Below are 112805 nucleotides of genomic sequence, written 5' to 3' on the forward strand. Positions count from 1 at the left end.
CGTTTGCGGCTTATGCGGAAACGTCTATCAAAGCAAACCGGCGTTTCGCGAACCTGGACGGAATCTCATTCTTTTTCATTAACTTGTTCGTAGTGATCGTTTACTGGCTCAGCGGCGGCAAAATAGCCGGAGGGAATTTTCAGATCGGCGATATCACCGCGACGATCAGCTATGCCATGATGGTGATGTTCTTCCTGATGATGGCTCAGATGGTGATTCTGACGCTGCCCCGTGCGCTGGAATGCTGTGACCGTATTCAGGAGGTATTGGATCATAGTCCGGAGATCCAGGATCTGGTGACCGAAAACCCGGAAGAACCGGCTGACAGGAAAGAAAATGTGCTGGAATTCCGTGATGTATCGTTCCGGTTCGCGGATGCGGAGGAGAATACGCTGAACCATCTGAACTTCTCCTGCCGGAGAGGGGAGACCACTGCGATCATCGCAGGAACGGGCAGCGGAAAATCCACAGTCGCGTCCCTGATTCTGCGGTTCCACGATGTGACGGAAGGCCAGGTATGCCTGAACGGAACGGATGTAAGAGATATGACGCAGAGTTTTCTGCGGGATCATCTTGCCTATGTACAGCAGAAAGCATGGCTGTTCTCCGGTACGATTGCGTCGAATCTCCGCTACAGCCGGAAGGACGCTGCGGATGAGGAACTGATGCATGCCGCGGATGTGGCACAGGCGGGCGATTTTATCCGTTCCCTGCCTGACGGTCTGAATTCCTTTGTTGCCCAGGGAGGAACGAACTTCTCCGGAGGGCAGAAACAGCGCCTCTCCATCGCCAGGGCGTTAGTGAAAAAACCGGAGCTGTATATTTTCGACGACAGCTTCTCCGCGCTGGACTTCAAGACCGATGCGGCGCTGCGAAAAGCGCTGGCGGAGGAGACGAAAGACGCGGCGGTGCTGATCATCGCCCAGCGTGTGAGCACGATCCGTCATGCGCACCAGATCGTAGTGCTGCATGAGGGCGAGATGGTAGGACTGGGCACCCATGAGGAACTGATCGAAAACTGCCCGGTGTACCGTGAGATTTATGAATCCCAGACAAAGGAGGCTCAGGAAGCATGAGTAATATCAAAAAGCAGAATACCGTGATCCGGCTGTTCAGCCACCTGCATTCCCAGCGCATCCGGCTGACGGTCGTGGCGGTTTCCATCATTATCTATGTGGGCTTAAGCATCTGGAATCCCATGTACAGCGCGATTGTGATCGACCATCTGTGGCAGAGCGTGCAGGCGTCCTGGAAAAGCGGAACCGCCTTTGCCATCACCTGGGACAATATGGGGCGCGAACTGGTGCAGCTTACTGTACAATATTTCTTTACCTGGATTTTTTATTACCTGCAGTCTTATCTGATGGCCAACGTGGCGGAAAACCTGGTTCTGGATCTGAGAAAACAGGTAGCGGCAAAGCTGAACCGTCTGCCTCTGCGGTTCTTTGACCAGAACATGGCGGGCGAGATCCTGAGCCGCGTCACCAGCGACCTGGATAAGATCACGGAGGTTCTCCAGACCGGTCTTCTGAAACTGATCGTGGCCATCGGTACGATCATCGGTTCGCTGATTGTCATGTTTTACTACAGTGTGCCGCTGACCTGTATCTTCCTGCTCTTTATGCTGGTCAGCGTGGTGATTACGCAGATTGTATCGTCAAAGAGCTTGAGATACGCGGGCGAGCAGCAGGAGACCATCGGCGTGCTGACCGGTATTGTGGAAGAATTTTATAACGGAAGAGACGTGATCAAGGCATATAATCATGAATCAGAGAGTATCGCCCAGGTGGATACGGCGGCGGAAAATGCCAGTGTGGCGAACCAGAAGGTCAATTTCCTGATCAACTGTGTGAACCCGCTGATCCGTCTGCTGACCCGTCTGTCGAACGTGGTGATTGCGATCATCGCAGGACGGGCAATGCTGAACGGAACTATGACGGTGGGCGTGGTGCAGGCATTCTTCCAGTACATTAACCAGGCGGCAGAGCCGCTGACGGAGGCTTCTTATATGGTCAACTCCCTGCAGGCGGCATTCGCGTCCGCGAAGCGTACATTTGAACTGCTGGATGAAGAAGAGGAGATCCCGGATCCTGCATCTCCGGTGACGCTGGAGCGGGCGAAAGGCGAGATCCAATTTGACAATATCAGCTTCGGATACGATCCGTCCAAGCTCCTGATGAAGGATATCAGCTTCACGGCCCATCCGGGTCAGAAGATTGCAGTGGTGGGAAGTACCGGTGCGGGAAAGACGACGCTGGTAAACCTGCTTATGAGATTTTATGAGATCAACAGCGGGCAGATTTCCATTGACGGAGTGGACGTGGCGAAGATGAGCCGCAGCGGCCTGAGAAAGAATTTTGGTATGGTTTTACAGGATACCTGGCTGTTCGGCGGAACGATTGCAGAAAACATTGCCTACGGAAAACCGGGCGCATCCCGGAAAGAGATCATCGCGGCGGCAAGGGCGGCCAAAGTGGATTACTTTATCCGGACCATGCCGCAGGGCTATGATACGAAGCTGGACAATGAGGCGTCTACCCTGTCCGCAGGACAGAAGCAGCTTCTGACGATTGCCCGGATCTTCCTGTGCAATCCGCCGATCCTGATTCTGGATGAAGCGACTTCCAGCGTGGATACACGTACGGAGGTAGAGATCGGAAAGGCGATGAAGAAACTGATGAGCGGACGTAGCAGTTTTGTGATTGCCCACCGCCTGTCCACGATCCGCGATGCGGATATGATCCTGTTCATGGAACATGGAAACATCATCGAGCAGGGCAGCCACAAAGAACTGCTGAAGAAAAACGGAGCCTATGCGGCGCTGTACTACAGCCAGTTTGAGTAGGCGGGAATCGGATCATGTGCTATACTGAAGCAGAGAATATATCTGCGGAGGTAACGGCATGGAAAATTTAACATTTCGATTTGCTGAAAAAGAGGACGTCAGTAAGATCCTGTATTTTATCCGGGAACTGGCGTCCTATGAGCATATGCTGGATGAAGTGGTGGCAACAGAGGAATTGCTGGAAGAATGGCTGTTCGAAAAGGAAAAAGCGGAGGTGCTGTTTGCGGTAAAGGACGGGGAGGAGATCGGATTTGTCCTGTTTTTCCATAATTTTTCCACATTTCTGGGACGCGCGGGAATCTATCTGGAGGATCTGTATGTAAAACCGGAATGCCGGGGAAACGGATATGGAAAGGCGCTGCTGCAGGAACTGGCGCGGATCGCTCTGGAGCGGGGCTGCGGCAGGCTGGAGTGGTGGTGCCTGGACTGGAATCAGCCAAGTATTGATTTTTATCTTGCCATGGGAGCGGAGCCCATGAAGGACTGGACCGTATACCGGGTGGCAGGAGAAGCGCTGGAAAAACTGGGAGGACGGAAAACGGAATCCGTGTGACTTTATTACATACAAAGGGATGTTTCTCCGATATAATGAAAAAAGGCAATGTGGCAGACAGAGCGGGGCGGGATCAGGCGCGCTCTGTCTGCCGCGAAATATCAGATATTGGAGGAGACAGTATGTTATCAAAGAGACTGGCAGAAGTGGACCGGGCGCGCTGTGTGGCATGCGGCGCGTGCGCACAGGAATGTCCGAAAGGAGCAGTCCGGATTATGAACGGATGCTTCGCCCGGATTCAGGAAGAAATCTGCGTGGGATGCGGGAAATGCGCGAGAATCTGCCCCGCAGGGTGCATTGAGGTGAAAGACCGGGAGGGGCGAAGATGAAAAAACGTTGGTATGATTATCTGTGGATCTGGTCGATTGTTTATTTTGCCCTGGGATTTTTTAACATTCTGTTTGCCTGGCTGGGGATGATCGACTTTCTGCTTCCCTTGGGATTTGCCATATTTGGCGGGAATAAAGGGTTCTGCAACCATTTCTGCGGGAGAGGGCAGCTCTTCGCGAAGCTGGGAGGACAGTTAAAATGCTCCCGGAGGCGTGCGACGCCCCGTTTTCTGACTTCCAGAGGATTTCGATATGGATTCCTGGTCTTTTTCCTGATTATGTTCGGGAATATGGTGTTTCAGACTTATCTGGTGGGAGCCGGAGCCGCGTCGCTCCGGGAGACGATCAAGCTTTTCTGGACGATCCGTGTGCCCTGGGGATGGACGTATACAGCGGGAACGGTACCGGACTGGATCGCCCAGTATAGTTTTGGACTTTACAGCCTGATGTTGACCTCTCTTTTGATCGGGCTGATCGTGATGGTATTCTATAAACCCCGTTCCTGGTGCGCGTTCTGTCCTATGGGGACGATGACACAGGGGATCTGCAGGATACGCGCGAAGGTGACAAAATCTCAGAGATCTTAGTACAGGATGTGGAGAGAAAACCGCGCCGCGTTTTCTGTGCTTGTACAGGAGGAAATCATGGAAAAAGTTGTTGTGATTTATGATTCAAAATATGGTTCTACAGAAAGATATGCCCGGTGGATCGCAGAGGAACTGAGCTGCCCGCTGAAAAAGAGAGCGGAGGCCGGCAAGGATGATCTGAAGAATTATGATGTAATCGTCTATGGGGGCGGCCTGTACGCCGGAGGGGTAAGCGGGATCCGCCTGTTGACCGGCAACGATAAATTCCTTGAAAATAAAAAAGTCATCTTATTTACCTGCGGGCTGGCGGATCCGTCCGACCCGGAGAATGTGAAGCATATCCGGGAAAGTCTGGGCAAGGTTCTGACGCCGGATATGATGGAACGGTTCCGGATCTTTCATCTGCGCGGCGGGATCGATTATGGAAAACTCAGCCTGGTGCACCGCTCTATGATGGGGATGCTGGTCCGCATGATGAAGAAAAAAGATCCGTCGGAACTGGGGGAAGAAGACAGAGAGATTCTGAGAACGTATGGAGGAACTGTGGATTTTGTCAATCTGGAGACGGCGCGCCCTGTGATAGAATGCGCCAGGGAAGCGGCAATATGATCCTGAGTGTCAGCAGAAGAACGGATATTCCCAATCATTATGCGGACTGGTTCCTGAACCGGATCCGGGCAGGAGAACTGTATGTGAAAAATCCTGTGAATGCGAAGCAGATCCGCCGTGTGGACCTGTCGCCGGAAGCGGTGGACTGTATTGTTTTCTGGACGAAGAATCCTTCCGGGATCATAGACCGGCTGGATGAGCTGCACGACTATCATTATTATTTTCAATTCACTCTGACCGGATATGGAAGAGATATAGAGCCGGGACTGCCGGACAAGAAAAAAGTATTGATCCCGCTGTTTCGGAAACTGGCAGACCGGATCGGGAAGGAGCGGGTGGTCTGGCGGTATGATCCGATCCTGATCAATGACAGATATACGGCGGAATATCATGAAAAAGCGTTTTCTCAGATCGCGGAAAGCCTGTCCGGGTATACAGAACGTGTGGTAGTCAGTTTCCTGGATATGTACGCCGGGATTCAGAAAGACATGGGACGGCTTGGCGTGGGAGAAGCGCCGGAAGGGGAGATCCGGAAATTAGCAGGACGGCTGGCGGCCATCGCAGGAGAACATGGACTGGAGATTGTAAGCTGTGCGGAGACGATGGATCTGGAGTCGGAAGGAATCCGCCATGGGAGCTGTATCGACCGGGAACTGATCGAACGGGTCACCGGGAAAAGTCTGCCTGTGAAGAAGGACCGGAACCAGCGCCCGGCCTGCGGCTGCGCAGAGAGCGTGGATGTGGGGGCTTATGATACCTGCCCGAACGGATGCAGGTATTGCTATGCGGTCCGGAGCGCGGCACGGGTGAGGGCGAACAGGGAGAGGTATGATGCGGAGGGGGAGATGCTGTGTGGGGAGCTACAAAAATAGAGGGATATAAGAATCCAAGGGGGATGAAATGGAGTATTTTGCACATGTGGATGAAGGAAACAGAGACAGAAAACAGACATTAAAAGAACACCTGGAAGGAACTGCCGGACTAGCCGCGCAGTTTGCGGAATCATTCGGGAAAAAGGATTGGGGTTACTGCTGCGGGATGCTTCACGATATTGGGAAATATTCAGAAGCATTTCAAAAAAAGCTGGAAGGGAACAGTAACAGGCAGGTTGACCATTCCACGGCTGGCGCACAGGTATGTATGGAAAAAGGCGGTTTATACGGATACATGAGCTACTGTATCGCGGGGCATCATACGGGACTTCCGGATTACGGAAGCTCTTTTGATACGGATGGGACCTTGGAGGCCAGAAAAAGGAAAAAAGTAGATGATTATCAGGCGTATAAGGATGAAATCAGAATCCCGGATGTGAAAACACTGCCCTTTGATCAAAGAACAACAAAGAATCCTGATTTTTCCATGAGTATCTTTATTCGGATGTTATACTCTTGTCTGGTGGATGCTGATTTCTTGGATACAGAGAGATTCATGAAAAATGAACGGGTGGAACGGGATGCGGGGGAAAGCATGGGGGTTCTTCTGGAAAAACTAGATCAGCATATTTCCGGCTGGCTGCAGAATGACGATCTGGAGACAGTGAACGGGAGGCGAACGGAGATTCTGAAGCACTGCCTGGACAGTGGAGAGGCGGAAAAGGGGATGTTTCGTCTGACTGTGCCTACCGGTGGAGGGAAGACGATTGCCTCGTTGGCGTTTGCTTTGAATCATGCAGTGAAACATCAGATGGACCGGGTGATTTATGTGATTCCTTATACCAGTATCATCGAGCAGAACGCCAGTATATTCCGGGATATTCTGGGAGAACGGAACGTATTGGAACATCATTGTAATGTGGATTACAGAGATGCGGAGGAACTGATTCCCATGCAGCTTGCCTCAGAGAACTGGGATAAGCCGGTGGTAGTAACAACAAATGTACAGTTTTTTGAATCTTTGTTTGCAAATAAATCTTCCCGGTGCAGAAAATTGCATAACATTGCGAATAGTGTAATTGTTTTGGATGAAGCACAAATGCTGCCCAATGATTATTTGATTCCATGTACGGCTATGCTGGAAGAACTGGTCAGAAATTATAGATCCAGTGTAGTATTGTGTACTGCTACGCAGCCTGCACTGGATTCTTTTTTTCCAAATATCACGAATATTATAGAGTTGTGTCCCAGGATGGAGGAACAGTTCCGATTTTTTGAGAGGGTGAATTATCAGAATCTGGGTGCGGTATTTGAGGAAGATCTGGTGGGGAGATTGGAAAATGAAAATCAGGCGTTATGCATTGTGAATACCAGAAAACAGGCACAGCGCGTATATCAGCAGTTAAAAGGGGACGGGGTTTATCATCTGTCTACAACCATGTATCCCAAGCATAGATATAGGATTCTGGATAAGATCAGAAAACGTTTGAAGGATCAGAAAAAATGTATCGTCATCTCGACGAGCCTGGTGGAAGCCGGAGTGGATCTGGACTTTGAGACGGTGTACCGGCAGATCGCCGGAGTGGACTCCATCATACAAGCGGCAGGAAGATGCAATCGCGAAGGGAAACGATGCGCGGCAGAAAGTGTGGTGTATCTTTTCTGGTTTGAGGGAAAAGAGTCCGTACCGGGACAAAGGCAGCAGATCGACGTGACCAAGAATCTGCTTGCAGAAGGATGGGAGCTGTCTTCTCAGAAAATGGTGGAAGAATATTTTAAGCGGCTCTATCATTTTCGGGGAGAGGGTTTGGATAAAAAGCGGATCATGGAGGAATTCAGAAAACAAAGGTACAATTTTTCTAAAGTGGGCAAAGAATTTCGGCTGATTGAGGAAAGTATGAAAACGATATATATTCCGCTGGAAGAGGCGGCAAAGCAGCTGCTGCAGAAAATGAAACGCCAGGGATATACAAAGTCGGGGATGCGGGAAGCTGGAAAGTACTGTATCCAGGTGTATGAAAGGGATTTTGATAAATTATATGGTGCGGGGATGATTCAAAGGATTTCTGAAGATATCGAGGATTATTATGAACTGGTGAATTTTTCTCAGTATACAGATGAGATGGGGCTGAGCCTGGATGTGGAGTCGGGGATAGCTATTTTTTCTTGAAAAGTCTGAAGAGAATTTATATCTGTAATAAATGCGGACGGCATCAAAGCAAAATATACTTTGATGCCGTCCTGTTTGCATTACTGTAAATGTCATTATTTCAATCCACAGGATTCCCTGACTAAGAAAGTATAACAGAAGTAAAAAATAACTTCAATAATATTTATAATAACATTTCAATGATATTTAATGTAACCAAATATAAAATAGTATTGCACTTATATATGCAGTGTAGTATAATTAGAAAAAATTAGAAAATAAAAGAAATGAAAGGGAGAAGTATGACTTTATATCATGGAAGCAGAGAAATTGTAGAATATCCAGAAATCAGAAAGGCAAAATTTAATAAGGACTTTTACTTTGGATTTTACTGTACAAAAATTGAAGAGCAGGCAAAACGTTGGGCATCGCGTTATGGAAGTGATGGATATTTGAATAAGTATGAATATATTCCGAATAGCAATTTAAGTTATTTAACATTTCCAGAGATGACAGAAGAGTGGCTGGATTTTGTTGTAGCCTGCCGCAGTGGTAAGGCACATAAATATGATATTGTGGAGGGGCCTATGGCAGATGATACGATCTATAACTATATTCAGAACTTTATAGACGGGAAAATATCTCGGGCAGCATTCTGGGAATTGGTAAAATTCAAATATCCGACTCATCAGATTAGTTTTCATTCAATTTCTGCCCTTGATACATTGACATTTATAGGAAGCGAGGTTGTATATGGGGACAAAAAATAACAATCATTTATTTTTCACATGCAGTCTGATCGAATATATCGGCAGACGGGTGAAAAGGACAAGAAAAGAAGTTGCAGATTTTTTGGGGAAGGACAGAATCGCAAGGATTTATGAATATGCGGATGTATTTCATTGTGAACCTATTGAGAAAGTCGCAGCGGAATTTATGGAAGACAGCGGGATTACAGAGGGGAACTTTGACAATGTAAAAGAATGCAGGTACGTAGTTCCGGATTATTGGGACATCGGAGAGGTATATGAGAGGCTGATAGAAGACTCTTATGAAGATGGGCAGATTGTGGAGGGAATCTGGGAAGTATATCATTCCTGGATCGACGCGCATATCTCGGATTATAATACAGATTTCTATTATCAGCCGCGGGATTATATTGCGGCATGCTATAAGGAAGGAGTGGTACTGTAGATGAAAGAAAGGAAGGGGTATGGATCATGGGAATGGGGGTAAGAGTCAGGGTATGGGGAGATTATGCTCTCTTCTCGCGTCCGGAGATGAAAGTGGAGCGGTGTTCTTATGATGTAATGACTCCGTCTGCCGCGAGAGGAATACTGGAAGCCATTTACTGGCATCCTGGTATGAGATGGATAATTGATAAGATTTATGTAAAAAAACCGATCCAATTTACCAGCGTCCGGCGCAATGAAGTGAAAAGTAAAATCCTCGCAAGCAATGTACTGCAAGTTTATAATGGCGCAGACAAGTCCCTCTGCATAAGCAGTAAATCCGACATTGTTCAGCGGGCGTCGCTGTTGCTGTGTGATGTGGAATATGTGATCGAGGCGCATTTTGAAATGACTGAAAATGCGAACGCGTCGGATAATGCCGGGAAATTTAAGGATATTATTATGAGGCGGCTGCGGCGGGGGGAATGTTTCCATATGCCGTACTTTGGCTGCAGGGAGTTTCCGGCACATTTCTGCCTTTGCGAAGAAGAGCAGATTCAGACGGCTTATGAGGATGTGGATGAAAAAGACCTGGGTTTTATGCTTTATGACATTGACTATTCGGATAAGGAAAATATTCAGCCTATGTTTTTCCGGGCCGTTATGAAAAACGGCGTTCTGGACCTGAGAGACTGTGAGGTGGTTCGATGATCTTACAGGCATTGGTAAAGTATTATGAGGACTTGGCGGAAGAAGGCAAGGTGGCAAGGGAAGGCTGGTGTCAGGCGAAAGTTTCCTATGCATTGAATCTATCGAAGGAAGGGAAAATACTTGGAATTGTTTCTTTGAAACAGGAGGTTCCAAGGGGAAAGAAAAAGGTATGGATACCGTCTCCAGCCATTGTTCCAGAAATGGTGACTCGCTCATCCGGGATATCTGCTAATTTTTTATGTGATAATTCCAAATACATTCTTGGAATCGATGCGGACGGGACGAATGAGAGAGTTCTGGAATGTTTTCGAGCAGCCAAAGAGAAACATCTGGACATATTGAAAGACGTGGAAGGAGATATGGCGCAGGCAGTACGCTTGTATTTTGAAAACTGGATTCCTGAAAAAGCCCAGGAGAGCAGTGAAATAAAGGATAACTGGGAGAATTTAACAGATGGCGGCAATCTGATTTTCTGCATGGGGATGGAGTATGCACAGGATGATCTTTATATCAGACAGGAATGGAATCAGTCCAGAAATGTTAGCGCCGGAGTTCCGGAAGGTGTCTGTCTGGTAACAGGGGAAAAGGCGGAAATTTCCAGGATACATAGGACGATTAAAGGAGTGCCGGGAGCGCAATCCAGCGGCGCGGCATTAGTCTCTTTTAATGCTCCCGCTTTCGAGTCGTATGGGAAAGAACAAAGCTACAATGCCCCTGTGGGAAAATATGCAGAGTTTGCCTACACGACGGCCTTGAATTATCTTTTGGGCCGAAGGGAGTACACGTTCCAGCTTGGTGATTCTATGGTAGTATTCTGGGCGGAAAACGGTGAAGAAACATATCAGGATTTCTTTTCCATGGCTGCAGAACCAGAACCGGATAATCAGGAGGAGTTGAAGGGATTATTCGAAAATCTGAAGCGCCAGGGCGTGATCCGTGTAAATGATATTTCTTTGAACCCGGATCAGAGGTTTTATATTTTGTGTTTGGCGCCTAATGCGGCGAGACTTTCGGTAAGGTTTTTCTATGAGGATTCTTTTGGAAATATATTAGAGAATTTTTCCCGACACTATCAAAGAATGTCAGTGGTAAAACCGTCCTGGGAAAAACGGGAATACCTGGGAACCAGACAGCTGCTGTATGAGACGGTAAATCAAAAATCCAAAGATAAGTTGCCGATTCCCAATATGGCCGCCATGGTATTGCAGGCAATCTTATCGGGGAGCAGGTATCCGGAGAGCCTTTATACGAATACGCTGATTCGTATCCGGGCGGAACAGGGGAATGTTACCTGGGGGAGAGCAGGCATTATAAAAGCATATTTGATGCGAAACCGTAAATGGGAGAAAGGAGATAATTATATGGGACTAAATGAAGCCAGCAATGAAACTCCATATGTATTGGGAAGACTGTTTGCTGTATTGGAGGCAGTCCAGATGGATGCAAATCCAGGAATTAACGCAACGATCCGGGATCGCTATTTCAATTCTGCCTGTGCGACACCGGCGTTTGTTTTCCCTATTCTTTTGAAACTGAAGAATAGTCATATGAGGAAGCTGGAGAGGGATAAAGCAGGATCAAAGATTTATTATGAAAAACTGTTGACAGGGATTATGGGAAAATTTGAGGCATTTCCAAAGCAGCTGTCGTTGGAAGAGCAGGGGAAATTCATCCTGGGATATTATCACCAGGTACAGAAAAGATATGAGAAAAAGGAGGATAAATAAATGAGCGAAGCAATCAAAAACAGATATGAGTTTGTCATATTATTTGACGTGGAGAATGGAAATCCCAACGGCGATCCAGATGCAGGAAATATGCCCAGGATTGATCCGGAGAGCGGTCTTGGCCTGGTGACGGATGTGTGTCTGAAAAGAAAGATTCGTAATTATGTAGAAATGGTGAAAGAAGACGAGGCCGGATATAAGATTTACATAAAAGAAGATGTACCTTTGAATCGGAGCGACAGGGAAGCATGCGAATCTCTGGGAATCCGTGAGACAGAAGATAAAAAAGTTACAGACGCATTGAAAAAATTAAAAAAAGACGATCCGGATGTAGATGTGAAGTTGAGGGATTATATGTGTCGGAACTTTTATGATATCCGTACATTTGGGGCGGTCATGACGACTTTTGTGAAGGCATCGCTGAATTGCGGACAGGTGAGGGGGCCCGTGCAGATTGGATTTGCCCGGAGTATTGATCCGATTGTCAGCCAGGAGGTGACGATCACCAGGGTTGCAATCACCACAGAAAAAGATGCAGAAAACAAGAGTACGGAGATGGGAAGGAAAAGTATTGTTCCATACGGACTGTATCGGGCGGAAGGATTTATCTCTGCAAATCTGGCGCGTAAAGTGACGGGATTTTCGGAAGAAGATCTGCAGCTTCTTTGGGATGCGATTATTAATATGTTTGAAAACGATCATTCGGCTGCGAGAGGGAAAATGGCAGTTCGGGAGTTGATTGTATTTAAGCATAGTAAGGAATTGGGCGATTGTCCGGCATATAAACTGTTTGACGCGGTAGAAGTCCGAAGAAATGAAGGGGTAGAATATCCGAGAAAATATCAGGACTATACAGTTCAGATCCACAATGACCAGATCCCGGACTCGGTGGAAATAAAAAGGATGATTTGATGGAATATGCAGAAGATGACTATTTGATGATTTCAGGAATACAACACTTTAAATTTTGCAGGCGCCAATGGGCTTTGATTCATGTTGAACAGCAATGGGAAGATAATGTACATACTGTGGTCGGGGAATTGATGCATAAAAAAGTACATGATCCTTATCTGACAGAAAAAAGAAAAGATGTAATCATAGCAAGGGCTATGCCGGTTTCTTCCAGGGAACTTGGAATCAGCGGAGAATGTGACGTAGTGGAATTTCATAAATGTGAAGATGGAATAAAGCTGTATGGGCATAGGGGACTATATTCGGTATACCCTATTGAATATAAGAAAGGGAAACCGAAACTGACAGAAGAGGACAAACTGCAGCTTGCCGCGCAAGTTTTATGTCTGGAAGAAATGTTTTCCACACAAATTCCAGAAGGAGCGATCTTTTATGGGGAAACACGGCGTCGTGAACCGGTGGAGATCACGAAAGAACTTAGGGAGGAGGTACGGGATGTGTTCAGAGAAATGCACGGATATTATTCTCGGCGCTATACTCCCAGAGTAAAATACAGCAAGTCTTGTAACGCATGTTCCCTTAAGGAAATCTGTCTTCCTAAACTTGGAAAAACCGGATCTGTGAAATCATATATTCAGCGGATGCTGGAGGAGGAAGAAAAATGAAAAAGCTGCTGAATACCTTGTATGTCACTTCTGAAAACAGTTATCTGGCATTGGACGGCGAAAATGTTGTTGTACTGGACGATAAGACAGAGATTGGGAGAGTGCCCTTGCATAATCTGGAGGGGATTGTCTCTTTTGGATACAGAGGAACGAGCCCGGCACTGATGGGAGCATGTGCTGACAGAAATGTTTCTTTATGCTATTTGACTCCGCAGGGGAAATTCCTGGCGCGTGTCTCTGGAAAGACAAGAGGGAATGTGCTTTTGAGACAACAGCAGTTTGCCAGCAGCAGAGACGAGAAGACAAGCCTGGAAATAGCTCAAAATTGTATTCTTGGAAAAGTATATAATGCCAGATGGGTATTAGAACGGGCGATAAGAGACCATCCACTACAGATCGATACAGCTCAGGTAAAAGAAGCGTCTTGTTTCTTGAAAAATTCATTAGAGTATATTCAAAATGCGCAGTCAAAAGAACAGCTGAGGGGCTATGAAGGAGAAGCAGCGAGTGTCTATTTTGGGGTATTTGATCAACTGATCTTACAGCAAAAGAAGGATTTTGTATTTCAGGGCAGGAATAAGAGACCGCCCTTGGATAATGTGAATGCGTTGCTTTCTTTTGTATATACATTGTTGACAAATCATATTACTTCTGCGCTGGAGAGTGTAGGTCTGGACCCATATGTTGGTTATCTGCATACAGAACGCCCGGGCAGAGCCTCCTTGTCACTTGATCTGATCGAGGAACTTCGTGCGGTGCTGGCAGATCGTTTTGTACTGTCACTGATCAATAAGAAGATAATTAACGGGAAAAATTTTTCGAAAAAAGAAAATGGCGCTGTTTTAATGAGTGATGAATTGCGAAAAAAGGTGCTGTCTGAATGGCAAAACAAGAAAAAGGAGATGATTACTCATCCTTATCTGCAAGAAAAGATAGAGTGGGGAATGGTCCCTTATGTACAGGCAATGCTTTTGGCACGGTATCTGAGAGGCGATCTGGACAGTTATCCGGTCTTTTTGTGGAAATGAGGAAAAATGTTGGTATTGATTACTTATGATGTAAATACAGAAACCGCCGCAGGGAGAGCCAGGCTGCGGAAAGTAGCAAAACAATGTGTGAATTATGGAAGAAGAGTGCAAAACTCTGTGTTTGAATGCATCTTGGACAATGCACAATGTATCATGTTGAAGTCAATTTTAACAGATATCATAGACGAAAATGTCGATAGTCTGCGTTTTTATTATCTGGGAAATAAGTATCAGACAAAAGTGGAGCACATAGGGGTGGACAGAGGACTTGCGGCAGATCAAACTTTGATATTATAAGAATGTGCGAACCTGAAGCGTACATAAAATTGTGGGGAGACTCGCACCAGAAAAAGTGCATAAAAAAGAGAAAAATGAAGGAGGATGATAATATTCGGTTGGCTTCTTTTAGAATATAAGAAGTAGATTTGGTGAATGTTTATAAAAATGGATGTTGAAAATTAGTTAAAATTGCAGTCGTCCCCCTCGTGGGGACGTGGATTGAAATTCCAGTAATATTTTTCTCCTTTGCAATCTGCAGGTCGTCCCCCTCGTGGGGACGTGGATTGAAATTCTGCGACTGTATATCTGTCATCCTCCCAGTAAGGTCGTCCCCCTCGTGGGGACGTGGATTGAAATTACCAATCCCGCTATGCTCAGACGCGCCCCTATATGTCGTCCCCCTCGTGGGGACGTGGATTGAAATCTTGATAACCTGTGTGATCCCACTCACTACAAAGGCGTCGTCCCCCTCGTGGGGACGTGGATTGAAATAGTTCATGCACGATTTCCAGAAAATTGTAAGCATGGTCGTCCCCCTCGTGGGGACGTGGATTGAAATATATGGATATTCAATGTTCAGTCCGCAGATGGTGGTCGTCCCCCTCGTGGGGACGTGGATTGAAATTCTATGGCTATCGACAAAGACGCAGCTGTTGGTGTCGTCTCCCTCGCGGAGACGTGGATTGAAATCCCTGCGTCGGAATCTGTTCCGCCGCGCCGGATAATGTCGTCTCCCTCGCGGAGACGTGGATTGAAATCTTTGTGGATATGCTTTTTCGGGGACAGACTCAGTCGTCTCCCTCGCGGAGATGTGGATTGAAATTGGGATCCTTTTTTATATTCCACCAGGACGTCCGTGCCGTCTCCCTCGTGGAGACGTGGCTTGAAATATTGATGTATATGACTGCTATGCCGGCTTGCTAAGTCGTCTCCCTCGTGGAGACATGGCTTGAAATTCAATTAAATGTAAAAAATAAGACGCTTTCTAATGTGTTTTTCCACTGAAATGTGGATGAAATTATAATGGGAACGAATATGTGATCAGATAAAAGATGTCCTTCTCACAAAGATAGTAATTGAATTATGCCAGGATATACATGGGTTAACCAATCTTCGCTCAAAAAAGGTTTTACTATATATTCCTCATAGCATGAATAAATGTTAAATCCCAATGTTAACTATCATTGCTTGTCAATTTGCCGTTTTTGCGGATATACTTCATACAGCTCCGGTGCTAAAATTTCATTATGGAAGGATCGAGAAAGTATGATTCATGACAATATACGCAAATATCGCAAAGAAAGAGGATTCAGTCAAGAAGAGATGGCAGTAAGGCTTCATGTGGTCCGGCAGACAGTTTCAAAATGGGAGAATGGAAAATCTGTTCCGGATGCCGGAGTACTGATTGATATGGCGGCGCTGTTTGAAGTTCCGGTAAGTAAACTGCTTGGGGACGAGGCGGATCGAGTTGATACAGAAAATCTGGCAGAGAAGCTTGCTGCTTTGAATGAAGAGCTTGCAGAGAAAAACCATCGGGAAACATTGATGAAAAGAGCAGGTGAAAAAAGAGGACTGATCCTGAGCCTGTCTTTTATCTCAATGTTGATCGCGCTCGGAATTAAAAATCCGGTTGTGTCAGTTGTGCTGTCGGGCGGATGCATGCTGTTGGCAATTGTTGTCCTGTATCGAAACCTGGCTTTGCTGACCAGTGTGACGACCAATGATATGAAACTGAAAGTATTACGTGTGACCACTCTGTTTAATATTGGAGTGCTGTTTTTGGGAGTTATACTGGCGGCGCTTACGGCGGCAGACGTAATTCATTATTCAGAACATGGCGAGAAAATGTTTGCTATGATTTTTGTTGCCTGCATCATGATTTTTACGGGAATTGTATCTCCTAAACTGCCTTTTACAAGACATACAGGTCTAAGGCTTCCCTGGACGATCCGGGATCAGGAGACCTGGAATGTAGCGCATACGATTCTGGGATATATTTCTGTGCCGCTGGCCCTGTTGTATGTGGCCTGTTCTTTAACTGTCAATTGTTTTGAACAGGTAACGCTTATCGCTATGCTATTATGGATCGGAATTCCGGGAGGGATCTCGTACATTTTTTTCTGGAAAAAGATGCATGGCAGATATGGACAGCGGGTATAAATGAAGTAAGGAGTGCTCATGGAAAACGAAAAAATATATACATTTTGTGCTATGATCGAACCAGTTCCGGATAAAGGAGGCGCTTATGTCCGCTTTCCCTATGATATACGAAAGGAATTTGGGAAGGGGAGAGTCAGCGCGGACATCACTTTTGACGGAGAACCGTATCGGGGAAGTATTGTGAATATGGGTGTGAAAAATGCCGATGGCTCCATTTGCTATATCATTGGAATCCGAAAAGATATCAGGAAAAAGATCGGGAAACAACCTGGCGATATGGTGAACGTGACCGTGAGCCTGAGCAGGCAGGATTAAATTGCAGACAGGTGAAAAGTCTATACAGGCAAACCTTCCTAAGTTGCGGGAGGCTTGCCTGTTTTTTGAAAGACTTTAAAAAGCGCTGTTGTCCATGACAAATTGACGGAAATAACGCACGGCAGGAGCCATGAATACGGTATTGTTATTGACCATATAGAGATTGCGCTCGCAGGCAGGCGAACGGATCTGTAAAATATGAAGGTCAAGTTTTAAAAGCAAGTCCATGTATGGGACGACTGCGATCCCAAATCCCTGAGCGACCAATCCTGCAATGACCTGATCTTCTTCTGTTTCATAGGCAATATGCGGTTCTGCCCCAATATCCGAAAACATTTGATCTACGACGGAGCGCATACCGGAACTTTTTTCAAAAAAGATCTGCGGATACGGAACGGTTTCAAGCAGTTCGATCGTATGACGGGATGAAAGAGGATGGTTTCTGGGTGTGATCAGAACCAGATCCTGTTTCTGGACACTGATTGCGGTAAAGTCCAGATTTGCGGGAGGCTGAGAGCAGAATACCAAATCATATTTTTTTGCGGCAAGTCCGTCAAGTAACGTTTGTGTGACTCCGGTATGAAAAGTAAATTGAATGTTCAGACCTGCATTTTCTTTTAAAAAGTTTGCTGCCAGACGAGGGATATATTCCACACCAAGCGTTCGCAATAATCCCAATCGAATTAATCCTTCTCCATGGGCGCTGCGTCTGATGGATTCAATACCGGCGTCCAGGGTAGATAAGGTCAGTTCGGCACAGGTCAAAAATTCTTGTCCAAACTGGGTGAGGGTTGTATTTCTTCCGTTTTTTTCAAAAAGCGGCACTCCCAGTTCTTTTTCCAGCTGAGAGATCGCATGGCTTAAACTGGGCTGGGTGATACAGAGCTGTTCTGCCGCTTTGGTATAATGCTGTATATGTGCCAATGCCACAAAATATCGTAGATAAAACAAATTCATATCCTGTTTCCTCCCAATACCTGTATTATACTTCTTTTGATAGATAACATCTATGATTTTATTAAAAATATTTATTTGATAAATAGAGCGTATGAAACTAGACTAAATTTGCAAATGTCATAGATTTAAGAGAAAAGAAGTATATGGGAGGAATGTATTGTGAAAGAAAAGGCAGAGACTGCAGAGGCAGTCTCAAAACACGTCTGGAGCGGTGAAATAACACTTTTGCTGGCGGTTCTGATCAACAGTTTCGGAGTTGTGTTAATGATTTATTCCGGCTCTGGAATATCCGCTATTTCCAGTGTACCTTTTGCATTTTCAGAGGTATTGCCGCAGCTTTCGCTTGGAACCTGGACTTATATTTTCCAGGGTCTGCTGGTTCTCAGCCTGATGGTTTTAAGAAAAAGGTTTGTACCACCGTATTTGTTTAGTTTTGTAGTAGGATTTGTATTTGGCGAACTGCTGGATATTCATGAACTTTGGATCGGTATATTGCCGGACGCGTTATGGCTGCGGCTGCTTTATTTTATCGTAAGCTATCTGCTGATCAGTTTTGGAATCGCGCTTTCAAACCGCTGCGGGCTTCCGATTATACCTACAGATCTTTTCCCGAGGGAGCTGGCTCAGATAACGGGCGTGGATTATTCTAAAATTAAGATATTATTTGATACGATCTGTCTGGCGGTAACTGCCGGTATGACATATGTTTTCCTGAGGCAGATAAAAGGGCTGGGAATCGGGACCGTATTGGCGGCATTTACAATGGGAAAAGCCGTTGGAATGATAGGAAGCCGGCTGGATAGACGAGTCCGGTTTACTTTATTCTGGACAGGGAGGAAGAATTACCGGAATCATAACAGAATTCAGGGAGAAAACGGATGATTCAACCAACAGTAGGATGCGCTCTGTGAAGGATATGTTATAATTTTATCACGGGAGGGCGTATCTATGATTGATCTGAAAGAAACCGGAAGATTCATCGCGGAATGCCGGAAAGAGAAAAAATTGACACAGAAGCAGCTTGGCGGTAGACTGAATGTAACTGACCGGGCCGTCTCGAAATGGGAAACCGGGGTATCACTTAGATAAAGATACCACACCAATCCCACGCTGACTTTTGCTCAACCGATACAGCCGGAGGGCTGGATAACAAGAAAAGGCGGTATGCGCCCCGTGGAGGGGTAGCGTACCGCCTTTTTTGTGGGGGTTTCCAAAGGGGGCAACGCCCCCATTTGGCACACGACTTTGCGAAGCAAAGTGTAGTGTGTTATACGCTCTGTCGGCGTTGCCGTGAAAATGCCGTTGCCGCCGGGGAGGGCAAGGGCATTTGAAGCGGCAGGAAAACAGGGCTGTGCTTGTGTGGCGTGGAGCCGCAAGCGCAGGTCTGTTTTCGACAGCAGACAGGGCGTATATGAACGCCCCCGTTCTTCGTCCTACGCTCTGACTTGTGGATAAAGTGTCCCGAAGTTGTGGCCACACTCCCGGAAAAATAGCAGGACAGCGGGCAACCGTCAAGACTGAAATGAACGGGTTTGCACCCGGTCTTGACCGCCGCCCGCCGCCCCGCTGAATGGGTGGACAAGGCGGCCAATCCCTCAAAGTGCTTGGCCGCTCTCTTTCTGATTTTGGAGCGTTCCTTTTCTAAAAATTGAAATGGGCGGGAAGCCATTTTAGGGCTTTCCCGCCTTGATTACCCTTTAGCAAAGACGGGCGTGACTGTCAACGGCGGCGCATGAAATGCGCCGTTCATCTTGACCGTTGACTGGCTCGGCTGGCTTTGCTACTTGCTTGTATCAAGTATTAGCTTTTTGTTAAAGCAAGACTTTTGGCTAAATCAAAAGGAGTACAGAATGCTTTTTGAGCATTCACTCTATTTCCAGCACCCCATTTTGCTAATCCAAAGTTTACATTTGCATGTTTAGCGCACTGCATGTCGTAGATACTATCGCCAATGTACAGTAACTCATTTGCTTGACATTTTGTCCATTCCATATATTTCAAAAGCGGGTCTGATTCTGGTTTGTGTTGTAGCGTATCATCAGCACAGACTACGGTTTCAAAGTAAGATGATATATCAAATTTCTGAAAATCGCTTCTAAATTCTTCATGGGTTTTAGAGGTAACAATACCTATGCCTAATTTTAATTCCGAAATAGTTTCAAGCAATTCTTTTATCCCGTGAAATACAGTAATCGTGTCCCTGTATTTTTCCATGTTTTTGTCCCACATGGATAGTGCTGACGCTATATCACTCACTCCTAAACGCCGCAAAGCATTTTCGCCGGTAATTCCTAAAGCAAATGTTAATTCTTTATCGGAGATTATCTTTCCGTTTATTGCTCTTATAGTATCTTGCAAAGAATGAATGACGGCATATTCTGTATCAATCAGAGTTCCGTCTACATCAAAAACAATCTGCTTATAACCCATAGGACTGTTCCTCCTTTTCCCTCGGTCTAATCAAAAAGAGTTGACCAGTTTTTGGTTCGATATGCTTCAAAACACATTTTTACTTGCTCTTCATTATTCTTTTCCGTGGCCAGTTCCGGCAGTTCATTTTCTGAAAAATATGCAAAGCCCGTAGTTTCTATATTTTCTTTGAAGGCACCTCCGATAATGGTGCAAAGTACAAATATTTTACATACGCCATAAGCATATACTGGCAAGTTATGTTTAGAGCGGTCTTGAATTGCAATCACTTTATCAGCAGTTACATCTAAGCCCGCTTCTTCTTTGACCTCCTTAATAGTATTTTCTTTGACAGACACATTTACATCAACCCAACCTCCGGGAAGTGACCATTTTCCGCTATTCTCTTTAACAAGAAGAATTTTTCCATTTTGAAAAATAGCGGCTCTGGTATCAAGTTTTGGCGTCTGGTATCCTGTTTCATTACAGAAAAGGTCTTTCGCTTTTTGAACGGGTATATCTGTCTTATATGCCATTATCTCAGCAGAAATTTCCCGTATCCTTTCATAGCGTTCTCTATCAAAAATGTCTTTTCCATAGGTCAATCCTGCTTGTGCAAGACTCTGTAATTCTATTGCCCATTCCAGCCATTGTTCTTTCATGGTTATCCTCCCTTGCTACTGCGATTTTCTCTGATAAAATATCAGTCATTTTTTTGGTTCATCACTTTCTTTAACAACTTTTGGAACAAGTCGGCAGTTTCTTCATCCATCGGTGCAAGCTGTCCGATCTGTCCGGCTATCATCGCCGTTACATCGTCAATGGAAAGCGGCTTTTGTTTCTGCTCCGCCAGTGCGTCCCGCATGGCTTGGAACATAGCGGCGGTCACAGCTTCCCCTGGCTGTTCCCCGTTGTCAATATCTTTCTTAATATCCCGCAGGATAGCCAGGAACACATTTTTGATTTTTTCAATCTCTGCTTCATGTTCCCCCATCTTTTGGGCGTTCAAAAGCTGTAAATCCTGCTTTGCTTCCGCCCGGTGTTCCGGGTGTTCTTTCATCAGGTCGGACAGGGAAGCCGTTGCTATCTCGATAAGCTGGTTTCTTGCTGTTATCCCCTTTGCCGCCGTGTCCTGAAAATAAATCCGTATCAAATCTATCAGCTTGGGAAAATTCCTGTGTTCCAACAGGCGGTTGAGGATTTGCACATCAACAGCACCCGTCACAAGCCCCCTCACGGCTCCCTCGGACAAGCCTAATTCAGAAATATCGTAGCTTTTACGGACGCTCACGGTAGACAAGCCCAGTATGTAGTCTGTCGATACCTTAAATTCCTTTGCCACACCTATGAGAATATCACTGCTTACCGTTCTTGTTTCGCCGCTGACAATGCGGCTCAACTGGGAAGCGGAAACGCCTATCTTCTCCGCAAGTTCCTTTTGTGTGATGTGGTTCCCATTGCATAAATCGGAAATCCGCTGTCCGGGTGTTCCGGGTAAAGCCATAAACACGCACCTCCTCCGCATACTTCCATTATACAGAATGATTGCAAAAATGCAATTTCCAAAGTGTAAACTTCATCAAAATGCAATTCTCGCAAAATTCCGGGGATTGCATTTTTTTCGTGTAGACTTAGGGTAGTTCATCGATGGACAGCACCTTGAAAACAGAATGACCGTCCGAAAAGGGATACCCCGGCTGGGGAAGCACCGCAAGGAGCCGGACTTCGGGACAAAATGTCCCGAAGCTACGGGGAGCGTGCCAACGCTGGAACACGCCGCAGGAATGGGGCAGGAAACCTTTTCGGGGAGAACGGCAACGGAAAGCAAAATGGAGGGAACGCATGAGAGATAACCCCTATAAAGACTTGCCGCCGCTGGAACGCAGGCCGGACGGTTTCCTTTACCGCATGACACCGGCGCAGAGGAAACAGGCGGCCAGCCTGATACGCCGGGAGTGCTGTTGCTGTGAGGACGGCAACTGCATTGTCCTTGACGATGGGGACACCTGCACCTGCCCGCAGACGGTTTCTTTCTCGGTCTGCTGTAAGTGGTTCCGCTGGGCGGTCTTGCCGCTGGACGGGACGCTGGAAGCGGAGATTTTTCGGGATAAGGACTTGAAACGCTGCGAGGTCTGCGGCGGTGTGTTCGTCCCCAAATCCAACCGGGCAAAATACTGCCCCGGCTGTGCCGCCAGAGTTCACAGGCGGCAGAAAACAGAAAGTGAACGGAAAAGGAGGTCTGCTGTGGACAGTTAGGAGCGAAAAAAGCCTTGATTTATCAGGCTTTACAAGCCCCAAACCGGGGCGGGTGGTATAAAGTATCGCCCGCCCCGGAAAACGGGCTTCTAACCGTCCACAAAACGCACTATGACAAATACCATCTATATCCATCAGCTGGAAAAGGCGTTCAGCTTCACCCGGCTCCCGAATTTTCTCTTTGAAGCCCCCACATTCAAGCCCCTGTCTAACGAGGCAAAGGTTCTGTACGCCTTTATCCTGCGCCGGACAGAGTTATCCCGCAAGAATGGGTGGGCGGATGACTGCGGACGGATTTTCCTGTATTACCCTATCTGTGAGGTGGTTGACCTGCTCCACTGTGGGCGGCAGAAAGCGGTGAACACCCTGCGGGAACTGCAATACGCCGGACTGGTGGAAATCCAGAAGCAGGGCTGTGGAAAACCCAACCGCATTTTTCCAAAATCCTATGAAGCGGTTCCAAACACCGACTTCAAGAAATCCCGTTCTGGTACGCCGGAGGACTGAAAACCGTACCCATGAAGTACGGAAACCGCCCCCTTGAAGTACGAAAACCGGACGGTATATAGAAATACAAAGATTAAAATGATTTATTTATATCCATTCCATTCCTATCGTATCAGAGATAATTCTGGCGGGATTTTCCCTGTGGAAACCCCCGGATAGGAAAGGAATGGGGAAAGGAGCAGAATGGCACAACACGCAATTTTACGGTTTGAGAAACACAAGGGCAACCCGGCAAGGCCGCTGGAAGCCCATCACGAAAGACAGAAAGAACAATACGCCAGCAACCCCGACATTGACACAAGCCGGAGCAAATACAATTTCCATATCGTCAAGCCGGAGGGACGCTATTACCACTTCATTCAGAGCCGTATCGAGCAGGCAGGATGCCGGACGAGGAAAGACAGCACACGGTTTGTCGATACGCTGATAACCGCCAGTCCGGAGTTTTTCAAGGGGAAATCTCCAAAGGAGATACAGGCGTTCTTTCAGCGGGCGGCGGAGTTCCTCACCCACCGGGTAGGACGGGAAAATATCGTGTCGGCGGTGGTACACATGGACGAGAAAACGCCCCACCTGCATTTGACCTTTGTTCCGCTGACAAAGGACAACCGCCTGTGTGCAAAGGAGATTATCGGCAACCGGGCAAACCTGACGAAGTGGCAGGACGATTTTCACGCCTATATGGTGGAGAAATATCCGGACTTGGAGCGTGGGGAGAGTGCCAGCAAGACAGGCCGGAAGCATATTCCCACCCGACTTTTCAAACAGGCGGTTTCCCTCTCCAAACAGGCCAGAGCCATTGAAGCCGCCCTTGACGGCATTAACCCACTGAACGCCGGAAAGAAAAAAGAGGAAGCCCTCTCCATGCTGAAAAAGTGGTTCCCGCAGATGGAGAACTTCTCCGGGCAGTTGAAAAAGTACAAGGTCACAATCAATGACCTGTTGGCGGAGAATGAGCAGTTGGAAGCAAGGGCAAAGGCCAGCGAAAAAGGCAAGATGAAAGATACGATGGAACGGGCAAAGCTGAAAAGCGAACTGGACAATTTACAGCGGCTGGTTGACCGTATCCCGCCGGATATACTGGCGGAACTGAAACGGCAGCAACGGCACACGGTAAAGGAAAGGTGATAGATATAAGCAGAAATTTTCGCCGCCCCTGTGCGGCATTGTACCTTGAAAACTGAATATGGAGGACACTGGATGGCAAAAAGCGAAAGCGATATTTTTACACCCCGGACAGGGCAGGTCATACAAGCAGAGAACGGCACGCAGTATTTTGTATGTGGGAACAACCGTATAAAAATCTCCGAACACTTCGCCGCAGGCGGGAAGCCCCTCGGTGATCTGATTGTAGATGTGGTGCGGCATACCGCAGAAAAAGCCGCTTCAACCTGATAGCCCATCATTGATAACGCGCCCACGCTTATGATATAATTGCCATAGAGCAAAAGTATTGTAAGCGTGGGTTGTTTCTTTAGAAGGAGGATTTTTAACGGTGAAACAACCTTACAATACTACGATTTACAACACGGCGCTTTATATGAGATTGAGCCGGGACGATGAAAACTATGGTGACAGCGTAAGCATTGAAACACAGCGGACAATCCTGCAACAGTACGCAAAGGAACAGGGGCTTCATGTAGTCGGTGAGTATGTGGACGATGGCTGGTCGGGGACGAACTTTGAACGCCCGGATTTTCAGCGCATGATGGACGATGTGGAAGCCGGAAAAGTAAACTGCATTGTCACGAAAGACCTTTCCCGTTTCGGGCGGGAACATGTGATGATGGACTACTATCTGGAATTTCTGTTCCCGGAAAAACGGGTGCGCTATATCGCCGTTGCGGAGAATGAGGACACAGAAAAAGGGCTTTCCGATTTTGTCCCGTTCAAAAACCTGTTCAATGAATGGTTTGCGAAAGATACGAGCCGCAAGGTAAAGGCCGCTTTCAAAGCAAAGTTTGCCACAGGACAGCGTATCGGCGCCTATGCTCCCATCGGGTACAGGAAACACCCGGAAATCAAAAACAAGCTGATAATCGACGAGGAAACCCGCTGGATAGTGGAGAAGATTTTTGACCTTGCCTTTCATGGCAGAGGGGCGGCCAGTATCACAAGCATACTGATTGCGGAAAAGGTTCCCACTCCGGGATTTATCAACTTTCAGCGTGACGGGACTTTCGCAAACATCTATGCGGGTGCGCCGGAGGAAAAAAGCTACGCATGGACGATAGCCCAGGTCAAGAGCATTATGAAAGATGAAACCTATATCGGCCATACCATCCACTACCGGGAAACGAACATTTCCTTTAAGAACAAACGGAGGGTACGCAAGCCCCAAAGTGAATGGGTGCGGGTGGAGAACACGCAGGAGCCGATTATCAGCGAACAGGTTTTCCGGCAGGTACAGGAGCAGATAGCAAACCGCCGTAGGAAGTGCAAGGATGGTACAACGCAGATTTTTTCCGGATTGGTAAAATGTGCGGATTGCGGGTGGTCGTTGTCCTATGGGGAAAACAGGCAGAACAGCAAGCCTTACGGCCATTATCATTGTAGCAAGTACGGACAGGGCACACGCCAATGCTCCATGCACTATATCCGCTATGATGTGCTTTACGCCTATGTCCTCTCCCGTCTGCAATACTGGTCGGGGCTGGTACAGCATGATGAAGAACGGCTTTTGAAGCGGCTGTTAAATGCCACTGATAAGGGACAGGCCGCCGCAAGAAAGAAGCAGACCGCAGAACTGAAAAAGGCAGAGAAGCGGAAAGCCGAAGTCGATACCCTGTTTGCCCGGATGTATGAGGACTGGGCGGCGGGGCGTATCACGGAATACAACTTCTCTATGCTGTCCGGGAAGTACCAAAGCGAACAGGCTGAACTGGACGAAAAGATTGAACAGCTTCAATCCGCTATCGCCACTGAAAGCCAGAACGCCGCAGACGCAGAAAAATGGATTGCCTTGATGAAAGAGTGCGTCAATCCAACGGAACTGACCGCCGAACTTTTGAATACGCTGATTGAAAAAATCGTTGTCCATGAAGCGGTCAAAGGTGAGGACGGAAGCCGGGAACAGGAGGTAGAAATCTTCTACCGCTTTATCGGCAAAATTGATTGAATGATACCAATATCTTTAACTATGTGATACCGGAAGAGCATTTCCAGATGTAAACATCCTGGAGGATTTGTGCAGGGAATTGGAAATCAGTATCAGCGAGCTTCTGGCAGGAAAGCGGATTGAGCCGGAGTATTGCCAGAAGGAAGCCGAGAAGATGCTGGTGGATTCTGTCGGTGAGGCACAGCTTTATAAGTTTCAGACCGTACTTTATGCCATGGGAGCGGTGGAGATTATTCTGTTTTATATCCCGTTTTTAAGAAGGGACACTTTCCTGCCGAGTGCTGATCTGGTGAATCTCTTATGCTGGACGGCTCTTATAGTTATATTGGGCTGTGGGATTTATCTGGATAGGAGAATCCCCGGACTGGCGTTCCGAACCACGAACAGATTTCTGGAAGGTGCAGTGGGGGCGGTTTATTTTATATTGTTTCTGGCCCTCAATTTTTGTGTTGCAGGAGGACAGGAAACGATAAGCAACACAGCCTCTGGAGAAAAATTGATGGTCGGAATGACTGCGGCGGCAGGGCTGGCTTTTGTGGTCGCTGCCAGAGTTATTCAGGCAGGTGTAAAAAGGAAAAGAAGGGGGAAAAAGGATGGAGTATCGAGTGGATGATCAGGAACTGGAGACGTCAGTTTTCCTTTCCTTTGTTAATAAAATCTGGCCGGGGAATTATGATGTGGATAAGACGCGCGCGGCATTGGCTAAAACTCTAAATATAACCGCATATGATGGTCAGGTGTTGGTGGGCTGCCTGCGTATCCTTACAGATGGTTATTATTTTGGAACGATTACAGAAAATGACGAGGCAGAAAAATGAACGCTTCTTTCCTGTTGTGCCCTTTCTTAATAATTCGATTTGTGCTATTATCTGTTTTAAATGGAAAAGCAATCCGGCGCGCCGCCTATTTTGCGCCGCTGCAGGGCGGTGAAAGGATTGCATACTGTATTTATCAGATATCTAATATTGCTGTCTTTTTATCTTTGTTTTTCCTGACTGTAAAAATTGATTTTACATGGTTCTTTTATCTGGGACTTGGATGTTACCTTGTCGGGCTGTGCCTGTGTACGGCAGCCGTCATAAATTTTTCTATGCCGGATGAAAACGGGTTGAATACAAATGGGATCTACAGATTTTCCCGTAATCCCATGTATGTGGCTTATTTTGTGTGTTTTACAGGAATGGCGTGAATGACTCGGTCTTGGCTATTATTGGAGATGACGCTGATTTTCCAGATCTCCGGACACTGGATCATTCTTTCAGAGGAGAGATGGTGCGCGGAAAAATTCGGAGACGCTTATGAGCAGTACAGGAGACGAGTAAGGCGGTATATTTAAGAGGGAGGGATCAGACAGACGAATGAATCCGCATGACATACTGAAGAAATATTTTGGTTACGACAGTTTTCGGCCGGGGCAGGAATCGTTGATAGAGGCAATCCTGTCCGGCCGGGATGTGCTGGGCATCATGCCTACCGGCGCGGGCAAATCGGTCTGCTATCAGGTTCCGGCGCTTCTCCTGCCGGGAATTACGATTGTTGTCTCTCCTTTGATTTCTCTTATGAAAGACCAGGTGCGCGCTTTGAATGAAGCGGGCGTTCATGCAGCGTATATCAACAGTTCTCTGACGGAGGGACAGATCGAGAAGGCGTTTTCTCTGGCGTGTCGGGGACAGTATAAGATCATCTATGTGGCTCCGGAACGGCTGCTTACTTATCTGTTCCAGGATTTCGCGAGGCAGGTTCAGATCAGCATGGTGACGGTAGATGAGGCGCACTGCATATCCCAGTGGGGACAGGACTTTCGGCCCAGCTATCTGAACATCGTGGATATGGTGGCAGGACTTTCGGTGCGTCCGGTGGTCAGCGCCTTCACGGCCACGGCGACGAAGGAAGTTCGGGAAGATATACAGTGTGTGCTGCGGCTTCGGGAGCCGAAAGTACTGGTGACAGGATTTGACCGGGCAAACCTGTATTTTGAGGTAAGAAACGGCGGCAGCAAGGATGCCCAGATTCTGGAATACATAAAAGAGCATCAGGGTGAAAGCGGGATCATCTACTGCGCGACCAGAAAGAATGTGGAGGCTGTGTATACCGCGCTGCGGATGGCGGATATTCCGGTGACCAGATATCATGCGGGCCTGTCCGCAGAGGAAAGGAAACAGAACCAGGACCAGTTTATCTTCGACGAGCGGCCGGTCATGGTGGCTACCAATGCGTTCGGTATGGGGATCGATAAGTCCAATGTGCGCTATGTGGTGCATTACAATATGCCTCAGAGCATGGAGAATTATTATCAGGAAGCAGGCCGTGCGGGAAGGGATGGCGAACGGGCGGAGTGCGTGCTCCTGTATTCCCCTCAGGACGTGCGGATCAATCAGATGCTTTTGGCAAATAAAGAATTCCGGGAAGAGATGACGGAAGAAGAGACCGGCGCAGTCCGTGAAAGAGACGCGGAGAGACTGAAGCGTATGACCTATTATGGGACAACCAAAGACTGTCTGCGCGGTTATATCCTGAATTATTTTGGGGAGAAGGCGCCCCGGAGGTGTGAAAACTGTTCCAACTGCCTGCATGAATTTGTGGAAGAGGATGTAACGGATATATGCCGGGATATCTTTCAGTGCATCCGGGAAATGAAGTGGAGTTACGGCGCCGGAACTGTGGCGGGAGTGCTTCACGGCAGCAAAGCGGCCAGGATAAAATCCGGGGGGCTGGATCAGATCAGTGTCTATGGCAGACAGAGCAGTGTTACAGAATTCCGGCTGAAAGAGATCATCCGCGAATTGGCAGGAATGGGCCTTCTGGAAGAGAGCGATGACCAATATACGGTGCTGCGTCTGGGAGAGGGCGCAGAAGAAGTCCTGGATGGAAACCGGCAGATCATCATGAAATTTTCCAGGCCAAAAGATAAGAAGATGCCCCTGCCGAAAAAGAGGGCGGGCGTCGCGGGGGATCTGGATTCCGCCAGCTGGCAGCTTTTCGAGCGGCTGCGGACGCTGCGCCTGGCGATCGCCAGGGAGACCGGGGTACCGCCCTATATTGTATTTACGGATAAAACGCTGATCGATATGTGTGTAAAGCGTCCAAAGAATAAAAGTGAGATGCTGGATGTCTCCGGCGTGGGAGAGGCAAAGTACAAACGGTATGGGGAGCGGTTTTTGGAGGAGATCAGGGAGGAATAATTTTCTGCCCTGATCTTTTATCAGGGAAGAATCTCCAGGGAATACAGATAAATATTTCTGGTATTTTGTATGTCAGGAAAATCCCGAAGTCCGCAGACCGTTTTTACTTTGAAACGTACCCAGTCGTTGACAGATGGATCCTGGAAATCTCCCGTATGATAGAGAAGCCAGTGCGTTTCATCTTCTTTGTATTTGGAAACTTGATCCAGCAGTCCCCGCAGTTTGAAACAGCGGTATTGGGGATTGATTTTTCTTCGTACTTCCGCAATCTGCGCGGTATAGTAACCGTCCGCGTCCGGCGTCAGGATCTGCGGATTGGGAAGCGTCAGATAAGGGATCGCCGCCGGCGAAGCGATGAAGGATGTCCCGTTATTGTTCTGCTTTACAAACCAGGCAAGCGTACCCCAGGTATCTTCTACGCCGATTCTGAGAAAAGGCGGAAACCACATGAGGCGGATCTCGCCGTCGCCTTCCCAGCCATTCTGACGGAACAGCTCTTCAACCTGATGGATCAATGCGGGGCACCCGCCATATGCGCTCAGAAAATCTATGGCAGAAGGAAGAAAACTTAAAATATCGATATGTTCATAAGTATACACATAATAGGACTGGAGACGGGAAGGATCTTCAAGAAGATCATGAACATAGTAAAAAAGAAGGTCATCTTCCTGCTCATGAGATGTAACATCAGGTTCATGCTTTTTCTCAGGTTTCTGAGGTTCTTCTTCAACTTCAATATGAATATCAATCAGGTCGGAAAGATCTATGAAAGAGGAAGAAGAGGGACGTCCCTGCTCAAAATCTGAAACGGGAGGTTCCGGATGCTTTTCCTGATATTCCAGAAGCCTTCTGTATGCGATTTCGGCAAGATTTTTCCAGGTCCGTTCCCGTTCTGCATCGTTCATCTCCGCAACGGTATACTCCGGATCGTTGACTGCCTGAAAACGTGACAGTTCCGTTACATGAGAAAAACTGCAGGGTTTTACGATGACCGGCAGAATATATACGCCTTCTTTCTCCCATGCATCCAGCAGAGGAGGAAGCTCGTTGGAGCGGATGAAATCAGAGTCCAGAAAATCTGCGGATACCAGAAGGATGGCCACAGCGGTTTTTTCCAGATTGTTTTCAATCTCATTTCTCCACTGGTCTCCGGTACGAAGCTGCGTATCCGACCAGTATTTTACACTTCCGGAACGTTCAAAAATAGACAGATGCGTCCTGAGACGAAGCTGATAATCGCTGTCTGCATGGCTGTAACTGATAAAGATCTGATCTCTCATAAATTTTCTCCCCACAACGATGCCGAGAGGCATCCTTTTTTGATTCCGTTTTCCGGCCCTATGGCTGATTCCGCACTGCTTAGTGCCTGTGCGAACATTATAACATGCTTTCCCATTTTTTGACAGAAAGCGAAAGAAAGTATTGCGGATAATTGATCATATTCTTTTCATTTGATATGATAAAACATGACATACAGTTGTCGTGTTTAAGCATGTATAATGGAGAGGTAGAAGGAGCAGGCATGAAGATAGACAGACAGATCGGTATCCTGGCGGTTTTGCTGCAAAAAGATATCGTCACCGCGCCTTATCTGGCGAGGCAGTTTGAGGTATCCCGACGGACGATTAACAGGGATATAGAAGATTTGTGCAGAGCAGGGATTCCCATTGTTACAAAACAGGGTATAAACGGCGGAATCTCGATTATGGAAAACTACAAGTTTGACCGGACCTTACTGAACAGCTCTGAGATGCAGGATATTCTGGCGGGGCTCCGGAGTCTGGACAGTGTCAGCGGGACAAACCGGTACGGAAAACTGATGGAAAAACTGTCGGCAGGATCTTCGGATTTCATAGCGGGTGATCCGTCTGTGCTGATAGATCTGTCCTCCTGGTACAAGGAATCTTTAGCGCCGAAGATTGAACAGATCCGGACGGCGATAGAGCGAACAAGAGAACTGGAATTTGCGTATTATTCGCCGAGAGGGGAGACGAAGCGTCTCATAGAACCGTATTACCTGATCTTCCGATGGTCCAGCTGGTATGTGTGGGGATGGTGCAGAGTACGGGAAGATTTCCGGCTGTTTAAGCTGAACCGCATGGAAGAGATAAAGGTGACGGACCGGGAATTTACGAGAAGACAGGTGCCGCTTCCGGATCTGAGAAATGAGACCATTTTTCCGGGCGGCATTATGGTGAAAATCCTGTTTGAGCCGGAATGCAAATGGAAACTGATCGAGGAATTTGGAGCCGGGAGTTTTCGGGAACTGGATGACGGCAGGCTTCTGTTCCAGGCAGATTATACAAATAAAGAAAACTTGACCGCATGGCTGCTGACGTTCGGCGACCGGGCAGAACTGCTGGAGCCAAAGGAGATCCGGAAAGAATTTGGCGAAATTTTGAGAAGGATAGAAAGCAGATACCGTCAGAAGGGAAGGGGGAGAACAGTAGATGGCGTTTGATTATAAGAAGGAATATAAAGAATTTTATATGCCGAAAAACAAGCCGGAAATCGTGGAAGTACCGCCTGTGAATTACATCGCAGTGCGGGGGAAGGGCGACCCGAACGAAGAGGGCAGCGAGTATAAAGCATCCATAGGACTGCTGTATGCCATCGCATTTACGATCAAGATGAGTAAAAAGGGAAGTCATCCGATCGAAGGATACTTTGACTATGTGGTTCCTCCCCTGGAAGGTTTCTGGTGGCAGGAGCATGGAGCAGAGATCGATTACTCTCAGAAAGAAGGATTTCGTTTTATCTCTGTGATCCGGCTGCCGGATTTTGTGACGGAGAAGGATTTTGCATGGGCGCTGGAAGAGGCAGCCCGGAAAAAGGGAGAGGACTTTTCAAAAGTGGAGTTTCTGACCTATAACGAGGGTCTGTGCGTCCAGTGTATGCATATCGGCCCCTACGACCAGGAGCCGGAGACGATCGGCAGGATGCATGACTTTCTGAAAGAGCAGGGATATGAACTGGATATCACAGAGGAACGGCTCCATCATGAGATTTATTTAAGCGATGTAAGAAGAGTGGCTCCGGAGAAATGGAAGACGGTGATCCGGCATCCGGTGAAACCGGCAGAGGGGAGAGGCTGAACTATGTGTGCGGACTTTATAAATTTGACGGCGGGAAATCTGGCGGAAGAACATCTATGCTGCATTATCCGCAGCAGGAAGGCGCATCCGGGAGTGGAGACAAAACGCAGATGGCTTGCGGAGCGTTTGAAAGAAGGACACGTCTTCCGGAAGCTGGACGCAAAAGCCACTGTTTTTGTGGAGCATGCGCCGCTGGAAGCGGCCTGGGTTCCCATCGTGGGTGATAATTATATCTATATTTATTCCCGCGGGCAACGAGCCAAGCGGACATGCTCGCATGTCCATTTGGCGACTGCCGCGAGGGTCAAATACCCTGATGCTTGCATCGGGGTTTTTGACTGCCGGTGGGTGCTGGGAGATTATAAAGGAAAAGGCTATGGAAAGGCATTAATGGAATACTGCCTGAATGATGCCGAAAAGATGGGCAGATCCGGAGTGTGTATGCTGGGAGCAACAAAACAGAAAGCCTGGCTGTCGGATCAGTCGTTTGCGAAAAAATTCGGTTTTGAGACTGTTGACCGGACGGAAAATGGTTATGAACTGCTGGCGCGTTCCTTTGACGGGACCGTTCCTGCTTTTTCTCCGAACGCCAAAAAGATGAAAATAGAACAGGAGGAACTGACCATCTACTATGATCAGCAATGTCCGTATACTTATCAAAGCATCGAGTCTGTGAAACAGTATTGTGCATCAAACCATGTTCCGGTGTCGTTTTTCCTGGTGGATACACTTCAAAAGGCAAAAGAACTGCCTTGTGTATTCAACAACTGGGCGGTGTTTTATAAGGGTAGATTCGAGACGGTCAATCTTCTGGATGCAGCCGCATTGAAGAGAATATTAAAAAAATAGATCTGAAAAGGAAGAGATATATGAAATTTAAAAATCCTCTACTGGTTGTCAAAGACATGGACGCAAGCGTGGAGTTCTATAAGAACGTGCTCGGACTTCATAAGATCATGGATCTTGGAGCAAATGTTACGCTCACAGGGGGAGTCTGTCTGCAGACATTGGATACCTGGAAAGAATTTATCGGAACAGAAGAAATTATTTTCGGCGCCAGAGATACAGAACTCTATTTTGAAGAAGATGATTTCGATAAATTTTTAGAAAAACTGGAGTCATTGGACCTGGATTATGTCCATTCTGTCCGCGAACACAGCTGGGGACAGCGGGTCCTGCGCTTTTATGATCCGGACCGGCATGTGATTGAAGTAGGCGAGAACATGAAATCCGTCTGCAGGAAATTTCTGGATGGCGGCATGACCCCTGAGCAGGCGGCAGAACGCATGGGGGTGCCATTGAAATTTGTGAAGGGATGTATGCGCAAAAAAACTGGCAGGCCACTCATTGGATGTCAGCCGTATGGCGCCGGAGCAGCTAAATGCAGAGCTGGAGAAAGGATATGCGGATATCCAGGCGGAGCGTACCCGTCCGGCTTCAGAAGTGTTTGCCGATATCCGCAAGGAATTTAAATCATTAGCTTAAATCCCTGTAATTTGTCATAAAACAGAAAATAGCTATCGGTTAAAATCATGCATTAGGCATCCTGCCCGGATTTTCGACATTTTTTCATCCTGCAGAAAACGTAAACGGAACTTACCACATCCAGCACAAAGAAGAAGTGCAGGATGATATTTGCGATCATACATTTTCTGGAGACGACTCCGGAGGCTCCCGCGCGGACCAGAGCGCTCACTCCATAGGCGGAGGTGACTGCCATCAGGAGATAATTGGAAGCCGCCAATATCAGAACCAGTATTGGAGATGCAAAGATAAAAGCGGGTACGACCATGACAAGCAGAAGGAGCACACCGATCAGGGCGGTAATCAGGTAAAATGGGATATGGCACAGCTTAACGACCATATTCCAGAATGCCAACTGATAGAAGGCTCCTTCTTCGTGAAAACGGCAGACATAGATGATGTTCATAATATATATGACAGGTGTGGCCAGAATGCAGGCAATCCAGAGAAAAGGTGTGTGCTGCCCGGTGGGGATCAGGACGGTAAGGAAAGACAGATACGGCCATACAGCCAAAAGGATCGGATACTGTTTTTTCATTTTGAAATTCTCCTAAATATGGAAACATAAGAATGTTTCGGCCTGTGTACAATGGCAGCCGAAAAAAGATACGCCCTCCCGATAACGGAGGGTTTTTCTCTGTCTTCCTATATTAACATATCTGCCAGAGACAGGAAAGAAATCATCTGTAATTTTGCTGTCAAAATTCGTAGTATATAGTTAGAGAGGGGGCGGAATGAATGGAAGACCGGAAGATCGTGGAATTATTTTGGAATCGGTCAGAATACGCGATTGCAGAGCTGGCTGGAAAATACGGGGGTTTATGCCGGTCGTTGGCGAATAGAATCCTCCGGGACAGCCGGGATGTGGAGGAATGTGTAAATGACGCGTATCTGGCGGTCTGGCAGCGTATCCCGCCGGAGAGGCCTTCTCCGTTATCGGCTTACATATGCGGGATCACAAAGAATCTGGCGCTGAAAAAATATCATACGCTTGCCGCGCAGAAACGGAACTCCCGGTATGATATGGTGCTGGAAGAAATAAGCGAATGTCTGGTCTCGGAACATACGGTGGAGGACGAGGTGATGGCGGGGGAGATCTCTGCCTATGTCAATGTGTTCCTGGACAAACTCAAACGGAAAGACCGGGTGATTTTTATACAGCGTTATTGGTTCTGCCGGGAAATTCCGGAGATTGCAGAGAGTCTGGGAGTAACCCGCAATTATGTGAATGTCCGTTTGTTCCGGGTCAGAGACAGGCTGAAAAAATATCTGAAGGAGGAGGGATTGCTTTGAAAACACAGGAGTATGTGGAACTTGTGCTTTCCGGTATCGACGACAGGTATATAGCGGAAAGCGTGAAATACGTGAGCGATGGAAAGTGTTATCGGAAAATCTGGAAACGGCTGGGGACAGCTGCCGCCTGTCTGTGCGCGGCGTTTATACTGCTGATCTCTTCGCTGTCCATCGCTACAGCGGCGGGTTCTTCCTCTGCTTATGAGGCATTGTATACACTTTTTCCCGGTGCGGCGGAGTTTTTTTCGCCGGTCAATGAGTCCTGCGTGGACAATGGCATTGAGATGTGCGTAAAAGCGATCTATGTGCATGATGATTCTGCCGATATCTATATTTCCATGAAAGACCTGACCGGAGACCGGATCGATGAGACGACAGATCTCTTCGACAGCTATGAGATCCGCCCCTCTTATGATCAGATCGGAGGATGCCAGCGTGTGGGATATGACGCAGGAAATAAGGAGACGACATTCCTCATTTCCGTACGGCAGCCAGGAAACCGTATTGCAGGAAAAAAACTGACCTTTCGCGTTTCTGAATTCCTGAGCGGAAAACAGGAAGTGACCATGGAACTGCCCATGATTGAATTGGAGCATGCTCAGAAGGCGGCGGAAATATTGCTGCCGGAAGACATAGACGCGCGTATCAGAGGATGTTCCTTTGCGGCTTCCGGAGACGTGGATGAGGAGGATATTACGGGGTATCTGGCTCCTGACGCAGGAGTAAAGTTTTCTCCGGTGGATGGAGTGGAAGTGACGGCATATGGTTTTGTCGATGGGAAACTGCATATACAGACACACTATGAGAATATACGGGACTATGACAATCACGGAGAAATTTATCTGGTGAACCCGGACGGAGAGCGTATTTTATGCGCGGTTAAAGTCTCGTTTTGGGATGAGGAAGGTACGGGAAGTTATGACGAATTTATTTTTGATGCGGGAGAAGCGGATGACCTGTCCGGATATTCTGCGGAGGGATATTTCGTGACATGTGACGAACGCTGTGAGGGCAGCTGGAGCGTGACATTTCCCATAGAAAATTCCTATTAGTTAAAAAAATGTCCCGTAATTTAACATCCGTTCAGTACCCGGCCCCACATACATCTGTTACAATAATAAAAAACGAAGGGGGTGCGGAAGATGCAGATGAAAGATGTAATCCGTCAGAAGAGGCGGGAGTATGGACTTACCCAGGAACAGGTGGCGGACCGGCTTGGCGTGACTGCGCCGGCGGTGAATAAATGGGAGAGCGGAGCGACTTATCCGGATGTGTCTCTGCTGGCGCCGCTGGCACGGCTTTTGAGAACGGATCTGAATACACTTCTGTGTTTCCGGGAAGAGCTTACAAAAGAGGATGTCGCCGGGTATATATATGAGGTGACGAAGCTTGCCTGGACGGAAGGAGCGGGATCGGCCGGGGAGAGGATCAGAGAAATCGTGAAAGAATATCCTTCCAACGGAGAACTGCTGTATCAGATGGGCACTATGCTGAGAGGAATCTCCATCATAACAGCGAATACGGCGGAGGAGATCCGGGAGAACTCCGCATATGCGGCGGAGCTGTACAGGCAGGCTGCGGAGTGTGACGATGTGAGGGCTGCCGATTATGCCAGATATGCACTTGCCTCCATGTATATTCAGGAGGGGGAATATGAGAAGGCGCAGAACCTGATCGACTGCCTGCCGGAAGAGAATGCCATGGACAAGCGTCAGCTGCAGATTTCCATATTGATGAAACAGAAGGAATACAAAGAAGCGGCAAGGCTCCTGGAACAGAGCATAAGCGCTTCCCTTCAGAAGGCAAATCTTCAGCTGAATCTGCTTGCCGATGCGGCAGTAAAAGAGGGAGATACGGACCGTGCCTGGAAGCTGGCTGAGTACAGCGGTAAGGTTATGGAAATCTATGGATGGGAGTATTTTACGCATATGACCGCCTTTACAGTCGCTGCGGGAGAAAAAGATGCGGACCGCAGTATAGAGCTCCTGAAGAAAATGCTGGAATCGCTGGAGGACGCGGAAGATATCCGAAAATCCATTTTATTTGTCCACGCTGAGATGAAAGACGGAGATACGTCTGCATGGAAACAAATGGGGAAAAACCTTCTTATGTCTATGGAAAGAGAAGAAGAATTCGCATTTCTGCGGGACAGAGACGATTTCAGAGAACTGGTAAGAAAATATTCTTAGAATTTCCCAGAACAATACATAATAGAAACTCTGAAACAGTGGAATCCTTCTTATATGGATATGCCGGTGAACCTGGAAGAGATTGTCAGAGCTTCGGTACAGACGGCTTCGAACTTCAGAAATTGTTCACTGGACAAGGCAGATATCTTTTGATAGAATATGGGGAACCTGACGGAAATATCCGCGGGGAAAGGAGAAAATATCATGAGATTGAAGAAGATCATGTGGATTCTGGGGTTGACCGCTGCACTGACATTTGTTGGGGGATGTTCGGGAAATACGGCCGAAGGGGATCAGCAGACACAGGAATCGGAAGAAGGACAGGAAGTGACGGACACGGTTCCGGATGAAGGAGCAGAGGCAGAGCCGGAAGCGGGGGCAGACACGTCCCCGGATGAAAGCGCCGGTCAGGAAGGGACGGTGAGCGAGGCTCCGGTCCGGATCTACGGTACGATCCAGGAAGTAGGAGAGGACACCATCACGGTGGACAACCAGTCGGGAAATTCTTATGAAGGAGAGATAATTCTGACGATTGATCCGGAGAGTACACTGATTGTTGACGGACAGACCGGCCTGCCCCTCACGCTTGCAGATATTGAAGGCGGCAGTTTTGAAGCATATCTGGGTTCGATAATGACCATGTCGATTCCGCCGCAGACCGTGCCGTATGTGGTGATTGCCAATGTCCCGGAGGACAGTGGGGCTCCATTGTATGTGGTAGCGGCAGCGGATGCAATGCTGGAAGATGGCGTATATACTCTGGAAGGAACGGATGGGAGTACCTGGGAGATCCCGGAGGATGTGGATATCCAGCCTTTCCGTACAAAAAATATTGTGACGGTGGGAGACATTACGGAAGGCAGAGGCTGCCTGATCTGGCAGGATGATCAGGGAAGCGTGACAAAAGTCGTATTGTTTGAAAACTGAAAGACCAGAGCGCAGGAAAGAACGGAAGGTCCCGGGGATACAGAAGCATGTACCCCGGGACCGCTTTTTCTTTGCATTGGGACGGGAGACTGGGCTGGCGCTGATACTGGCGGTGGCGTCTGCGTTCCTGCCGTTTGGGTGACGCTTGATTTCTGTGCAGGATAGGAATATGATAAGAATATGTCAGACGAAAGGAGAATGAAAATGAAGGTATTGATGCTGAATGGAAGCGCCCATCAGAAGGGCAATACATATCTTTCTCTTTTGGAAGTGGGAAAGACACTGGAGAAGGAAGGGATTGAGTACGAGATCTTCCAGATCGGAGGAGCGCCCGTCCGCGACTGCATCGGCTGCGGGAAATGTTCGGAAAAAGGATGCGTTTTTGATGATGACAAGGTCAATGAATTTGTAGCGAAAGCGAAAGAAGCGGATGGTTTCGTATTCGGTACACCGGTGTACTATGCGCATCCCAGCGGAAGAATCCTTTCCTTCCTGGACCGTGCATTTTACAGCAGCGGGCAGGCATTTGCATTTAAACCCGGAGCCGCGGTGGCGGTGGCCCGGAGAGGAGGAACGAGCGCATCCTTTGATGTGCTGAATAAATATTTTGGCATCAGCCGAATGCCTGTAGTGGGCTCCACTTACTGGAACCAGGTGCATGGGTGCGTGCCGGGGGAGGCTTCACTTGACACGGAAGGTCTTCAGACCATGCGCAATCTGGCCCACAACATGGCCTGGATGCTGAAATGTTTCGAGGCCGGAAAAGCAGCCGGCATCCCGCTTCCCGAGACTGAGCGGGGCGAGAGAATGAATTTTATCCGATAGGCGGAGAGCCTTCGGACGGAGCTTTCCGGTTTTGCCGGAGAGCTCCGTTTTTTCTGTATTCGGATGGAGTCATTCCGTATTCCTGCCGGAATTTCCGGCAGAAATATCCCACGTTATCCATGCCGGATTCCATTGCGATCGAGGAAACCGATGCGGTAGTGGAGAGCAGCTGTCCGGCGGCGCGGTTCAGCCGGTACTGAATCAGATAGGCCACAGGCGTCGTCCCGATTCCCGCATGGAAACAGTGCAGCGCTTCGCTTTTGCTGACAGATGCCGCGTTCGCGATCTCTTCCAGGGTGATCTTTGCGGCAAAGTGATCATGAATAAACTGCATCATGAGCTGCAGACGTGCCTGCTGCAGAGTGTTTCCGCGCGGTTCTTTCGGTGTCGGATTTATGCCCGCATTCTGAAAAAGGATGCGCCATAGCTGAAGAACATGCTGAAAAATTGTATATTCCTGCATCTCCGTCTGCTCCAGGGCCGCGTAAGTCTGATAGAGCATGCTCAATAGTTCCCGGTGCCAGGGCTCGGCCTGGCGGAGGACCAGATATTCGCAGGAGGATGCAGTTACGGGTTCCACATATTTTTCATAGATGAGACTGCCTCTGGGGGCGAGGAAATCCGGCGCGAATAAAATGTTCGGCATTTTCCCGTTTTCGTTGGATTCAAAACGGTGTATGACTCCGCTGTTGATGAAAATCCCTTCCCCGGGCCGGAGGGTGATCCGCTGCTGGCCGATCAGACAGTCGGCGCAGCCGGAAGATACGGACGCGAATTCCACCTCGTTGTGCCAGTGCCAGTCTTCCCAGTGATTTTCATAGAGGCTGAAATCGTCCAGATAATACTGAAAGGGGAACCGGCTGTCTCCATGTGTCTTTAATTCTCTGAGTGTTTCGTCCGTTTCAAGTCTTTTAAGCTCCATGATTGTATTCCCTTTCGTTCGACTGCCGATTTTGTGATATTATATAATAAATCTGTGATAAAATACAGCGATTTCTCCGATAAAACGTGATAAAATGCAAAAGTCATGTAAGGAGGAGAAAGATGAAGAATCCATATCAGAAAACAATTTATGCCTGTTTTACAGGCTATATCGTACAGGCGATTGTCAATAATTTCGCTCCGCTGCTGTTTGTCATGTTTCATGAGAACTATGGAATCCCGATGGAGAAGATTACGCTGCTGATCACATTTAATTTTGGACTTCAGCTCCTGGTGGATCTGTTGTCGGTGGGATTTGTGGACCGGATCGGATATCGGGCGTCCATGGTGCTGGCACATGTGCTGGCTGCGGCGGGACTGCTGTCGATGACGGTTCTTCCCGGCATATTCGGGGATCCTTTCACGGGACTTCTGGTATCTGTGATCATCTATGCCGTGGGAGGAGGACTTCTGGAAGTTCTGGTAAGCCCCGTGATGGAATCCTGTCCGTCGGACAATAAAGAGAAAGCGATGAGTCTTCTTCATTCGTTTTACTGTTGGGGGCACGTGGGCGTCGTACTGATTTCCACCGTATTTTTCCGCGCTGTGGGGATCGGATACTGGCCGGTTCTGGCCGGCATATGGGCGCTGATTCCGCTGATAAATGCGGCAGTCTTTACAAAAGTGCCGATCGCGCCTCTGATGGAGGAGGGAGAAAAAGGCATTCCCTTAAGACAGCTGGTTTCCATGAAAATGTTCTGGGGCCTGCTGATCATGATGGTCTGCGCAGGTGCCAGTGAACAGGCAGTCAGCCAGTGGGCATCTTCTCTGGCAGAGAGCAGCCTCGGACTCAGTAAAACTGCCGGTGATCTGGCGGGGCCGATGATGTTCGCGGTTATGATGGGACTCGGAAGGGCATTTTACGGAAAGAAAGGCGATCAGATCAACCTGGAACATTTCATGAAATGGAGCGGGATGCTTTGCATTATCTCATATTTATTGATTGCTTTCAGCCCGATAGCGTCTCTGGGACTGGCGGGATGCGCGCTCTGCGGCCTGTCGGTAGGCATCATGTGGCCCGGGACATTCAGTATCGCATCCGCCGCTATGAAACGCGGCGGCACAGCCCTGTTTGCCCTGCTGGCGCTGGGAGGAGATGTGGGATGTTCCCTTGGGCCTACAGTGGCAGGCCAGGTGTCCGGATGGCTGGGCGACGATCTGCGGGCAGGTATCCTGGCGGCGATCATTTTCCCGGTGATGCTTCTGGCGGCTTTGACGGTAAAGGGAAGCGTAGACAAAGCAAGAGCTCACAGAGTCGTTACAGACGAGGCGGCCTTCTAGGGTCCGCAGTGAGATGAGTCAAAAACTCCGATGCAAGCATGTCCGCTTGGCTCAGTGCTCATTGGAATAAAAGGAGGGCTTGCCGGGATCCGGCAGCCCTCCTTCTCAGAACCGGAACAGATTCAATCCGATCTCTTCGTCGTAATATCTGTCCACAGTGCCGTCAATGACTGTGATTACCATCTCGCAGGTGGCGCTGACAAACGCCTGATTCAGATGCCCTCCGAAAACTTCTCCTTTTTCGTTCCCTGCACTCATATGCAGATGGCAGTAGAATTCTCCGTTCATGGTGTTAATAGTCCCGGAAAGGGAGACGATCTCATAACTGCCTTCAAATTCATTAGCCAGATATGTTTTCTCATTTGTCTTAAATACACCTACAGTGAATCTGTTAATAGCGCCCAGTGCCTGAACGGACGCCAGCCGGATTTTTTCTTTCAGGGCGATTTCCTTGACCTGCTCCAGGATTTCTTCACCCCTGTCGATCCTTGCGATAATTGTATTTTCAAATCTTTTATATTCCATGTGCAATACCTCCGGTTTTTTATTATACGGAATAAAATTGAAAATTACAAGCTATTCCATGGAATAAATAAAAAATGCACAAAAACACAGACAAAAAAACTGAATATTTGGCAATCTTATTTTTGATATAAGTGTTATAGTGTGAATGTAACAAAAAGAACCATATTTAGTTTTTGGAGGAAAAGATAAATGACTACTTTAAAGGCTGAAAAAAGAAGCAAAGACGTTAAAGCAAAGAGATTAAGAAGAGAAGGTTATGTGACCGGCAATATTTTCGGCAGAGAGATGAAAGAATCTGTCATGGTTAAGATGAACAAGAAAGAACTGGAGCGGGCGTTGAAGACCAGCGGAAAAGGAAGTAAAATCCTTCTGGAAGTGGAAGGGAAATCCTACAATGTACTGATCAAAGAGATTGATTATGATTCGCTGAAGAAACAGATCAATGAGATTGATTTTCAGGAACTGGTAAGCGGGGAAAAAGTCCATTCTACGGCGAAAGTGATTCCGCTGAATCACGAAAATGTTGTGGACGGAGCGTTCCAGCTGCTTTTGGAAGAGATCGCATATAAAGCATATCCGGATGCGCTGGTGGAAAAAGTGGAATTCGATGCCGGCAGCATGCATGCGGGTGATTCTATAAAAGTAAAGGATCTGGATATCGCGAAGGACCAAGAGGTAGAGTTGATTACAGATCCGGAAGCAACAGTGGCTGTCGTTTCAGAACTGAAGAACGCGGCGGCAGAAGAACAGGAAGAAGGAACCGAACAGTAAATATACCGGATAAGGGTGACAGGGAACAAGGTCGCAGAGACGCTGTTCCCTGTCTTTTGCTTTTCGGGGATCAGATGCTATTTTTCTGTTCTGGATTCTATCGCAAGTCTCCGGTAGCGGTTTGCGCAGGCCAGGATCTCCTGGCGTCTGGGCCGTGCCAGGGAGGAGCGCACATCTCCGCGTTCAAAGAGAGCTTCCAGCCCTTTGCTGTCCAGAAGCGCTTCCACCTGATCAGCAGCCCGGGTCAGGTCTTTTTTTCCGTCAAAAACCTGGAGTTCCATGTATTTCAGCAGATAGGCAAGAGCCATAGTCTGTTCGCTGTCGCGGAGCTGCTCCAGGTACCGCAGTTCTACAGCTTCATGTCCCAGAAAAAGTTCACTGGTGCCCATCGCCTTTAACTTCAGGCGGTCATCCTTCCGGAGCGCCGGATCAGGCCGCGGGCAGCGCTGACAAGTATATGGCGGGAACTTTTCCTGCTCGGAAGAAAAAACAGGAAAGGCGGCAGCGGCTTTTTTGGCTTTTTCTGTGATGTCCAGAGGGGTATATTCTTTCATCTGCACAATGGTGTCCGCTACATGGAAATAAGAACCGGAACTGCCGGCTACAATAATGGAGGAGATTCCAAAATCCTCATAAAGACTTCGCACCCGTTCGATAAAAGGGATAATGGGCTCTTCTTCCGGAGAGACTACCTGCTGCATCAGTTTGTCGCGGATCATGAAATTAGTGGCAGAGGTATCTTCGTCGATCAGCAGCAGAGTACTGCCGCTTTCCATACTTTCCATCAGATTGGCCGCCTGGGAGGTGCTGCCGCTGGCGTCTTCCGTGGAAAAACAGCGGGTATCCCTGCGGTTGGGCAGATGACGGATGAACGGGGAGATATCTACGCCGGTGATACTGCGGCCGTCCTCGGACCGGAGTTTCCACGCGCTCTGATCCGCGATGACCAGTTCCCGGCCATCGCCGCCGATATGATTATACACTGCGCTCTGCAGCGCCTGCAGTACGGTGGATTTTCCATGATATCCGCCGCCCACGAACAAGGTGATACCTCTGCGAATCCCCATGCCGGAGACGGCGCCTCTGTGAGGAAGCTGTAAAGTGACTTTCATAGAATCCGGGGATTTGAAAGGCACTGCGTCCTTCATGGGGCGGTCGGAAACGCCGCTTTGTCTGGGAAGGACAGACCCGTCGGCAAGAAATGCGCAAAGTCCCAGCTTGGGCAGCTGACTGCGGATATATTCCTGGTCTTCACAGAGATCGATAGCCGCCTGCACGCGTTTCTGGTCGATTCTGCGGTAATAAAGACTGCCCGTAACGCAGCCGGGAAGAATGTCGAAGAGCATTGTTTCCAGCTCCCCCGCGCAGATGGTACGGCCGCGGGCAGGAAATCCTGCTTCAAAACGCAGGATGATGTTCCCGTCTTTGATCCGGCAGGCAGTGCGTTCCAGTACTTCCTGGCCGCAGTGCGATACGGCTAGAAGACCGCTTTTTCCCGAACCTCTTCCCCTGGTCTCGGCAGATGCCAGACGTGCGGCAAACAGACGGGTCAAATGATCCTGCAGAGTGATTCTTTTGGCATAGGTATCGTATAATGCAGGAGGAAAAGCGGCCCTCTCGGAGGAGATCAGGACGGACAGCCGGGACGGTGAAGCGAACGGGTCTCCCTGTACATGGTCGATGGAAAGGACATAACCGCCAAAGTCATACTGTCCTTTTAAATCCTTGTAGGCGGGATAGCCGCGGTGATCGATGGATCTTAACTTTATCTTCAGGTCTTCGGATGATTTCATAAATACAAGAGCGCTCCTTTTGTTGATTTTCCTTCTATTTTAAGCCGGAAAGACCGGAAGGTCAACAATACCGGGAAAAACTTAAAATTTTCTAAAGGAGTGCTAAGAAGCCTAATTGGGACTTGACGCTTTCTTTAAGAAAGGTTAGATTGTTGTTAGTGGGAGTTTGCCGGAACATGGCGAATGGTGTTGAAATTTGGAGGCGTAGAATGAACATTGAAACTCAGAAACGGTTTCTGATCCGGATTGGATTTTGGGCAGTAGTGATACTGCTTGTGATATTGTGCCTAAAATATGTGCTGCCATTTTTGCTTCCGTTTGTGGTAGCGTTTCTCATAGCCGCTCTTCTGAACAGGCCTATTATGTTCCTGGCGGAAAAGCTGAATGGGAAGCGGGTAGTGCCTGCTATATTGATGACGCTGCTGTTTTATGTGGCAGCGGCGGCGCTGTTCAGCTTTCTGGGTCTTCGGGTGTTTATGTTTGTATGGGAAACCGTACGCGCGCTGCCGCAGCTTTACAGGAATACTCTTGAGCCGGCACTGGAAACTATGTTCAGCAGCCTTGAGGTTTATCTGGATGAACTGGATCCGGCGGTAGTGACTGCGCTGACGGATAATATGAATTCGGCGCTTGGTTCGTTGGGAAGCTTTGTGACGAATGCGTCGGTGCGCATCATTTCCTATATTTCCGGTGTCGCAGCTGCGGTTCCGGGATCTTTCCTGAATGTGATTATCACGATTATTGTCACTTTCTTTCTGGCGATCGACTATCCGAAAGCGACCGGATTTATTCTGCGCCAGCTTCCGGAAAAAGCGGATTTTTACATCGGCGAGGTAAGAGACTATGTGGGAGGAACCTTGCTGAAATGTCTGGCGTCCTACGCATTGATTCTCTGTATCACATTTTTGGAAATTTCCGTGGGCCTGACGGTTCTGCAGGTACCGAATGCGATTCTGATCGCGCTGTGCATTGCGGTCTTTGATATCCTCCCGGTTCTGGGCACCGGAGGCATCATGATCCCCTGGGCAATTATCAGCCTGATCATGAGAAAATGGGTACTGGGATTCGGGCTTCTGGCACTGTACCTGATCATTACGGTGATCCGGAATATCATCGAACCGAAGATCGTGGGGCATCAGGTAGGGCTGCATCCGGTGGTGACGCTGCTCAGTATGCTGGCGGGACTTCAGTTATTTGGGATCATCGGACTGTTTGGGTTCCCGATCACTTTGTCTCTGCTGAAAAATCTCAATGACCGAGGGGTAATTCATATCCTGAAATAATTCTGAAAACAAAAAACCCGTGTGTTTTGTGCGACAATGCAGGAACACACGGGCTTTTTGTGCGTAAATGAGAAAATATTTCGATAAAGAGTGTTGGAATTGACTAACCCCGGATATCTTTGTTAGTCTTTAAATGCAGGTAAAAAATATGTAAACTGCGACTTTACAGAGAGGCTGGTGCATCGTATGAAAAAACACAGATTTTGGGCATGGGCCATGATATTCTGCCTTTTCATGGTCATGTATACAGGCTACAAACATAAGTAGGAGGAGGAATCAAAAGATGTTGAAATGTTTACAGTGTCTGGATTTTAAGAAGATTGGTATTTTTGCGGGAGGCGTACTGTTCGGGACTGCCGGAATCAAGATTCTGGCAAGTCAGGACGCCAAGAAATTTTATGTAAATTGTGTGGCTGCCGGTTTGCGCGCGAAAGAGTGCGTGATGACCACTGCCGCATCCGTTCAGGAGAACGCCGACGATATCCTTGCCGAGGCCCAGGAGATCAATCGTCAGAGAGCGGAAGAAGTCGTGGAGGACGAATCAGAAGAGTAAGATGAAATTTGTGATCAAACATGAGATCCGGGGACGGATACGTGTCCGCCTGTGTCTGGGACAGCTGACCGTCCCCCAGGCGGATCTTTTTTATTACTATTTATGCAGCTGCCCGTGTGTGCGGGAGGCGAAGGTCTATGAGAGAACCGCAGGCGCGGCTGTGGTGTATGAAGGCGACCGGGAAAAAGTTCTGGAATATATCAGCCGGTTTTCGTTGGAAGACGAATCGCTGAAGGCGCTGGTGCCAAAGAACAGCGGCCGGGCATTGAACCAGGAATATAAGGAGAAACTGATCCAGAAAGTGAGCGTCCGCGTTTTAACGAAGTTCTTTCTGCCTTCCTGGGCCAGAGCCATTTATACGACTCTGCAGGCGGTGAAATATATCGCGAAAGGAATCCGGTGCCTGGCGAAGGGCAGACTGGAAGTGGAAGTGCTGGACGCGACGGCCGTGACGGTGTCCATAGCCAGACTGGACTTTAATACGGCAGGATCTATTATGTTTCTGCTGGGGGTCGGAGAACTTCTGGAAGAATGGACGCATAAGAAGTCGGTGGGCGATCTGGCAAGAAGCATGTCTTTGCACATCGAGAAAGTGTGGCTGTATGCGGAAGGTCAGGAAGTCCTGGTTCCGATCGACCAGATCCGGGAAGGAGACCTGGTGTCCGCACGCGTGGGCAGTATGATCCCTCTGGACGGAATCGTCGAAGATGGAGAAGCTATGGTAAACCAGGCTTCCATGACAGGGGAGTCCATTCCGGTCAGGAAGGAAAAAGAGTCTTATGTGTATGCAGGTACCGCAGTGGAAGAAGGCGCTCTGCTGATCCGCGTGAAGAAGGCCGCAGGCTCCACCCGGTTTGAGCGGATCGTAAGCATGATCGAGGAATCAGAAAAGCTGAAATCCTCACTGGAAGGAAAAGCGGAGAACCTTGCGGATGCGCTGGTGCCCTGGAGCCTGGGAGGAACGGCACTTATCTGGCTTCTGACCGGGAATACCACAAAAGCGCTATCGATCCTGATGGTGGATTTTTCGTGCGCTCTGAAGCTGTCTATGCCGCTGGCGGTACTTTCCGCCATGCGTGAGGCCGGAAATTATCAGATCACGGTCAAAGGAGGCATGTTCCTGGAGACCATGGCGGAGGCGGATACGGTTGTATTTGACAAGACCGGCACGCTCACGAAAGCCAGACCTACTGTGGCGAAAATAGTGGCTTTTGAAGGCCGTGATCCGGAGGAGATGCTGCGGATCGCCGCCTGCCTGGAAGAGCATTTTCCTCACTCCATTGCCAACGCGGTGATTCAGGAATCTATGCGGCGCGGCCTGGTGCATGAGGAAATGCACTCCAAGGTGGATTATATCGTGGCGCATGGGATAGCTACTTATATAGGAGATGAAAGAGTCATTATCGGAAGCTATCATTTTGTGTTCGAGGATGAAAAGTGCGCAGTGCCGGAAGGAGAAGAAGGACGGTTCCAGGAGCTGCCGGAAGAATATTCCCATCTGTTTCTGGCGATAGGCGGACGCCTGGCTGCCGTGATCTGCATCGAGGATCCATTGCGTGAGGAAGCGCCGGAGGTGATCGCCGACCTGAAAAAACTGGGAATCTCCAAGATTGTGATGATGACCGGAGATGGGGAACGAACTGCCAGGGCCGTCGCTGCCAGAGTCGGTGTCGATGAGTATTACGCGGAGGTGCTGCCTGAGGATAAAGCCGGATTTGTGGAGGCGGAGAAGAAAAAAGGACGGAAAGTAGTGATGGTGGGAGACGGTATTAACGACTCTCCGGCTTTGTCTGCCGCGGATGTGGGCATTGCCATCAGTGAGGGGGCGGAGATCGCCCGGGAGATCGCGGACATCACTATCTCAGAAGACGCGCTGCACCAGCTGGTTACACTGAAAGCGATCAGCAATGCGCTTCTGAAAAGAGTGCAGTTTAATTACCGGTTTGTGATAGGTTTTAATCTGGGATTGATCCTGCTGGGAGTGGGAGGGATCCTGACTCCGGCCGCCTCCGCGCTGCTGCATAACACCTCTACGCTTGCCATCAGTTTGAGAAGCATGACGAATCTGCTGAAAGATCCGGAAGAGGCTTGCCAGAAGTCCTGAAACCGTGCTATAGTAGAAATGAAATTAGGATACGCTAACTGAAACTGCAACAGGAGGATGAACGGTATGGCAAATGCAATTATTATAGTGGTATTGGTTCTGATCTGTGTATTTGCGGTCAGAAGTTACTGCAGGAAGCTGAAACAGGGCTGCTGCGGGGGAGGCGGAGATCAGGTCAGAAAGACGGGACCGGAGGACCGCGACCTGTCCCATTATCCCTATACGTATCAGATCGGGATTGACGGCATGACCTGCAGGAACTGTGAGGCGCGTATGGAAAACGCCCTGAACCGCCAGAACGGATATTTTGCCGAAGTAAGCCTGAAAAAGAAAAGCGCAGTTCTTCATACCAAACAGCCGGTAACCCGGGATGACATACGGGTTCTGGTGGCAAAAACCGGTTATACATTGACCAGCATGTCGGAGTCCGGAAAAAACGGTTGATATTTCCGCGGGAATGTGATATGATTGCCCCCATAGATATCTGAGAAGGAAGGACAGGTGAAAATCATGGAGAGCGACGCCGACGGCGATCAAGATACACATAATTGCACGGAGACGGCACTGCTTCATGCAGTCATATGAATAGAGAAAGGTATAGTCTGCAGACGTTTAAGACGAACAGGCTATACCTTTTTGTGTATTTTTAAGAAAATTGGCAATGATTAGAAGGAGAGGAATGTATGCAGGCCATAGTACTATTGATTATACTGATATTTTTAAATGCGGTGTTCGCCAGCGCGGAGATCGCCGTATTGTCCATGAGCGAGACGAAGCTGAAAAAGCTGGTGGGTGAAGGGGACAGACGTGCGCTGAAACTGAATAACCTGATCGAGCAGCCGGCCAGATTTCTCGCCACGATTCAGGTGGCGATCACGCTGGCAGGATTTTTACAGAGTGCGTTCGCGGCGGATACTTTCGCTGATCCGCTGGTGACGGTGCTGCTGGAGGCAGGGGTTCCGGTTCCGGCAAATGTGCTCAGATCCGCGGCCATTGTTTTGATCACAATCATATTGTCCTATTTTACACTGGTATTTGGAGAACTGGTGCCGAAGCGCCTGGCTATGAAAAAGACGGAGCAGATGGCGCTGGGGATGGCCGGGCTGCTGTATTTTGTCGCGAAGGTATTTGCGCCTCTGGTATGGCTTCTGACTGTGTCCACAAATCTGGTCCTGCGTCTCATGGGGATCAGCCCTGAGGAAGAAGAGGATCAGGTAACAGAAGAGGAGATCCGCATGCTTTTGATGGAGGGGAGCGAGCAGGGAAATATTCAGTTGGAAGAGACGCAGATGATCCGCAATGTGTTCGAGTTTGATGATATTCCGGTGGACGAGATCTGTACTCACCGCCGGGAGGCAGTGATGCTTTATCTGGAAGATACGCCGGAGGAGTGGGAGGAAGTGATCCGCAATCATCGTTATACTCATTATCCGGTGGTCGGCGAGAGCCAGGACGACATTGTGGGAGTTCTGGATACGAAAGATTATTTCCGGACAGACGACAGAAGCAGAGAAAATATCATGAAACGATGCGTGGAAGAGCCGTATCTGATTCCGGAGAGTATGAAGGCAAATGTGCTCCTGCGGCAAATGAAGGAAAAGAAGGTCTATTTTGCAATTCTGATCGACGAATACGGAGGGATGAGCGGTGTTATTACAGACCACGATCTGATTGAAGCTCTGGTGGGAGATCTGAATGACGCAGAGGAACCGGAACGGCCGGAAGATATCCGCAAGCTGGGTGAAGACTGCTGGAAGATTCAGGGGAGCGCAAGTCTGGATGAAGTGGAAGAGACAGTAGGAGTCAAGCTGCCAACGGATACCTTTGATACTTTCAGCGGGTACATCTGGGGGCTGGCGGGCAGAGTGCCGGACGATGGAGAACGCTTTGTCTGGGAGACAGACGAATTGGAGATCCGCGTCCTGAGTGTGGAAAATCATGTGATTAAAGAAGCAATTGTGCGAAAAAAGTAAATATTTTCGATTACCCCCTTACAAAATGTGGAAGAATTTGTTATGATAAATATATATTAGCAGAGAAAACACATGGGGAAGGTTGAATTGCTGGATAATAGAGAAATACAAAAGAACCGGTCGCTCATTGTAGCCTGTCTGGTTCTTTTTCTGTTTCTGAAGATTCCGGCGAAAAGGGGGATTTCGATGTTTGCAATAGGGGAAGAAAAAACAAGGGTTGTCAGGGGAAAAGTCAGCATGCCGGTGCAGTATAAGCTGCGAAAGAAAAACATTCAGGGGATCTGGGTGGGAAAACATCTGCTTTATATCTCAGATGAAACACCGCCTTTGAGGTCAAAAGGCAGCGGGACGATTTTTGATGTTCATATAGACACAAATAATTGCCTTCATGTGCCGGAACGCTATGAGGGATTCAAAACGACGATCAGAGGTTGTATCAGTACTATAGAACTTGTATTTGAGGAGGCAAAAAATGAGGTTTGAAAAAGGCGAATACATCATGTACGGACACAACGGTATCTGCCGGGTGGAAGATATTATACACCCGGATATCCCCGGCGCGGATAAAGGGAGGCTGTATTATGTGCTGGTGCCTCTGGCGGTAAAAGGAAACCGTATTTATTTCCCGATTGATAAGGAGAACGTCAATGCCCGGCGTTTGATATCCGAGAGTGAAGCGTGGAATTTCCTGGATGAGATACAGGATATTCAGGAACTGAAGGTAGATAATGAAAAGCTGAGGGAAGAGAGATATAAAGAGGCTTTGAATTCCGGAGACCGGAGGCAGTGGGTAGGGATTCTCAAGACTCTGTACCGGAGAAAACAGACGCGTCTTCGGCAGGGTAAAAAAGCCGCGTCTGTAGACGAGAGATATATGAAGATGGCGGAAGAGGCGCTGTACAGCGAGCTTGCTTTTGCTATGGGAAAAAGAAAAGAAGAGATGCTCCCGCTTATCCGGGAGCATCTCGGTAAGACAAAACCATGAATTATTGAGCCATGCGGTAGATCTTTTCGACATCTTCCGCATGGAGGACTTTGAATCCGCCTACTGTGCGATGCCCGAAAAAGACACATTTCTGTGCCATCTCACGGATCTGGTCATCTGTGGGATGTACGCCCAGTTCTGAGAGAGAGACCGGCATGTTGATGGAACGGAAGAAATCTTCCATAGCCCGGATGCCTGCCAGAGCGGTCTCCTCTGCCGTGCCGGAATCCGCAGGGACGCCCATCACATGGATGGCAAAATGCGCGAATTTCTCCGGCTCTTCCTGATAGACATAACGCGCCCAGCTGCCCCAGACAGCGGCCAGACCGGCGCCATGAGCCACATCGAACATACCGCCCAGCTCATGCTCGATCTGATGGGAGGCCCAGTCTCCGGCGGTTCCGCAGCCGGTAAGTCCATTGTGGGAGAGACTGCCTGCCCACATGATCTCCGCGCGGGCGTCATAGTTCTGCGGGTCTTCCATGAGAACATGCGCATTGTGCATCACCGTGCGCATTAAGGCCTCGCTGATGCTGTCGGTCAGCTCTGTGTGTTTCTCATGACTGAAATACCGCTCCATGGTATGCATCAGGATGTCCGTGCATCCGCAGGAGGTCTGGTAAGGCGGCAGAGAACAGGTCAGCTCCGGATTCATGATGGCGAAACGGCAGCGGCTGTAATCGCTGCTGTAGCCTCTCTTGAGCCAGCCGTCTTCATTGGTGATGACGGAGGAATCGCTCATCTCGCTTCCGGCGGCCGCGATGGTGGGGATGGCGCCGATGGGGATACATCCGGCAGCAGTGGCTTTTCTGTCATAGAAGAGCCACGGATCACAGTTATGATATAATCCGTAGCCGATGGCTTTGGCGGAATCGATGACGCTGCCGCCGCCCACGGCCAGAAGGAAATCCACGCCTTCTTTTTGGCAGAGTTCGATGCCTTCTTTAACCAGTCCAAGGCGGGGGTTGGGTACTACGCCGCCCAGCAATACGTAAGGCAGTCCGGCTTCTGTCAGAGAATCGCAGACCCGGTCCAGAAGACCGGATTTTTTTGCGCTGCCGCCGCCGTAGTGTACCAGCACTTTGGAAGCGCCGAAGGATCTGGCCAGTTCTCCGGCTCTTTTTTCCGTCCCTTTTCCGAAGACAACTTTTGTGGGCGTGTAGTATTCAAAATTCAGCATTGTCATATCTCCTTATGATTCTGATAAAACGTTTACAATCTCTTCAAATCCCATATAATGGGAAGCTTTGACCAGGACCGAGTCGCCGTCTTTCAGGATATGTTCCCTGTTCTTTAAGAAGGACTCCTTGTCCGGAAAATGAAGACAGCAGGAGGACGGGGAAGCCGTCCTGGCCGCTTCGTGAATGAATTCACTGAGCGGGCCGATGGTGACGATCACATCGATGGAAAGATCCTTTAAGTGTTCTCCTACGGATGCGTGGAGTTCTTTTTTCTGATCTCCCAGTTCGCCCATATCTCCCAGGACAGCCACTTTGCGGGTGAGCGCCTGATCCAGCACATCCAGCATGGCGCGCATGGAGACCGGGTTGGCGTTGTAACAGTCATCCAGCAGCGTATAGCGCGGGGTATGCAGAAGATGCCCGCGGCCCGGAAGGGCGGACAGGGACCGGATCCCGGCTTCTATTTCTTCTGAGTTAAGCCCCAGGGACTGTCCCACGCAGGTGCCGGCCATGGCGTTGTAGACCATATGCATGCCGGGGATCGGGATGGCAGCGTGAATGTCTCCTTTCGGCGTGCGGATCCGGCAGCGGATGCCGTCCAGACCCAGATTCTCGATCTGATCGGCATAAATCTGGTTGGTCTTGTTTAATCCGAAGGTTACGGCGCGATCTTTCATAACGGTCAGTTTATCGTCATCGCCGTTTATAAAGATCCCGGCGTCGGGAGCCGCGTAATCCAGCATCTCCATCTTGGCTTTCAAGATACCGTCCCGGGATCCCAGATACTCCAGATGAGCGACGCCGATATTGGTAAAAACACAATGAGTGGGACGGGCCATACGGCTCAGCCGGTGCATCTCTCCAAAATGGTTCATACCCATCTCCAGAACCGCGGCTTCATGTTCCCGGTCAATCATGAAAATGGTCAGAGGAAGACCGATTTCATTATTGAAATTGCCAGGCGTTCTGAGAACATGGTACTTCCGGCCCAGAACTGCGGCGATCATTTCTTTGGTGCTTGTTTTTCCCACACTGCCGGTTACTCCGATAACCGGAATGGACAGGGTTTTCCGGTAAGCCTCCGCGCCGTCTTTCAGGGCCTGGAGCGTATCTTTGACCAGAATATAAGGGCCGGCGGGATCGGTCAGCTTCTGCTGGCTGACCGCGCACAGAGCGCCTTTCTCAAACACTCCGGGGATAAAGCGGTGGCCGTCTGTCCGTTCGCCCACGGTGGCGAGGAACAGGTCTCCTTTCCGGATCTGACGGCTGTCGACTTTTACTCCCTGTATATTTTGTTCCAGAATCCCGGAAGGACCGTAGAAGGTTCCTCCGCAGGCTTCCAGAAACTGGCCTGCCGTAAAATTTTTCATGATAATCCGTCCTTCCTGTCCCGAAATCCGGGATCACTGATATTTTTTCAAGGATACCTGAAGGATCCATTCGCAGAGCTGCGGGAAGCTGTATCCGATGGCGGCCGCTTCCTGCGGCAGCAGACTGGTGGGGGTCATCCCGGGAAGAGTGTTGATCTCCAGCGCATAATCTGTCCCGGTACGATCATCCAGCATAAAATCCACCCGGGCATATCCTTCAATGCTTACAGCGGCACATGCTTCTTCCGCATGTTTCTGCATACGCGCAGCCGTCTCTTCCGGAAGGTCGGCGGGACAGGTCTCTATGGTGCTTCCGGCCTGATATTTACTTTTATAATCATAAAAACCTTCCAGCGGCGCGATCTCGATGACAGGGAGAGCCTTTCCATCGATGACTCCGATGGAAAATTCCCGTCCGATAATGCACCGTTCCACGACTACCTGATCTTCATAGGAAAACGCATTTTCCAGAGCTCCGGCGAGAGACTCCGGGGTATCTGCCCTATAAACGCCCACGGAAGAACCTCCGCAGCATGTTTTTACCATGCAGGGAAAGCCTACCTCCTCCGGGAGAGTGAACGGTTTCCCTTTCACGGCTGTAACGCCCGGCGGAGTAGGAACCCCCAGGGCATGGAACATACGCTTTGTCAGATCTTTGTCCATGCTGATGGCGCTGCTTACATGGCCGGTTCCTGTATAACGGATACCCATCAGATCGAAAAGAGCCTGTATTCTGCCATCCTCCCCGTTGGAACCGTGGAGGGCGAGAAATACCATATCGGCCATCGCACAGAGATCCAGCACATGAGGGCCGAGAAGACTCCGGTATCCGGGACGCAGCGCTTTGACTGACTCCAGATCGGGGGCTTCTGCAGACACGCTGCAGATGGAAGCGGTCCAGTCTATATCGGCGTCAAACAGTTGGTCCAGGGATCTTCCCGGCTCCGGAAGGCCAAGGAAAAGATCTATCAGTATTGCCTGATGTCCATTTTCTTTCAGCGCCCGGTAGATATCTCTTCCGCTGACCAGCGAGACGTCGCGTTCAGTGCTGATACCTCCTGCCAATACTACAATTTTCATAACTGCCTCCTCAATCTATATGATGCTGATCCAGCATTTCCTGGATTTTTTTCTGCGTATACGCACCCAGAAATTTCTGGTCTTCTTTTGACAGCTCTTTGGGATAAACAGGCGCTCCATATTCTACGATCACTTTGCACGGACGGACAAACGGCATATGGTTTTCGAAGATCTGCGCGGAGTTGCTGATCGCCATCGGAATAATGGGGCAGCCGGTCTTGGCAGCCATTTTGAGGCTCCCTTCATGGAAAGGCTGCATCTGCCCGTCCTTGCTCCGGGTGCCTTCCGGGAAAATACAGATAGAGATACCATTCTTGATATAATCTATGCATGTCAGGATCATCTGCATACCGGCGCGAAGATCGCTGCGGTCCAGAAATACGCAGTAAAGCCGCTTCATCCAGTCGCGGAGCAGGGGATAACGCAGCATTTCGGATTTGGCCACATAACCGGTCAGGCCGGGACATTGAGAATACGTAAGCAGAATGTCAAAATAACTGTTATGATTGCCCACGTAAAGAACCGCACGGTCTTTGGGGACGTTTTCTCTGCCGATATAGGAGATGTCGGCGCCGGTGATCCAGAGCATCAGTTTGAAAGCCCACTGCACCATGCGAAGGCAGCTGATATCCCGCGCATGCGGATTAATCTTCGCGACCAGCTTCTCAACCAGCAGAACAGGTATTCCAAGGAGCAGGTAGAGGAACAGAAGCAGTGCTATCAGTAAAAATCTTATCATGTCAAATCCTTCTTTCCGTTAAAAAGGGATTATCCCCAACGCCCGAATAAACGGGTCATCTGACGCAGCCCGTCTGCGATCCCCTGATCCAGCTGCCCTTCGCGGAAACGGAAAGTCCAGTTTCCGGAAGGGGTTCCGGGAACATTCATACGGGCCTCGCTGCCCAGTTTCAGAAGGTCCTGAACCGGGAAGATGGCGTATCTGGCAATAGTACCCAGGCAGGTGCGGATGAAATCCCAGCTGATGCTGCTGGCGTCGGTGTTCATGTAGCGCCGTACCTTGTCCCGGTTCTGCTCGTTCGTGTTGGCATACCAGCCGCAGCTGGTATCGTTGTCATGGGTGCCGGTGTAACAGACGCAGTTGCGGGTATCCAGCTGATGGGGAAGAAAAGTGCTTTCGCCTTCTCCTTCAAAACCGAACTGCAGTACTTTCATGCCGGGAAACGCGAACATATCCCGCAGACGCTCTACTTCCGGAGTGATGATACCCAGATCTTCCGCGAAGATGGGAAGTCCTTCGCCCAGTTCCTTTTCAATGGCAAGGAAAAGATCTTCTCCGGGGCCTTTCTTCCATTCTCCGTTCACAGCGGTTTCTTCCCCGGCGGGTACGGCCCAGTAGGCTTCAAAACCGCGGAAATGATCGATGCGGAGATAATCCACCTGATCCAGCTGGTTGCGGATGCGTTCGATCCACCAGGAATAACCGTCGGCGGCATGGACGTCCCAGTCGTAGAGCGGATTGCCCCAGAGCTGTCCCGTAGCGCTGAAATAGTCGGGCGGAACGCCGGCCGTCTCCAGCGGAAAGCCTTTCGAGTCCAGGCGGAAGAGACGGCGGTTCGCCCATACGTCCGCGCTGTCCAGACAGGTGAAGATCGGGATGTCACCGATGATGGCGATTCCTTTATTATTGGCGTATTCCTTCAGATCAAACCACTGGTCGAAGAACAGAAACTGAAGAAACTTATAATAATCCACTTCATCTTTCAGCTTTTCTGTCCATTCCTCCTTCTCCAGCGGATCAGGATCTCTGAGACTGGTGTCCCACTCATACCAGTTCAGTCCTTTGTGGTAGTCTTTTCCGGCCATAAAAAGGGCATAATCATTCAGCCAGTATTCGTTGCTGTCGCAGAACGCCTGATATTCTTCCAGCAAATTCTTGTCGGCGGTATGATGAAAATTTTTCCAGGCGGTCTGGAAAAGTCCTTTTTTATATGTCTTTACTTCTCCGTATTCTACCTTGTCCGGATCAAAATCCGGAATGTCTTCCAGATCTTCTTCAGAAAGCAGATTCTGTTTTTTCAGGAGATCCGGACTGATCAGCAGAGGCTGACCTGCAAATACGGAAAAGCCCTGGTAGGGAGAATCTCCCCATGTGGTCGGACACAAAGGCAGGATCTGCCACAGATGCTGCCCGGCAGCCGCCAGGAAGTCGATAAAATCATAAGCGCCCTGTCCCAGGTCTCCGATCCCGTAAGGAGACGGGAAAGAAGTAGGATGACAGAGCACGCCGCTGTAGCGGTGGTTGGTCTGGTCTTCTTTGGATACTTTGAAATGCACGAAACGATCCTCCATTTTTCAATATCTATCATTATAATGGATTAGGAACGGGAATACAAGGAAGAACGCTGGTCTGAAATGGTTTTTTTCCACATATGATAGAGCAAAAGAACAGGAAGTTTTTCAGGTATGAGAAAATGGTGTCTGATCTGTCTGACAGTGCTGATGCTGACAGCATGCGGAGTGGAGACGCAGGATGAGGAAAAAGTAAAAGACCTGGATTTTACGGTGCTGGATCCGGAAAGGACCCCGGAAGAGCTTCGGAACGTGCTGGAGGAGAAAAAAACAGAACCATTCAAGGTGACGTATGAGGATGACGGATATTTGTATATCTGCATTGGATATGGAGAGCAGCCAAGCAGCGGTTATAGTATTGCGGTGGAAGATCTGTATCTGACCGGCAACGCGGTCTATGTGGACACAGAGCTTTTAGGTCCGGATGGAACAGAGCAGACGGCAGACGCGGTTACTTGCCCTTATCTGGTGCTGAAACTGGAATATCTGGAGCAGCCGGTGGTATTTGAATAAAATGAAAGAGGGGAGAACAATGGAACTGGTACGGAGATATATTGGCCTGAACCGCCGGAAAGGCGGCGCGGTCAGTCAGATTACGCTGGAGGAAGATCTGAATGTGCCGGATCAAAAGCCTGATATTTTCCGGATTATTCATAAGCAGGGAGAATTCCGGGCGGACGAGATCAAAGGCGAGATCGGAAAAATCAAGGTACGTGGAGTCTTTTTCTATCGGATCCTGTATGTGGGAGAAGGGGCGGACCGGATGCCGGACGCGCTGGAAGGCAGCGTGCCGGTAGAAGAGACCGTCTTTTTGAATGAACTGGAGGATGGAGACGGACTGGATTTCTCCTGGGAACTGGAAGATCTCCATGCATCGGCGATACATTCCCGCAAGGTGAATATGAAATGTGTGCTGGCACTGAAAGCCGAGGCATACCGGGAACAGCCAGCCGCGCTGGTCGGCGCGCCTCCCGAAGAAAAAGACCTGTTTATACGTACCTGTCCGGTCAGTGTGCAGCAGGAAACGGTACATAAAAAGGATACTCTTCGAATCAGGGAAGAATTGACGCTGCCTCCGGGGAAGCCGAATATACGGAAGATTATCTGGAAAGAGCTGCGACTTCAGGGGCTGGGGATACGTCCGGAAGAAGGGAAAGTGATTATAAAAGGAGAATTGTCCGTGTTTTTTCTGTATGAAGGTGAAGCAGAGGATGTCGGACGGCTGCAGTGGCTGGAGCAGAGTATTCCTTTCCAGCAGGAAATAGAGTGTGAAGGATGCCGGCCCGATCTGACGGGGAAGACGGAAGTGTCGCTGCAGCGCGCAGATATGGAGCTCCAGGCCGATTATGACGGAGAACCCAGGACAGTGCGTATTGACGCGGTACTGGAACTACGCATGCGGTACCTGGAAGAGAGTTCTGGCGAAGTGCTCTGCGATGCTTATAGTCTGGACCGGGAGATCCATCCTGTGAGACAGACCTATGCCTGGGATTTTGTGCAGGGAATATCGGACGCCAGGGCCAGGGCGGGAGGCCGACTGAAACTGGAAGAAGGAGCGCCTTCTATCCTTCAGATCCTGAGCGCGGGGGCTCAGATCCATGCGGGACATATGGAAATTTCGGAGAAAGGGCTGCAGGTACAGGGAATGACGGAGCCGTGGGTACTTTATACGACCTCAGATGACGCGCAGCCCGTGGCCTGCGTGATGGGAAGCTTCCCGTTTGATTATACGGTAGAAACGTCAGAACTGTCAGAAAACAGCGGATGGCAGGTTTCTCTGGGACTGGATCAAATTACGGTTAACATGCAGGATGAAAGAGAAGTGGAGATCAAGATGGTGCTTCAGATTCAGGCTCTTTTCCAGTGCCAGAGAGAACTGGATCTGGTGGAGGATCTGGAAGAAGAGCCGCTTGACATGGAACGCCTGAAACGGATGCCGGGTATGGTGATCCATGTGGTACAGCCGGGGGAAAGTCTGTGGGATATTGCCAGGGAACACGCCGCTTCATGCGCGGCAGTGGCGGAACTGAATGAGCTGAAAGAGGAGGCAGTCCGTCCGGGACAGAAGCTTTTGCTGATCAAAGAGATCAGCGGGCGCGGGAACGGCGGGACGGTATGAAAAAAGAAGACTGTGATGGGGAACGGCGCAGCTTAAGCTGCGCCGTTTTCTCCCGATTGACGTACGGGGAGGAGTATATTATCATATCTGCAAACCAGATATGATAAGTGCTGAAAGGAGTTCCATATGACTGAACGTGAAAAACTGGAAAAGGGATACTGGTATAATGCGAATCACGATCCGGAACTGCAGGAACAGAGAACGGATACGGACGAGCTGTGTTTTTATCTGAATCAGACTCCTCCCAAAATGGAAGAAAAACGGGAAGAGATCCTGAAAAAACTTTTGCCGAATAAGGGGGAAGACGTCACGATCCTTTCCCCGTTTTATACAGACTATGGTACAAGGTGCGTCATCGGCGATCATACGTTTATCAATCATAACGCCTATCTGATGGACTGCGCGCCGGTCAGGATCGGGACGTACTGTTTTATCGGCCCCAACTGCGGCATGTATACGGCGATCCACCCTTTGACGGTGGAAGAGAGGAATGAGGGGCTGGAAAAAGCGGAGCCGATCACGATCGGCGACAATGTATGGATCGGAGGAGACGTTACGATTCTTCCCGGAGTAACGATCGGGGAAGGATCGGTGATCGGGGCCGGAAGCGTTGTCACAAAGGATATTCCGGATCATGTGGTCGCCGCGGGAAATCCCTGCCGTGTGCTGAGAAATATCACGGAAGACGACAGACCTGTCGGTTAAGATGGGAACAGATATGGTAAAGGGAGCAGGAAATCAAGAAGGTTTCCTGCTTTTTTTACACAGATTTTACATGAATTTGATAGAGAGAAAAGTAAGGGTTTTGCTATAATGGGAGTAAAATAAGGATATTGTACGCTTCTGAATAAAATAATGTTGCAAATTTTCAAAATACCCCGAAAATGCGGGGCATTTTGCGTATTCTTCTATAGTGGAGGCGGGGGATGGATAATGGCGGTCATAGAACATGATATTGTTGCGCAGGTATATGCGGCAAAAGCAGCCTCGGAAGCGGCGGATGCTCTGATCCGCCAGTACATGGGCTTTATTCGAAGCGAGGCTATGAAAACGACGAAGAAGTCCTACGGTGAAAATGAAGATGAAATCAGTATCGCCATGTTTGCCTTTTATGAAGCGGTGATGAACTATGAAAAGGGACGGGGAGCGTTCCTGCCGTACGCGGCGAGAGCGATCCGCAGCCGGCTGATCGATTATTATCGAAAAGAAAAAAGGCATGAACATGTGGGATCTCTTCATGCTCCGGCAGATGAGGAGGAGAAGACAGAACTTCTGGATATGCTTCCGGATCAGAAAAATGAGGTGGAAGCATATGAGATGCGGGAAGCCAGCCGTAAGGAGATTCAGGAATTTGAGAAACAGCTTGCCGTCCTGGGAATAACTTTTTCTGACGTGGCGGATAACTGTCCCAAACAGGAAAGGACGCTGGCAGCATGCCGCGGAGTGCTGGATTACGCGAGAAAGAATCCGGAACTGCTGGACCGTTTCGTAAAGACAGGCCGCCTGCCGGTAAATGAATTGTCGCAGGGATCCGGAACGGATAAGAAGACGATGGAGCGGCACCGAAAATATCTGGCGGCCATCCTCCTGGCTTTCACCAACGGGTATGAGATCATTCGCGGCCATCTGTGCCAGATCGGTCCCGGGAAAGGAGGAAGCGGACGATGAAATATCTGGTTATGGAAACGCATCCTGCCTATGCGGTGCTCCTGGATGAAGAAGGAAGATTCCTGAAGGCGGCCAACCTGAATTACCAGGTGGGAGACACCGTACAGAATGTCGTAGAACTAAGATCACCGGCGCATGAGAAAAAGAAAAAATATTTGATAAGGCAGATCGCCGCCGTGGCGGCAGCGGCAGCCTGCTTCTGTCTGGTATTCTTTGGATATTATCAGCCTAACTTTGTAGCGTACGGAACCATTCGCATCCAGATCAATCCGGAGGTGGAGATGACACTCAGCCGTACGGAGAGAGTCCTGGACCTGAAAGGGCTGAATGCTGACGGGGAAGACCTGATCAGAGAGTATGACTATAGCGGAAAAGACCGGGAGGATGTGACGCATGAGCTGATCAGGCGGGCCATGGATATGGGATATCTGTCCAATGGAGACAGTGTGTCGATCTCCATCGACAGTACGGATACCGAGTGGAAGCTAAGAGAAGAAGAAGGTATGCGCTCACAGATGGAAGAGGAATACGGAACGCAGATCGTTATCTATATTGGAGAAGATGTAGCGCCGGATCAGAACAGCGTGGACGAATCCATACAGGTGGTGATACCGACAGCTCCGGCAGCGGAGCCGATGCCGGATCAGGAAGCCGGAGAATCGGATTACAGCGGTGACGGCACGGATGACGGGGTATCGGATTATGACAGCAGTGATACGGATGACGGGGTGTCGGATTACGGCAGTGACGATGCGGACGACGGAATATCTGACTACAGTGTGGAAAATACGGCAGGTGATGCCGGAGAGCCGGCCCCGGATCCACAGACGCTGCCCGTGCAGGAGGATGGAGACAGCGGCTATGATGACAGCAGTGACGATGGCGGCGATGACGGGGACAGCGGCTATGATGACAGCGGTGACGATGGCGGCGATGACGGAGACAGCGGCTATGATGACAGCGGTGACGATGGCGGCGATGACGGAGACAGCGGCTATGATAACGACGATGATGACGATTAGAAGATTTACTAAAAAAATTAAAAAATTTTTTTCAATCCCCCGGTTTTGGGAATCGGATTCCGTAATCTATAAACAGAAGCAAGAAATTTCGACCTTCCTGAAACAAGAACGTGAAATAATAAAAAGAAAAGGAGACTGAAAAAATGATGAAGAGAAAGAACAGATTATTTGCAGTAATGACCATGGCAATGATGCTCGGAGCAGGAACGCTGACCGGATGCGGAGGGACTGTGCAGGAAGCTGCCGGAGAAACGGTTCAGGAAACCGCTGGGGAAGTTACGATGCAGGACGCGGCAGCGTCAGTCGTGCCGGAAACAGGCGTCCTGTATGTAAAGGTAAATCCGGAAGTGGCCGTACATTATGATGATCAGGGGATCGTCACCGCGGTGGAAGGCGTCAACAGTGATGGAATCTCTCTGGTACAGAACGCGGAACAGTTTATCGGGCGCGAGTGTCGGGAAGTAGTCCGGGATCTGGTGGAAGATATCAATGAGGCCGGATATTTCACAGAAGAGATTGAAGGCGAAAACCGGCAGATAGTGATTGAAGTGGAAAAGGGTTCCGCGATCCCGGATCAGGAATTTCTGAATGAGATTGTGGCAGATGTACAAGGATATGTATCAACAATGCAGCTGACCAGCGATATTGATATCGAAGGGGCAACCGACTATACGGCGACAGATTACGGTCCGAACGCGGACGGCGCGACCGGTTACGACGACACGGATTACGGCCCGAACGCGGACGGAGTGACGGACTATGACGATACGGATTATGGCCCGAATGCAGACGGAGTGACGGACTATGACGATACAGATTATGGTCCGAATGCGGACGGGGTGACCGATTATGCGGAGCCGGCGGCCTCCACCGATGCGACGAACTATGATGACACGGATTACGGCCCGAATGCAGACGGAGTGACGGACTATGACGACACGGATTATGGTCCGAACGCGGACGGAGTGACGGACTATGATGACACGGATTATGGCCCGAATGCGGACGGAGTGACGGACTATGATGACACGGACTATGGTCCGAACGCGGACGGAGTGACGGACTATGACGACACGGACTATGGCCCGAACGCGGACGGGGTGACCGACTATGTGGAACCGGCGCCTGCGCCATCGCCAGTGCCTGCTCCGTCCGGAGACAGCAGCTACGGGGATACTAACTATGATGACGGCGGATCCGATTATGATCTGGAGGCGTCCGACGGGGACTCCAATTATGACGATGGCGGATCCAACTACGACGACGGCGGTTCTGATTACGATGACTGATTCTCTCTGAAAAAGATGCAGAGAGGGAAAGGCGGTCCCAGATATGAGACAGGGACACAAAGGCAGGATCTGCCTGGCTGCGGCTTCGGCCGCGGCCCTGCTGTTTGCCGGAGTTTTCTTTGGCGGGAATGTGCATGGAGAGACCGGAAATGAACCGGGATATGTCAGCCGCCTTTTCGATGACAGCCGGGTACATACCATAGATCTGCAGGTGGAAGACTGGGATGGATTTTTGGAACAGGCCGGCGGGGAAACCTATATTCCCTGCGACGTGGTGGTGGATGGAGAAAAAATCTCCCGGGCGGGCCTTAGGGCAAAGGGAAATAATTCCCTGCGGCTGACGGAAGAATACGGGCTTCACCGTTACAGCCTGAAGCTGGAGTTTGATCACTATGAGGACGGAAGAAATTATTATGGCCTGGATAAATTGTCCCTGGATTCTTCTTTTCAGGATAACAGTTATATGAAAAGTTATCTTGTATATGACATGATGGATTTTATGGGAGTTCCTGCCCCGCTCTGCAGTTACGTCTGGGTTACGGTGAACGGTGAGGACTGGGGACTTTTTCTGGCAGTGGAGGAGCCGGAAGAGGCGTTTGCCAGGAGAAATTTTGGAAGCGGCTACGGAAAACTGTATAAGCCGGACTACCGTCGGCTGTCAGACGAGAATGCGGACGTGGCGCTCCGGTATGTAGATGAGAATCCTGAAAGTTATGACAACATTTTCCGCAACGCGAAATTTCATGTGAGCGAAGAGGACCAGGAGCGTCTGATCGAGGCTCTCCGTACGCTTGACCGGGGAGAAGACCTGGAGACGGCTGTGAACGTGGATGAAGTCCTGCGGTATTTTGCAGTCCAGGTGTTCGTGATGAACTGGGACAGTTATCTTGGGCGGACCGGACATAATTATTTTCTCTATGAGGAAGACGGAGTCTTAAGTATCCTTCCATGGGATTATAATCTTGCGTTTGGAACGTATGCGCTGGGTATGACGGACCCGATCCGGGATCCTGACGTGCTGATCAATTACCCCATCAATACGCCCGCACCGGGAGAGGTTATGCAGGAACGCCCTCTGTATCACAATCTGATGAAGAACGATGAATATTTTCAGAAGTATCATGAGTATTTTGATCAGTTCCTTAAAGGGTATATAGAGAGCGGATATCTGGAAGAAAAGATTCAGGAGACGGGGGAGATGATCGCGCCTTATGTGCGGCAGGACCCTACAGCATTTTGTACCTATGAGGATTTTCTGACAGCGTTGGATACGCTGGAAGAGATCTGCCTGCTCCGGGCCGAAAGCGCCCGGGGACAGCTGGAAGGGATTTATCCCTCCACATTTCGTCAGCAGCTGGAGCATCCGGGAAGCGGTGTGGATGCGTCTCATGTGAAGATCCAGGATCTGGGGGATTTTGACGATCTGGAAGAAGCTGCATCACGGAAGAGATAACTTGCGTTGCGCATTTTCACGCTTCCTGCTATAATCGTAAAAAGGAAAAGCAGGCAGCCGCGAAAAAAGCGGCGCCGGACGGGGAGCGGAAAGGGAAACGAATGGACAGGATAGAACTGAAAGCGCTGGCAAAGATCAATCTGGGACTGGATGTGCTGCGCAGAAGAGAAGACGGATATCATGAAGTCAGGATGATCATGCAGACCATCGGACTTAGCGATGAACTGGAGATCCGTAAGATAAAACAGCCGGGAATCCAGGTGGAGACAAATCTGTATTATCTGCCTACAAATGAAAACAATCTGGTATATAAGGCGGCGCAGCTTTTAAAAGATGAATTCGGCCTTCGGGACGGCATCGGCATACGGCTTCGGAAAAGGATCCCTGTGGCTGCGGGGATGGCAGGAGGAAGCTCCGACGCGGCCGCGGTACTCTGGGGAATGAACCAGATGTACAAACTGGGACTTTCCAGGCAGGAACTGATGGACCGGGGAGTAAAGCTGGGAGCAGATGTGCCTTACTGCGTGCTCAGAGGGACGGCGCTGGCGGAAGGGATCGGAGAAAAACTGAGCGTGCTCCCGCCCATGCCGAAGTGCTATATCCTGATCGCCAAACCGGGGATCAGCGTTTCCACAAAATTTGTGTATGAGAATCTCCACGCTAATGATCTGAGGCCTGAGCAGCATCCGGATGTGGACGCCATGATCCGGGCCATGGAGAAAAAAGACCTGGGTCTGCTGGCTTCCCGGATGGGGAACGTACTGGAGACGGTGACGGTTCCGGCCTACCCTGTGATCGATGAGATCAAGAGATTCATGGTGGAGTATGGCGCGCTGGGCGCAATGATGAGCGGAAGCGGACCGACCGTATTCGGCATCTATGACACCAGAGGGAAAGCGAGGCAGGCATACCGGGAACTCAGGTCCAGGAAGCTGGCGAAACAGGTTTATCTCACAACTCCGTATAATGTGAAGCGATAGGGACATAATACAGAAAGGATGGCTGAATGCCATCCTTTTTTCATGCCCCGGCATCCGACCGCCGGGCCCCCGGATGCGGAAAACAAAAAAGGAGCGTGCAGTATATGGGCGGAGTGTCAAAAGACCTGACCGTGAACCAGGAATGGGTGAAAAAGCGTTTTGAAAAATGCGACGATATCCTGAAACGTCAGGTATTCCTGGGAGAAGGACGTCAGGAGGGTTATCTGGTCTATGTGGAAGTGACCGTCAGCAATCTGATGCTGGAGGAGCATGTGATCGGTCTGTCGGATGTGCAGCCTCTTGACGGATATGAGCAGGCGGAAGCGGCGCTGCTGGCGGGAAACGGGATCCTGTTCCTGGAAGGGGATGACACCGTCTATAAAATATCCAGCAAGGGGTATCCGGGCATAGGAGTGTCCAAGGCGGAGAGCGAGAAGGTCATGCGGGGTTCCCGGGAAGGGTTTACGGAGAGTGAGAAACTGAACGTGGCGTTAATACGCAAGAGACTCCGGGATCCTCGCATGAAAGTACAGGAGCAGACCATAGGAACCCGTTCTCATACCATGACGGCGCTGGTCTATATGGAAGATCTGATCTATCCCCGTCTGCTGGACACGATCCGGGAGAGACTCGACGCTTATGAGATCGACGGGATCCTGGACAGCGGTATGCTGGAGCAGCTGGTGGAAAAGCACTGGCTGTCTCCTTTTCCGCAGTTTCAGTCTACGGAACGTCCGGACCGGGCGGCGGCGGCCGTTCTGGAAGGGCGTGTCGTACTGGTGGTGGATCATTCTCCTACTGTGCTGGTATTTCCGGCGGATTACAACAGCTTCTTTCAGACCAGCGACGACTGGTACAACCGGTTTGAAACCGCGTCTTTTGCAAGAATCCTGCGCTTTTTTGCAGCGATCCTCGCCATGAGTTTCCCGGCTATCTATGTGGCCGTGACTTCGTGGCATACCAGCCTTCTTCCCACCAACCTGATCCTGTCCATGGCGGCAGCCAGAGAAGGGGTGCCGTTTCCGTCTCTGGGTGAGGTCCTGCTCATGGAAATATCCTTTGAGCTGATCCGGGAAGCAGGTATCCGGCTGCCGGGGCCCATAGGAAATACGATAGGTATTGTGGGAGGACTCATCATTGGTCAGTCCGCGGTGACAGCCAACCTGGTCAGTCCCATTGTGGTGATTGTGGTGGCTTTTACCGCCCTCTGCTCTTTTGCCATACCCAACGAAGAATTTGCTTCGGCGTTTCGGCTGCTGAAATACGGATGCATGTTTATGGGAGCCTGGCTTGGACTCTACGGAGTGCTTTTGTCCTATCTGTGGGTTCTGACTCATCTGTCCCACCTGAACAGTTTCGGGATTCCGTATCTGATGCCGTATGTGGCTTCTGATCTGAATGGATATGCGGATGAGAAAGACGCCCTGCTGCGCTTCCCATTCCGGATGATTACCAGAAGGCCCGTCTTTGCCCGAAGGAATGCCAGGGTAAAACTCCGAAAGAAGGGGTGATCGGGAATGTTTTCAGGAAATCAGAAAATCTCATGCAGGCAATTATACCGGAATTATACAGCAGGACTGATCAGCCTGGGAGCCTTGCTGGCGCCGCTGGCCATGAACCGGGAAAACCTGACACAGATCCTGTGGGCGCTGCTGTTTCTGGGCGCCTGGCTTTTCGGGACCGTGTATGTGCCGAGACCGGAATCTGTCTGGATCAAGGCGCTCTGTTATGTACATTACTGGGTACTGGGGACGATGGCGGCGAGGATGACCGGACTGCTGATCCGGGAGTTCCTGCTGGACGGCACCGGACTGTGGCTGATCCTGGGATGGTTCTATATTTTCTGTTTCTATAATCTGTATAAAGGCGCGGAATGCCGCAACCGGGTCAGCGAGATTCTGTTTCCTTTCTTCATCGTTCTGCTGCTTTTCCTGACTGCCATGATGTGGGGAGAAGTAGATCTGAAACACTGCTTTGAACTGCGGCTGTCCGCGGATGTGCGCCAGATAGAAGCGGGATATCAGCTTTTCTGCTGGTTGGGAGCAGTACAGAGCCTGTGGCACTTGAGAGGACATACGGCGCCTGAGGGAAAATACGGGAAAACCGTGGGGAAGGTCTGGCTTGCCGGAGCGTCCGTAATCCTGGCATTCAGCATTTTTTCTTACGGCATCTATGGGGACGCGGGACATACAGGACTGGTATTTCCCATGGCGTCCGCTATGACTCTGGCCCATTTCCCCGGAAAAGTAGTGGGGCGTCTGGACGCTCTTTTCGTATTTGCATGGGTCATAGGGCTGTTTCTTTTATGCAGTACGCTTCTGGCGCCTCTTCAGGACGGAGAGCCGGATACCAGGAAAAAATATCTGATGTTTGCCCTGCTGGCGGCTTCTTATGCATTTGCTTTGAATCCGTCGTTCATGGACTGGGGCCAGGAATTTATCTATATGATATCCACGCCGCTCCAGATCCTGATTCTGCTGTCCGGTGGACTGCGCCGGGTTGGAAAATATGGCCGGAGGATGCTGGCGGCGATCCTGCTTCCGGTACTCTTCCTGACCGGATGCGGCGGTCAGGAGCTGGAGGATAGAAGTCTGGTGACATCTGTCTGTGTGGATCCGGGACAGGAGGGGACCTATCGTCTTACCTTCGGATTTGGCGCGGCAGAGGATAATCCGGTAGAGCCATTTGAAACGGAAGCCGGATCCTTGCGTGAGGCAAAGGAAGTCTATGATGAAAAATATCAAAAAAATATGGATTTTAATCATCTGAAGAATTTTTATTTTTCAGAAGAGATACTGTATCTGGAAGCCTTTCCGAAGCTGCTGGAGGAACTGCAGACAGACGGAGCTTACTCCCGCGGAACCTCCGTGTATGTGACAAAAGCAGCGGCAGCCGATGAAGCATGGGAAGAAGAACAGCCGGAGAGCGGGATGCCTCTGCACAGGATCTTAAATGCCTGGTATAACAAAGAAAGCTGCACGATTCCGGTGATTACGGAGGACCATCGGTATAAAGGAGAAGTATCCTGGCCATACTGAGACCAAAACAGGAGCAGGGCATACGGCCCTGCGCCGGTGGTATGGAAAGGAGACAGACGGATGCGCAGAATTTTGTTGGCGTTATTGTGCTTTTTGCTTTTGGGAATCGGAACGACGGGATGGGCGATCCGGGTGAGCGGCTGCAGGACGGAACATCAGGCGGTGGCATGGTGGACGCTGATTACAGAACGGCCAAACCCGGAACGGCTGCCGGTAAAGGTGCGTTTTCAATGGGTAAAAGGGCTTGAACAGTTCGCGGAAAACGGATAAAATAATTACACTGTACAGAAGAGAGGTGCAAAAGATGACAAAAGAAGTAATGGTTACAATTGCGGGACTTCAGGCTATCGGAGAAGATTCCGAGGATCAGGATGCCATTGAACTGGTGCACATAGGAGAGTACTATAAGAAAAACGGGAACCATTATATCCTGTTTGACGAGATGATGGAAGGAATGGCGGAACCGGTCCGCAATATCATAAAAATAAAAGACAGGGGACTGGAGATCCGCAAAAGAGGACCGGTAGCGGCCCATATGATATTCGAGGAAGGAAGCTCCCGGCAGAGCATCTATCAGGTGCCCTACGGGAGCTTTCAGGTAGAAACCAGTACCACCAGCGTGCGCGTCGCTGAAGACGAGCAAGGACTGGAAGTACTGATCACTTATCAGCTTGCGGTCAATGGCAGACACTGCGCAGACTGCGATATCCGGGTGTTTGTACAGTCCCGGGAAGAGTTCTGCCTGGACTGATTATTCAACCGTGACGGATTTCGCCAGATTCCGCGGCTTATCCACATCGAGTCCTTTGGCAACGCTGACATAATAGCCCAGCAGCTGCAGAGGAACGATGGCGAGACTGGTAGTAAACCAGGACTCGGTCTTTGGTACATATACGGTAAAATCAGTGGTATCTTCCACGCTGTAGTTTCCATAACAGGTCAGTCCCATCAGATAGGCGCCGCGGCTCTTGGTCTCCAGCATATTGCTGATGGTCTTTTCAAAAAGCGCATTCTGGGTCAGGACGCCGACTACCAGGATGCCTTTTTCGATCAGGCTGATGGTGCCGTGCTTCAATTCGCCGGCCGCATAGGCTTCAGAGTGGATGTAGCTGATCTCTTTCATCTTCAGACTGCCTTCCATACTGATGGCATAATCGATGCCGCGGCCTACAAAGAAGACATCGTGGGCGTTGGCGTACTTGCTCGCAAACCACTGGATACGTTCTTTGTCATCCAGAACCCGCTGGATCTTGTCCGGCAGTGTCTGCAGCTCCCGGATCAGTTCCAGACTGCGTTCCTCAGAAATTTTCCCCCTTGCTTTCGCGCTCTGCACAGCCAGCAGGTAGATGGCAATAAGCTGCGCGCTGTAAGCTTTGGTAGTGGCTACAGAGATCTCCGGTCCTGCGTACGTGTACATGATATAATCGCTCTCGCGGGCAATGCTGGAGCCTACCACGTTCACAATGCTCAGTACGGGAACATGTTTCTCCCTGGCCAGACGAAGCGCGGCCAGGCTGTCTGCGGTCTCTCCGGACTGAGAGATGACGACGACGATGGAATTGGGCATCATCCGCGGGTTACGGTAACGGAATTCAGATGCCAGATCCACCTCCACCGGGATATCGGCCAGATCTTCCAGGATGTATTTGGCTGCCATCCCCACATGGTAAGCAGAACCGCAGGCCACGATATAGATGCGGTCCAGCGTCCGGATCACGTCGTCGGTAAGTCCTACGGCGGTCAGGTCAATCTGCCCGTCGGCAATGTATGCACCAAGAGTATCCTTTACTGCCTTGGGCTGCTCATGGATCTCTTTGATCATGAAATGCTCGTAACCGCCTTTTTCTGCAGCTTCTGAATCCCACTGGATCTGGGACGGCTCTTTCTGGATCTCTTCCCGGTCAATATTATAGAAATGCGCCTCGTCTGCCGTGAGTTCTGCGATCTCCATATTATCGATGTAGTAGACGGTGCGAGTCATGTCCAGAATGGCCGGAACATCTGAAGCAAGCAGATGACCGTCTTTGCTTTCACCGATAATAAGCGGGCTGTCCTTGCGCGCGGCAAAGAGCTTATCCGGCTGATCCTCGAACATGATGCCGAACGCGTAGGATCCGCGGAGACGGAGCATTGCCTTGGAAATGGCTTCCAATGGGGAAGACGATTTGCGGTAGTAATAGTCTATCAGTTTCACCGCCGCTTCCGTATCCGTCTGGGAATAGAAAGTATATCCGGATCTCTGAAGTTTTTCCTTGATTTCTGTATAGTTTTCGATGATACCGTTGTGAACCAGTACCACAGAATGATCGTCACTGCAGTGGGGATGCGCGTTGGTCACGGACGGCTCTCCGTGGGTGGCCCAGCGCGTGTGGCCGATTCCGCAGGTTCCGTGGACAGCGCGTCCGCCGTCGGTTTTCTCGATCAGCGCCTGAAGCCGTCCTTTGGATTTAATGATCTCGATTTTCTGATCTTCTTCTCTGCGTACGGCGATGCCGGCAGAATCGTATCCTCTGTATTCCAGCCTGGAAAGCCCGGAGAGCAGGATAGGTGCCGCCTGCTTTTTCCCGATATATCCTGTAATTCCACACATAGTAAGTAGGTCCTCCTTATGCTGCGTCATATCTATATTATACTTTTTTATAGCAACATGATTCCATGAAAAAGTCAAGAGAAATCTTTTGTATTTCCTGTTATAATGTTACTATTCACAGCCGATTCAGAATGGGCAGCACGTGCGTCGTGCTTGCACGTAAGCACTTGTTGTCCATTCTGAATCAGGACTGCGAAGCAGTCACCCCACCCTCATGAGCAGCCTTAGCGCCGTAAGGCGCGGGACTGGAGCCTCGAAGAGGCGACGGGTGCGAATGCGGGTGGGGCGGCTGTGAATAGTAACGTTGAAATAAACAAAAAAGACAAAGGAGAATGAGATGAAAAGAAAAAAAGATACCGGAAAACCTGTAAAACCGGTATATGATGTGCCGGCGGACTGGTGGTACCTGCTTCCGGAAAAGGTGAGTCTGCGACAGATCTATGATCTGTGCCGGGAGGACGAGGGGCTTCGCGTGGAGTTCTGGGAAGAAGCCGGAGCCATGGAGATCGAGGTGCCGGGAGCGGGCTCCCTGGATCTGGAAGAGTCGCCCTGCGATCTTGGCGATGAGGAAGGGAATGACTTCCTGAAAGAACATGGGATATGTACCGTATTTGCCGCTACGATCCGTCAGGACGCCTATGGAGCGCTGAAGCCGGTGATGGAAGGACTGTCCGGAAGGATGGGAGGATTTTTCTGCGGTGACACGGAAGATTTTACACCGGTCATAAAAAATCCTTGACATATATAGATAATCGATATAATATATAGTCAATCTATATATAGATTATCAATATATGAGGAGGTATGTGTATGGCTGCAGACAGAACATGGCTGTCCGGAAGCATGGGAATGTTGATTCTGAGACTGCTTTCGGAGAAGGATATGTATGGATATGAAATGATTGACACGTTAAGAAAGCGGTCCCAGAATGTATTTGAGCTGAAAGCGGGCACGCTGTATCCGCTGCTTCACGGACTGGAGGAGAAGCATTATCTGACGTCCTATGAACAGGAAGTCCCGGGAAAAGTGCGGAAATATTACCGGATCACCCGGGAGGGGAAAGATTATCTGGAGAAAAAGAAAGCAGAGTGGAAGGAATATTCTCAGGCGGTGACAGACGTCCTTGCGCTGGAGGTGTTCGGATGAAGCCGGAAGAATATCTGCATACCGTGACGGACCAGATCCGGTGTGCCGGAGCCAGGGATATGGTGGAAGAAGAACTTCGGGAACATATCAGAGATCAGGCAGAGGCTTATGAGGCGGAAGGGATGTTTGAGGAAGAGGCGCTGGAGAAAGCGGTGCGCGACATGGGGGATCCGGTGGAGACGGGCGTTGCCCTGGACCGGATACACAGGCCTCATATGTCGTGGGGCACGCTGGCGCTGGCAGGGGCGCTGGGAATCTTCGGCATCGTGCTTCAGGCGGCTCTGGCTGCCGGAAGCGGGAACGCGTCCGGAAGTGCCGGCATGTACTGGCTGAACGGACACATTCGTTATACGATTTTAGGAATTGTTCTGATGCTGGCGGTATACCGATTGGATTACACTGTCCTGGCAGGGCGGGCGCGCCGGATTGCGGCGGTATATTTAATTATGGTGACTGCGGGAATCCTGCTGTTCGGGAGTCTGCATGCCGGCGCTGTCTATATTGATGCCGGCAGTATGCACGTATCGGTGCCGCCGCTTTTGTATCTTTATATCCCGCTTTACGGGGCGGTGCTGTATGACTGCAGGGGTATCGGATACCGGGACATGTGGAAGCCGCTCCTATGGGCGCTGGTTCCTGCATGGATATCCTGGCGGATACCTTCCCTGTCTGCCACGATGATCCTGCTTGCCGCCTTCGCCCTTTTGTTTTCCGTTGCCGTATGGCACAGCTGGTACCGGGTGAATCGGAAAAAAACACTGGCAGTTTTATGGGGCGGTATGGCCGCACTGTTTCTGGCATGGCTGGGATATGGGATCCTGGCGGGAGGCTTTGCGGAATATCAGGTTGCGAGGATCATGGCGTTTCTGGGAAAATCTTCGGATTCAAGCTATGTTTCAGAGATGGCAAGGCAGTTCCTTAAGGGCAGCAGACTGGCAGGAGGCGGCATTACGAAGACCTCCGGTCTGTGGGAGAGTCTGCCGGGATGCAACAGCGAGTATGTGTTCGTCAGTCTGGTCGCGACCTTCGGCATATTGGCAGGGACGTTGGCTGCGGCGCTGATTGTATATCTGATCATTCGGATTTTCCGGATCGCCCTGCATCAGAAAAACCAGCTGGGGATGATCCTGGGATGCGCCAGCGGACTGGTATTTCTTTTGCAGTCGGTCATGCATATTATGGTGAACCTGAATCTGCTGCCGGCGGTGGCGAGCAATCTTCCTTTCTTCTCCGTAGGAGGAAGCCAGCTCGCAGTATCTTATATCCTTTTAGGAATCGTGCTCAGCGTATATCGTTATAAGGACATCCGGAGGGAAAAACGTCCGGAAAAACAGCCGGAGAAAAAAGTACATACCTGGTCTCTGGGAGGCTGGACGATCACAAACAGAAGCAGTTGACAGAAAAAGGAACGAATTTTAAAATGATGTTGGCAGTGCAGTACCTGACCAACATCATTTTTTAAGTGGAGAGAATCATGAAAAAACAAGCGGTGATCTTTGACATGGACGGAGTGCTGATCGACAGCGAGCCTTTTTACCTGAAAAATATCCGGGAGTTTCTGGAACGATACGGCGGGCATGCGGACGAATCCCTGATGAAAGCCATCGCGGGAGCCAGCAGGGCCAGAACCTGGCGGCTGGTGGCGCAGATGTGGAAGGAAAAAGCGGAGGCGGAGGAAGTGGAACGGATTTTTCGGGCGGAGTATGGCCCGCATCATGCGCCGTACCGGGAAGTCATGTTTCCGGAAGTCCCGGAGCTTTTAAAGCGCTTAAGAGAGAAAGGCCTGACACTGGCCATCGCTTCTTCTTCATCGGACGAGTCCATCGGAAATATGATGAGGGAGACTGGGATCAGCCAGTATTTTTCTCTGACGGTGAGCGGCCAGAATTTCCGCGAGAGCAAGCCAAATCCGGAGGTTTACCTCTATACGCTGTCGAGGCTGGGGCTTCCGGCGGAAGCGTGCATTGTGGTGGAGGACTCTACATACGGCATCCAGGCGGCGAAGCGCGCAGGACTGCAGGTGGCGGCGCGCAGAGACGAGAGATTTTCTTTCGATCAGTCAGAAGCGGATTATATCATAGAACGGACCGGAGATATTGAAAAGATACTGGAGAAGATTGGCTAAAGGAAAAGGCTGGTACAGGGAATGCCCTGCATCAGCCTTAAATTGTTTTCACATCCGGTTCCCCGACAGTTTTCGCTGATTGGCTCCATGATAGATGGGACGCCATTCTACCCGGCTCACCAGCGCCACTGCAGCTATGGGAATGTATGTAAACATAAATATCGGAAACGTAAATATATACAGCAGTTTCTTCCGGCCCGGCATGGAAATCTTTTTCCACTCACTGAAGGCAGTAAGCGCGCCGTACAGGAGCAGACCCAGATAAAAAGCGAAAACAGTCTCCATGATAAAAGATATGTTTTCGTGGATCAGTATACGCGCCATGCGCTGCGGCAGAAAAAGCGCTGATCCCAGAATCATCACGTTAAACCAGATGGCCGCCATGGTCAGCAGCATGCCGGGAGCTACGGTCATGAACATGTCATAGCAGGAGAATCCTTTGCGGAGCCCGGAAAAAATACTGCGGATCAGAGGAAAACTGTAATGGTAGTCCACCTGGTAAAATCCTTTGGACCACCTGAGACGCTGATCCCAGGACTGACGGAATGTAATCGGCTGTTCGTCATAGACCACAGCTTTTTCACAATAACCGATCATCTGTCCTTTCAGAGCGCAATTTACAGAGAATTCAATATCTTCCGTCAACAGATGGAACGGCCAGCCGCCATTTTCGCGGATGACGTCGCCGGATACCAGAAAACCGGTTCCCGAGATCGCGCAGTTTACACCCAGTTTCATTCTGGGCGCGTTTAGAAAACGTGCTTCCCGGAGAAACCACAACCCGTATCCGGCAGAGATCCAGTTGGCGCCGAAATTTTTGGAGTTACGGTAACTGGTCAGAGCCGCATAATCTCCGGAACCGAAAGTAACGTTCATTTCTTTCACAAAATCCGGATCTACATAATTATCGGCGTCGAATACAAAATATCCGTCATAGTCGTCTTTGCCTTCTTCCGCAAGGCGTTTAAACAGAAAATCCAGCGCGTAGCCTTTGCCGATCTGATGGCTGTTATAACGGTGGTAGACAAAAGCGCCGGCGGATGCGGCGATCTGAGCTGTCCGGTCCGTACAGTTGTCCGCGATCACATAAATATCCAAAAGCTCTTTTGGATAGTTCTGCGCCTTCAGGCTTGCGATCAGAGAGCCGATGACGTTTTCTTCATTGCGCGCGGATATGATGGCGGCAAAACGGTGCATTTTCCCAGGTGCGCAGTTTGTTTTTCCCTTCCTGCATGCAAATCCCAATAACAGATATCCCAACTGATAGAGATATAACAGAGTCAGGATGATTGCAACAGTCGTGTTAAAATTTTCTGTGAAATGATACATAATCTTCCCTTTCCTGTCTGACTATTAGTTTTAATAGGAATACATATAACCTTAAAGACATTACCACTTTTTTGAAATATTACAAGTTCTTTGCAAAAAAAATAATAAAGTCTTAAGAATTATGACGATTCTGTGACCAAAAGAGAAGAGGACGGGAGGTTAATCAGTCCGGGAGCGCCAGAGCCCGATCAGCAGCCCGAGCAAAGCAGGGCAGATCCAGCCAAAACCCGCGTCAAAGAAAGGCAGCAGCCCTGTGACCGGGGGAAGGATTTCGTGCAGGTGCAGCAGCGCCGATGGCCCTTCAGGCAGCGCATTCAGAAAATCCAGCAGTCCCGTGGCCGCGGTAAAACCGGTCACCCATCGGTAAACGGATCTGTGTCCGCCCCAGATCCCGGATGTGAGCGTGAGCAGGATCAGGGTGATTGTCAGCGGATAGAGGAACAGCAGAACCGGAAGGGAATAACCGATGATTGCATTCAGCCCCAGATTGGCGATCAGAAAGGACAGAATGCAGAAACCCGTGGCCCATACCCGGTAGGACGGCCCTTTGGGAAACATCTGGGTAAAGGTTTCTCCACAGCTGGTGATCAGTCCGACCGCTGTTTTCAGGCATGCGATTGTGACAGTGACGGCCAGGATAACGGTTCCCGCCGCACCGAAATAATGGGTCGCGATCTCGGCCAGGGCAATACCTCCATTTTCAGCGGTTTCCAGCATTCCCCGGCTCTGTGCGCCGACGATGGCGGTGAGCAGATAGATCGCGGCCATTAACAGGGAGCTGAAGACCCCGGCTTTTACCGTACTGCCGGCTACGGAGGATGGATCTTTTACGCCAAGCCCGCGGATTGTCCGGACGACGATAATTCCGAAGGCCAGTCCGGCCAGAGCATCCATCGTATTATATCCTTCGAGAAATCCCTGCGCGAAAGCATTTGCCGCGTAGCTGCCGGACGGAGATACGGCGCCGATACTGCCCATGGGAGAGATCAGGGCACGGATAACCAGAATACCCAGGAAACATAAAAATAACGGGTTTAAGATTTTCCCCACCCAGGTCAGTATCTCTCCCGGCCGCAGGGACCAGAAGAGGACAAGGGTAAAAAAGATAAGAGAAAATCCTGCCAGAGCCGCCGCCCGGATCCCGGAGGGAATGCTTCCCTCGATTCCTACAGTGAAAGACATGGATGCACAGCGGGGAATTGCAAAAAAAGGCCCGATTGTAAGATACAGAATGCAGGTGAAAAATATACCGTAACTTTTCCCGACCTGGCTGCTCAGTTCCAGGAGTCCTTCTTTCCGACTGATACCCAGCGCGGCTACGCCCAGCAGAGGAAGACCTACGCCGGTGATCAGGAACCCCGCGGAGGCTGCCCAGAGACTGCTTCCGGCAAGCTGTCCCATAGAAACCGGAAAGATCAGATTTCCTGCCCCGAAGAACATGCCGAACAGCATGCTTGCCACCAGAATCAGTTCTTTTGAAGAGAGATGTTTTTTCATCGATTTGTACGCTCCTTTAGTAGTGCATTCTATTATAAGCGTATGGGCACGGGATGGCAAGATCGTCCGGAAGAATGTGTTAAATCCGTATGAACACAGCGAAATGGAGAAAGAGGCATATTTTTTGCAGGATCAGGCAGACAGGAAATTTTCCGTTGTGTTAAAATATACATATATTTTTTGATTTAATGATAAGAACAAGGAGGACATCAGGATGTTTTGTACCTGCAAAAATCTGGACTGCCCGCTGCATCCTTCAAACCATGACAAAGGCTGCTCGCCCTGCATCTCCAAAAATCTGAAGCTGCGCGAGATGCCGGAGTGCTTTTTTCAGAAACTGGAACATGCAGAGGACAGAGGAGGAAAACGGGTCCGTCAGGTCAGGCGGGATCAAAGACACGATTTTTATGATGTATGGATATTTCATGCGGATGTGCTGTTGGAAGAACTGACGCTTCAGGCCACCGAGGTGACTCAGGCGATGTGGGCGGATCGGGAGCAGTTGGAAGAGCTGTATCGGAGAGGAGAACTGCATCCGTTGATTGATTATATAGATATTCTGGAATGAGGGGGGATAGGATATGAGATTGTTTATATCCATTCAACTGTCGGATGAAATGAAAAAGGCTCTGGTTGCCTGCATGCATGATCTGAAGAAGCAGGGCGTGGAGGGAAACTATGTGCCGGCGCAGAATCTGCATCTGACGTTGGCATTTATCGGAGAATATGACGATCCCGCCGGAGTGAAACGGGTACTCGAAAGTGTTCCTCTGCCGCCGTTCCGGCTCAGTCTTTCGGAGAAGGGGAACTTTGGGAATCTTCTCTGGGCAGGAGTGAAAGGGAATCAAAAGTTGAAAACTTATGTAAAGGATCTGCGGGAAGCGCTGAAAGAAGCAGACATCCCATTCGATCATGATAAATTTGTCCCGCACATTACGCTGGTGCGGAAAGCGGCGGCAAAGAAACCATATGAGGTACATCTGGGCAAGGCAGAGATGATGGTAAAAAAGGCTTCACTTATGAAATCAGAAATGAAAAACGGAAAAGTGATTTACAGGGAAATGTAAGGGCTTTTTCGCCTCCCTTTGGGGTATACTACAGGGACCTCCTGCATAGATTGTAAAAACAATTGATCCAGGGGATTTCATTGAAAGATTATATCTCAGAAAGAGCCGTAAAGATTGCGAATTATATTATACAGAACAACGCGACGGTCCGTCAGACGGCTCATGCATTTGGGGTGAGCAAGTCTACGGTGCACAAAGATGTGGCGGAACGGCTTCTGTACATTAATCCGCATCTGGCGGCGGAGGCCCGGAAAGTGCTGGATATCAATAAATCAGAAAGGCATATCCGGGGAGGGATGGCGACGAGGGAGAAGTATCTGCATCAGCATGGATAAAAATAACCGGCGGCAGGAAAGCGGTCATCCGGCACAGGGATATGTGTCGGATGAATTTTTATACGGATTCTTGTATTTCGAGGATAAATCCGATAGAATTAGCTGCAGAAGCAGTCATCTGCATCAGTGCAGGCAGAGAACCAGGGGTGTACGCACGGAGGAGCACAGAATGAATCAGTCTCTAAAACTGTCCATACAGAAAATCTATCCGGATCTGCGCAGGTCTGAAAAGAAGGTGGCGGACTATCTGCTGAGCCATACGGGGTCTTACCGGAATCTGACGCTGAACCGGATTGCCCGGGAAGCGGAGGTGAGCCAGCCGACCGTCCTTCGTTTTATCCGCGCGATGGGATATTCGGGTTTTAAAGAGTTCCGCTACGTACTGGCGGAAGAAAAGGAGGAGAAGACCGGTACATGGGACCATATTCTGTATGGCTTCCCGTTTACCGAGTACGACCATGTGGAGGATGTGCCGGCCAAGCTGATCAGCACGACCATCGAGCATCTGAAAGACACGCTCAGGAACATCTCTCCCGATACGCTGAAAGAAGTAGTGCAGGCGCTGGTCCGGGCGGAGAAGATCGCGGTCTACTATGTGGAAAATTCTGCATGTACGGCCAGCGACCTGGTAACGAAGCTTTTGTACCTTGGCATGAACTGCTGCGCATATAATGATTATTATATGCAGAATGTCAGCGCGGGAAATCTGACGGAAAAAGACGTGGCGGTGGGAATCTCATATTCGGGAAATTCCCGCAGTACGGTGGATGCCATGCGCACAGCGCATGAGAACGGCGTAAAGACGATTGCGATTACCAATTTTGAAAACAGCCTGATCGAGAAGTACTCTGATTTGGTGCTGCGGACCAGCAATCAGCAGCATTTTTATGGAGACGCGATTTTTTCCAGGGTATCCCAGCTGGCAGTGGTGGATATGATCTATACAGGCATCATGCTCAGCGATTATGAGAAATATACCGGGATTCTGGACCGGAGCAGCCGGCTGATCCAGGCGCAGGCGTACCCGCCGGAAGAATAGAAGGGACAGCTTTGCGCAGACGGCTTCAGACCCGTGCCGGGTCATCTTAAATTTTGGAAAATTTTACATATGTAAGTTTTGACCTGTAGAAATGTAGAATTTCTACAGTTTTTTTTACGTGCTCTTTACAAACTTTTCCCTGCTTTTTGATAGCGGTACGGCCGGAAAAATGGTTTCATATATCTGGACCTGAGAACGGCGAGAAGCAAGACGCTGTGAAAGAAGGAAGGAGTTAGAGCAGAATGCTTGAGATTAAGAATCTGAAAAAATCATATGACGGAATTACGATCCTGCATGATATTAATCTGGCGATTGACGACGGAGAGATCGTGTCGATCCTGGGACCGTCCGGATGCGGCAAGACGACGCTTTTGAACCTGATCCTGGGGCTCACGGACGCCGACGGGGGCGAGATTCTGTTCCAGGGTGAAAATATGCTGCGTGTACCCATGGAACAGAGAGGATTTAATATAGTGTTTCAGGATTATGCGCTGTTCCCGAATCTGAACGTATACAAGAATATTACTTACGGGCTGAGAAATAATCCCTCTATTTCTACGAAGCAGGAAGTGGAGGACCTGATCGATCTTCTGGGATTGAGAGAGCATCTGGATAAGAAGATCGAGCAGCTCTCCGGAGGTCAGAAACAAAGAGTGGCCCTGGCGCGGACTATGGTGATGAAACCGAAGATCCTTCTGCTGGATGAACCGCTGAGCGCTTTGGACGGGGTGATCAAAGAATCTATCAAAGCAAAGATCAAACAGATCGCCAGAGACTATCACCTGACAACGATCATCGTTACCCATGACCCGGAGGAAGCGCTGACGCTGTCGGACAAAGTCCTGATCATCCAGAACGGGACGATCTCCCAGTATGGGAAACCGGATGATATTATCCAGAAGCCGGAGAATGATTTTGTGAAAGAATTTATTCTCAACCAGCTTCTGATCAAGAAGAACAATATTTTTACATTATTCAGGCAGGGGAACGAGCCTCAGATGGCGGCGCAGGTGGGATGAGATGAACCGAAGGAAAGAGAATGAAATCAAAGGGATTTTTGGACTGGTTGTCCTGGTATTTCTCATCTTTTTGCTGATCCCGCTGGCCCGCCTGTTTCTGAAATCCTTTATGGGGGACGCCGGCCCGACGCTGGGCCATTATGCGGAGGTGCTGACGGGCAGAGGCTTCCTGGAAGCCTTTGGAAACAGCCTGCTGATCTCGTCAGTAAGCGCGGTGATGACCACGGCCCTGGCTTTTATCCTGGCCTATGCGGTCCATTACTGCAATCTTCCTAAAGGATATAAAGGCTTTATCAGCCGGGCGGCAGTGATCCCCATGCTGCTTCCGACGATTACCTACGGGTTCGCGATCATTTATTCGTTTGGGAAACAGGGACTGATCACACAGCTGTTCGGCGCGCAGCTCTTTGATATCTATGGCTTCAACGGGCTGCTGCTGGGATATGTGATCTATACTTTGCCGGTATCGTTCCTGCTCCTGAGCAATACCATGAGTTACGTGGATAAAAAATTCTCCATCGTATCCCGGATCATGGGGGACAGCCCCTTTGCTACTTTTGTGAGAACCGTGCTCCGGCCGCTTCTGAGAACGCTGGCCGCCTCTTTCGTGCAGTGCTTTTTCCTGTGCTTTACCGATTACGGAATCCCGGCGTCGGTAGGAGGCGAGTTTGAAGTGGTGGCGACCGTACTCTACAACGAGATGCTGGGAAGCGTGCCGAACTTCAGCCGCGGAGCCTGCGTGGCCATGATGATGCTGATCCCGTCCATGGTCACGATTGCGCTGCTGCATTATCTGGAAAAATACAACATCCGTTATAATAAGATCTCCCAGACCGAGATCCGCAAAGGAGCCGTCCGGGATACGGCGTTTGGGATACTCAGCGCCCTGATCCTGCTGTGCGTGCTCTCGGTATTCGCTGTGATCTTCGTGGTGCCCTTTGTGGACGAATGGCCGTACCGGATTCAGTTTACACTGGAACATGTGATCAGCGTATTCTCGGACAGCAGCCTGGTAACGGTGTGCCGGAATTCCCTGATCGTGGCGTTCCTGACGGCGGCGGCAGGCTCCCTGACCGCCTACGGCGCCGCGCTCACCACAGCCAGAAGCCATCTGCCGGGGAAGGTAAAACAGGTGATTGAGAATATTTCCCTGATTACCAACACCATCCCGGGTATGGTCATCGGTATCGCCTATATGCTGGTGTTTTCGGGTACGCCCCTGCAGAACACGCTGTTTATCATCGTCATCTGCAATGTGATCCATTATTTTTCAACGCCGTACCTGATGATGAAAAGCTCCCTGGCCAAGATGAACGCGTCCTGGGAGACGACGGCCATGCTGATGGGGGACACCTGGCTGAAGACGATCGTCCGGGTGGTGACGCCCAACGCCATGGGAACGATTCTGGAAGTGTTCAGTTACTATTTTGTCAATGCCATGGTGACGGTCAGCGCCGTAATCTTTATCGCGGGAGCCAGGACGATGGTGATTACCACGAAGATCAAGGAGCTACAGTATTATACGAAATTCAATGAAGTATTTGTACTGTCTCTTCTGATCCTGGCGGTAAATCTTGCCGCCAAAGGCCTGTTCCATTATATAGCCACGGACAGGCAGAAAATAAAAGTAAAAAGGACGGTGCGCCGTCCGGTGATCTCCAAATCGGCGGGCTGAACAGCTATAACTGAAAAAATCAAAAGAAATGTGAGGAAAAGAAGAATGAAAAATGTAAAAAGATGTACGTCCCTGTTGCTTGCGGCGGCGATGCTGTCCGCGGCAGTTCTGACCGGATGCGGTTCCGGAGCTAATGCGGCTTCCGGAGAAGTGGTGATCTACACCAATGCGGATGACGAAGCGATGGAGGCGATGAAACATGCTCTGGACGCCAATGGAAGAATTTCATTACGACCAGATCCCGGATGCCGGGCGCGTGGAAGAGATCCTGAAAGAACATCCGGAGATCACCCATGTGTCCATGGTACACAGCGAGACGACTTCGGGAATTCTCAATGATATCGCATCTGTGACAAAAGCAGTAAAGGCAGCCGGAAAAACCATGATCGTGGACGCCATGTCCAGCTTTGCCGGCGTGGATATACCGGTGGGAGAGCTTCAGCTCGATTTTCTGATCAGCAGCGCCAACAAATGTATTCAAGGTGTGCCGGGATTCTCTTTTATCATCTGCCGCAGGAAGGCGCTGGACCAATGTGAGGGGAAGGCCAGGAGCCTGTCCCTGGATCTGTACGATCAGTGGAAGACCATGCAGGCGGACGGAAAATGGAGATTTACTTCCCCCACGCATGTGGTGCTTGCATTCGCGAAAGCCCTGGAGGAATTGGACGAGGAAGGCGGTATCGAAGCCCGCAGCCGTCGTTACCAGGAAAATAACCGCTATCTGATCAGTCATATGAAGGCTATGGGATTTATCCCTTATGTGTCGGAAGAACACCAGGGACCGATTATCACTACTTTCTTCTATCCGGAGAACAGGAACTACACTTTTGATGAGATGTACCGTTACATCAAAGAGAGAGGCTATGCGATTTATCCCGGCAAAGTGACGGATGCAGATACTTTCCGCATCGGAAATATCGGGGAGATCTATCTGGAAGATATGGAAAAACTCTGCCGGATTTTCCGGGAGTTTCTTCAGGCAAAGGGGGCGGCGGCATGAAATGTGAAGCGGTGATCTTTGACTGGGCCGGGACGACGGTTGACTATGGATGTTTTGCTCCGATGCAGGCTTTTATGGAAATCTTCCGCGCATACGGAATCGAACCGACGATGGAAGAAACAAGAAGACCCATGGGTATGCTGAAATGGGACCATATCAAGACTATGCTGCAGATGGAGCGCATCGGGGAAGAATTCCGCCGGATTCACGGCAGAGATTTCACGGATGTGGATGTAGACGCCATGCACAACCGTTTTCAGGAGATGCTTCTCGGCATCCTGGACAGGTTCTCCGATCCGAAAGATTATGTGAGAGAAACGGTGGAGGCGCTTCGCAGGAAAGGGATCCGGATTGGATCTACTACCGGATATACCGACGTCATGATGGAAATCGTGACCAGAGAGGCAGCGAAGAAAGGTTATGAACCGGATTGCTGGTTCAGTCCGGATTCTGTCCAGCATATGGGGCGTCCCTATCCGTATATGATTTTCCGGAATATGGAAATGCTCCGGGTCGCGTCCGTAAAAAATGTGATCAAAGTGGGCGATACCATTTCTGATATAAAAGAAGGCAGAAACGCGGGCGTGTTCACTGTGGGAATCGTCGAAGGGAGCTCTGAGATGGGGCTGACCAAAGAGGAGTACGAAGCCCTGGACGATGAAACCAGAGAGCAGATGATCCGCAGAGTAACGGACCGCTATATGGAAGCTGGCGCAGATCGGGTAATCCGGGATATCCGCGGGGTGCTGGAGCTGGTTTAGCCGAAATAAGAATGAAAAATGGAACAGAAAGGTGTCCTGTGCATTGCGCAGGCCCTTTTTTTTATGTAAAATTTATTTGACTTATAATTTACAGTTTAAGGAATATTTTGGAAAGAAACAGAAGGGCAGGGATGAAAGGATGAAAAGAAAACCCAGGATATTAGTGGCAGGCAGCTTCGTCATGGACCAGATCGCATCGACAGAAGTCTTCCCCGGCGAAGGAGAGACTGTGCTGGGGAGATCGTTTCAGAAAGCTCCTGGAGGAAAGGGAGCGAACCAGGCCGTACAGGCGGCCAGACTTGGAGCGGAGGTGACCATGTTCGGAAAACTGGGCAGGGACGCGAACGGGGAGGAGATGCTGGAAACGTGCCGGAAGGCGGGAATCCATACCGAAGACGTTCTGTTTGATCCGGTGCTGGCTTCCGGCTGTTCTGTGATAATCTTGGAAGAGAAGCCTGGGGAATCCACAAAAAACCGGATTATTGTAATTTCAGGATCTAACATGAGCATTACAAAAACAGAAGCAGAGTCCCTGAGAGATAAGATCCGGAATTATGACCTGCTGATGCTGCAGCTGGAGATTCCCATGGAGATCAACGAGTATCTTGCGGAGATGGCCTTTGAAAACGGAGTGCCGGTCATGCTGAATTCGGCGCCAAGCGCTCCACTCTCGGATTCCTTGCTTTCCCATCTTGCCTTTATTTCGCCGAATGAGCATGAAGCGGAAGATCTGACAGGGATTCCGATCCGCCGGGAAGGGGATCATGTGAATCTGGAAGATGCAAGAACGGCTGCGGAAGCGCTGAGAGAGAAAGGAGTTCAGAACGTACTGATCACGCTGGGGTCCGGAGGAGCGGTACTGCTGGGTCCGGACGGATTTGTACACAGTCCGTGCGTGGAGGGCATCACAGCCGTGGACCCCACAGCTGCGGGAGATTCCTTTGTGGGAGCCTTCTGTGTGGGAACCTGCTGTGGATGGACGAATCAGGAACTGCTGCAGTTTGCCAACCATACGGCGGCATTGACAGTTTCCGCCATGGGAGCGATGCCTTCACTTCCTTCTCTTGAAAAAGTGGAACGGTTCATGGCTCAGAAAAATATTCTTCTTCCGGATATTTCCGTATTGAAGTAAAAAGTACTTACATGCATATTCTTTTGTGTGGTAGACTGAATATAGAAACGATGATGTGGCGTACAGGACAAGGAGGATTGAGTATGCATGAATATGAGATTATTCACGAGATTGTGAATGCCTGCGGGGGAGCGGGAAGAGCGGAGACCGCGATCATCGAGGCAGACGCGGAGAGTCCGGAAGCGTACATGAAAAGTGTTCATCCGGATGACTTCGATAAGGCGGTAAGCTCCGAAAAAGACGGAGCCGTCGTCTATACGCTGGCGCTAGGCGCGGTGACACACAAGTACACATTTCAGGAATAAGGATGGAGCAGCTTTCATTAAGAAGGCTGCTCCGGTTCTTTTCCCGGCCATATATGAATTGTGTGATTGTCTGTGAACCGTATGGTCCAGCCATGCGCCTGGAAGATCTGGCATACGATGCGCAGTCCCATAATGTGGGGCGTGCCGGGTGGCTGTTCGGATGCGGAGGGTACAGAGACATCCCGGTTCAGCAGTCGGATGATTTCGCCGGGAATGCCGCAGCCGTCGTCAGAGACCTGAAAACAGATCCCTTCCGCGTCCGGGCAAGCGGTAACCGTGACCGTACAGCCCTGGGGATTGTGCCGGATACTGTTGTGGAGCAGATTGCGGAACGCTCTCAGGATCAGCTGGCGGTCTCCTTTGACCAGCATTTTTTCCACGCCCGGATCAATATACAGATCAAAAGCATAACGGTCAGGCAGCCCCTGGTTGTAGAATCCGCTGACGATCTCGCGCAGCAGTCCCGCAGGAGAAAAGGAGGACAGGCGCAGGGGCTGCATGTCATATTCCAGTTTGGACGTCAGATTCAGGTCCTCGATCAGCTGCTTGATCTGAAGACTTTGTTCTTCGATCAGCCGGGCCTGCTGTCTGTGGTCCGGACTCAGAGCCGGATCCCCTTTCATGGTATCGGCATATCCCATGATCAGCGAAAGGGGCGTGCGGATATCGTGAGAGACGCCGGAGATCCAGGCAGTCCGGGCGTCGTCCCTTTTCTTCAGATGCTTTTTCTGCTGTTCCAGAATCCGGGACGTCTGATTCAGCTGCCGCGCCAGCAGCTCCGTCATACCCTTTTCCGGAAGCCGGATCGCTTCCTGCCGGGAAAGCCGCTCGATTCCCACTGCCACAGAGCGCAGAGAACGGTAGAAGAAAAATCCCAGCAGCAGGCACAGAACCGCGACAAAAAGCAGGTTGCAGATCAGCCCCGCCCCTATGGCATTGGGGATCTTGTGCAGAAAAGACAAGGATTCGCTGACATTGTATTTCCAGATGGTATCCCTGGGGTGGGCAGTGACCAGAAGACCGTAATCGGTGACCCTGGTCGTCACGGGATAATCGTCCAGGTACCATTTACTGAAAGCGGAGACCTGGGGAACTGTATAGGAATGGCCCAGATTCTCCGGAAGCTGCCATTGCCATACGATGTTCCCGGCGTCGTCCAGAAGCATGGCCCAGGAATAGTCTCCTTCCAGATAGTCATATCCCTCTTCTGAAAGGGCGGGGCGCCCGTCTTCTTCCGAAATCTCTGAAGCGATCTGTCCGGTGGTGCGGCTGATGAAATTGGTGGACCGGATGATCTGGAATCCGATGATGACGTAAAGCACTACGTTGAACAGGAGTACGCTCAGCACGATCAGCACGGCCGTGGCCAGATAGTGGAAAAGAATCTTGGAAAGGCTTTTCATGATCCGGTCTTCCCCCCTTTTGCCAGCTTGTATCCCAGTCCCCGGACGGTCAGAAGCCATGCCGGGTGAGAGGGGTCTTCTTCAATCTTTTCCCTCAGGCGGCGGATGTGGACCATCAGGGTATTTTCATATCCGTAATAATTTTCACCCCATACCGCATCGGAAAGAGCGTCGAAAGTGACGATGTTGCCGCGGTTCTCATTCAGTTTTTTCAGGAGTGCCAGCTCTTTTGCGGTCATGGAAGTCTCCTTTCCGTCTTTCTGTCTTACGATTCCGCTTTCCAGATAGACGGTGCGGTTTCCCAAATGCAGTTCCGGCGACGGCGATTCCTGATGGAGCGAGGAAAAGTAGGTGCGTTTCAGGATGGCGGTAAGACGCAGTGCCAGCTCGTCGGGGAGAAACGGCTTTGTGATATAGTCGTCGGCACCCAGTCCCAGGCCGAAGAGCCGGTCATTGTCCTCGTCTTTGGCAGACAGAAAAAGTACCGGAACGTCGGAAGACATCCGAAACTCCCGCATAAGAGAGAACCCGTCTCCGTCCGGAAGCATAACGTCAAGAATCATGAGCTCCGGCTGAAAAGTGCGGAACTTTTCTTTTGCCTGTCCGCAGCAGGAAGCGGTCTCAATAGAAAGGAATCCTTTGCGGGACAGGATATTCTTCAGCATTTCTAAAATATCGGCATTGTCGTCCACGATCAGGATTCTGCTTTCGTACAGATTGGTCATGTGTATCGTCCTCCTTTGCGAAACCCCGCGGCTTCTGTATTATTATAAGAGTTTTTCCGCCTGTTTTCAGCAGAAAACCGAAAAATTAAGGAAATTGTAAGGGAGCCTTAAAGGGCCGGTAAGAGAGATCCTGTATGATGATCATGAACCGAAAAGGAAAAAGAAAGGCGGAAGAAATATGAAGTATATGATCGAGACAAACGGCCTCTGCAAGAAGTACGGGGACAAATATTCAGTGAAAAAATGCAGTCTGAAAATACGTCCGGGCTGTGTCTATGGATTTTTGGGCCCCAACGGAGCTGGCAAGTCCACGACGATGAAAATGATCCTGGGCCTGGTACAGCCTACGGCAGGAGAGATCCGGATCTTTGGAGAAGAAATAACGGAAAGGAACCGGATCGAAATTCTGCGGGATACAGGGTCATTGATTGAATCGCCTTCCTATTATGGGCATCTGACGGGAAGAGAGAACCTGGAAATCATCCGGACCCTGAAAGGGGTGCCCGAAAAGGAGATCGATGAAGTACTGCAGATCGTGCGGCTGGAGGGACAGCAGAAGAAAAAGGTAAGGGAGTATTCCCTGGGTATGAAGCAGAGACTGGGACTGGCCGCCGCGCTTCTGGGCAGGCCCAGGCTGCTTTTGCTGGACGAACCGACCAACGGGCTGGATCCCGCGGGGATCCAGGAGATGAGGGATCTGATCTCCGGTCTGCCGGAGCATTACGGGATGACGGTCATGGTATCCAGCCATCTGCTCAGCGAGATGGACCAGATGGCCACGGATGTGGGAATCATCGATAAAGGAAAGATGATCTACCAGGGCAGTCTGGAAAAACTGCATGAACAGGCGAAAGGGAGCCTGAGAGTCCATGCCCTGAACCAGGGGACAGCGGTCCGGATCCTGGATGAACACCGGGAAAAGTACCGTATCGACGGCGCGGATCTGCTGCTTCCGGAGCGAAGCGAACGGGAAGTGGCCGATGTGGTGACGATGCTGGCGGCCGAAGGGGCGCAGATCACCCATGTGGAGATGCAGCAGAAGAGCCTGGAGGACATCTTCCTGGCATTAACCGGAAGGCAGGTGAGTCTGTGATGCTGAGAGAATGGAAAACAGAATGGATGAAAGTCAGGCGAAGAAAGATCGGACTTCTGGTCGGCGCGTTTGTGGTCCTGATCTTTGCCTGGATTACCTGGGCGATCGGCGACTCGTCGGAAGAGCAGATCTATGACGGCTGGAGAGTATGCTTCCTGCAGTTTGCTCTGATTAATACGATCCTGCTTCCCACGATGATCGCCATGCTTGCCAGCCGGCTGTGCGACGCGGAGGTCAAAGGGAATACTTTGAAACTGCTGTGTACCATGGAGAAGAAAGGACGGCTGTTTGACCTGAAGCTATTAACAGGAGCGGTCTATCTGCTGCTTTTTATAATCGCGGAATATGCGATGATGTTTTTCCTGTCTGCAGCGCTGGGATTTGGCCGTCCGGCAGAAACGCGGCACCTGGTATATTTTTTCCTGGAGAATTATACGTCAAGTATATTGCTGCTGCTCCTGCAGCAGGTACTGTCGTTTTTCTATGAGAACCAGATCATACCGCTGGCAGCCGGGCTGTTTGGATCTTTCGCGGGCCTGTTTTCCTGGTTTTTGCCGGGAGCTCCCGTCTGGTATCTGATACCCTGGGGATATTATTCCGAGCTTGCGTACATCAGTTACACCTGGGATGAAGCGACGCGGATCACGACCTATTATAATGCGCCGTTTAATTTTCCGGGGCTTCTGATCCTGCTGGCAATCATCGCGGCAGGCTATGCGGCGGGCAGATATTTGTTTGTGACGAGAAAGGAGATCTGACATGCTGGCAACTTGTATAAGAATGGAACAGAAAAAACTAAAGCATTCCCATCTCTGGCTGGTCTTTGCCGTGATACCGGTGATCCCGGCAGTGATGGGAGCGGGCAACTATATGCAGAATCTGGAGCTGCTGAAGTCCGGCTGGTATTCTCTCTGGACGCAGGTGTCCCTGTTTTACGCGAATTTCTTCTACGCTCCTTTGATCGCGGTCTACTGCTCCTATATCTGGAGGGTGGAGCATATGAATTATAACTGGAATACACTGATGACCATGCCCGTGCCCAGAAGAGACATTTTCCTGTCCAAACTGCTCTTATCCCTGGAGTGTACGGTGGGGCTGCAGCTCTGGCTCTGGATCCTCTACCTGATCACCGGCAAATATTGCGGACTTCCGGGTATGCCGCCCATCCAGATCCTGATCTGGCTTCTGAGAGGAAGCATCGGAGGCCTTGCCATCGCGGCGCTGCAGATGTGCCTGTCCATGGTGATCCGCAGTTTCGCCGTACCTGTCGCGCTGGCGCTGATTGGAAGTATTCTCGGACTGCTGGCCTCCAACAGCGGGCTGGGACTGTTCTGGCCATACTCGCTGATGATGATGGGGATGAACGCCAACAGGCAGGAAGATATGGTCGGCAATCTGGGCGGGTTCCTGGCCGCCGCGCTGATCTTCCTGGTTTTGTTTGTTTCCTTTGGAGTCCTCTGGCTGAAGAAAAAAGATGTGACGGCGGGCTGAGAAATATTCATTTCCTGAAATTCGGGTATTGCTCCTTGTGTTTTCTGACAACGCTAAATATAATAAAAGAGTAATTGCGAAACATCAACTTTACCCGGAGACTCAAAGAGTTTGTCAGGAGATCAAAACAGCATGAAGATCACAGACCTGTATATTCACAATTTTAAATTTATCCATAACATGCAGATCCGGAATATCGAGAATGCCCTGATCCTGGTAGGCCAGAACAATACCGGCAAGACGACGGTGCTGGATGCGGTCCGCGCTGTGGGAGGGGAGTATGAGATCACGCCGGAGGATTTCGGAGAGGACGGGGCCAACGTCGAGATTTCGGTGACGCTGGAATTTACCCCGGAAGATCTGGAATTATTGCACCGGGGCGGTATGGTCAGCCAGTATCGCAGAAAAGACGCCTGGCTTCAGGATTTTCAGAAAAAACTGCCGTCATTTCGGGATGGCCGCCTGTCCTTCACCATGACGGCGAACAGGTCCGGACGGGTGCGCTGTCAGGACGGCGTAAGAAAACATAATCCGTATCTGCAGGAAGTTTTTCCGAAGATTTATTATGTGGATACAGAACGGAACCTGGAGGCGCTGCAGGGCGATCTGCTGCTCCTGCAGGAGGATGAGATCCTGCAGAGAATGCGGTCCGGATGCTGTATGTTCAATCAGGCGAAGAAGTGCAATTACTGCTTCAGCTGTATCGGGCTGATCGAGAAGAAAGCGCCGGGGGAACTGGATGTGTTTGAGACGGCGAAGCTGCTGGATTATAAACTGTATCAGCTGAACCTGGACGACTTCGCCAGACGCGTGAATCAGAGCTTCCGGAAGAACGGCGGCCGGGACCAGATCCTGTATTCCATGAACCGGGATGTGGAACAGATGCTTCATGTAACAACTGAATTCCGGAATCCGGCCCAGAATCTGGCCCGCCCCATTTCACGGATGGGCAAGGGCATGCGATGCATTTATCTGTTTTCTCTGCTGGAAGCGTATACGGAGATTGAAGAAAATCTGCCGAGCATTATCCTGATTGAAGATCCGGAGATTTTCCTTCACCCCAGACTGCAGAAAGTATCAGGAGAGATCCTGTACCGGCTGTCCAGGAAAAACCAGGTGATTTTTACAACCCATTCGCCCAACCTGCTGTCTAATTTTAACAGCCGCCAGATCCGCCAGATGGTGATCCGGGAGGACGGCTCTTCGGATATCCGGGAGAAAACAGATATCAGCGCGATCCTGGACGACCTCGGATATACTGCGGGCGATCTGATGAACGTGAACTTTGTATTTATCGTAGAAGGAAAACAGGATAAAAGCCGCCTTCCCCTGCTGCTTCAGAAATATTATTCGGAAGTGTACGACGCGGAGGGCAGGCTCTCCCGAGTCGCGATCATTACCACCAACAGCTGTACGAATATCAAGACCTACGCCAACCTGAAATACATGAACCAGATCTATCTGCGGGATCAGTTCCTGATGATCCGGGACGGGGACGGCGAGGATCCGGCCGTGCTGGGACGCCAGCTTTGCCGGTACTATGAGGAGCGGAACCTGGAGGATATGGACCGGCTGCCCAGAGTGCGTCCGGAAAATGTGCTGATTCTCAGATATTACTCCTTTGAAAATTATTTCCTGAATCCCAAAGTGATGACGCAGCTGGGAGTGGTAGAATCCGAAGAGTCATTCTATCAGATACTGCTGGAGAAATGGAAGGAGTATCTGCACCGGATCACCAGCGGGAGACATTTGCGGGAGATATTGGGAAAAGATCTGGAAACGGCGGATGATGTAAAGCAGCATATGGAGGAGATCCGCACTTATGTGCGCGGCCACAATCTGTTTGACATTTTCTATGGGAAATACAAAGAGGAAGAGACAGAACTTCTGAAGAAATATATCGATCTGGCGCCCAGAGAGGACTTCCGGGACATCCTGGAAGCCATGGAACGTTTCCCTTATTTTGAAAGCCATAAGAAGGAAGACGCATGAAAAGCTGCGCGGTGTCTGCCGCGCGGCTTTTTTATGTAGAAAATCCCGCGTACTGCGTCATATACAGTTCTAAGTAATTGCAAACCGGTTGCAAACCGGGTATTCTCCGCGATATACTACGGATAGAACCGGGGTGAACAGAATGGATATTTATAAGAGAATAGAGATTGTGTGCCGTAATATTCCTTATGGAAAAGCGGCAACCTATGGACAGATCGCGCTGCTGTGCGGAAAACCCCGCAATGCCCGCCAGGTGGGATACGCCCTTGGCCGGGGCAGGCTGGGCGAAGGGATTCCGGCGCACCGGATCGTGAATGCCAGAGGAATCTTAAGCGGAGCGGCCTCATTTGATGTGTACGACCTGCAGAAGCGTCTGCTGGAAGCAGAGGGCGTGGAAGTCCGGGATACGGAGGACGGGTGGCAGGTGGATCTGAAAAAAGACGGCTGGAACCATACACTGGAGGATGCCCTGCGTTTCCGGGAGATCTTCGAGGAGAAAGGAATATGAGAAAATCGATTTTATACGCGGGATTGCTGTCCCTTTTCTGTATGTCGCTGCTGCCGGGATGCCGAAACGCCGAAGCGCCTGTCAGGAAGAACAATGAGGCCGCACCTGTTCAGGAGAGCAGTGAGACAGCCGCGGCGGACGCCGCGGATATCGCAGACGCTTCTGCCGATTCAGCCGGGGCCGCGCAGGATGCGGATACGGAAGAAATTCAGCAGATTCTGGAGAACATGACGCTGGAGGAAAAGGTGTGCCAGCTTTTCATCATCACACCGGAGCAGCTGACAGGCGTGGATACTGCGGTCCAGGCAGGGGACGCCACCAGAGAAGCCTATGAGAATTGTCCGGTGGGCGGGCTGGTGTACTTTGCCAAAAATCTGCAGAATCCGGAACAGACAAAGACCATGCTGGAAAATACCGCCCGGTATGCAAAAGAACGTATAGGGTTGCCGGTTTTCCTGACGGTAGATGAAGAGGGAGGCCAGGTGACCCGCGTTGCAGGAAATCCGGCGTTTGACGTGCCGGAATTCCCGAACTTAAGTGAGATCGGGGCCGCTGGGGACACAGACGAGGCTTATGAGCTGGGTGAACAGATTGGATCTTATCTGAAAGAACTGGGATTCAATATGGATATGGCTCCGGTGGCGGACGTACTTACGAATCCGGAGAATACAGTGGTAAAGGAACGCGCCTTCAGTTCAGATCCGGAGACTGCCGGCAGGATGGCCCTGGCAGAATGGCGGGGGCTTAAGAGTCAGGGAATCCTGGGAGTATACAAGCATTTCCCCGGACACGGAGGTACGACAGGGGATTCTCATAACGGTTACGCATACGTGGATGATACGCTGGAAGAATTGAAAAGCGGCGCTCTTATTCCTTTTCAGGAAGGAATTGACGCGGGGATTTCAGTGATCATGGCCGGTCATATTTCCTGTCCGCAGGTGACGGGAGACGATACGCCGGCGACGATGTCGTATACTCTGATTTCAGAGATCCTGCGCGGCGATATGGGATTTGACGGGATTGTAGTCACAGACGCGTTGAATATGGGCGCGGTTACGGAGCAGTATACGTCCGGCGAGGTGGCGCTGACGGCGCTGAACGCCGGTGCGGATCTCCTGCTGATGCCGGAGGATTTCCAGGATGCGTACCAGGCAGTCCTGCAGGCGGCAGAAAACGGAGAACTGTCGGAAGCTCGTATTGACGAGTCGGCAGAACGGATCCTGAGGGTGAAAATACAGATGATCGGAGAGGGAGTGGCGGAATGAATCCCATATACCGTGATGTGTTTCAGGCAATTCATGAAGGAAAGTGGATGACCATAGAGTACCGGAACCGGGAAGGACAGGTCACCCGCTATTGGATCGGAATCCAGGATCTGGATCCCAGGCGGAAAACTCTGAAGGTGGAAGGTATGCATCTGGGGCTGTACCGTATCGAGGAATTTCCTGCCATATACCTGGATTCTATCCTCTCTTCGGAGATATTGGAAGGGACATGGTATCCGGTCAATGAATGGCTGGTAAAGGATATCAGCCGGAACCCGCATAAATACCGTCCGCTGTTTGAGCATGCTCCTAATTTGAAGATATTAAACTATCTGGAAGACTGCAGCCGGATGGACGCGACGCCCTATAAGGCGGATTTTGCCCTGGTCAGCCATCTTGACAGAGATAGTTTTCATGGAGAGCAGTATTCGCTGGACGATGAACAATTCCGGGAAATCGTCCGCGATTTTCAGATCCGCGCCAGACGGGGCCGCGACCGGAAAGAAAACGGCAAAATCGTCATCCAGCAGCTGGCTATGAACGTGACGAGCCTTTACACATCAAAGGGACTGTATGTGCTTGCCTACCGCAGAATGCGGCTGGACGTGAAACAGAGATGCCTCCGGCCGGATGAGGATATCACGGTCTGCAGGGAATTTACGGTGGGCGGATACATGGAGAGCATCCGACGGTTTCTGGATGCAGAAGACTATGAGCTTCTGGATGATTTTGAGGGAAATCAGGAGCAGATCAAGGATGCGCTGACGCGTGCGGCAGGCGGGAAGACGGTCGTGGACGATCTGCCCTACCTGATCGGACTGGGTATGGATCTGCCGATGGATCTCCATAAAGAGTATAACGGGATCCTGGAGATGTACCGCAAAGGGGAGGTGACCGTTCCCATAAAAGCATTTTTCGGAGAACTGCTGGACCGTCCCAGGGGGAGCAGGCCGGTCCCCTTCGCCCTCCTGAACCAGAGACTGAATCTGGACCAGCTGCTGGCGATCCACAATGCCATGAAATATCCGGTGGCTTATATCCAGGGGCCGCCCGGAACGGGAAAGACAAATACAATCCTCAATACGGTATTGACGGCGTTTTTCAACGAGAAGACAGTGCTTCTGGCCTCTTACAATAACCATCCCATCGACGGCGTGGTGGAAAAACTGGAAAACCTGAGATACAGAGGGAAAAAGATCCCGTTTCCGGTCATCCGCCTGGGAAACCAGGAAAAGGTGAAAGAAGCGCTGAAGCGGATGCGGGAATTGTACGAAAGTACGGAGAAGATTACGGTCTACACCTCCACCCTGGAACGGAACCGGGACGGACGGGCAGAGCGGGCCAAGAGGCTGTCCGGTCTGCTGCGCCGGTATGAGGAACTGCTGGATCTGAAGGAGAGAAAAGAAGCCATTGACCGGCTGCTGGAATACCATGAACAGCATGGAATGTCCGTGCAGCAGCTGCCTTTTGAGGCTGACCTGAAAGGACGCCAGCTGGAAGGTGTAGAACGCCGCATGGAAAAGGTAGGAGAGGTTACGGATGAGGATGCGTGGGCGCTTCTGACGGATGACAAGGAGGATTTGTATAAATATCTTTATTACATATCCGTGAAGTATATCCGACGGATCGGTGATGACCAGAACCGGAAACTGAGAGAGATCCTGTATATGGAAGAAGAACGGGAACAGATGGAGGCGTTCGGGACCTATCTTGGCAGTGAGGAGAACCTGAAGCGTTTCCAGAAAATCTTCCCGGTCATTGCCACTACCTGCATATCAGCCCATCGGCTGGGACCGCCGGAACCCTGCTTCGATATGACGGTCATGGACGAGGCAAGCCAGTGTAATACCGCAGTCTCTCTTACCCCTATTGTCCGGGGTAAAAAATTGATGCTGGTGGGAGATCCGCAGCAGCTTAATCCCGTGATCCTGCTGGATGAGACCTCCAACGAACGGCTGCGCCGCAAGTATATGGTGCCGGATGAGTATGACTATCGTAAAAATTCGATCTATAAAACCTATCTGGCGTGCGACCCGGTCAGTGACGAGGTGCTGCTGCGCTATCATTACCGGTGTAGCCCGAAGATCATAGAATTCAATAATAAGAAGTATTACAATTCCAGACTGCTGATCCGTTCTCAGGAAAAGGAAGATTCGCCTCTGGTCTATATGGATATGGAGGATGGAAAAACGGATTATAAAAATACAGCGCCGGCGGAAGTGGAAGAGGTCATTCGCTACGCGGAGACACACAAGGATCAGAGTATCGGCGTCATCACGCCATTTGTCAATCAAAGAAAGGCCATTGAGGACCGGTTGAAAGAAAAGCATCTGACACATGTGTCCTGCGGTACCGTGCATGCATTTCAGGGGGACGAAAAGGATGTGGTGCTGTTTTCCACGGCATTGACGGACGAAACCTATGCAGGTACTTATGAATGGCTGAAAAACAACCGGGAACTGATCAATGTGGCCGTATCCCGCGCCAGGGACCGTCTGATCGTCCTGTCCAGCACCAGGAATCTGGAACGGCTGCATCAGGAAGGGAGCGAAGATGATCTGTATGACCTGATCCGGTATGTGCAGACCAACGGACAGTCCCAGGTGGCGCCCAAGGAAGTACGTTCCAGGGCGCTGGGGGTGAAGCCGTTCAGTACGGCCACGGAGGAAGCCTTCCTCACCACTTTGAATCACGCGCTGGATAACCTCTGGCTGTCTCAGAACCGTTTTTCGGTGGAAAAAGAGGTGGCAGTGTCCCAGGTATTCCAGGAGAATGTAAATTACAGCGACCTTTTTTATTCAGGACGGTTTGATTTCGTAGTATACGAACAACGCGGAAACGGGAAATATCCGGTCCTTGTGATCGAGCTGGACGGAAAAGAGCATTTTGAAGAGGAAACGGTGAAGGCAAGGGACCGGAAGAAACAGGCGATCTGCAAAGCACATGATATGGAACTGATCCGGGTGGAAAATTCCTATGCCAGACGGTATCAGTATATGAAGGATATTCTGGCGACTTACTTTGCGGTGAGGCATTAACGTTCACAATTTTTTCACAAAAAAATTAGCACTCAGGGGTTGACAGTGCTAATGATTGGTGTTATAGTACAGATAGAACAAAGGAAAGGGAAACGATGAGACATCTGAGACGGACCCGCGGATCTCCTTTCCTGATGTTCTTTGAAACTGTAATGAGAGTTGTTGAAAGGAGATATGACTTATGTTGATGCCTAGTATTTTTGGAGAAAACTTATTTGACGACTGGATGGATTTCCCATTTGACAGCTTTTTTGAAAAGAAGAATCCGTTGTATGGTAAACATGCAAGGAATATGATGAAGACCGATGTACGTGAAACAGACGATTCTTATGAAGTAGATATCGATCTGCCTGGATTTAAGAAAGATGAGATTCAGGCGCAGCTGAAAGATGGTTATCTGACCGTATCCGCTGCAAAAGGATTGGATAAAGACGAGAAAGATAAAAAAGGAAATTACATCCGCCAGGAGCGCTATGCCGGAGCTATGAGCCGTAGTTTCTATGTGGGTGACGGCGTTACCCAGGAAGAGATCAAGGCGAAATACGAGGATGGTATTCTGAAACTGTCCATTCCAAAGAAATCCGGCGAAAAAGTGGAGGCAAAGAACAAGATCGCCATTGAAGGCTGATTTTAACCCTTATAATGGGAGCCGCTGCAAAACGGAAGAGAAATCACTTCCGGGAGCAGCGGCTCCTTTTTACTTCCGGCAGGCTGATAAAGATGTTCATTTAACAGAAATCAGCGTATGCGCGGTTCTGAGAAAATCCGTTTCTACACTCTGCCAGTTCCGTTCGGATATATCAGGCAGAGCGCACAATTCCGGTGCGGCCAAATCTTCTTCTCCGGATATCAGATTTTTCAATTCATAATACAGCATTTCATCGTCGATCTGCTTCCACATTCTGCGCTCACCTTCGGTGAGGTCGGAAAGGTTGAATTTTTCCAGGATTTTTTCCATAATCTGGCTTTCGATCTCAAGGTAGTTGCTCAGGTTCGCCTTGACCGGACGTATGATATCCGAGATGTACGCTTCGCTGGCGTCGTGAAGGAGACAGGCAAGTTGGAGTTTTCCGGACCAGCCTCTGGCTTTGGCCTCTGCGGAGCAGTTGAGAGAGTGCTGTGCTACGGAATAAAAATATTTCAGGTGTCCCCCGCCCCGGCATGTCAGGCTCAGAGCATGGGCAATGTCTTCCATGCAGATGTCTTCTGTTTTGATCTGCATAGGATCAAAATGTCTGCCGGTAAAGGTTGTCATGGTATTCTTCATAAAACGCCTCCTAAATACAGTAATTTTATTATCTCTTTTTTGTTGACATATGTCAATAATGAGTTATAATCATCTTATAAAATGATGATGGAGGGATCAGGATGCCAAGACCATGTAAGCGGCGGAGGGTCTGCGGACGTCCGGTTTATACCTGTTTTGGACCTCTGGGACAAGGGCGGTCCCTGGGGGGAACCTCCGTATCCATGACGTTGGATGAATATGAATGTATCCGGCTGATGGATCTGGAGGGACTGACTCAGGAACAGTGCGCGGCGCAGATGGAAGTGGCGCGGACGACGGTTCAGTCTATTTATCAGAGCGCGCGGAAGAAACTGGCCCTGTGCCTTGCCAAAGGTCTGGAACTGAGGATCGGCGGAGGTAATTATGTATTTTGCCGGGAGCGGGAAAAGTGCTGCAGACGGCACTGTCAAGGCATGCCTGAAAACTCGGCAGGTAAAGGAGAAGAAAAAATGAAGATTGGTGTAACTTATGAAAACGGGGAAATTTTTCAGCATTTTGGACATACGGAACAATTCAAGATTTATCAGGTAGAGGACGGAAAAGTAGTATCCTCGGAAGTGGTAGATACCAATGGAAGCGGACACGGCGCGCTGGCGGGATTTCTTCAGGAACACCAGGTGGACGCGCTGATCTGCGGCGGTATCGGAGGCGGAGCGCAGAATGCGCTGGCAGCTGCGGGGATCCGGCTGTACGCGGGATGTTCGGGAAAAGCAGATGAAGCAGTGGATGCGTTTCTGAAAAATGAACTGGAATACCATACAGATGCCACCTGCGACCATCACGGAGAACATCATCATGACGGCAGCTGCGGGGATCATGGCTGCGGCGGACACAGCTGCGGGGACCATTAAGGAGATGAATGTGGAGAGGACAACGAAGAAGACAGTAATATGTTTTGGAGATTCCAACACTTTCGGATACATTCCGGACGGAAGCGGACGTTTTTCCCGGCGGGAACGCTGGCCGGGACGTCTGCAGGAGCTGTTGGGAGATGAGTATCTGGTAGCAGAGGAAGGAGTTTGTGGAAGGACCACTATTTTCCGGGAGGAAGGGAATCCGGGAATCTGCGGCCTGGATTGCGTGGAAGACGCGCTGAACCGGAATCAGCCGGCAGACATGCTGATCGTGATGCTGGGGACCAACGACTGCAAGACAGAATACCATGCGTCTGTGTCTCAGATTGCCCGGGGAGCGGAACGGATCGTGGAGCGGGCGAAAGCCTGCGCGGCCGCGCCCGCCCGTATTCTTCTGATCGCACCGGCCTGGTTGGGCGCGAGAGTGGAGACTTCTGTATGGGGATGTGATTTTGACGGAGAATCCCGTCGGAAATCCATGGCGCTGGCATCCGCGTACAAGGCCGTGGCAGAGCATCAGGGCTGCCTGTTTCTGGACGCGTCCAGAGTGATCCGGGCAAGCGGGACCGATCAGGTGCATCTGGACCGGGAGGCACACGCGGCTCTGGCAGAGGCCGCAGCGGAGCTGGTACGAGGATGATACGAAAGACTATATCGAACTTTGACCTTTCCCAGATCTGTGCGTCCGGTCAGTGCTTTCGCATGAGGGAAACGGCTCCCGGAACTTACGTGATCCCGTCGGGAGAGCGCCTTGTGAGGGTGATGCAGAACGGAGAAGACTGTGTCTTTGACTGTCCGGAACAGGAATTTGATGTATACTGGAAAGATTATTTTGATCTGGAAAATGACTATGCCGGATACATAGAGCAGATTAATCCGCGGGATACTTATCTGAGAGAAGCGGCGGCACTGGGAGGAGGCATCCGGATCCTCAGACAGGATCTGTGGGAAACCATCGTCTCTTTCCTGATCTCCCAGCAGAACCATATCGCGAGGATCCGGCGCTGTATAGAGAATATCTGTGCGGAATACGGGAGCAGGCAGGTCAGCGCCTGGGGAGAAGAATATTATGGATTTCCGCGCCCGGAAGCGTTGGCGGGACTTTCGGAGGACGCGCTGAAAGCCTGCAATCTGGGATACCGCAGCAAGTATGTGGTCCGCGCGGCAAAAAGCGTGCTGTCCGGTGGAATTGATCTGGAGAGGCTCTCCCAGATGCCGTATAGAAAGGCGAGAGAAGAACTTCTGAAATTATACGGCGTGGGAGAAAAAGTGGCGGACTGTATCTGTCTGTTTGCCCTGCATCACCTGGAGGCCTTTCCCGTGGATACGCATATCCGTCAGGCTCTGGAGCGGCATTACCGGAGGGGATTCCCCAACAGAAGATACCGGGGCTTTCAGGGAGTGATGCAGCAATATATATTTTATTATGAACTTACCGGCAGTCCGGACCGATGACGGCGGTCAGCAATATTCCGTCAGGATCTCCAGATACATATCCACGATGGTCTCCAGGATCCTGTCATTGAAATCATAATCGGTACTGTGCAAAGGCGCATAGTCTGTCCCGTTGCCCACATAAAAGATGGCGCCGGGACATTTTTTTGTATAATATCCAAAATCCTCGGAGGCTCTCCAGGGCTCCGGAAGTTCGATCCTCTCTTTGCCGAGACGTTTCGCAGCCTGTTCGACGGCAGTTATGGCAGAGTCGTGATTCCGGGTCTCGGGAAAAGGATCCGCGATCTGATATTCCATGGAAAGACCGTCCGCCGCCGCGAGACCGGCGGCTTTCTCCCTCAGAAGCTGTTCCAGAAGTTCCAGATCAGATTCCTGATTCGCGCGGATGGTAAAGGAGATCTCGCCTTCCCCCGGAGCGATGCCGAAGTCCTTTTCTCCCATATGTATGCGGATGACCGTACAGAGTACCTTTTCCCGGAAAATATGGGAATGCGGAAGGCTCTGGCTGTAAGAAACCATCCGCGAGAGCGCGCCTGCGGGACTGAGTCCGTCTTCCGGCTGGCTGGCATGAGACGCCCGTCCGTGAAAATACAGGGTCAGTCCGCGGGACGCGCACTGTGTCAGCCCCCTCCGGCAGATAATACTGTTTTCCGGATATCCGCTGAGATTGTGGACCGCGTATACGGCCGCGCAGCCTGCATCCGCCAGAGATTCGGCACATTCCCGGCCGCCTTGTCCGGTCTCCTCTGCGTGCTGGAAAAGAAAGCAGACGTTGACGGATGGCTGTTTCTGCCAGACTTCCAGGGCAAATCCCGCAAGGGCCGCGCAGTGGCCGTCATGGCCGCATTTGTGGCTGACGCCCGGATGCAGGGACGCGTGATCCTTCGGGACAGCATCGCCTTCCGGTATGGGGAGCGCATCCATGTCGGCGCGGAATGCGATCATGGGAGCGCCGGGAACCGGAGCATGATACAGCGCGCAGAACCAGTGCCCGTATTCGCGGATTTCCAGCCGGGTATATTTTTTTAGAAAATCTATCAGGAAGTGCCGGGTATTTATCTCCTGCATGGAAAGTTCCGGATTCGCATGAAGAAGATGCCTCAGTGAGATGATTTTATCTTTATTTTCCGAATTCATGATCATGCCTCCTTTGCGATCTTATCTATTATAACAGAAGATATTCCGGACAGCCAGTCCGGCGGAGCGAATGAAACAAGGCGGTTGAGAAGACGCCTGCCGGGGAATCCTTATAAAAATAAAAAGTGAAAGGAAATGAAAATGAAAAAACTATATCATGGAGGAAAAATCCTGACTATGGAGGACCGGATGCCGGCAGAGGCGGTCCTGACGGACGGAGCAAAAGTTATTGGCGTTGGAAAAAAGGAAGAACTGTTAAGGATGGCTCCGGATGCTGAGCCGGTGGATCTGGACGGGAAGACAATGCTTCCGGGATTCATAGACGCGCACAGCCATTTTACACAGGTGGCCATGGGTTTTTTACAGGTATCGTTGGACGGCGCCGGATCCGTAGAGGAGATCCATAATCGTATCCTGGAATTTATTCAGAGAGAAAAGATTCGTCCCGGCTCATGGGTGCAGGCGAGAGATTATGACCATAATCTTCTGCCGGACGGGAAACATCTGACTGTGGATGAAATAGAAAGTCTGGCTCCCGAGCATGCTCTGGTGATCCAGCACAAGTCCGGACATTCCGGACTTATGAATCGGATGGCGCTCCGACATGTCGGGATTACCACGGATACGGAATCTCCGGAGGGAGGGTATATCGGGAAGGATACGAAAGGACTGACCGGTTATCTGGAAGAAAACGCCTATTTTGATGCGGCGAAGAAAGTGCCTATGCCCGGCCCGGAGGAACTTCTTCATGCATATGAAATGGCACAGGAACAATATGCCTCTTTTGGAATCACCACCATTCAGGAAGGTATGCTGGTGGACGAAATGCTTCCGTTGTATCAATTGTTGTTAAATGCCCGTATTTTGAAGCTGGATCTGGCTGTATATCCGGATAAAGAGACGTTAGCGGCCGCAGAGCAGCAGATAGGAATGTACGGGACCGGCTATCACAGCCATGTGCGGATCGGCGGAATCAAGATTTTTCTGGACGGTTCTCCGCAAGGGCGTACAGCCTGGATGACAGAACCTTACCAGGGAGATGAGGATTACCGTGGATATGGAACGATGACGGATATGGAAGTATTGGATGCATTAAGAGAAGCAGGAAAAAGGAAGGTGCAGATCATCGCTCACTGCAACGGGGACGCGGCTGCGGAGCAGTTCCTGAACTGTCTGGAAACAGCGGAACAGGAATATCCGGTTTTACGGACGCTTCGTCCTGTGATTATTCATGGACAGTTTATGCGGCCGGATCAGATGCTGAAAGCGAGAGATCTGGGGGCGGTTGTTTCCTTTTTCACCGCGCACACCTGGTACTGGGGAGACGTACATGTACAGAACTTCGGACTGGAAAGGGCTTCCCGGATCAGCGCGGCGGCCTCGGCTCTGGCATGCGGCCTGCCTTTTACTTTTCATCAGGACGCGCCGGTAATTCTGCCGGATATGCTGGAGACCATATGGTGCGCTGTGAACCGTCGGACTAAAAACGGGATTATTTTAGGAGCGGATCAAAGGATTTCTGTCTGGGAGGCGTTGAAAGCGGTAACTGTCAATGCGGCTTATCAGTATTTTGAAGAGGATCAGAAAGGAAGCATCGCTCCGGGGAAGCGCGCGGATTTTGTGATCTTGTCAGAAAATCCGCTGGAGGTTCCAAAGGACCGGATCCGGAAGATCCGGGTTCTGGAAACAATCAAGGATGGAGAGAGTATCTTTTGTCAGGGGCATTGACGGATTTTTATAAAATTACAGAAAATGCTTCTTTTTACAGAGATAAATACACAGAGAAACCGTGGCGGCACTCAGAATGATTACCGCCGCATAGCCGTATTTCCAGTTCAGTTCCGGCATGGCGGTAAAATTCATGCCGTACCATCCGGCGATTAACGTCAACGGCATGAAGACAGTGGTGACAACGGTGAGGATTTTCATAATATTATTCTGCCGTATATCAATCTGGGACTGATATACCTCCCGGACTTGTGTGGAATATTCTCTTAGCATCAACGCTTCTTCATGCAGGCGTCCGATTCGTTCGCTGAACAGACGCAGGGCTGTTAATTCGCTGTCCGTGAAGAAATCGGAACCGTTCTGCTGAAGAATGCTGCCTATGTCGGCCAGCTGCAGGTAGTAGTGAGAATATACCAGGATCTGCCTGCGGCATGCCGACAGTTTTTGATTAAACTGATCCAGTTTCCCGGAAAGTACATCATCTTCCAGATGTGCCAGTTCGTTTTCAATTTTGATCAGGCGCTCCAGATCATGCTCGATCAGGGTTTCCATAAATGCGGCCAGAAAAAGACCAAGCCCTGCATGGCTGCCGTCAAAAGATTCGGACAGGCGGCGCAGTATTTTTGAAACGTGGCTGCCTTCTTCCAGAAAAATAAGTTTCCCGCCTGCCAGCAGATAGCTGAAACGCCCGTTTTTTTCATGGACTTTAGGGGAGGGAAGCGCGAAAGTACCGCATAAAAATCCCATATGGGTTTCTGCCTTACAAAAATGTGCCTGACCGAAAAGATGGAGATTCTGCAGATGATATTTTTGCAGAAACATATTTCCAGAAGCTTCTTTGGGAGACAACACTGCTACTTTTGGGATTCCGGTCTCTTGAGAATTAAATTCATCTTCGGTGATACTGGTGAGCTTCGGCTGGATCCGGTAATATTCTGCCATAATGATTTCCTCCTTATTGTCCAGTATAATGACAGGTACAGTGTATAGCAAGACATATTTCCTTTTTATGTCTGGAAAGGCTGCCGTGAGGCGGCCTCTTTTGCATGACGGAAATTTTACCTGTATTTTACGTTCTGCACAGATAGATTCTATATCTCCCTGCTAAAGTAAAATAACATCATAGATGTATTTTCAGAGAAGGCGAGGAGAAGATAACAGATGGTGAAAACTTATGTCATCGATACGAACGTATTGATTCAGGCGCCTTACGCCATGCAGTGCTTTGAAGAAAATCAGGTGGTACTGCCTCTGGTGGTCCTGGAGGAACTGGACGGACTTAAAAAAGCGGACGGAGAGCGGGGAGCAAATGCCAGAAGGGCTATCCGTTTTCTGGAAAAACTGCGCGGGCGGGGCGATCTTCTGCAGGGAGTGCCGCTGGATAACGGCGGATTTCTGCGGGTGGAAGCGAACTGCGTGGATGTGGAACTGCCGGAAAGCCTGCCGGAAGACAAGGCGGATAACCGGATCCTGAAGGTATGCCGTGGAATTGAACGGGAAGGGATTCCCACCGTATTGGTGACAAAAGACCTGGTGCTCCGGATCAAAGCGCAGATCATGGGACTGGAAGCGGAAGACTTCAGCACGGAGCAGGTGATCCCGGAAGAAGAGCAGTACTGCGGGCGGATTCAGTGCTATGTGCCGGAAGAGCGGTTTAAAGAATTTAAGAAAAAAGGCGTGTCCTGCAGCGAACTGTATCTTTCGGACGAGGAAGGCAACCGGAGCTGCCCGGAACTGACGGAGAATGAATTCGTGATCCTGAAAGCGGATCAGTCACTGAAAAAAACACATTTAGGAAGAGTGAAGGGCACAAAGGTGGTGCCGCTGGAATACCAGAAGAGCGAACCGTACGGAGTATCTCCCCGGAACGCAGGCCAGTATTTTCTGCAGGAAGCGCTGATGCAGCCGGCAAAGGACGCTCCGCTGGTGATCGTGAAAGGAATGGCCGGTACGGCGAAGACATTTTATTCCCTGGCCGTAGGACTGGAAAAAATCGTAAATAATCCTACAAAAGAATACCGTCGTATCCTGATCTGCCGTCCCAACGCCCAGTTCGATTCGGATATCGGATTCCTGCCCGGAGATGAGCAGGAGAAGATATCTCCGTTGATGCGTCCCATCATTGACAATCTGGAGCAGCTGATTGATTCCAATGAGCAGGAACGGTACCGCGATGAGCGGGAGCTTCAAGGGAAAATAGAAGAGATCTTTAACCGGGGCATCATTCAGACAGAGGCCATGAATTTTATCAGGGGACGCTCTTTTGTGAATACTTATCTGATTATTGACGAAGCGCAGAACATGACGCCGAACCAGGTAAAAGGCATCATTACGCGCGCCGGCAAAGGGACCAAGATCATTTTATTGGGGGACCCCAATCAGATTGACAAGCCGTTTCTGGATGAAAGGACCAACGGACTCAGCTATGCTTCTGAATATATGAAAGGAAGCCCGCTCTGCTGGCAGATCACTATGACGACGGAAGAATGCGAGCGGTCGGACCTGGCAATGGACGCCGTTCGAAGACTATAAAGACAGAAAGAGAAGAAACACGATGGAAAAGATTACTTATAAAAAAATCAAGCAGATGCAGGAGGTAAATGCTTATATAGAACAGGGAAATCATGTACTGGGAGTGCTCGGCTACACAGAGCACTCCCTGAAACATGCGGCGAAAGTAGCCGAAACGGCCGGGAAAATCCTTCAGAAGCTGGATTTTGACGATCATACGGTTGAATTGGCCAGGATCGCCGGATATATGCACGACATGGGCAACAGCATCAACCGGGCGGACCATGCCCATACGGGGGCTTTGATGGCGTTTCAGATGCTCCGGGAATGGGGAATGCCGCCGGAGGACATCGCGGTAGTCGTCAGCGCCATCGGCCAGCATGACGAGTCAAGCGGATCCGCGGTAGATCCGGTGTCGGCGGCACTGATTCTGGCGGACAAGACAGATGTACGCCGCAACCGGGTGCGCAATCGGATTAAATCCAGCTTTGACAAACATGACCGGGTCAATTACGCCGCTTTAAGTTCCAATCTCCGGGTAGACGCCGGGAAAAAAGTGATCACGCTGGAGATTGAACTGGACGAAGATATCTGCTCTATGATGGATTATTTCGAGATTTTCCTGCAGCGGATGCTGATGTGCAAACGCGCTGCGGAACTTCTGGGACTGAAATTTAAAGTGACCGCAAACGGGAATAAGATCTGCTGATTTTCAAATTGCATTTCTCTTTCCCTGATGTTATCATTATTCCATAACGAATTTTGGAAAGTAAGTATCCAAAAGTAACGAATAAGAGGAATGATGACTATGCAGGAAATCAAAGAACTGCCGGCATGTCCGGTAGAGACCACGCTTATGCTGATTGGCGACAAATGGAAAGTACTCATATTGCGGGATCTGATGCCGGGGACAAAACGTTTCGGAGAATTGAAAAAATCCATCGGCAATGTGTCGCAGAAGGTATTGACCGCGCAGCTGCGGGATATGGAGGAAAACGGTCTTGTCAGCCGGAAGGCCTATGCGGAAGTGCCGCCGCGGGTGGAATACAGCCTGACGGAGCTGGGACGGAGTCTGAAACCGATCCTTGACGCCATGCAGGACTGGGGCGAAGGTTATAAAGCGCAGAACGGACAGAATATCGGGAGGGGATAAAAGTGCTCATTGAAAACAATCCAAAAGAAATTGCAGCCATGAAGGAATTTCACAAGGGAAACCGTGCGGAAGGACTGCGCCTGCAAGAAGAGTTCGCGTCCGAGTTTCGTGAGGAATATCAGGATAAGGATCATTGTCCCTGTCAGAAGGCGTGCCGTTATCACGGAAACTGTAAAGAATGTGTGGCAATTCACAGAGCGCACCAGGAGCATGTTCCCAACTGTATGAGGCCGCTTCTGAATAAAAAACTCAAGATTCTGTCAGAACTTACGGAGCACACGCTGGCCAATGAGATCCAACCGCCCAGAGAAGTGCTGAGAAAAGAGTTCCAGTAAAAGACTGCCGATAAAGAGGTCAGACAAATGGATAATGAAAAAGTGTATCGGATGAAATTTTCATCGGTTTACCCTCTGCTGGTAAATAAAGCTGTGAGAAAGGGCCGCACGCAGGAAGAAGTGGATGAAGTCATTTCCTGGCTCACCGGTTATGACCGGGATGCGATCAAAACACTTTCCGTCTCGGATATAGATTACGCTTCTTTTTTTCAGAAGGTGCCCGAATTAAATCCGCGAAGAGAACTCATCAAAGGAGTCATATGCGGAATCAGAGTGGAAGAGATTGAAGAACCGCTCATGAAAGAAATCCGCTATCTGGATAAACTGGTGGATGAACTGGCAAAAGGGAAGGCAATGGATAAAATTTTAAGGGGATAGTAATTCCCCGCAAAGGAATAAGAAAACCCTCGGACCGCCATCTGAGGGTTTTCGTTAATCAAAATACCAGCTGCACCAGCAGCATATAACACACAGTCCCGCCCGCGATAGACAGGAGCATCTGCCTTTTCCACAGATGGAGCGCCACTACGAGGGCGATGGACAGCATCTCCGGAATGGCGTGGGAACCGGTGAAGATACTGACGTTTTTCAGGCAGTAGATGACCAGCATGCCGAATACGGCGGGCGGGAGGACTTTGCCCAGGTACCGGACATATTTCGGCGTAGGCTTTCCTGCCGGAAACAGCAGGAAGGGCAGAAAGCGGGTCAGCATGGTACCCAGTACGACTATGGCGATCGTGATGATCTGCTGCGTCAGCGTCATGAGATTTCACCGCCTTTCTCAAGAGGCTTTCTGAGAAATGTCAGAACGCCTAAAATGGCGATCATAGATGGAATAATAAAGTTATCGGCTCCAAATGCCAGCAGGCAGAGAAATGAGATCCCCAGTCCTAAAAGCGAGCTGATATGCCGTTCTTCTTTCAGCCACTGATCCATGAAAATGACTACGAACATGGCGGTCATGACAAAGTCAAGCCCTTCCGTGTTGAAGGTGATCAGGGAACCGAAGATGCCGCCTAGGGTAGCCCCGGTAAACCAGTAGATCTGATTGAGCAGTGTTACAAAGAACATGAACCATCCGGAGTCTACGTTGTCCGGAATGCGGGCAGAGTAATTGATAGAAAAACTCTCGTCGCACATGCCGAAGATCAGATAGAATTTCTTCCATCCGGTTCCCCGGTACCTGTCCAGCATGGAGAGCCCGTAAAACAGGTGGCGGGCATTGATCATCAGGGTCATGGCCAGCGCCTGAAGAGGGTTGAACGCGCCCAGCAGCATGTTGACGGCCACAAATTCGACAGAACCTGCAAAGATGGTCAGACTCATCAGCATAGGGTACCAGAAGCTGAAGCCGGAAACATTCATATAGATGCCGTATGTAATCCCCAGAAACCAGAATCCTGCAAAGATCGGGATGGTATGGGGAAATGCGGCGAGAAACGCCTTTTTTATTTTGCCGTCTTTTCTTGCGGAGACGGCTCCCGCGCTTATCTCATTCATAGATTTCACCTCGCGCAACGATCCCATTGTACTACAGATCATCCAATTTGAGCAATATTTACATAAATTTTACCTGATTTTCAGGCGGGTATGATAGAAGCAGGCAGAAGCATCTGCCATAATAAGAACAGAAGCGGTCGGGGCATGCGTTTGCTGCATGCTCCTGTTTTTCATACCGGTGTGAGAAAAAGGGAGGTATCATATGCCGAAATATCTGAAGATCTGTCTGTTGTCTGTCTGTCTGCTGCTGACTGTGGGCCTGCTGTCTGCCTGCGGAAGCAGCGGAGCCGAAGAGTCCTCCGGGACATGGCAGACTTTCAGGACGAGAGGGGCGCATGAGACGATCCGGATCCTGTCCGGTTCAGAGAATCAGGAACTGGCATCCATATTGGAGCAGTGCGCGTCTGAGACGAAGGTAGATATTGAGATCGAGTACAAGGGATCGCTGGATATCATGCGGGAACTGCAGCAGGGCGCTGAAGATTATGACGCGGTCTGGCCTGCGAGCAGCCTTTGGATCTCCATGGGAGATACGGGATATCTGGTAAAACATGCGGAGTCTGTCTCCATGACGCCGGTGGTATTCGGGATCCGTGACAGCCTGGCGGAAGAACTGGGATTTAAAGGCAGAGACGTGTCGGTAAACGAAATCCTGGAGGCGATCCGTTCCGGCCGGATGTCATTCTGTATGACCAGCGCCACCCAGTCCAATTCCGGGGCCAGCGCCTATATCGGTTTTCTGTACGCTCTGATGGGCAAACAGGACAGTATGACGGAGGAAGATCTGGATAATGAAGAACTGAAACAGGAAATTACAGAACTGCTGTCCGGTATTGAACGAAGTTCCGGAAGTTCTGACTGGCTGAAAGATATGTTCCTGAACGGCGACTATGACGCCATGGTCAATTATGAGTGCCTGATGATCAGCGCCAATCAGCAGCTGGAAGCAGAGGGAAAAGAAACTTTGTACGTGGTCTATCCCTACGATGGACTGAGTATCGCGGACTCGCCGTTCGGGTATGTGGATCATGGCGACAGCGGCAAAGAGGAAGCGTTTCTGAAAGTGCAGGAATACCTGCTGTCGGACGAAGCTCAGAATGCGATTCAGCGTACCGGGCGCAGAACCGGCTATGAAGGCGTGAAGGAAGAAAATCTGGATGTATTCCGCAGCGACTGGGGTATCGATACGGAGCGGATCCTTTCACCGATCGTGATGCCCTCTTCGGAGGTCCTGCTGAAGGCATTGAATCTGTATCAGACAGAATTTAAAAAACCGTCGTTGAACGTGTATTGTCTGGATTTTTCCGGAAGCATGATCGGGGAAGGAAACCGTCAGCTGGTGGAAGCTATGCAGCAGATCCTGGATCAGGACTACGCCCGCCAGAACCTTCTTCAGGCAAACCAGGGCGAAGTAAATGTCGTAATTACATTCAGCGATGAAATCAATAATATCTATGTGGTAAATGATTCCACAGATGAGAATCTGCTGGAATTGTACGAAACGGTTGCCTCAGAGGATTGTACCGGCGGAACAGACATCTATGACGCCGCGCTGACGGGGCTGCAGATGATAGAAGAGGATTATGACGCAAGCCAGTATACGCCTGCGATTATTCTGATGACGGACGGCAGATCCAACGGCGGCATGGACTATTCGGATTTCGCGGAGGCATATCAGGACTACGGAAGCGATATCCCGGTATTTTCTATTATGTTCGGAGACGCCAGAGAGGATCAGCTGGAAGAACTGGCCAATCTTACGAATGCCAGAGTGTTCGATGGAAGAGAAGATCTGATAGGGGCTTTCCGAAGCGTGAAAGGATATAACTAGATGAAGCGAAAAGAAGAGGTACGAAGCATATTGTCAGGACTGGCGGCGGCAGTGTTTTTCCTGGCGGCGTTTCTGGGACTTCACTGGAATTTCTTCCTCTGCATCGTTCTGGCGGTGCTGCTGTTTGAAGGCGTATATCTGCTGAGCCGCCCCAGACGGAGGATCGGAAAGATCATCGTGGAAGATCTGGAGAATGGGGAGGAGCTGGAGAAGAAACTGGAAGAAGCCAGAGAAGACTTTGAGAATATACGCAGATCCATGAAACAGATCGAAGACGCTGAACTGCGGGAACAGTCGGAACAGCTGCATGAGACGGCGGCCCGCATCCTGAAGTATCTGGAAAAACATCCGGAGAAGATCGGCATGGCCAGACGGTTCATCGACTACTATCAGGATACCGCGTCTTCTCTGCTGGGGAAATATGTGGAACTGCAGGAGAGCAGTCTGAAGACAGAGGAAGCGCTGCGTCTGAAAGAGGACACCAAAGGCGCGATCAAGACTTTGAACCGTGCTTTTGAACAGCAGTTCCAGCGCCTGATGAGCAGTGAAATGCTGGATATGGACGCAGAGATCAAACTGCTGGAAAAAATGCGAAAGATGGAGGGGATCACATGAAATCCAGAGCACTGGGAATCATTCTTCTCGCGGTAGTGATCCTGGCTTCCGGAGGATACTATCTGTATTCTTCCCAGAGCAGGGTGACCGTGCTGGACGGATATCTGGGCGGAGAGAAGATCGGGCTTTTTGAAGATGAAGAGGCGGCGGAGATCCTGAGAAGGGAGTACCATCTGGAATTTCAATATTCCAGAGCAGGCTCCCTGGATATGGTGACTGCCGATCAGACGGGGATGGACTATCTGTTCCCTTCCAGCCAGACGGCGCTGGCATATTATGAAGACGAGAAAGGGCAGCCGGTGCAGGATGAGATCATATTCAATACGCCGATTGTTCTTTATACACATCAGCTTGTCCTGGACGCGCTGATGAGGGAAGGCATCGTGGAAGAAGAGGAGGGGGTCTATTATGCGGATATGGTGAAGCTGACAGATCTGATCATGGCAGACACTTCCTGGGCGGATCTGGGGGTTCCGGAGCTCTACGGGAAAGTCTCTGTGGACACGACAGATCCTGCCAAATCCAATTCCGGAAATATGTTCGCGGCGCTGCTGGCAAATGTGCTAAACGGCGGGGAGACGGTGGACGAGACTACCGTGGAAAACGTTATTCCGAAACTTCAGGAGATCTTTGCCAGACTGGGATATATGGAGACGTCGTCTTCTGATCTGTTCAATCAGTTCCTGCGGATGGGAGTGGGCGCGAAGCCGATGATCGCCGGATATGAGAGCCAGCTTCTGGAATTCGCGGTGGAAAATCCGGAGGATTATGAACAGATGAAGGATGATCTGGTGATGATCTATCCGTCTCCTACCGTATGGTCCACACACGTATATATTGCGCTGGACGAAGCCGGGCGCGCAGGAGCGGAGGCGCTGCTGGACAGAGACATCCAGAAGCTGGCATGGG

At 50.1% G+C, this 112805-nt stretch carries 117 protein-coding genes, 1 pseudogene and 1 CRISPR repeat array (2 of these 119 cut by a window edge); of the genes and pseudogenes, 94 read left to right on the forward strand and 24 right to left on the reverse strand.

Annotation, left to right across the window (positions count from 1 at the left end; all coding sequences use genetic code 11):
* From B5F29_RS03475 to B5F29_RS03560, 18 genes are all read left to right on the forward strand, one after another.
* On the forward strand, window positions 1-1076 hold the 3' portion of the coding sequence (locus tag B5F29_RS03475; protein ID WP_087153291.1) for an ABC transporter ATP-binding protein. 661 nt of this gene lie to the left of the window's left edge; 1076 of the gene's 1737 nt are visible here — the last part of the coding sequence; its start codon lies beyond the left edge, outside the window; the stop codon is at window positions 1074-1076.
* Complete coding sequence (locus tag B5F29_RS03480; RefSeq protein ID WP_087153292.1) at window positions 1073-2845, forward strand: ABC transporter ATP-binding protein; 1773 nt, start codon at window positions 1073-1075, stop codon at window positions 2843-2845. Before B5F29_RS03475 ends, B5F29_RS03480 begins: the two co-directional genes overlap by 4 nt.
* Before the next feature lie 58 nt (window positions 2846-2903).
* Entirely contained in the window at window positions 2904-3398 is a 495-nt protein-coding gene (locus tag B5F29_RS03485) for a GNAT family N-acetyltransferase (protein ID WP_087153293.1), read from the forward strand.
* A 122-nt stretch (window positions 3399-3520) separates the two neighbouring features.
* Window positions 3521-3727 carry a 4Fe-4S binding protein gene (locus B5F29_RS03490; RefSeq protein WP_087153474.1) on the forward strand — a complete coding sequence of 69 codons (207 nt, stop codon included), beginning with the start codon at window positions 3521-3523 and terminating at the stop codon, window positions 3725-3727.
* Window positions 3724-4314, forward strand: coding sequence for a 4Fe-4S binding protein (locus B5F29_RS03495; RefSeq protein WP_087153294.1), 591 nt, complete (start codon window positions 3724-3726; stop codon window positions 4312-4314). The genes B5F29_RS03490 and B5F29_RS03495 overlap by 4 nt, the downstream gene beginning before the upstream one ends.
* 57 nt (window positions 4315-4371) lie before the next feature.
* Window positions 4372-4923: a flavodoxin domain-containing protein gene (locus B5F29_RS03500; protein ID WP_087153475.1), complete on the forward strand. Its 552-nt coding sequence runs from the start codon at window positions 4372-4374 to the stop codon at window positions 4921-4923.
* Complete coding sequence (locus B5F29_RS03505; RefSeq protein WP_087153295.1) at window positions 4920-5795, forward strand: DUF1848 domain-containing protein; 876 nt, start codon at window positions 4920-4922, stop codon at window positions 5793-5795. Before B5F29_RS03500 ends, B5F29_RS03505 begins: the two co-directional genes overlap by 4 nt.
* A gap of 28 nt (window positions 5796-5823) precedes the next feature.
* A complete protein-coding gene (locus tag B5F29_RS03510; protein WP_087153296.1) occupies window positions 5824-7965 on the forward strand; it encodes a CRISPR-associated helicase/endonuclease Cas3 in 2142 nt (713 codons plus the stop codon).
* A gap of 281 nt (window positions 7966-8246) precedes the next feature.
* Window positions 8247-8714, forward strand: coding sequence for a DUF3990 domain-containing protein (locus B5F29_RS03515; protein WP_087153297.1), 468 nt, complete (start codon window positions 8247-8249; stop codon window positions 8712-8714).
* The gene (locus tag B5F29_RS03520) at window positions 8698-9138 is read left to right on the forward strand and encodes a hypothetical protein (protein ID WP_087153298.1); all 441 of its coding nucleotides are present in this window, start codon (window positions 8698-8700) and stop codon (window positions 9136-9138) included. Before B5F29_RS03515 ends, B5F29_RS03520 begins: the two co-directional genes overlap by 17 nt.
* A gap of 26 nt (window positions 9139-9164) precedes the next feature.
* A complete protein-coding gene (cas5c, locus tag B5F29_RS03525) occupies window positions 9165-9827 on the forward strand; it encodes a type I-C CRISPR-associated protein Cas5c (RefSeq protein WP_087153299.1) in 663 nt (220 codons plus the stop codon).
* On the forward strand, window positions 9824-11554 hold the full coding sequence (gene cas8c, locus B5F29_RS03530; protein ID WP_087153300.1) for a type I-C CRISPR-associated protein Cas8c/Csd1: 1731 nt from the start codon (window positions 9824-9826) through the stop codon (window positions 11552-11554). The genes cas5c and cas8c overlap by 4 nt, the downstream gene beginning before the upstream one ends.
* Entirely contained in the window at window positions 11555-12466 is a 912-nt protein-coding gene (cas7c, locus tag B5F29_RS03535; RefSeq protein WP_087153301.1) for a type I-C CRISPR-associated protein Cas7/Csd2, read from the forward strand.
* Window positions 12466-13131, forward strand: coding sequence for a CRISPR-associated protein Cas4 (gene cas4 / locus B5F29_RS03540; protein ID WP_087153302.1), 666 nt, complete (start codon window positions 12466-12468; stop codon window positions 13129-13131). The genes cas7c and cas4 overlap by 1 nt, the downstream gene beginning before the upstream one ends.
* On the forward strand, window positions 13128-14159 hold the full coding sequence (gene cas1c, locus B5F29_RS03545; RefSeq protein WP_087153303.1) for a type I-C CRISPR-associated endonuclease Cas1c: 1032 nt from the start codon (window positions 13128-13130) through the stop codon (window positions 14157-14159). The genes cas4 and cas1c overlap by 4 nt, the downstream gene beginning before the upstream one ends.
* 6 nt (window positions 14160-14165) lie before the next feature.
* Complete coding sequence (gene cas2, locus B5F29_RS03550) at window positions 14166-14456, forward strand: CRISPR-associated endonuclease Cas2 (RefSeq protein ID WP_087153304.1); 291 nt, start codon at window positions 14166-14168, stop codon at window positions 14454-14456.
* Between the two features lie 176 nt (window positions 14457-14632).
* Window positions 14633-15394: a CRISPR direct-repeat array (repeat unit 32 nt; unit sequence GTCGTCCCCCTCGTGGGGACGTGGATTGAAAT).
* A gap of 310 nt (window positions 15395-15704) precedes the next feature.
* On the forward strand, window positions 15705-16598 hold the full coding sequence (locus B5F29_RS03555; RefSeq protein WP_087153305.1) for a helix-turn-helix domain-containing protein: 894 nt from the start codon (window positions 15705-15707) through the stop codon (window positions 16596-16598).
* An 18-nt stretch (window positions 16599-16616) separates the two neighbouring features.
* Window positions 16617-16913 (forward strand): DUF1905 domain-containing protein, encoded by a 297-nt coding sequence (locus B5F29_RS03560; RefSeq protein ID WP_242955566.1) that lies wholly within the window; start codon window positions 16617-16619, stop codon window positions 16911-16913.
* A gap of 75 nt (window positions 16914-16988) precedes the next feature.
* Here the strand turns inward: B5F29_RS03560 and B5F29_RS03565 are convergent, their stop codons facing one another.
* The gene (locus B5F29_RS03565; RefSeq protein ID WP_087153306.1) at window positions 16989-17870 is read right to left on the reverse strand and encodes a LysR family transcriptional regulator; all 882 of its coding nucleotides are present in this window, start codon (window positions 17868-17870) and stop codon (window positions 16989-16991) included.
* A 159-nt stretch (window positions 17871-18029) separates the two neighbouring features.
* On the opposite strand from B5F29_RS03565, the gene B5F29_RS03570 reads away from it, so the two are divergent.
* Complete coding sequence (locus tag B5F29_RS03570) at window positions 18030-18752, forward strand: DUF6198 family protein (RefSeq protein WP_242955567.1); 723 nt, start codon at window positions 18030-18032, stop codon at window positions 18750-18752.
* 66 nt (window positions 18753-18818) lie between these two features.
* Window positions 18819-18959: a helix-turn-helix domain-containing protein gene (locus B5F29_RS03575; RefSeq protein WP_143449115.1), complete on the forward strand. Its 141-nt coding sequence runs from the start codon at window positions 18819-18821 to the stop codon at window positions 18957-18959.
* A gap of 711 nt (window positions 18960-19670) precedes the next feature.
* Here the strand turns inward: B5F29_RS03575 and B5F29_RS03590 are convergent.
* Genes B5F29_RS03590 through B5F29_RS03600 form a run of 3 tightly spaced genes read right to left on the reverse strand, consistent with a single transcriptional unit; the run spans window position 19671 to window position 21783 of the window.
* The gene (locus tag B5F29_RS03590) at window positions 19671-20300 is read right to left on the reverse strand and encodes an HAD family hydrolase (RefSeq protein WP_087153307.1); all 630 of its coding nucleotides are present in this window, start codon (window positions 20298-20300) and stop codon (window positions 19671-19673) included.
* Between the two features lie 26 nt (window positions 20301-20326).
* On the reverse strand, window positions 20327-20941 hold the full coding sequence (locus B5F29_RS03595) for an NUDIX hydrolase N-terminal domain-containing protein (RefSeq protein ID WP_004613655.1): 615 nt from the start codon (window positions 20939-20941) through the stop codon (window positions 20327-20329).
* Between the two features lie 41 nt (window positions 20942-20982).
* Window positions 20983-21783 (reverse strand): helix-turn-helix domain-containing protein, encoded by an 801-nt coding sequence (locus tag B5F29_RS03600; RefSeq protein WP_004613656.1) that lies wholly within the window; start codon window positions 21781-21783, stop codon window positions 20983-20985.
* A 338-nt stretch (window positions 21784-22121) separates the two neighbouring features.
* On the opposite strand from B5F29_RS03600, the gene B5F29_RS03610 reads away from it, so the two are divergent.
* The 9 genes from B5F29_RS03610 to recQ all read left to right on the forward strand — a co-directional run bounded on the left by B5F29_RS03610 (window position 22122) and on the right by recQ (window position 29342).
* The gene (locus B5F29_RS03610) at window positions 22122-22535 is read left to right on the forward strand and encodes a cysteine-rich VLP domain-containing protein (protein ID WP_087153308.1); all 414 of its coding nucleotides are present in this window, start codon (window positions 22122-22124) and stop codon (window positions 22533-22535) included.
* Between the two features lie 111 nt (window positions 22536-22646).
* Window positions 22647-23042, forward strand: a complete 396-nt coding sequence (locus tag B5F29_RS03615) for a replication initiator protein A (RefSeq protein ID WP_087153309.1) — start codon at window positions 22647-22649, stop codon at window positions 23040-23042.
* Window positions 23043-23225: 183 nt separating this feature from the next.
* On the forward strand, window positions 23226-24170 hold the full coding sequence (mobV, locus tag B5F29_RS03625; protein WP_004613659.1) for a MobV family relaxase: 945 nt from the start codon (window positions 23226-23228) through the stop codon (window positions 24168-24170).
* A gap of 72 nt (window positions 24171-24242) precedes the next feature.
* Window positions 24243-24437: a hypothetical protein gene (locus B5F29_RS03630; protein ID WP_002334813.1), complete on the forward strand. Its 195-nt coding sequence runs from the start codon at window positions 24243-24245 to the stop codon at window positions 24435-24437.
* A gap of 145 nt (window positions 24438-24582) precedes the next feature.
* The gene (locus tag B5F29_RS03635) at window positions 24583-26160 is read left to right on the forward strand and encodes a recombinase family protein (RefSeq protein ID WP_087153478.1); all 1578 of its coding nucleotides are present in this window, start codon (window positions 24583-24585) and stop codon (window positions 26158-26160) included.
* A gap of 79 nt (window positions 26161-26239) precedes the next feature.
* Window positions 26240-26773: a hypothetical protein gene (locus tag B5F29_RS03640; RefSeq protein WP_087153310.1), complete on the forward strand. Its 534-nt coding sequence runs from the start codon at window positions 26240-26242 to the stop codon at window positions 26771-26773.
* Window positions 26754-26978, forward strand: coding sequence for a hypothetical protein (locus tag B5F29_RS03645; RefSeq protein ID WP_330397515.1), 225 nt, complete (start codon window positions 26754-26756; stop codon window positions 26976-26978). Before B5F29_RS03640 ends, B5F29_RS03645 begins: the two co-directional genes overlap by 20 nt.
* Window positions 26979-27250: 272 nt before the next feature.
* A complete protein-coding gene (locus B5F29_RS17240; RefSeq protein ID WP_442911269.1) occupies window positions 27251-27349 on the forward strand; it encodes a methyltransferase in 99 nt (32 codons plus the stop codon).
* Window positions 27350-27518: 169 nt separating this feature from the next.
* A complete protein-coding gene (gene recQ / locus B5F29_RS03655) occupies window positions 27519-29342 on the forward strand; it encodes a DNA helicase RecQ (protein WP_087153311.1) in 1824 nt (607 codons plus the stop codon).
* Between the two features lie 20 nt (window positions 29343-29362).
* On the opposite strand, the gene B5F29_RS03660 is transcribed toward recQ, so the two are convergent.
* Window positions 29363-30622, reverse strand: coding sequence for a toll/interleukin-1 receptor domain-containing protein (locus B5F29_RS03660; RefSeq protein ID WP_162608355.1), 1260 nt, complete (start codon window positions 30620-30622; stop codon window positions 29363-29365).
* Window positions 30623-30864: 242 nt separating this feature from the next.
* Here B5F29_RS03660 and B5F29_RS03665 point away from each other — a divergent pair, with 242 nt between their 5' ends.
* The 4 genes from B5F29_RS03665 to B5F29_RS03680 are packed head-to-tail and all read left to right on the forward strand — an operon-like array spanning window position 30865 to window position 33909.
* A complete protein-coding gene (locus B5F29_RS03665) occupies window positions 30865-31803 on the forward strand; it encodes a helix-turn-helix transcriptional regulator (RefSeq protein ID WP_087153313.1) in 939 nt (312 codons plus the stop codon).
* A complete protein-coding gene (locus tag B5F29_RS03670; protein ID WP_087153314.1) occupies window positions 31793-32437 on the forward strand; it encodes a GyrI-like domain-containing protein in 645 nt (214 codons plus the stop codon). The genes B5F29_RS03665 and B5F29_RS03670 overlap by 11 nt, the downstream gene beginning before the upstream one ends.
* Window positions 32438-32440: 3 nt before the next feature.
* A complete protein-coding gene (locus B5F29_RS03675) occupies window positions 32441-33286 on the forward strand; it encodes an N-acetyltransferase (RefSeq protein WP_087153315.1) in 846 nt (281 codons plus the stop codon).
* Window positions 33287-33306: 20 nt separating this feature from the next.
* Entirely contained in the window at window positions 33307-33909 is a 603-nt protein-coding gene (locus tag B5F29_RS03680) for a VOC family protein (RefSeq protein ID WP_330397516.1), read from the forward strand.
* Between the two features lie 65 nt (window positions 33910-33974).
* Here B5F29_RS03680 and B5F29_RS03685 read toward each other — a convergent pair whose 3' ends face one another.
* Entirely contained in the window at window positions 33975-34499 is a 525-nt protein-coding gene (locus tag B5F29_RS03685; protein WP_087153316.1) for a hypothetical protein, read from the reverse strand.
* Window positions 34500-34699: 200 nt separating this feature from the next.
* Between B5F29_RS03685 and B5F29_RS03690 the strand changes: the two genes are divergently transcribed.
* From B5F29_RS03690 to B5F29_RS03710, 5 genes are all read left to right on the forward strand, one after another.
* A complete protein-coding gene (locus B5F29_RS03690) occupies window positions 34700-35254 on the forward strand; it encodes an RNA polymerase sigma factor (RefSeq protein WP_087153317.1) in 555 nt (184 codons plus the stop codon).
* Window positions 35251-36306: a DUF4179 domain-containing protein gene (locus B5F29_RS03695; protein ID WP_087153318.1), complete on the forward strand. Its 1056-nt coding sequence runs from the start codon at window positions 35251-35253 to the stop codon at window positions 36304-36306. Before B5F29_RS03690 ends, B5F29_RS03695 begins: the two co-directional genes overlap by 4 nt.
* 90 nt (window positions 36307-36396) lie before the next feature.
* Window positions 36397-37443: a helix-turn-helix transcriptional regulator gene (locus B5F29_RS03700; RefSeq protein ID WP_087153319.1), complete on the forward strand. Its 1047-nt coding sequence runs from the start codon at window positions 36397-36399 to the stop codon at window positions 37441-37443.
* A 204-nt stretch (window positions 37444-37647) separates the two neighbouring features.
* Complete coding sequence (locus tag B5F29_RS03705) at window positions 37648-38370, forward strand: hypothetical protein (protein ID WP_143449116.1); 723 nt, start codon at window positions 37648-37650, stop codon at window positions 38368-38370.
* A 204-nt stretch (window positions 38371-38574) separates the two neighbouring features.
* Window positions 38575-39195: a flavodoxin family protein gene (locus B5F29_RS03710; protein ID WP_087153321.1), complete on the forward strand. Its 621-nt coding sequence runs from the start codon at window positions 38575-38577 to the stop codon at window positions 39193-39195.
* On the opposite strand, the gene B5F29_RS03715 is transcribed toward B5F29_RS03710, so the two are convergent.
* Window positions 39185-40117, reverse strand: coding sequence for an AraC family transcriptional regulator (locus B5F29_RS03715; protein WP_087153322.1), 933 nt, complete (start codon window positions 40115-40117; stop codon window positions 39185-39187). The genes B5F29_RS03710 and B5F29_RS03715 overlap by 11 nt on opposite strands.
* 122 nt (window positions 40118-40239) lie before the next feature.
* Between B5F29_RS03715 and B5F29_RS03720 the strand changes: the two genes are divergently transcribed.
* Entirely contained in the window at window positions 40240-41457 is a 1218-nt protein-coding gene (locus B5F29_RS03720; protein ID WP_087153323.1) for an MFS transporter, read from the forward strand.
* 105 nt (window positions 41458-41562) lie between these two features.
* Here the strand turns inward: B5F29_RS03720 and B5F29_RS03725 are convergent, their stop codons facing one another.
* Entirely contained in the window at window positions 41563-41982 is a 420-nt protein-coding gene (locus tag B5F29_RS03725) for a PPC domain-containing DNA-binding protein (RefSeq protein WP_087153324.1), read from the reverse strand.
* Between the two features lie 189 nt (window positions 41983-42171).
* Here B5F29_RS03725 and B5F29_RS03730 point away from each other — a divergent pair, with 189 nt between their 5' ends.
* A complete protein-coding gene (locus B5F29_RS03730; protein WP_087153325.1) occupies window positions 42172-42753 on the forward strand; it encodes a 50S ribosomal protein L25 in 582 nt (193 codons plus the stop codon).
* 77 nt (window positions 42754-42830) lie between these two features.
* Here the strand turns inward: B5F29_RS03730 and B5F29_RS03735 are convergent, their stop codons facing one another.
* Entirely contained in the window at window positions 42831-44546 is a 1716-nt protein-coding gene (locus B5F29_RS03735) for an ABC-ATPase domain-containing protein (RefSeq protein ID WP_087153326.1), read from the reverse strand.
* A 209-nt stretch (window positions 44547-44755) separates the two neighbouring features.
* On the opposite strand from B5F29_RS03735, the gene ytvI reads away from it, so the two are divergent.
* The 7 genes from ytvI to B5F29_RS03770 all read left to right on the forward strand — a co-directional run bounded on the left by ytvI (window position 44756) and on the right by B5F29_RS03770 (window position 51444).
* A complete protein-coding gene (gene ytvI / locus B5F29_RS03740; protein WP_087153327.1) occupies window positions 44756-45829 on the forward strand; it encodes a sporulation integral membrane protein YtvI in 1074 nt (357 codons plus the stop codon).
* 283 nt (window positions 45830-46112) lie between these two features.
* Window positions 46113-46382, forward strand: coding sequence for a DUF6110 family protein (locus tag B5F29_RS03745; RefSeq protein WP_087153328.1), 270 nt, complete (start codon window positions 46113-46115; stop codon window positions 46380-46382).
* Window position 46383: 1 nt separating this feature from the next.
* The gene (locus B5F29_RS03750; protein ID WP_087153329.1) at window positions 46384-48486 is read left to right on the forward strand and encodes a heavy metal translocating P-type ATPase; all 2103 of its coding nucleotides are present in this window, start codon (window positions 46384-46386) and stop codon (window positions 48484-48486) included.
* Between the two features lie 66 nt (window positions 48487-48552).
* Window positions 48553-48930, forward strand: a complete 378-nt coding sequence (locus B5F29_RS03755; RefSeq protein WP_162608356.1) for a heavy-metal-associated domain-containing protein — start codon at window positions 48553-48555, stop codon at window positions 48928-48930.
* A 239-nt stretch (window positions 48931-49169) separates the two neighbouring features.
* Window positions 49170-50459 (forward strand): hemolysin family protein, encoded by a 1290-nt coding sequence (locus B5F29_RS03760; RefSeq protein WP_087153331.1) that lies wholly within the window; start codon window positions 49170-49172, stop codon window positions 50457-50459.
* Between the two features lie 186 nt (window positions 50460-50645).
* A complete protein-coding gene (locus B5F29_RS03765) occupies window positions 50646-50942 on the forward strand; it encodes a hypothetical protein (RefSeq protein WP_143449117.1) in 297 nt (98 codons plus the stop codon).
* Window positions 50932-51444 carry a CarD family transcriptional regulator gene (locus B5F29_RS03770; RefSeq protein WP_087153333.1) on the forward strand — a complete coding sequence of 171 codons (513 nt, stop codon included), beginning with the start codon at window positions 50932-50934 and terminating at the stop codon, window positions 51442-51444. Before B5F29_RS03765 ends, B5F29_RS03770 begins: the two co-directional genes overlap by 11 nt.
* Before the next feature lies 1 nt (window position 51445).
* Here the strand turns inward: B5F29_RS03770 and B5F29_RS03775 are convergent, their stop codons facing one another.
* From B5F29_RS03775 to malQ, 5 genes are read right to left on the reverse strand one after another with little or no spacing between them, the layout of a single operon-like run.
* Window positions 51446-52624, reverse strand: coding sequence for an iron-containing alcohol dehydrogenase (locus B5F29_RS03775; protein WP_087153334.1), 1179 nt, complete (start codon window positions 52622-52624; stop codon window positions 51446-51448).
* Between the two features lie 12 nt (window positions 52625-52636).
* The gene (locus B5F29_RS03780) at window positions 52637-53995 is read right to left on the reverse strand and encodes a UDP-N-acetylmuramoyl-tripeptide--D-alanyl-D-alanine ligase (RefSeq protein WP_087153335.1); all 1359 of its coding nucleotides are present in this window, start codon (window positions 53993-53995) and stop codon (window positions 52637-52639) included.
* A gap of 33 nt (window positions 53996-54028) precedes the next feature.
* On the reverse strand, window positions 54029-55075 hold the full coding sequence (locus B5F29_RS03785; protein ID WP_087153336.1) for a D-alanine--D-alanine ligase family protein: 1047 nt from the start codon (window positions 55073-55075) through the stop codon (window positions 54029-54031).
* A gap of 10 nt (window positions 55076-55085) precedes the next feature.
* A complete protein-coding gene (locus tag B5F29_RS03790) occupies window positions 55086-55814 on the reverse strand; it encodes a lysophospholipid acyltransferase family protein (RefSeq protein WP_087153337.1) in 729 nt (242 codons plus the stop codon).
* Window positions 55815-55843: 29 nt separating this feature from the next.
* Window positions 55844-57385: a 4-alpha-glucanotransferase gene (malQ, locus tag B5F29_RS03795; RefSeq protein ID WP_087153338.1), complete on the reverse strand. Its 1542-nt coding sequence runs from the start codon at window positions 57383-57385 to the stop codon at window positions 55844-55846.
* A 114-nt stretch (window positions 57386-57499) separates the two neighbouring features.
* Here malQ and B5F29_RS03800 point away from each other — a divergent pair, with 114 nt between their 5' ends.
* The 12 genes from B5F29_RS03800 to B5F29_RS03855 all read left to right on the forward strand — a co-directional run bounded on the left by B5F29_RS03800 (window position 57500) and on the right by B5F29_RS03855 (window position 69705).
* A complete protein-coding gene (locus tag B5F29_RS03800) occupies window positions 57500-57898 on the forward strand; it encodes a protease complex subunit PrcB family protein (RefSeq protein ID WP_087153339.1) in 399 nt (132 codons plus the stop codon).
* Between the two features lie 19 nt (window positions 57899-57917).
* On the forward strand, window positions 57918-59504 hold the full coding sequence (locus tag B5F29_RS03805) for a DUF3794 and LysM peptidoglycan-binding domain-containing protein (protein ID WP_162608357.1): 1587 nt from the start codon (window positions 57918-57920) through the stop codon (window positions 59502-59504).
* Between the two features lie 126 nt (window positions 59505-59630).
* Entirely contained in the window at window positions 59631-60209 is a 579-nt protein-coding gene (locus B5F29_RS03810) for a sugar O-acetyltransferase (RefSeq protein WP_087153341.1), read from the forward strand.
* Between the two features lie 228 nt (window positions 60210-60437).
* A complete protein-coding gene (locus B5F29_RS03815) occupies window positions 60438-61172 on the forward strand; it encodes a sigma-70 family RNA polymerase sigma factor (RefSeq protein ID WP_087153342.1) in 735 nt (244 codons plus the stop codon).
* Window positions 61169-62194, forward strand: coding sequence for an anti-sigma-I factor RsgI family protein (locus B5F29_RS03820; RefSeq protein WP_087153343.1), 1026 nt, complete (start codon window positions 61169-61171; stop codon window positions 62192-62194). The genes B5F29_RS03815 and B5F29_RS03820 overlap by 4 nt, the downstream gene beginning before the upstream one ends.
* 143 nt (window positions 62195-62337) lie before the next feature.
* Complete coding sequence (locus tag B5F29_RS03825; RefSeq protein ID WP_087153344.1) at window positions 62338-63483, forward strand: anti-sigma-I factor RsgI family protein; 1146 nt, start codon at window positions 62338-62340, stop codon at window positions 63481-63483.
* Between the two features lie 43 nt (window positions 63484-63526).
* Window positions 63527-64936 (forward strand): CotH kinase family protein, encoded by a 1410-nt coding sequence (locus tag B5F29_RS03830; RefSeq protein WP_087153345.1) that lies wholly within the window; start codon window positions 63527-63529, stop codon window positions 64934-64936.
* 101 nt (window positions 64937-65037) lie between these two features.
* Entirely contained in the window at window positions 65038-65916 is an 879-nt protein-coding gene (gene ispE / locus B5F29_RS03835; RefSeq protein WP_087153346.1) for a 4-(cytidine 5'-diphospho)-2-C-methyl-D-erythritol kinase, read from the forward strand.
* Window positions 65917-66020: 104 nt separating this feature from the next.
* Complete coding sequence (locus B5F29_RS03840; protein ID WP_087153479.1) at window positions 66021-67427, forward strand: spore germination protein; 1407 nt, start codon at window positions 66021-66023, stop codon at window positions 67425-67427.
* A gap of 6 nt (window positions 67428-67433) precedes the next feature.
* A complete protein-coding gene (locus B5F29_RS03845; protein WP_087153347.1) occupies window positions 67434-68954 on the forward strand; it encodes a GerAB/ArcD/ProY family transporter in 1521 nt (506 codons plus the stop codon).
* Window positions 68955-69014: 60 nt separating this feature from the next.
* On the forward strand, window positions 69015-69224 hold the full coding sequence (locus B5F29_RS03850; protein ID WP_087153348.1) for a hypothetical protein: 210 nt from the start codon (window positions 69015-69017) through the stop codon (window positions 69222-69224).
* 34 nt (window positions 69225-69258) lie between these two features.
* Window positions 69259-69705 (forward strand): DUF1934 domain-containing protein, encoded by a 447-nt coding sequence (locus B5F29_RS03855; protein WP_087153349.1) that lies wholly within the window; start codon window positions 69259-69261, stop codon window positions 69703-69705.
* On the opposite strand, the gene glmS is transcribed toward B5F29_RS03855, so the two are convergent.
* A complete protein-coding gene (gene glmS / locus B5F29_RS03860; protein ID WP_087153350.1) occupies window positions 69706-71544 on the reverse strand; it encodes a glutamine--fructose-6-phosphate transaminase (isomerizing) in 1839 nt (612 codons plus the stop codon). It lies immediately after the preceding gene.
* 337 nt (window positions 71545-71881) lie between these two features.
* On the opposite strand from glmS, the gene B5F29_RS03865 reads away from it, so the two are divergent.
* The 4 genes from B5F29_RS03865 to B5F29_RS03880 all read left to right on the forward strand — a co-directional run bounded on the left by B5F29_RS03865 (window position 71882) and on the right by B5F29_RS03880 (window position 74815).
* Window positions 71882-72283, forward strand: a complete 402-nt coding sequence (locus tag B5F29_RS03865; RefSeq protein WP_087153351.1) for a hypothetical protein — start codon at window positions 71882-71884, stop codon at window positions 72281-72283.
* Window positions 72284-72354: 71 nt separating this feature from the next.
* Complete coding sequence (locus B5F29_RS03870; RefSeq protein ID WP_087153352.1) at window positions 72355-72690, forward strand: PadR family transcriptional regulator; 336 nt, start codon at window positions 72355-72357, stop codon at window positions 72688-72690.
* Window positions 72687-74087 carry an FtsW/RodA/SpoVE family cell cycle protein gene (locus tag B5F29_RS03875; protein ID WP_087153353.1) on the forward strand — a complete coding sequence of 467 codons (1401 nt, stop codon included), beginning with the start codon at window positions 72687-72689 and terminating at the stop codon, window positions 74085-74087. The genes B5F29_RS03870 and B5F29_RS03875 overlap by 4 nt, the downstream gene beginning before the upstream one ends.
* Before the next feature lie 77 nt (window positions 74088-74164).
* Entirely contained in the window at window positions 74165-74815 is a 651-nt protein-coding gene (locus tag B5F29_RS03880) for an HAD family hydrolase (protein ID WP_087153354.1), read from the forward strand.
* 48 nt (window positions 74816-74863) lie between these two features.
* Here B5F29_RS03880 and B5F29_RS03885 read toward each other — a convergent pair whose 3' ends face one another.
* Both B5F29_RS03885 and brnQ read right to left on the reverse strand, forming a co-directional pair.
* Complete coding sequence (locus tag B5F29_RS03885; protein WP_087153355.1) at window positions 74864-76144, reverse strand: glycosyltransferase family 2 protein; 1281 nt, start codon at window positions 76142-76144, stop codon at window positions 74864-74866.
* 159 nt (window positions 76145-76303) lie between these two features.
* Window positions 76304-77641, reverse strand: coding sequence for a branched-chain amino acid transport system II carrier protein (gene brnQ, locus B5F29_RS03890; protein WP_087153356.1), 1338 nt, complete (start codon window positions 77639-77641; stop codon window positions 76304-76306).
* Window positions 77642-77855: 214 nt separating this feature from the next.
* On the opposite strand from brnQ, the gene B5F29_RS03895 reads away from it, so the two are divergent.
* The 11 genes and pseudogenes from B5F29_RS03895 to B5F29_RS03940 all read left to right on the forward strand — a co-directional run bounded on the left by B5F29_RS03895 (window position 77856) and on the right by B5F29_RS03940 (window position 85974).
* Entirely contained in the window at window positions 77856-78209 is a 354-nt protein-coding gene (locus B5F29_RS03895; RefSeq protein WP_087153357.1) for a DUF6485 family protein, read from the forward strand.
* A gap of 13 nt (window positions 78210-78222) precedes the next feature.
* Complete coding sequence (thpR, locus tag B5F29_RS03900; protein WP_087153358.1) at window positions 78223-78708, forward strand: RNA 2',3'-cyclic phosphodiesterase; 486 nt, start codon at window positions 78223-78225, stop codon at window positions 78706-78708.
* Between the two features lie 80 nt (window positions 78709-78788).
* Window positions 78789-79043 carry a sporulation transcriptional regulator SpoIIID gene (spoIIID, locus tag B5F29_RS03905; protein WP_087153359.1) on the forward strand — a complete coding sequence of 85 codons (255 nt, stop codon included), beginning with the start codon at window positions 78789-78791 and terminating at the stop codon, window positions 79041-79043.
* A gap of 169 nt (window positions 79044-79212) precedes the next feature.
* Entirely contained in the window at window positions 79213-80082 is an 870-nt protein-coding gene (locus B5F29_RS03910) for a MurR/RpiR family transcriptional regulator (protein WP_087153480.1), read from the forward strand.
* Between the two features lie 242 nt (window positions 80083-80324).
* Complete coding sequence (locus tag B5F29_RS03915; protein ID WP_087153360.1) at window positions 80325-81101, forward strand: ABC transporter ATP-binding protein; 777 nt, start codon at window positions 80325-80327, stop codon at window positions 81099-81101.
* 1 nt (window position 81102) lies between these two features.
* Entirely contained in the window at window positions 81103-82776 is a 1674-nt protein-coding gene (locus B5F29_RS03920; RefSeq protein WP_087153361.1) for an ABC transporter permease subunit, read from the forward strand.
* 45 nt (window positions 82777-82821) lie between these two features.
* Complete coding sequence (locus B5F29_RS17245) at window positions 82822-83115, forward strand: hypothetical protein (RefSeq protein ID WP_242955569.1); 294 nt, start codon at window positions 82822-82824, stop codon at window positions 83113-83115.
* A pseudogene (locus tag B5F29_RS03925) lies at window positions 83006-83776 on the forward strand (2-aminoethylphosphonate--pyruvate transaminase); the annotation flags it as partial. The gene B5F29_RS17245 and the pseudogene B5F29_RS03925, both read left to right, overlap by 110 nt.
* On the forward strand, window positions 83773-84537 hold the full coding sequence (gene phnX, locus B5F29_RS03930) for a phosphonoacetaldehyde hydrolase (RefSeq protein WP_087153363.1): 765 nt from the start codon (window positions 83773-83775) through the stop codon (window positions 84535-84537). The pseudogene B5F29_RS03925 and the gene phnX, both read left to right, overlap by 4 nt.
* A gap of 139 nt (window positions 84538-84676) precedes the next feature.
* Complete coding sequence (locus B5F29_RS03935; protein WP_087153481.1) at window positions 84677-85669, forward strand: ribokinase; 993 nt, start codon at window positions 84677-84679, stop codon at window positions 85667-85669.
* A gap of 83 nt (window positions 85670-85752) precedes the next feature.
* A complete protein-coding gene (locus B5F29_RS03940) occupies window positions 85753-85974 on the forward strand; it encodes a hypothetical protein (protein ID WP_087153364.1) in 222 nt (73 codons plus the stop codon).
* 17 nt (window positions 85975-85991) lie between these two features.
* Here the strand turns inward: B5F29_RS03940 and B5F29_RS03945 are convergent, their stop codons facing one another.
* Complete coding sequence (locus tag B5F29_RS03945; RefSeq protein ID WP_162608358.1) at window positions 85992-87377, reverse strand: sensor histidine kinase; 1386 nt, start codon at window positions 87375-87377, stop codon at window positions 85992-85994.
* On the reverse strand, window positions 87374-88102 hold the full coding sequence (locus tag B5F29_RS03950; RefSeq protein ID WP_087153366.1) for a response regulator transcription factor: 729 nt from the start codon (window positions 88100-88102) through the stop codon (window positions 87374-87376). Before B5F29_RS03950 ends, B5F29_RS03945 begins: the two co-directional genes overlap by 4 nt.
* A gap of 178 nt (window positions 88103-88280) precedes the next feature.
* Here B5F29_RS03950 and B5F29_RS03955 point away from each other — a divergent pair, with 178 nt between their 5' ends.
* The 8 genes from B5F29_RS03955 to B5F29_RS03990 all read left to right on the forward strand — a co-directional run bounded on the left by B5F29_RS03955 (window position 88281) and on the right by B5F29_RS03990 (window position 98117).
* On the forward strand, window positions 88281-89195 hold the full coding sequence (locus B5F29_RS03955) for an ATP-binding cassette domain-containing protein (protein ID WP_087153367.1): 915 nt from the start codon (window positions 88281-88283) through the stop codon (window positions 89193-89195).
* Window positions 89195-89953, forward strand: coding sequence for an ABC transporter permease (locus B5F29_RS03960; RefSeq protein ID WP_087153368.1), 759 nt, complete (start codon window positions 89195-89197; stop codon window positions 89951-89953). Before B5F29_RS03955 ends, B5F29_RS03960 begins: the two co-directional genes overlap by 1 nt.
* 1 nt (window position 89954) lies before the next feature.
* The gene (locus tag B5F29_RS03965; RefSeq protein WP_087153369.1) at window positions 89955-90686 is read left to right on the forward strand and encodes an ABC transporter permease; all 732 of its coding nucleotides are present in this window, start codon (window positions 89955-89957) and stop codon (window positions 90684-90686) included.
* A 132-nt stretch (window positions 90687-90818) separates the two neighbouring features.
* Window positions 90819-92678, forward strand: a complete 1860-nt coding sequence (locus B5F29_RS03970) for an ATP-dependent nuclease (protein ID WP_087153370.1) — start codon at window positions 90819-90821, stop codon at window positions 92676-92678.
* 142 nt (window positions 92679-92820) lie between these two features.
* Entirely contained in the window at window positions 92821-93186 is a 366-nt protein-coding gene (locus tag B5F29_RS03975) for an MGMT family protein (protein WP_087153371.1), read from the forward strand.
* Window positions 93183-94451: a glycoside hydrolase family 3 N-terminal domain-containing protein gene (locus tag B5F29_RS03980; RefSeq protein ID WP_087153372.1), complete on the forward strand. Its 1269-nt coding sequence runs from the start codon at window positions 93183-93185 to the stop codon at window positions 94449-94451. Before B5F29_RS03975 ends, B5F29_RS03980 begins: the two co-directional genes overlap by 4 nt.
* Window positions 94448-97489, forward strand: coding sequence for an AAA domain-containing protein (locus tag B5F29_RS03985; protein WP_087153373.1), 3042 nt, complete (start codon window positions 94448-94450; stop codon window positions 97487-97489). Before B5F29_RS03980 ends, B5F29_RS03985 begins: the two co-directional genes overlap by 4 nt.
* Window positions 97490-97670: 181 nt before the next feature.
* Window positions 97671-98117, forward strand: coding sequence for an Hsp20/alpha crystallin family protein (locus B5F29_RS03990; protein ID WP_087153374.1), 447 nt, complete (start codon window positions 97671-97673; stop codon window positions 98115-98117).
* A 96-nt stretch (window positions 98118-98213) separates the two neighbouring features.
* On the opposite strand, the gene B5F29_RS03995 is transcribed toward B5F29_RS03990, so the two are convergent.
* On the reverse strand, window positions 98214-98756 hold the full coding sequence (locus B5F29_RS03995) for an HD domain-containing protein (RefSeq protein WP_087153375.1): 543 nt from the start codon (window positions 98754-98756) through the stop codon (window positions 98214-98216).
* Between the two features lie 101 nt (window positions 98757-98857).
* Here B5F29_RS03995 and B5F29_RS04000 point away from each other — a divergent pair, with 101 nt between their 5' ends.
* The 3 genes from B5F29_RS04000 to B5F29_RS04010 are packed head-to-tail and all read left to right on the forward strand — an operon-like array spanning window position 98858 to window position 101086.
* Complete coding sequence (locus B5F29_RS04000; RefSeq protein ID WP_087153376.1) at window positions 98858-99628, forward strand: NifB/NifX family molybdenum-iron cluster-binding protein; 771 nt, start codon at window positions 98858-98860, stop codon at window positions 99626-99628.
* Window positions 99573-100271, forward strand: coding sequence for a GDSL-type esterase/lipase family protein (locus B5F29_RS04005; protein WP_162608359.1), 699 nt, complete (start codon window positions 99573-99575; stop codon window positions 100269-100271). Before B5F29_RS04000 ends, B5F29_RS04005 begins: the two co-directional genes overlap by 56 nt.
* Window positions 100268-101086 (forward strand): DNA-3-methyladenine glycosylase family protein, encoded by an 819-nt coding sequence (locus tag B5F29_RS04010; protein WP_087153378.1) that lies wholly within the window; start codon window positions 100268-100270, stop codon window positions 101084-101086. The genes B5F29_RS04005 and B5F29_RS04010 overlap by 4 nt, the downstream gene beginning before the upstream one ends.
* A 6-nt stretch (window positions 101087-101092) precedes the next feature.
* Here the strand turns inward: B5F29_RS04010 and B5F29_RS04015 are convergent, their stop codons facing one another.
* Window positions 101093-102223, reverse strand: coding sequence for a M20 metallopeptidase family protein (locus B5F29_RS04015; protein WP_087153379.1), 1131 nt, complete (start codon window positions 102221-102223; stop codon window positions 101093-101095).
* Between the two features lie 141 nt (window positions 102224-102364).
* Between B5F29_RS04015 and B5F29_RS04020 the strand changes: the two genes are divergently transcribed.
* The gene (locus B5F29_RS04020) at window positions 102365-103951 is read left to right on the forward strand and encodes an amidohydrolase (RefSeq protein ID WP_087153380.1); all 1587 of its coding nucleotides are present in this window, start codon (window positions 102365-102367) and stop codon (window positions 103949-103951) included.
* A gap of 15 nt (window positions 103952-103966) precedes the next feature.
* Here the strand turns inward: B5F29_RS04020 and B5F29_RS04025 are convergent, their stop codons facing one another.
* Window positions 103967-104893, reverse strand: a complete 927-nt coding sequence (locus tag B5F29_RS04025) for a magnesium transporter CorA family protein (RefSeq protein ID WP_087153381.1) — start codon at window positions 104891-104893, stop codon at window positions 103967-103969.
* 219 nt (window positions 104894-105112) lie between these two features.
* Here B5F29_RS04025 and B5F29_RS04030 point away from each other — a divergent pair, with 219 nt between their 5' ends.
* The 5 genes from B5F29_RS04030 to B5F29_RS04050 all read left to right on the forward strand — a co-directional run bounded on the left by B5F29_RS04030 (window position 105113) and on the right by B5F29_RS04050 (window position 108328).
* Entirely contained in the window at window positions 105113-106483 is a 1371-nt protein-coding gene (locus tag B5F29_RS04030) for a PhoH family protein (RefSeq protein ID WP_087153382.1), read from the forward strand.
* Window positions 106484-106505: 22 nt separating this feature from the next.
* Window positions 106506-107171: an HD domain-containing protein gene (locus B5F29_RS04035; RefSeq protein ID WP_087153383.1), complete on the forward strand. Its 666-nt coding sequence runs from the start codon at window positions 106506-106508 to the stop codon at window positions 107169-107171.
* Between the two features lie 99 nt (window positions 107172-107270).
* Window positions 107271-107615: a winged helix-turn-helix transcriptional regulator gene (locus tag B5F29_RS04040; protein WP_087153384.1), complete on the forward strand. Its 345-nt coding sequence runs from the start codon at window positions 107271-107273 to the stop codon at window positions 107613-107615.
* Between the two features lie 2 nt (window positions 107616-107617).
* On the forward strand, window positions 107618-107950 hold the full coding sequence (locus B5F29_RS04045; RefSeq protein ID WP_087153385.1) for an LPS biosynthesis protein: 333 nt from the start codon (window positions 107618-107620) through the stop codon (window positions 107948-107950).
* A 27-nt stretch (window positions 107951-107977) separates the two neighbouring features.
* The gene (locus tag B5F29_RS04050; RefSeq protein ID WP_087153386.1) at window positions 107978-108328 is read left to right on the forward strand and encodes a DUF2200 domain-containing protein; all 351 of its coding nucleotides are present in this window, start codon (window positions 107978-107980) and stop codon (window positions 108326-108328) included.
* A gap of 58 nt (window positions 108329-108386) precedes the next feature.
* Here B5F29_RS04050 and B5F29_RS04055 read toward each other — a convergent pair whose 3' ends face one another.
* Together B5F29_RS04055 and azlC are read right to left on the reverse strand one after the other, a co-directional pair.
* Window positions 108387-108713: a branched-chain amino acid transporter permease gene (locus B5F29_RS04055; RefSeq protein ID WP_087153387.1), complete on the reverse strand. Its 327-nt coding sequence runs from the start codon at window positions 108711-108713 to the stop codon at window positions 108387-108389.
* Window positions 108710-109450 (reverse strand): azaleucine resistance protein AzlC, encoded by a 741-nt coding sequence (gene azlC / locus B5F29_RS04060; protein WP_087153388.1) that lies wholly within the window; start codon window positions 109448-109450, stop codon window positions 108710-108712. The genes B5F29_RS04055 and azlC overlap by 4 nt, the downstream gene beginning before the upstream one ends.
* Before the next feature lie 202 nt (window positions 109451-109652).
* Between azlC and B5F29_RS04065 the strand changes: the two genes are divergently transcribed.
* The 3 genes in view from B5F29_RS04065 to B5F29_RS04075 are tightly spaced (each overlapping or abutting the next) and all read left to right on the forward strand, a layout consistent with a single transcriptional unit that may run on beyond the window.
* Window positions 109653-111281: a substrate-binding and vWA domain-containing protein gene (locus B5F29_RS04065; protein ID WP_087153389.1), complete on the forward strand. Its 1629-nt coding sequence runs from the start codon at window positions 109653-109655 to the stop codon at window positions 111279-111281.
* A complete protein-coding gene (locus tag B5F29_RS04070) occupies window positions 111282-111896 on the forward strand; it encodes a 5-bromo-4-chloroindolyl phosphate hydrolysis family protein (protein ID WP_087153390.1) in 615 nt (204 codons plus the stop codon).
* On the forward strand, window positions 111893-112805 hold the 5' portion of the coding sequence (locus tag B5F29_RS04075) for a hypothetical protein (RefSeq protein ID WP_087153391.1). Its footprint extends 143 nt past the window's final position; the window shows 913 of its 1056 coding nt (coding positions 1-913); the start codon lies at window positions 111893-111895; its stop codon lies off the right edge, out of view. Before B5F29_RS04070 ends, B5F29_RS04075 begins: the two co-directional genes overlap by 4 nt.

Source organism: Lachnoclostridium sp. An196, assembly GCF_002160135.1.
In the GTDB taxonomy this organism is placed as follows: Bacteria; Bacillota; Clostridia; order Lachnospirales; family Lachnospiraceae; genus Hominiventricola; species Hominiventricola avistercoris.

Excerpts from the sequence above, each read along its gene's own strand:
- B5F29_RS03480 (WP_087153292.1), top strand. The coding sequence starts at position 1,073 with ATGAGTAATATCAAAAAGCAGAATACCGTGATCCGGCTGTTCAGCCAC.
- B5F29_RS03485 (WP_087153293.1), top strand. The coding sequence starts at position 2,904 with ATGGAAAATTTAACATTTCGATTTGCTGAAAAAGAGGACGTCAGTAAG.
- B5F29_RS03490 (WP_087153474.1), top strand. The coding sequence starts at position 3,521 with ATGTTATCAAAGAGACTGGCAGAAGTGGACCGGGCGCGCTGTGTGGCA.
- B5F29_RS03495 (WP_087153294.1), top strand. The coding sequence starts at position 3,724 with ATGAAAAAACGTTGGTATGATTATCTGTGGATCTGGTCGATTGTTTAT.
- B5F29_RS03500 (WP_087153475.1), top strand. The coding sequence starts at position 4,372 with ATGGAAAAAGTTGTTGTGATTTATGATTCAAAATATGGTTCTACAGAA.
- B5F29_RS03505 (WP_087153295.1), top strand. The coding sequence starts at position 4,920 with ATGATCCTGAGTGTCAGCAGAAGAACGGATATTCCCAATCATTATGCG.
- B5F29_RS03510 (WP_087153296.1), top strand. The coding sequence starts at position 5,824 with ATGGAGTATTTTGCACATGTGGATGAAGGAAACAGAGACAGAAAACAG.
- B5F29_RS03515 (WP_087153297.1), top strand. The coding sequence starts at position 8,247 with ATGACTTTATATCATGGAAGCAGAGAAATTGTAGAATATCCAGAAATC.
- B5F29_RS03520 (WP_087153298.1), top strand. The coding sequence starts at position 8,698 with ATGGGGACAAAAAATAACAATCATTTATTTTTCACATGCAGTCTGATC.
- cas5c (WP_087153299.1), top strand. The coding sequence starts at position 9,165 with ATGGGAATGGGGGTAAGAGTCAGGGTATGGGGAGATTATGCTCTCTTC.
- cas8c (WP_087153300.1), top strand. The coding sequence starts at position 9,824 with ATGATCTTACAGGCATTGGTAAAGTATTATGAGGACTTGGCGGAAGAA.
- cas7c (WP_087153301.1), top strand. The coding sequence starts at position 11,555 with ATGAGCGAAGCAATCAAAAACAGATATGAGTTTGTCATATTATTTGAC.
- cas4 (WP_087153302.1), top strand. The coding sequence starts at position 12,466 with ATGGAATATGCAGAAGATGACTATTTGATGATTTCAGGAATACAACAC.
- cas1c (WP_087153303.1), top strand. The coding sequence starts at position 13,128 with ATGAAAAAGCTGCTGAATACCTTGTATGTCACTTCTGAAAACAGTTAT.
- cas2 (WP_087153304.1), top strand. The coding sequence starts at position 14,166 with ATGTTGGTATTGATTACTTATGATGTAAATACAGAAACCGCCGCAGGG.
- B5F29_RS03555 (WP_087153305.1), top strand. The coding sequence starts at position 15,705 with ATGATTCATGACAATATACGCAAATATCGCAAAGAAAGAGGATTCAGT.
- B5F29_RS03560 (WP_242955566.1), top strand. The coding sequence starts at position 16,617 with ATGGAAAACGAAAAAATATATACATTTTGTGCTATGATCGAACCAGTT.
- B5F29_RS03565 (WP_087153306.1), bottom strand. The coding sequence starts at position 17,870 with ATGAATTTGTTTTATCTACGATATTTTGTGGCATTGGCACATATACAG.
- B5F29_RS03575 (WP_143449115.1), top strand. The coding sequence starts at position 18,819 with ATGATTGATCTGAAAGAAACCGGAAGATTCATCGCGGAATGCCGGAAA.
- B5F29_RS03590 (WP_087153307.1), bottom strand. The coding sequence starts at position 20,300 with ATGGGTTATAAGCAGATTGTTTTTGATGTAGACGGAACTCTGATTGAT.
- B5F29_RS03595 (WP_004613655.1), bottom strand. The coding sequence starts at position 20,941 with ATGAAAGAACAATGGCTGGAATGGGCAATAGAATTACAGAGTCTTGCA.
- B5F29_RS03600 (WP_004613656.1), bottom strand. The coding sequence starts at position 21,783 with ATGGCTTTACCCGGAACACCCGGACAGCGGATTTCCGATTTATGCAAT.
- B5F29_RS03610 (WP_087153308.1), top strand. The coding sequence starts at position 22,122 with ATGAGAGATAACCCCTATAAAGACTTGCCGCCGCTGGAACGCAGGCCG.
- B5F29_RS03615 (WP_087153309.1), top strand. The coding sequence starts at position 22,647 with ATGACAAATACCATCTATATCCATCAGCTGGAAAAGGCGTTCAGCTTC.
- mobV (WP_004613659.1), top strand. The coding sequence starts at position 23,226 with ATGGCACAACACGCAATTTTACGGTTTGAGAAACACAAGGGCAACCCG.
- B5F29_RS03630 (WP_002334813.1), top strand. The coding sequence starts at position 24,243 with ATGGCAAAAAGCGAAAGCGATATTTTTACACCCCGGACAGGGCAGGTC.
- B5F29_RS03635 (WP_087153478.1), top strand. The coding sequence starts at position 24,583 with ATGAGATTGAGCCGGGACGATGAAAACTATGGTGACAGCGTAAGCATT.
- B5F29_RS03645 (WP_330397515.1), top strand. The coding sequence starts at position 26,754 with ATGGAGTATCGAGTGGATGATCAGGAACTGGAGACGTCAGTTTTCCTT.
- B5F29_RS17240 (WP_442911269.1), top strand. The coding sequence starts at position 27,251 with ATGCCGGATGAAAACGGGTTGAATACAAATGGGATCTACAGATTTTCC.
- recQ (WP_087153311.1), top strand. The coding sequence starts at position 27,519 with ATGAATCCGCATGACATACTGAAGAAATATTTTGGTTACGACAGTTTT.
- B5F29_RS03660 (WP_162608355.1), bottom strand. The coding sequence starts at position 30,622 with ATGAGAGATCAGATCTTTATCAGTTACAGCCATGCAGACAGCGATTAT.
- B5F29_RS03665 (WP_087153313.1), top strand. The coding sequence starts at position 30,865 with ATGAAGATAGACAGACAGATCGGTATCCTGGCGGTTTTGCTGCAAAAA.
- B5F29_RS03670 (WP_087153314.1), top strand. The coding sequence starts at position 31,793 with ATGGCGTTTGATTATAAGAAGGAATATAAAGAATTTTATATGCCGAAA.
- B5F29_RS03675 (WP_087153315.1), top strand. The coding sequence starts at position 32,441 with ATGTGTGCGGACTTTATAAATTTGACGGCGGGAAATCTGGCGGAAGAA.
- B5F29_RS03680 (WP_330397516.1), top strand. The coding sequence starts at position 33,307 with ATGAAATTTAAAAATCCTCTACTGGTTGTCAAAGACATGGACGCAAGC.
- B5F29_RS03685 (WP_087153316.1), bottom strand. The coding sequence starts at position 34,499 with ATGAAAAAACAGTATCCGATCCTTTTGGCTGTATGGCCGTATCTGTCT.
- B5F29_RS03690 (WP_087153317.1), top strand. The coding sequence starts at position 34,700 with ATGGAAGACCGGAAGATCGTGGAATTATTTTGGAATCGGTCAGAATAC.
- B5F29_RS03700 (WP_087153319.1), top strand. The coding sequence starts at position 36,397 with ATGCAGATGAAAGATGTAATCCGTCAGAAGAGGCGGGAGTATGGACTT.
- B5F29_RS03705 (WP_143449116.1), top strand. The coding sequence starts at position 37,648 with ATGAGATTGAAGAAGATCATGTGGATTCTGGGGTTGACCGCTGCACTG.
- B5F29_RS03710 (WP_087153321.1), top strand. The coding sequence starts at position 38,575 with ATGAAGGTATTGATGCTGAATGGAAGCGCCCATCAGAAGGGCAATACA.
- B5F29_RS03715 (WP_087153322.1), bottom strand. The coding sequence starts at position 40,117 with ATGGAGCTTAAAAGACTTGAAACGGACGAAACACTCAGAGAATTAAAG.
- B5F29_RS03720 (WP_087153323.1), top strand. The coding sequence starts at position 40,240 with ATGAAGAATCCATATCAGAAAACAATTTATGCCTGTTTTACAGGCTAT.
- B5F29_RS03725 (WP_087153324.1), bottom strand. The coding sequence starts at position 41,982 with ATGGAATATAAAAGATTTGAAAATACAATTATCGCAAGGATCGACAGG.
- B5F29_RS03730 (WP_087153325.1), top strand. The coding sequence starts at position 42,172 with ATGACTACTTTAAAGGCTGAAAAAAGAAGCAAAGACGTTAAAGCAAAG.
- B5F29_RS03735 (WP_087153326.1), bottom strand. The coding sequence starts at position 44,546 with ATGAAATCATCCGAAGACCTGAAGATAAAGTTAAGATCCATCGATCAC.
- ytvI (WP_087153327.1), top strand. The coding sequence starts at position 44,756 with ATGAACATTGAAACTCAGAAACGGTTTCTGATCCGGATTGGATTTTGG.
- B5F29_RS03745 (WP_087153328.1), top strand. The coding sequence starts at position 46,113 with ATGTTGAAATGTTTACAGTGTCTGGATTTTAAGAAGATTGGTATTTTT.
- B5F29_RS03750 (WP_087153329.1), top strand. The coding sequence starts at position 46,384 with ATGAAATTTGTGATCAAACATGAGATCCGGGGACGGATACGTGTCCGC.
- B5F29_RS03755 (WP_162608356.1), top strand. The coding sequence starts at position 48,553 with ATGGCAAATGCAATTATTATAGTGGTATTGGTTCTGATCTGTGTATTT.
- B5F29_RS03760 (WP_087153331.1), top strand. The coding sequence starts at position 49,170 with ATGCAGGCCATAGTACTATTGATTATACTGATATTTTTAAATGCGGTG.
- B5F29_RS03765 (WP_143449117.1), top strand. The coding sequence starts at position 50,646 with ATGTTTGCAATAGGGGAAGAAAAAACAAGGGTTGTCAGGGGAAAAGTC.
- B5F29_RS03770 (WP_087153333.1), top strand. The coding sequence starts at position 50,932 with ATGAGGTTTGAAAAAGGCGAATACATCATGTACGGACACAACGGTATC.
- B5F29_RS03775 (WP_087153334.1), bottom strand. The coding sequence starts at position 52,624 with ATGCTGAATTTTGAATACTACACGCCCACAAAAGTTGTCTTCGGAAAA.
- B5F29_RS03780 (WP_087153335.1), bottom strand. The coding sequence starts at position 53,995 with ATGAAAAATTTTACGGCAGGCCAGTTTCTGGAAGCCTGCGGAGGAACC.
- B5F29_RS03785 (WP_087153336.1), bottom strand. The coding sequence starts at position 55,075 with ATGAAAATTGTAGTATTGGCAGGAGGTATCAGCACTGAACGCGACGTC.
- B5F29_RS03790 (WP_087153337.1), bottom strand. The coding sequence starts at position 55,814 with ATGATAAGATTTTTACTGATAGCACTGCTTCTGTTCCTCTACCTGCTC.
- malQ (WP_087153338.1), bottom strand. The coding sequence starts at position 57,385 with ATGGAGGATCGTTTCGTGCATTTCAAAGTATCCAAAGAAGACCAGACC.
- B5F29_RS03800 (WP_087153339.1), top strand. The coding sequence starts at position 57,500 with ATGAGAAAATGGTGTCTGATCTGTCTGACAGTGCTGATGCTGACAGCA.
- B5F29_RS03805 (WP_162608357.1), top strand. The coding sequence starts at position 57,918 with ATGGAACTGGTACGGAGATATATTGGCCTGAACCGCCGGAAAGGCGGC.
- B5F29_RS03810 (WP_087153341.1), top strand. The coding sequence starts at position 59,631 with ATGACTGAACGTGAAAAACTGGAAAAGGGATACTGGTATAATGCGAAT.
- B5F29_RS03815 (WP_087153342.1), top strand. The coding sequence starts at position 60,438 with ATGGCGGTCATAGAACATGATATTGTTGCGCAGGTATATGCGGCAAAA.
- B5F29_RS03820 (WP_087153343.1), top strand. The coding sequence starts at position 61,169 with ATGAAATATCTGGTTATGGAAACGCATCCTGCCTATGCGGTGCTCCTG.
- B5F29_RS03825 (WP_087153344.1), top strand. The coding sequence starts at position 62,338 with ATGATGAAGAGAAAGAACAGATTATTTGCAGTAATGACCATGGCAATG.
- B5F29_RS03830 (WP_087153345.1), top strand. The coding sequence starts at position 63,527 with ATGAGACAGGGACACAAAGGCAGGATCTGCCTGGCTGCGGCTTCGGCC.
- ispE (WP_087153346.1), top strand. The coding sequence starts at position 65,038 with ATGGACAGGATAGAACTGAAAGCGCTGGCAAAGATCAATCTGGGACTG.
- B5F29_RS03840 (WP_087153479.1), top strand. The coding sequence starts at position 66,021 with ATGGGCGGAGTGTCAAAAGACCTGACCGTGAACCAGGAATGGGTGAAA.
- B5F29_RS03845 (WP_087153347.1), top strand. The coding sequence starts at position 67,434 with ATGTTTTCAGGAAATCAGAAAATCTCATGCAGGCAATTATACCGGAAT.
- B5F29_RS03850 (WP_087153348.1), top strand. The coding sequence starts at position 69,015 with ATGCGCAGAATTTTGTTGGCGTTATTGTGCTTTTTGCTTTTGGGAATC.
- B5F29_RS03855 (WP_087153349.1), top strand. The coding sequence starts at position 69,259 with ATGACAAAAGAAGTAATGGTTACAATTGCGGGACTTCAGGCTATCGGA.
- glmS (WP_087153350.1), bottom strand. The coding sequence starts at position 71,544 with ATGTGTGGAATTACAGGATATATCGGGAAAAAGCAGGCGGCACCTATC.
- B5F29_RS03865 (WP_087153351.1), top strand. The coding sequence starts at position 71,882 with ATGAAAAGAAAAAAAGATACCGGAAAACCTGTAAAACCGGTATATGAT.
- B5F29_RS03870 (WP_087153352.1), top strand. The coding sequence starts at position 72,355 with ATGGCTGCAGACAGAACATGGCTGTCCGGAAGCATGGGAATGTTGATT.
- B5F29_RS03875 (WP_087153353.1), top strand. The coding sequence starts at position 72,687 with ATGAAGCCGGAAGAATATCTGCATACCGTGACGGACCAGATCCGGTGT.
- B5F29_RS03880 (WP_087153354.1), top strand. The coding sequence starts at position 74,165 with ATGAAAAAACAAGCGGTGATCTTTGACATGGACGGAGTGCTGATCGAC.
- B5F29_RS03885 (WP_087153355.1), bottom strand. The coding sequence starts at position 76,144 with ATGTATCATTTCACAGAAAATTTTAACACGACTGTTGCAATCATCCTG.
- brnQ (WP_087153356.1), bottom strand. The coding sequence starts at position 77,641 with ATGAAAAAACATCTCTCTTCAAAAGAACTGATTCTGGTGGCAAGCATG.
- B5F29_RS03895 (WP_087153357.1), top strand. The coding sequence starts at position 77,856 with ATGTTTTGTACCTGCAAAAATCTGGACTGCCCGCTGCATCCTTCAAAC.
- thpR (WP_087153358.1), top strand. The coding sequence starts at position 78,223 with ATGAGATTGTTTATATCCATTCAACTGTCGGATGAAATGAAAAAGGCT.
- B5F29_RS03910 (WP_087153480.1), top strand. The coding sequence starts at position 79,213 with ATGAATCAGTCTCTAAAACTGTCCATACAGAAAATCTATCCGGATCTG.
- B5F29_RS03915 (WP_087153360.1), top strand. The coding sequence starts at position 80,325 with ATGCTTGAGATTAAGAATCTGAAAAAATCATATGACGGAATTACGATC.
- B5F29_RS03920 (WP_087153361.1), top strand. The coding sequence starts at position 81,103 with ATGAACCGAAGGAAAGAGAATGAAATCAAAGGGATTTTTGGACTGGTT.
- B5F29_RS17245 (WP_242955569.1), top strand. The coding sequence starts at position 82,822 with ATGAAAAATGTAAAAAGATGTACGTCCCTGTTGCTTGCGGCGGCGATG.
- phnX (WP_087153363.1), top strand. The coding sequence starts at position 83,773 with ATGAAATGTGAAGCGGTGATCTTTGACTGGGCCGGGACGACGGTTGAC.
- B5F29_RS03935 (WP_087153481.1), top strand. The coding sequence starts at position 84,677 with ATGAAAAGAAAACCCAGGATATTAGTGGCAGGCAGCTTCGTCATGGAC.
- B5F29_RS03940 (WP_087153364.1), top strand. The coding sequence starts at position 85,753 with ATGCATGAATATGAGATTATTCACGAGATTGTGAATGCCTGCGGGGGA.
- B5F29_RS03945 (WP_162608358.1), bottom strand. The coding sequence starts at position 87,377 with ATGAAAAGCCTTTCCAAGATTCTTTTCCACTATCTGGCCACGGCCGTG.
- B5F29_RS03950 (WP_087153366.1), bottom strand. The coding sequence starts at position 88,102 with ATGACCAATCTGTACGAAAGCAGAATCCTGATCGTGGACGACAATGCC.
- B5F29_RS03955 (WP_087153367.1), top strand. The coding sequence starts at position 88,281 with ATGAAGTATATGATCGAGACAAACGGCCTCTGCAAGAAGTACGGGGAC.
- B5F29_RS03960 (WP_087153368.1), top strand. The coding sequence starts at position 89,195 with ATGCTGAGAGAATGGAAAACAGAATGGATGAAAGTCAGGCGAAGAAAG.
- B5F29_RS03965 (WP_087153369.1), top strand. The coding sequence starts at position 89,955 with ATGCTGGCAACTTGTATAAGAATGGAACAGAAAAAACTAAAGCATTCC.
- B5F29_RS03970 (WP_087153370.1), top strand. The coding sequence starts at position 90,819 with ATGAAGATCACAGACCTGTATATTCACAATTTTAAATTTATCCATAAC.
- B5F29_RS03975 (WP_087153371.1), top strand. The coding sequence starts at position 92,821 with ATGGATATTTATAAGAGAATAGAGATTGTGTGCCGTAATATTCCTTAT.
- B5F29_RS03980 (WP_087153372.1), top strand. The coding sequence starts at position 93,183 with ATGAGAAAATCGATTTTATACGCGGGATTGCTGTCCCTTTTCTGTATG.
- B5F29_RS03985 (WP_087153373.1), top strand. The coding sequence starts at position 94,448 with ATGAATCCCATATACCGTGATGTGTTTCAGGCAATTCATGAAGGAAAG.
- B5F29_RS03990 (WP_087153374.1), top strand. The coding sequence starts at position 97,671 with ATGTTGATGCCTAGTATTTTTGGAGAAAACTTATTTGACGACTGGATG.
- B5F29_RS03995 (WP_087153375.1), bottom strand. The coding sequence starts at position 98,756 with ATGAAGAATACCATGACAACCTTTACCGGCAGACATTTTGATCCTATG.
- B5F29_RS04000 (WP_087153376.1), top strand. The coding sequence starts at position 98,858 with ATGCCAAGACCATGTAAGCGGCGGAGGGTCTGCGGACGTCCGGTTTAT.
- B5F29_RS04005 (WP_162608359.1), top strand. The coding sequence starts at position 99,573 with ATGACGGCAGCTGCGGGGATCATGGCTGCGGCGGACACAGCTGCGGGG.
- B5F29_RS04010 (WP_087153378.1), top strand. The coding sequence starts at position 100,268 with ATGATACGAAAGACTATATCGAACTTTGACCTTTCCCAGATCTGTGCG.
- B5F29_RS04015 (WP_087153379.1), bottom strand. The coding sequence starts at position 102,223 with ATGAATTCGGAAAATAAAGATAAAATCATCTCACTGAGGCATCTTCTT.
- B5F29_RS04020 (WP_087153380.1), top strand. The coding sequence starts at position 102,365 with ATGAAAAAACTATATCATGGAGGAAAAATCCTGACTATGGAGGACCGG.
- B5F29_RS04025 (WP_087153381.1), bottom strand. The coding sequence starts at position 104,893 with ATGGCAGAATATTACCGGATCCAGCCGAAGCTCACCAGTATCACCGAA.
- B5F29_RS04030 (WP_087153382.1), top strand. The coding sequence starts at position 105,113 with ATGGTGAAAACTTATGTCATCGATACGAACGTATTGATTCAGGCGCCT.
- B5F29_RS04035 (WP_087153383.1), top strand. The coding sequence starts at position 106,506 with ATGGAAAAGATTACTTATAAAAAAATCAAGCAGATGCAGGAGGTAAAT.
- B5F29_RS04040 (WP_087153384.1), top strand. The coding sequence starts at position 107,271 with ATGCAGGAAATCAAAGAACTGCCGGCATGTCCGGTAGAGACCACGCTT.
- B5F29_RS04050 (WP_087153386.1), top strand. The coding sequence starts at position 107,978 with ATGGATAATGAAAAAGTGTATCGGATGAAATTTTCATCGGTTTACCCT.
- B5F29_RS04055 (WP_087153387.1), bottom strand. The coding sequence starts at position 108,713 with ATGACGCTGACGCAGCAGATCATCACGATCGCCATAGTCGTACTGGGT.
- azlC (WP_087153388.1), bottom strand. The coding sequence starts at position 109,450 with ATGAATGAGATAAGCGCGGGAGCCGTCTCCGCAAGAAAAGACGGCAAA.
- B5F29_RS04065 (WP_087153389.1), top strand. The coding sequence starts at position 109,653 with ATGCCGAAATATCTGAAGATCTGTCTGTTGTCTGTCTGTCTGCTGCTG.
- B5F29_RS04070 (WP_087153390.1), top strand. The coding sequence starts at position 111,282 with ATGAAGCGAAAAGAAGAGGTACGAAGCATATTGTCAGGACTGGCGGCG.